At 62.6% G+C, this 113,036-nt stretch carries 106 protein-coding genes, 1 pseudogene and 1 riboswitch (1 of these 108 running past the window's edge); of the genes and pseudogenes, 36 read left to right on the plus strand and 71 right to left on the minus strand.

Going from position 1 to position 113,036, the window contains the following annotated elements; all coding sequences use genetic code 11:
- The first annotated feature begins 81 nt into the window (after positions 1-81).
- The 6 genes from QLG02_RS05640 to QLG02_RS05665 all read left to right on the plus strand — a co-directional run bounded on the left by QLG02_RS05640 (position 82) and on the right by QLG02_RS05665 (position 6,426).
- Positions 82-993, plus strand: coding sequence for an ABC transporter substrate binding protein (locus tag QLG02_RS05640; RefSeq protein ID WP_282464737.1), 912 nt, complete (start codon positions 82-84; stop codon positions 991-993).
- Positions 994-1,221: 228 nt separating this feature from the next.
- On the plus strand, positions 1,222-3,264 hold the full coding sequence (locus tag QLG02_RS05645) for a TonB-dependent siderophore receptor (RefSeq protein WP_282464738.1): 2,043 nt from the start codon (positions 1,222-1,224) through the stop codon (positions 3,262-3,264).
- A 65-nt stretch (positions 3,265-3,329) separates the two neighbouring features.
- Entirely contained in the window at positions 3,330-3,950 is a 621-nt protein-coding gene (locus QLG02_RS05650) for a PepSY-associated TM helix domain-containing protein (protein ID WP_242796522.1), read from the plus strand.
- 176 nt (positions 3,951-4,126) lie between these two features.
- On the plus strand, positions 4,127-5,164 hold the full coding sequence (locus QLG02_RS05655; protein WP_242796524.1) for an acyltransferase family protein: 1,038 nt from the start codon (positions 4,127-4,129) through the stop codon (positions 5,162-5,164).
- Between the two features lie 129 nt (positions 5,165-5,293).
- A complete protein-coding gene (locus QLG02_RS05660) occupies positions 5,294-5,866 on the plus strand; it encodes a hypothetical protein (protein WP_045790791.1) in 573 nt (190 codons plus the stop codon).
- A gap of 125 nt (positions 5,867-5,991) precedes the next feature.
- Positions 5,992-6,426, plus strand: a complete 435-nt coding sequence (locus QLG02_RS05665) for an N-acetyltransferase (protein WP_282464739.1) — start codon at positions 5,992-5,994, stop codon at positions 6,424-6,426.
- On the opposite strand, the gene QLG02_RS05670 is transcribed toward QLG02_RS05665, so the two are convergent.
- On the minus strand, positions 6,423-6,788 hold the full coding sequence (locus QLG02_RS05670) for a helix-turn-helix domain-containing protein (protein WP_282464740.1): 366 nt from the start codon (positions 6,786-6,788) through the stop codon (positions 6,423-6,425). The two genes, QLG02_RS05665 and QLG02_RS05670, sit on opposite strands and share 4 nt — an antisense overlap.
- Before the next feature lie 121 nt (positions 6,789-6,909).
- Between QLG02_RS05670 and QLG02_RS05675 the strand changes: the two genes are divergently transcribed.
- Positions 6,910-7,215, plus strand: coding sequence for a monooxygenase (locus QLG02_RS05675; RefSeq protein ID WP_195877875.1), 306 nt, complete (start codon positions 6,910-6,912; stop codon positions 7,213-7,215).
- Here QLG02_RS05675 and QLG02_RS05680 read toward each other — a convergent pair.
- Positions 7,196-7,738: a GNAT family N-acetyltransferase gene (locus tag QLG02_RS05680; protein ID WP_282464785.1), complete on the minus strand. Its 543-nt coding sequence runs from the start codon at positions 7,736-7,738 to the stop codon at positions 7,196-7,198. The two genes, QLG02_RS05675 and QLG02_RS05680, sit on opposite strands and share 20 nt — an antisense overlap.
- Positions 7,739-7,743: 5 nt before the next feature.
- Positions 7,744-8,364, minus strand: coding sequence for an outer membrane beta-barrel protein (locus QLG02_RS05685; protein ID WP_039212918.1), 621 nt, complete (start codon positions 8,362-8,364; stop codon positions 7,744-7,746).
- Between the two features lie 251 nt (positions 8,365-8,615).
- On the opposite strand from QLG02_RS05685, the gene QLG02_RS05690 reads away from it, so the two are divergent.
- Entirely contained in the window at positions 8,616-9,254 is a 639-nt protein-coding gene (locus QLG02_RS05690) for an exopolysaccharide biosynthesis protein (RefSeq protein WP_016349228.1), read from the plus strand.
- A gap of 63 nt (positions 9,255-9,317) precedes the next feature.
- On the opposite strand, the gene QLG02_RS05695 is transcribed toward QLG02_RS05690, so the two are convergent.
- Complete coding sequence (locus tag QLG02_RS05695) at positions 9,318-10,592, minus strand: serine/threonine protein kinase (protein ID WP_024945675.1); 1,275 nt, start codon at positions 10,590-10,592, stop codon at positions 9,318-9,320.
- A 458-nt stretch (positions 10,593-11,050) separates the two neighbouring features.
- Positions 11,051-11,956, minus strand: coding sequence for a sensor domain-containing diguanylate cyclase (locus tag QLG02_RS05700; RefSeq protein WP_282464741.1), 906 nt, complete (start codon positions 11,954-11,956; stop codon positions 11,051-11,053).
- Positions 11,957-12,286: 330 nt separating this feature from the next.
- On the opposite strand from QLG02_RS05700, the gene QLG02_RS05705 reads away from it, so the two are divergent.
- The 3 genes from QLG02_RS05705 (at position 12,287) to QLG02_RS05715 (ending at position 13,636) form a co-directional block, all read left to right on the plus strand.
- Positions 12,287-12,604 (plus strand): hypothetical protein, encoded by a 318-nt coding sequence (locus QLG02_RS05705; RefSeq protein ID WP_282464742.1) that lies wholly within the window; start codon positions 12,287-12,289, stop codon positions 12,602-12,604.
- Positions 12,605-12,716: 112 nt separating this feature from the next.
- On the plus strand, positions 12,717-13,130 hold the full coding sequence (locus QLG02_RS05710) for a GNAT family N-acetyltransferase (RefSeq protein ID WP_101150857.1): 414 nt from the start codon (positions 12,717-12,719) through the stop codon (positions 13,128-13,130).
- The gene (locus tag QLG02_RS05715; protein ID WP_168756166.1) at positions 13,127-13,636 is read left to right on the plus strand and encodes a hypothetical protein; all 510 of its coding nucleotides are present in this window, start codon (positions 13,127-13,129) and stop codon (positions 13,634-13,636) included. The genes QLG02_RS05710 and QLG02_RS05715 overlap by 4 nt, the downstream gene beginning before the upstream one ends.
- A 33-nt stretch (positions 13,637-13,669) precedes the next feature.
- Here QLG02_RS05715 and QLG02_RS05720 read toward each other — a convergent pair whose 3' ends face one another.
- Complete coding sequence (locus QLG02_RS05720; RefSeq protein ID WP_010635332.1) at positions 13,670-14,251, minus strand: hypothetical protein; 582 nt, start codon at positions 14,249-14,251, stop codon at positions 13,670-13,672.
- Between the two features lie 277 nt (positions 14,252-14,528).
- On the opposite strand from QLG02_RS05720, the pseudogene QLG02_RS05725 reads away from it, so the two are divergent.
- Positions 14,529-14,936 (plus strand): annotated as a pseudogene (locus QLG02_RS05725) (GNAT family N-acetyltransferase); the annotation flags it as partial.
- A gap of 228 nt (positions 14,937-15,164) precedes the next feature.
- Here QLG02_RS05725 and QLG02_RS05730 read toward each other — a convergent pair.
- The 11 genes from QLG02_RS05730 to QLG02_RS05780 form a co-directional block, all read right to left on the minus strand.
- Positions 15,165-16,607 carry an AAA family ATPase gene (locus QLG02_RS05730; protein ID WP_282464743.1) on the minus strand — a complete coding sequence of 481 codons (1,443 nt, stop codon included), beginning with the start codon at positions 16,605-16,607 and terminating at the stop codon, positions 15,165-15,167.
- Positions 16,600-17,757, minus strand: a complete 1,158-nt coding sequence (locus QLG02_RS05735; RefSeq protein ID WP_282464744.1) for a DUF262 domain-containing protein — start codon at positions 17,755-17,757, stop codon at positions 16,600-16,602. Before QLG02_RS05735 ends, QLG02_RS05730 begins: the two co-directional genes overlap by 8 nt.
- Before the next feature lie 426 nt (positions 17,758-18,183).
- The gene (gene thiH, locus QLG02_RS05740) at positions 18,184-19,320 is read right to left on the minus strand and encodes a 2-iminoacetate synthase ThiH (protein ID WP_282464745.1); all 1,137 of its coding nucleotides are present in this window, start codon (positions 19,318-19,320) and stop codon (positions 18,184-18,186) included.
- 116 nt (positions 19,321-19,436) lie between these two features.
- On the minus strand, positions 19,437-20,204 hold the full coding sequence (locus tag QLG02_RS05745) for a thiazole synthase (RefSeq protein ID WP_282464746.1): 768 nt from the start codon (positions 20,202-20,204) through the stop codon (positions 19,437-19,439).
- Positions 20,205-20,289: 85 nt separating this feature from the next.
- Entirely contained in the window at positions 20,290-20,496 is a 207-nt protein-coding gene (gene thiS / locus QLG02_RS05750) for a sulfur carrier protein ThiS (RefSeq protein WP_282464747.1), read from the minus strand.
- A complete protein-coding gene (locus tag QLG02_RS05755; protein WP_282464748.1) occupies positions 20,493-21,251 on the minus strand; it encodes a HesA/MoeB/ThiF family protein in 759 nt (252 codons plus the stop codon). The genes thiS and QLG02_RS05755 overlap by 4 nt, the downstream gene beginning before the upstream one ends.
- On the minus strand, positions 21,241-22,857 hold the full coding sequence (thiE, locus tag QLG02_RS05760; protein ID WP_282464749.1) for a thiamine phosphate synthase: 1,617 nt from the start codon (positions 22,855-22,857) through the stop codon (positions 21,241-21,243). Before thiE ends, QLG02_RS05755 begins: the two co-directional genes overlap by 11 nt.
- Positions 22,854-24,845, minus strand: a complete 1,992-nt coding sequence (thiC, locus tag QLG02_RS05765) for a phosphomethylpyrimidine synthase ThiC (RefSeq protein ID WP_282464750.1) — start codon at positions 24,843-24,845, stop codon at positions 22,854-22,856. Before thiC ends, thiE begins: the two co-directional genes overlap by 4 nt.
- Positions 24,846-25,122: 277 nt before the next feature.
- A riboswitch (TPP riboswitch) is annotated at positions 25,123-25,236 on the minus strand.
- Between the two features lie 105 nt (positions 25,237-25,341).
- On the minus strand, positions 25,342-26,823 hold the full coding sequence (gene aerA, locus QLG02_RS05770; protein ID WP_282464751.1) for a beta-barrel pore-forming toxin aerolysin: 1,482 nt from the start codon (positions 26,821-26,823) through the stop codon (positions 25,342-25,344).
- Positions 26,824-27,117: 294 nt separating this feature from the next.
- Complete coding sequence (locus tag QLG02_RS05775) at positions 27,118-27,597, minus strand: hypothetical protein (RefSeq protein WP_016349216.1); 480 nt, start codon at positions 27,595-27,597, stop codon at positions 27,118-27,120.
- Positions 27,598-27,682: 85 nt separating this feature from the next.
- Positions 27,683-28,099, minus strand: coding sequence for a hypothetical protein (locus QLG02_RS05780; RefSeq protein WP_282464752.1), 417 nt, complete (start codon positions 28,097-28,099; stop codon positions 27,683-27,685).
- Between the two features lie 90 nt (positions 28,100-28,189).
- Here QLG02_RS05780 and QLG02_RS05785 point away from each other — a divergent pair, with 90 nt between their 5' ends.
- Complete coding sequence (locus tag QLG02_RS05785; RefSeq protein WP_010635346.1) at positions 28,190-28,858, plus strand: response regulator transcription factor; 669 nt, start codon at positions 28,190-28,192, stop codon at positions 28,856-28,858.
- 43 nt (positions 28,859-28,901) lie between these two features.
- Entirely contained in the window at positions 28,902-30,113 is a 1,212-nt protein-coding gene (locus tag QLG02_RS05790) for a HAMP domain-containing sensor histidine kinase (RefSeq protein ID WP_024945661.1), read from the plus strand.
- 74 nt (positions 30,114-30,187) lie between these two features.
- On the opposite strand, the gene brnQ is transcribed toward QLG02_RS05790, so the two are convergent.
- From brnQ to metH, 4 genes are all read right to left on the minus strand, one after another.
- The gene (brnQ, locus tag QLG02_RS05795) at positions 30,188-31,522 is read right to left on the minus strand and encodes a branched-chain amino acid transport system II carrier protein (RefSeq protein WP_011704408.1); all 1,335 of its coding nucleotides are present in this window, start codon (positions 31,520-31,522) and stop codon (positions 30,188-30,190) included.
- Between the two features lie 362 nt (positions 31,523-31,884).
- Entirely contained in the window at positions 31,885-32,781 is an 897-nt protein-coding gene (gene rimK, locus QLG02_RS05800) for a 30S ribosomal protein S6--L-glutamate ligase (protein ID WP_016349212.1), read from the minus strand.
- A 188-nt stretch (positions 32,782-32,969) separates the two neighbouring features.
- Entirely contained in the window at positions 32,970-33,386 is a 417-nt protein-coding gene (locus QLG02_RS05805; protein WP_257689679.1) for a hypothetical protein, read from the minus strand.
- Between the two features lie 123 nt (positions 33,387-33,509).
- Positions 33,510-37,193 (minus strand): methionine synthase, encoded by a 3,684-nt coding sequence (gene metH / locus QLG02_RS05810; RefSeq protein ID WP_282464753.1) that lies wholly within the window; start codon positions 37,191-37,193, stop codon positions 33,510-33,512.
- A gap of 203 nt (positions 37,194-37,396) precedes the next feature.
- On the opposite strand from metH, the gene QLG02_RS05815 reads away from it, so the two are divergent.
- Positions 37,397-38,674, plus strand: coding sequence for a sodium:proton antiporter (locus QLG02_RS05815; RefSeq protein WP_282464754.1), 1,278 nt, complete (start codon positions 37,397-37,399; stop codon positions 38,672-38,674).
- Positions 38,675-39,146: 472 nt separating this feature from the next.
- On the plus strand, positions 39,147-39,323 hold the full coding sequence (locus tag QLG02_RS05820) for a hypothetical protein (protein ID WP_017408838.1): 177 nt from the start codon (positions 39,147-39,149) through the stop codon (positions 39,321-39,323).
- A gap of 133 nt (positions 39,324-39,456) precedes the next feature.
- Here QLG02_RS05820 and QLG02_RS05825 read toward each other — a convergent pair whose 3' ends face one another.
- Both QLG02_RS05825 and QLG02_RS05830 read right to left on the minus strand, forming a co-directional pair.
- Positions 39,457-39,978 carry a GNAT family N-acetyltransferase gene (locus QLG02_RS05825; protein ID WP_016349191.1) on the minus strand — a complete coding sequence of 174 codons (522 nt, stop codon included), beginning with the start codon at positions 39,976-39,978 and terminating at the stop codon, positions 39,457-39,459.
- A gap of 117 nt (positions 39,979-40,095) precedes the next feature.
- Entirely contained in the window at positions 40,096-40,917 is an 822-nt protein-coding gene (locus QLG02_RS05830) for an HDOD domain-containing protein (RefSeq protein WP_016349190.1), read from the minus strand.
- 173 nt (positions 40,918-41,090) lie between these two features.
- On the opposite strand from QLG02_RS05830, the gene QLG02_RS05835 reads away from it, so the two are divergent.
- Both QLG02_RS05835 and QLG02_RS05840 read left to right on the plus strand, forming a co-directional pair.
- Positions 41,091-41,354 carry a hypothetical protein gene (locus QLG02_RS05835; RefSeq protein WP_005308154.1) on the plus strand — a complete coding sequence of 88 codons (264 nt, stop codon included), beginning with the start codon at positions 41,091-41,093 and terminating at the stop codon, positions 41,352-41,354.
- A 107-nt stretch (positions 41,355-41,461) separates the two neighbouring features.
- On the plus strand, positions 41,462-42,307 hold the full coding sequence (locus QLG02_RS05840; RefSeq protein ID WP_029301797.1) for a neutral zinc metallopeptidase: 846 nt from the start codon (positions 41,462-41,464) through the stop codon (positions 42,305-42,307).
- A 60-nt stretch (positions 42,308-42,367) separates the two neighbouring features.
- Here the strand turns inward: QLG02_RS05840 and aphA are convergent, their stop codons facing one another.
- Positions 42,368-43,078 carry an acid phosphatase AphA gene (gene aphA, locus QLG02_RS05845; protein ID WP_282464755.1) on the minus strand — a complete coding sequence of 237 codons (711 nt, stop codon included), beginning with the start codon at positions 43,076-43,078 and terminating at the stop codon, positions 42,368-42,370.
- A gap of 215 nt (positions 43,079-43,293) precedes the next feature.
- On the opposite strand from aphA, the gene QLG02_RS05850 reads away from it, so the two are divergent.
- The gene (locus QLG02_RS05850) at positions 43,294-43,713 is read left to right on the plus strand and encodes a nuclear transport factor 2 family protein (protein ID WP_282464756.1); all 420 of its coding nucleotides are present in this window, start codon (positions 43,294-43,296) and stop codon (positions 43,711-43,713) included.
- On the opposite strand, the gene QLG02_RS05855 is transcribed toward QLG02_RS05850, so the two are convergent.
- Positions 43,679-44,371 carry an AraC family transcriptional regulator gene (locus QLG02_RS05855; RefSeq protein ID WP_282464757.1) on the minus strand — a complete coding sequence of 231 codons (693 nt, stop codon included), beginning with the start codon at positions 44,369-44,371 and terminating at the stop codon, positions 43,679-43,681. The genes QLG02_RS05850 and QLG02_RS05855 overlap by 35 nt on opposite strands.
- Before the next feature lie 141 nt (positions 44,372-44,512).
- Here QLG02_RS05855 and QLG02_RS05860 point away from each other — a divergent pair, with 141 nt between their 5' ends.
- From QLG02_RS05860 to QLG02_RS05880, 5 genes are read left to right on the plus strand one after another with little or no spacing between them, the layout of a single operon-like run.
- Positions 44,513-45,733 (plus strand): PAS domain-containing protein, encoded by a 1,221-nt coding sequence (locus QLG02_RS05860; RefSeq protein WP_167825312.1) that lies wholly within the window; start codon positions 44,513-44,515, stop codon positions 45,731-45,733.
- A gap of 9 nt (positions 45,734-45,742) precedes the next feature.
- Positions 45,743-46,117, plus strand: coding sequence for an anti-anti-sigma factor (locus tag QLG02_RS05865; protein ID WP_282464758.1), 375 nt, complete (start codon positions 45,743-45,745; stop codon positions 46,115-46,117).
- Positions 46,118-46,123: 6 nt separating this feature from the next.
- On the plus strand, positions 46,124-47,194 hold the full coding sequence (locus tag QLG02_RS05870; RefSeq protein WP_282464759.1) for an ATP-binding SpoIIE family protein phosphatase: 1,071 nt from the start codon (positions 46,124-46,126) through the stop codon (positions 47,192-47,194).
- Entirely contained in the window at positions 47,195-49,861 is a 2,667-nt protein-coding gene (locus tag QLG02_RS05875; protein WP_282464760.1) for a response regulator, read from the plus strand.
- A gap of 10 nt (positions 49,862-49,871) precedes the next feature.
- Positions 49,872-51,002, plus strand: coding sequence for a two-component system response regulator (locus tag QLG02_RS05880; protein ID WP_016349182.1), 1,131 nt, complete (start codon positions 49,872-49,874; stop codon positions 51,000-51,002).
- Here QLG02_RS05880 and QLG02_RS05885 read toward each other — a convergent pair.
- A complete protein-coding gene (locus tag QLG02_RS05885) occupies positions 50,999-51,670 on the minus strand; it encodes an adenine nucleotide alpha hydrolase (protein ID WP_282464761.1) in 672 nt (223 codons plus the stop codon). The genes QLG02_RS05880 and QLG02_RS05885 overlap by 4 nt on opposite strands.
- 248 nt (positions 51,671-51,918) lie before the next feature.
- On the opposite strand from QLG02_RS05885, the gene QLG02_RS05890 reads away from it, so the two are divergent.
- The 3 genes from QLG02_RS05890 (at position 51,919) to QLG02_RS05900 (ending at position 54,451) form a co-directional block, all read left to right on the plus strand.
- The gene (locus QLG02_RS05890) at positions 51,919-53,235 is read left to right on the plus strand and encodes an MFS transporter (protein WP_282464762.1); all 1,317 of its coding nucleotides are present in this window, start codon (positions 51,919-51,921) and stop codon (positions 53,233-53,235) included.
- A 135-nt stretch (positions 53,236-53,370) separates the two neighbouring features.
- Positions 53,371-54,087, plus strand: a complete 717-nt coding sequence (locus QLG02_RS05895) for a MarC family NAAT transporter (RefSeq protein WP_016349179.1) — start codon at positions 53,371-53,373, stop codon at positions 54,085-54,087.
- A 160-nt stretch (positions 54,088-54,247) separates the two neighbouring features.
- Complete coding sequence (locus QLG02_RS05900) at positions 54,248-54,451, plus strand: hypothetical protein (protein WP_005308127.1); 204 nt, start codon at positions 54,248-54,250, stop codon at positions 54,449-54,451.
- A 120-nt stretch (positions 54,452-54,571) separates the two neighbouring features.
- On the opposite strand, the gene tldD is transcribed toward QLG02_RS05900, so the two are convergent.
- The 26 genes from tldD to mshI form a co-directional block, all read right to left on the minus strand.
- On the minus strand, positions 54,572-56,020 hold the full coding sequence (tldD, locus tag QLG02_RS05905) for a metalloprotease TldD (protein WP_201904648.1): 1,449 nt from the start codon (positions 56,018-56,020) through the stop codon (positions 54,572-54,574).
- Positions 56,021-56,170: 150 nt separating this feature from the next.
- A complete protein-coding gene (locus QLG02_RS05910; RefSeq protein WP_282464763.1) occupies positions 56,171-56,992 on the minus strand; it encodes a carbon-nitrogen hydrolase family protein in 822 nt (273 codons plus the stop codon).
- 28 nt (positions 56,993-57,020) lie between these two features.
- Positions 57,021-57,341 carry a Dabb family protein gene (locus QLG02_RS05915; protein WP_019839987.1) on the minus strand — a complete coding sequence of 107 codons (321 nt, stop codon included), beginning with the start codon at positions 57,339-57,341 and terminating at the stop codon, positions 57,021-57,023.
- Positions 57,342-57,375: 34 nt separating this feature from the next.
- Entirely contained in the window at positions 57,376-61,275 is a 3,900-nt protein-coding gene (locus tag QLG02_RS05920; protein ID WP_282464764.1) for a YhdP family protein, read from the minus strand.
- Complete coding sequence (rng, locus tag QLG02_RS05925) at positions 61,276-62,745, minus strand: ribonuclease G (RefSeq protein WP_011704378.1); 1,470 nt, start codon at positions 62,743-62,745, stop codon at positions 61,276-61,278.
- Positions 62,746-62,931: 186 nt separating this feature from the next.
- A complete protein-coding gene (locus QLG02_RS05930; protein ID WP_011704377.1) occupies positions 62,932-63,519 on the minus strand; it encodes a nucleoside triphosphate pyrophosphatase in 588 nt (195 codons plus the stop codon).
- 51 nt (positions 63,520-63,570) lie between these two features.
- A complete protein-coding gene (gene mreD, locus QLG02_RS05935; RefSeq protein ID WP_005308115.1) occupies positions 63,571-64,056 on the minus strand; it encodes a rod shape-determining protein MreD in 486 nt (161 codons plus the stop codon).
- Positions 64,056-64,961, minus strand: coding sequence for a rod shape-determining protein MreC (gene mreC, locus QLG02_RS05940; protein ID WP_011704376.1), 906 nt, complete (start codon positions 64,959-64,961; stop codon positions 64,056-64,058). The genes mreD and mreC overlap by 1 nt, the downstream gene beginning before the upstream one ends.
- Before the next feature lie 42 nt (positions 64,962-65,003).
- Complete coding sequence (locus QLG02_RS05945; RefSeq protein WP_005308111.1) at positions 65,004-66,044, minus strand: rod shape-determining protein; 1,041 nt, start codon at positions 66,042-66,044, stop codon at positions 65,004-65,006.
- A gap of 204 nt (positions 66,045-66,248) precedes the next feature.
- Positions 66,249-69,923 (minus strand): DUF6701 domain-containing protein, encoded by a 3,675-nt coding sequence (locus tag QLG02_RS05950; RefSeq protein WP_282464765.1) that lies wholly within the window; start codon positions 69,921-69,923, stop codon positions 66,249-66,251.
- 2 nt (positions 69,924-69,925) lie between these two features.
- Entirely contained in the window at positions 69,926-70,396 is a 471-nt protein-coding gene (locus QLG02_RS05955) for a hypothetical protein (protein WP_039212870.1), read from the minus strand.
- Positions 70,386-71,207 carry an MSHA fimbrial biogenesis protein MshO gene (mshO, locus tag QLG02_RS05960; RefSeq protein WP_282464766.1) on the minus strand — a complete coding sequence of 274 codons (822 nt, stop codon included), beginning with the start codon at positions 71,205-71,207 and terminating at the stop codon, positions 70,386-70,388. Before mshO ends, QLG02_RS05955 begins: the two co-directional genes overlap by 11 nt.
- Positions 71,207-71,767: an MSHA fimbrial minor subunit MshD gene (gene mshD, locus QLG02_RS05965; RefSeq protein ID WP_282464767.1), complete on the minus strand. Its 561-nt coding sequence runs from the start codon at positions 71,765-71,767 to the stop codon at positions 71,207-71,209. The genes mshO and mshD overlap by 1 nt, the downstream gene beginning before the upstream one ends.
- Entirely contained in the window at positions 71,754-72,248 is a 495-nt protein-coding gene (gene mshC / locus QLG02_RS05970) for an MSHA fimbrial minor subunit MshC (protein WP_282464768.1), read from the minus strand. Before mshC ends, mshD begins: the two co-directional genes overlap by 14 nt.
- Positions 72,249-72,324: 76 nt before the next feature.
- On the minus strand, positions 72,325-72,792 hold the full coding sequence (locus QLG02_RS05975) for a prepilin-type N-terminal cleavage/methylation domain-containing protein (protein ID WP_043125770.1): 468 nt from the start codon (positions 72,790-72,792) through the stop codon (positions 72,325-72,327).
- A 14-nt stretch (positions 72,793-72,806) separates the two neighbouring features.
- The gene (gene mshB, locus QLG02_RS05980) at positions 72,807-73,478 is read right to left on the minus strand and encodes an MSHA fimbrial major subunit MshB (RefSeq protein WP_282464769.1); all 672 of its coding nucleotides are present in this window, start codon (positions 73,476-73,478) and stop codon (positions 72,807-72,809) included.
- Positions 73,479-73,555: 77 nt separating this feature from the next.
- The gene (locus tag QLG02_RS05985; protein ID WP_282464770.1) at positions 73,556-74,017 is read right to left on the minus strand and encodes a hypothetical protein; all 462 of its coding nucleotides are present in this window, start codon (positions 74,015-74,017) and stop codon (positions 73,556-73,558) included.
- A 237-nt stretch (positions 74,018-74,254) separates the two neighbouring features.
- Positions 74,255-75,475, minus strand: a complete 1,221-nt coding sequence (mshG, locus tag QLG02_RS05990) for an MSHA fimbrial biogenesis protein MshG (RefSeq protein ID WP_039212863.1) — start codon at positions 75,473-75,475, stop codon at positions 74,255-74,257.
- A 53-nt stretch (positions 75,476-75,528) separates the two neighbouring features.
- Positions 75,529-77,238 (minus strand): MSHA fimbrial ATPase MshE, encoded by a 1,710-nt coding sequence (gene mshE / locus QLG02_RS05995; RefSeq protein WP_011704368.1) that lies wholly within the window; start codon positions 77,236-77,238, stop codon positions 75,529-75,531.
- Between the two features lie 32 nt (positions 77,239-77,270).
- On the minus strand, positions 77,271-78,362 hold the full coding sequence (mshN, locus tag QLG02_RS06000) for an MSHA fimbrial biogenesis protein MshN (protein WP_282464771.1): 1,092 nt from the start codon (positions 78,360-78,362) through the stop codon (positions 77,271-77,273).
- Complete coding sequence (mshM, locus tag QLG02_RS06005) at positions 78,359-79,249, minus strand: MSHA fimbrial biogenesis protein MshM (RefSeq protein ID WP_041216125.1); 891 nt, start codon at positions 79,247-79,249, stop codon at positions 78,359-78,361. The genes mshN and mshM overlap by 4 nt, the downstream gene beginning before the upstream one ends.
- 77 nt (positions 79,250-79,326) lie before the next feature.
- Positions 79,327-81,000, minus strand: coding sequence for a pilus (MSHA type) biogenesis protein MshL (gene mshL / locus QLG02_RS06010; protein WP_282464772.1), 1,674 nt, complete (start codon positions 80,998-81,000; stop codon positions 79,327-79,329).
- A gap of 70 nt (positions 81,001-81,070) precedes the next feature.
- Complete coding sequence (gene mshK, locus QLG02_RS06015; protein WP_016349155.1) at positions 81,071-81,397, minus strand: MSHA fimbrial biogenesis protein MshK; 327 nt, start codon at positions 81,395-81,397, stop codon at positions 81,071-81,073.
- A complete protein-coding gene (gene mshJ, locus QLG02_RS06020; protein ID WP_011704364.1) occupies positions 81,390-82,037 on the minus strand; it encodes an MSHA fimbrial biogenesis protein MshJ in 648 nt (215 codons plus the stop codon). The genes mshK and mshJ overlap by 8 nt, the downstream gene beginning before the upstream one ends.
- Entirely contained in the window at positions 82,037-82,630 is a 594-nt protein-coding gene (gene mshI1 / locus QLG02_RS06025; RefSeq protein WP_282464773.1) for an MSHA fimbrial biogenesis protein MshI1, read from the minus strand. Before mshI1 ends, mshJ begins: the two co-directional genes overlap by 1 nt.
- Positions 82,630-83,493, minus strand: a complete 864-nt coding sequence (gene mshI / locus QLG02_RS06030) for an MSHA fimbrial biogenesis protein MshI (protein ID WP_039212858.1) — start codon at positions 83,491-83,493, stop codon at positions 82,630-82,632. Before mshI ends, mshI1 begins: the two co-directional genes overlap by 1 nt.
- Positions 83,494-83,562: 69 nt before the next feature.
- Here mshI and QLG02_RS06035 point away from each other — a divergent pair, with 69 nt between their 5' ends.
- The gene (locus QLG02_RS06035) at positions 83,563-84,510 is read left to right on the plus strand and encodes a pyridoxal-phosphate dependent enzyme (protein ID WP_282464774.1); all 948 of its coding nucleotides are present in this window, start codon (positions 83,563-83,565) and stop codon (positions 84,508-84,510) included.
- Between the two features lie 74 nt (positions 84,511-84,584).
- On the opposite strand, the gene QLG02_RS06040 is transcribed toward QLG02_RS06035, so the two are convergent.
- On the minus strand, positions 84,585-86,513 hold the full coding sequence (locus QLG02_RS06040; protein ID WP_039212856.1) for an RNase E specificity factor CsrD: 1,929 nt from the start codon (positions 86,511-86,513) through the stop codon (positions 84,585-84,587).
- A gap of 544 nt (positions 86,514-87,057) precedes the next feature.
- Between QLG02_RS06040 and QLG02_RS06045 the strand changes: the two genes are divergently transcribed.
- Both QLG02_RS06045 and QLG02_RS06050 read left to right on the plus strand, forming a co-directional pair.
- Positions 87,058-88,587 (plus strand): EAL domain-containing protein, encoded by a 1,530-nt coding sequence (locus QLG02_RS06045; RefSeq protein ID WP_282464775.1) that lies wholly within the window; start codon positions 87,058-87,060, stop codon positions 88,585-88,587.
- A 173-nt stretch (positions 88,588-88,760) separates the two neighbouring features.
- The gene (locus tag QLG02_RS06050) at positions 88,761-89,858 is read left to right on the plus strand and encodes a calcium:proton antiporter (RefSeq protein WP_017408799.1); all 1,098 of its coding nucleotides are present in this window, start codon (positions 88,761-88,763) and stop codon (positions 89,856-89,858) included.
- 145 nt (positions 89,859-90,003) lie between these two features.
- Here the strand turns inward: QLG02_RS06050 and hutH are convergent, their stop codons facing one another.
- The 10 genes from hutH to ftsY form a co-directional block, all read right to left on the minus strand.
- Entirely contained in the window at positions 90,004-91,536 is a 1,533-nt protein-coding gene (gene hutH, locus QLG02_RS06055) for a histidine ammonia-lyase (protein WP_011704356.1), read from the minus strand.
- A gap of 4 nt (positions 91,537-91,540) precedes the next feature.
- The gene (gene hutU / locus QLG02_RS06060; RefSeq protein WP_029304405.1) at positions 91,541-93,250 is read right to left on the minus strand and encodes a urocanate hydratase; all 1,710 of its coding nucleotides are present in this window, start codon (positions 93,248-93,250) and stop codon (positions 91,541-91,543) included.
- Between the two features lie 54 nt (positions 93,251-93,304).
- The gene (hutG, locus tag QLG02_RS06065) at positions 93,305-94,261 is read right to left on the minus strand and encodes a formimidoylglutamase (RefSeq protein WP_282464776.1); all 957 of its coding nucleotides are present in this window, start codon (positions 94,259-94,261) and stop codon (positions 93,305-93,307) included.
- On the minus strand, positions 94,254-95,489 hold the full coding sequence (hutI, locus tag QLG02_RS06070) for an imidazolonepropionase (protein WP_282464777.1): 1,236 nt from the start codon (positions 95,487-95,489) through the stop codon (positions 94,254-94,256). Before hutI ends, hutG begins: the two co-directional genes overlap by 8 nt.
- A gap of 155 nt (positions 95,490-95,644) precedes the next feature.
- The gene (hutC, locus tag QLG02_RS06075; RefSeq protein WP_017408794.1) at positions 95,645-96,349 is read right to left on the minus strand and encodes a histidine utilization repressor; all 705 of its coding nucleotides are present in this window, start codon (positions 96,347-96,349) and stop codon (positions 95,645-95,647) included.
- Positions 96,350-96,360: 11 nt separating this feature from the next.
- Positions 96,361-97,020 carry a carbonate dehydratase gene (gene can, locus QLG02_RS06080; RefSeq protein WP_005308055.1) on the minus strand — a complete coding sequence of 220 codons (660 nt, stop codon included), beginning with the start codon at positions 97,018-97,020 and terminating at the stop codon, positions 96,361-96,363.
- A gap of 200 nt (positions 97,021-97,220) precedes the next feature.
- Positions 97,221-98,075 carry an RNA polymerase sigma factor RpoH gene (rpoH, locus tag QLG02_RS06085; RefSeq protein WP_016349143.1) on the minus strand — a complete coding sequence of 285 codons (855 nt, stop codon included), beginning with the start codon at positions 98,073-98,075 and terminating at the stop codon, positions 97,221-97,223.
- A 452-nt stretch (positions 98,076-98,527) separates the two neighbouring features.
- Complete coding sequence (gene ftsX, locus QLG02_RS06090) at positions 98,528-99,481, minus strand: permease-like cell division protein FtsX (RefSeq protein WP_226032758.1); 954 nt, start codon at positions 99,479-99,481, stop codon at positions 98,528-98,530.
- A complete protein-coding gene (gene ftsE, locus QLG02_RS06095; RefSeq protein ID WP_011704349.1) occupies positions 99,481-100,149 on the minus strand; it encodes a cell division ATP-binding protein FtsE in 669 nt (222 codons plus the stop codon). Before ftsE ends, ftsX begins: the two co-directional genes overlap by 1 nt.
- Before the next feature lie 90 nt (positions 100,150-100,239).
- Positions 100,240-102,105: a signal recognition particle-docking protein FtsY gene (gene ftsY, locus QLG02_RS06100; protein WP_282464778.1), complete on the minus strand. Its 1,866-nt coding sequence runs from the start codon at positions 102,103-102,105 to the stop codon at positions 100,240-100,242.
- Between the two features lie 110 nt (positions 102,106-102,215).
- Between ftsY and rsmD the strand changes: the two genes are divergently transcribed.
- Positions 102,216-102,845: a 16S rRNA (guanine(966)-N(2))-methyltransferase RsmD gene (gene rsmD, locus QLG02_RS06105; RefSeq protein ID WP_011704347.1), complete on the plus strand. Its 630-nt coding sequence runs from the start codon at positions 102,216-102,218 to the stop codon at positions 102,843-102,845.
- A gap of 111 nt (positions 102,846-102,956) precedes the next feature.
- Complete coding sequence (locus tag QLG02_RS06110; protein ID WP_016349137.1) at positions 102,957-103,268, plus strand: DUF1145 domain-containing protein; 312 nt, start codon at positions 102,957-102,959, stop codon at positions 103,266-103,268.
- 38 nt (positions 103,269-103,306) lie between these two features.
- Here the strand turns inward: QLG02_RS06110 and QLG02_RS06115 are convergent, their stop codons facing one another.
- Together QLG02_RS06115 and fabR are read right to left on the minus strand one after the other, a co-directional pair.
- Positions 103,307-103,672 carry a YijD family membrane protein gene (locus tag QLG02_RS06115; protein ID WP_118882083.1) on the minus strand — a complete coding sequence of 122 codons (366 nt, stop codon included), beginning with the start codon at positions 103,670-103,672 and terminating at the stop codon, positions 103,307-103,309.
- A gap of 20 nt (positions 103,673-103,692) precedes the next feature.
- Positions 103,693-104,313 (minus strand): HTH-type transcriptional repressor FabR, encoded by a 621-nt coding sequence (gene fabR, locus QLG02_RS06120; protein ID WP_005308043.1) that lies wholly within the window; start codon positions 104,311-104,313, stop codon positions 103,693-103,695.
- 149 nt (positions 104,314-104,462) lie between these two features.
- On the opposite strand from fabR, the gene QLG02_RS06125 reads away from it, so the two are divergent.
- Entirely contained in the window at positions 104,463-105,581 is a 1,119-nt protein-coding gene (locus tag QLG02_RS06125) for a fatty acid desaturase (RefSeq protein ID WP_016349135.1), read from the plus strand.
- 479 nt (positions 105,582-106,060) lie between these two features.
- Here the strand turns inward: QLG02_RS06125 and QLG02_RS06130 are convergent, their stop codons facing one another.
- Positions 106,061-107,314: a phospholipase D family protein gene (locus tag QLG02_RS06130; RefSeq protein ID WP_282464779.1), complete on the minus strand. Its 1,254-nt coding sequence runs from the start codon at positions 107,312-107,314 to the stop codon at positions 106,061-106,063.
- 77 nt (positions 107,315-107,391) lie between these two features.
- Here QLG02_RS06130 and QLG02_RS06135 point away from each other — a divergent pair, with 77 nt between their 5' ends.
- Positions 107,392-107,538 (plus strand): hypothetical protein, encoded by a 147-nt coding sequence (locus QLG02_RS06135; RefSeq protein ID WP_162847499.1) that lies wholly within the window; start codon positions 107,392-107,394, stop codon positions 107,536-107,538.
- 7 nt (positions 107,539-107,545) lie between these two features.
- Here QLG02_RS06135 and QLG02_RS06140 read toward each other — a convergent pair whose 3' ends face one another.
- The 3 genes from QLG02_RS06140 to tatA form a co-directional block, all read right to left on the minus strand.
- Positions 107,546-108,970 carry a lytic transglycosylase F gene (locus QLG02_RS06140; RefSeq protein WP_282464780.1) on the minus strand — a complete coding sequence of 475 codons (1,425 nt, stop codon included), beginning with the start codon at positions 108,968-108,970 and terminating at the stop codon, positions 107,546-107,548.
- 225 nt (positions 108,971-109,195) lie between these two features.
- Positions 109,196-109,498 carry a YfcZ/YiiS family protein gene (locus tag QLG02_RS06145; protein ID WP_011704341.1) on the minus strand — a complete coding sequence of 101 codons (303 nt, stop codon included), beginning with the start codon at positions 109,496-109,498 and terminating at the stop codon, positions 109,196-109,198.
- A 14-nt stretch (positions 109,499-109,512) separates the two neighbouring features.
- Entirely contained in the window at positions 109,513-109,674 is a 162-nt protein-coding gene (gene tatA, locus QLG02_RS06150; protein WP_041217014.1) for a twin-arginine translocase TatA/TatE family subunit, read from the minus strand.
- 274 nt (positions 109,675-109,948) lie between these two features.
- On the opposite strand from tatA, the gene QLG02_RS06155 reads away from it, so the two are divergent.
- Positions 109,949-110,917: a LysR substrate-binding domain-containing protein gene (locus QLG02_RS06155; protein WP_017408788.1), complete on the plus strand. Its 969-nt coding sequence runs from the start codon at positions 109,949-109,951 to the stop codon at positions 110,915-110,917.
- Positions 110,918-111,022: 105 nt separating this feature from the next.
- On the opposite strand, the gene QLG02_RS06160 is transcribed toward QLG02_RS06155, so the two are convergent.
- The gene (locus QLG02_RS06160) at positions 111,023-111,622 is read right to left on the minus strand and encodes a YhgN family NAAT transporter (RefSeq protein WP_010635400.1); all 600 of its coding nucleotides are present in this window, start codon (positions 111,620-111,622) and stop codon (positions 111,023-111,025) included.
- Between the two features lie 103 nt (positions 111,623-111,725).
- Positions 111,726-111,971 carry a YecH family metal-binding protein gene (locus tag QLG02_RS06165; protein ID WP_016349130.1) on the minus strand — a complete coding sequence of 82 codons (246 nt, stop codon included), beginning with the start codon at positions 111,969-111,971 and terminating at the stop codon, positions 111,726-111,728.
- Between the two features lie 208 nt (positions 111,972-112,179).
- On the opposite strand from QLG02_RS06165, the gene QLG02_RS06170 reads away from it, so the two are divergent.
- Positions 112,180-113,036, plus strand: the 5' portion of a protein-coding gene (locus tag QLG02_RS06170; protein WP_026080178.1) for a dicarboxylate/amino acid:cation symporter. Its footprint extends 427 nt past the window's final position; only the first 857 of its 1,284 coding nucleotides appear in the window; its start codon is at positions 112,180-112,182; its stop codon lies off the right edge, out of view.

The following is a 113,036-nucleotide window of genomic DNA, read 5'->3' on the forward strand; positions in this document are numbered from 1 at the left end:
CCCCCCCCTCTTTTGCATCCGCACCGGCGTGCCCTGCTCCCCATGATCTAGGCTCAACAGAACCACGACGAGGAGATCATCATGCCGTTACGCCTGCTCATCTGCTGCTGTCTGCTCTGCGCCCTGCCCGTCCAGGCGCTGACCATCGCCATGGTGCTGTGGCGCGGCGAGACCGATGCCGAGCGCGGCTTTCGCGACGAGCTGAACCGGCTCGGTCATCACCCCACCTTCGTCACCTTCAACGCCAATCAGGACAGAACCGTGCTGGCTACCCTGCTACGCCAGCAACTGCTGCCCTCCCTCGCCGACTACGACTATATCTACTGCTTCGGCACCACCGCCACGGCCATGGTCAAGAGCCTGGTGGGCAACCGCAAGCCGTTGATTTTCAGCATAGTGTCCGACCCCGTCGGGGCCGGATTCCTGTCCGACGACAAGACGGAGAACCAGATGGTGGCCGGCACCAGCAACATGGTGCCGATGGCGCTGCAGCTCGCCAACGCCCGTCGCTATCTGCCCGCTGGCAAGGGGTTGCTGCTGCCGTTCAACCCGCGCGAACAGAACACCCTGCTGACCGGCGAGCTGCTGCTGCGCGAAGCCCATCGCTACCAGTGGGATCTCACCACCTGGCGCATCGCGCCGGACAAGCGGCGGCTGGCCAGCGAACTCAAGCGGCTGCAGCACGACGCCAAAGAGAGCATCGTGTTTCTCGCCGCCGACAGCTATCTGCTCTCCATCGCCCCCGAACTGCTGGCCGCCCTCAACGAGGCAGGCATCCCCACCATCTGCAGCGCCGAGCTCTATGTCGAGCACGGCTGCACCGTCGGCACCATCAGCAGCTATCGGGCCCTCGGCCAGATGGCGGCCAACATCATCCACCGCAACCTGCAGGGCACCCCGCTGCAGGATATCCCGCTGCAGACCGACCCGGCGCCGCGGCTGGTACTGGGCAAGCAGCTGGCCGAGATCACCCCCTCTTCCACCGACCACTGAGCCCCTCATCCCCCTTCTTCCCTCCTCCCGTCACCTTGCCGGCAGGGCGCCCTGTCGGCGGTGGCGAGCCATCCGATACCCAGCCCCATCGTCAAAACATGTTTCTATTGCACAGCTAATGAAAATCAATATCATTAGCATCCTCCCAAATGGGAGAAAACAAAATAATTACAAATAAATCAACAAGTTCAGACCATCAGGTCGCTTCTTCAAGAGTCAACACGCAACATGCACACACCTCACCACCCGCGCACTCTGCTGAGTGTCGCCCTGCTGGCCCTGAGCGCCGGCGCACACGCCGAAGACGAGACCATGACAGTGGTCGGCAAACGCAGCCAACATGAAGAGGTCGCCACCGCGACCCGCACCAACACCCCGGCCAAGCTGGTGCCGCAGGCCATCGACAGCGTCAAGGCCAGCGAGCTGACCGCCTTCGGCCAGCCCACCCTGAGCGAGGCGCTGACCGGCATCCCCGGCGTCAACGCCAGCGGTGACACCCGTTTCGACGGGGTCAACATCCGCGGCTTCAGCGCCAGCAACGACTTCTATCTGGACGGCTTTCGCGACGACATGCAGTACACCCGCGACCTTGGCAACACCGAGCGGGTCGAAGTGCTCAAGGGGCCGGCGGCGGTGCTCTATGGCCGTGGCAGCACCGGCGGCATCGTCAACCGGGTCAGCAAGAAGCCGCAGAAGGGGCTGGAATCCAGCGTCAGCGCCCAGGTCGGCAGCTTCGACAGCCGCCGGCTGGCCGCCGACCTGAACGGCGAAGCGGGTGAGCAGGTGCAGGTGCGCCTCAACCTGGCTCAGGAAGACAAGGACAGCTTTCGCAACGGCGTGACCAGCAAACGCACCCTGCTGGCCCCCTCCGTCAACTGGGAGATCAGCGACAAGCTGAACTGGCTCGTGCAGTACGAGCGCAACGAGCACGACCGCACCCCGGATCGCGGCATCCCCGGCGTCAACGGCCGGCCGGCCGACGTGCCGAAGGAGTATGTCTACAGCGATACCCGCCGCGACTTCATCGACGACGTGGCCCAGTCAACCCGCTCACGCTTTACCTGGGACATCAACGATCAGTGGCAACTGCGCCAGCAGCTGGGCTACACCAGCCTCGACAGCCAGTTCGACAACACCTATGTCACCAGCGTGAAGGGGGATCAGGTGACCCGCTCCCGCTGGCAGCAGGATCTCAAGGCCAACAGCCTGATCAGCAACACCGAGGCCGAAGGCCAGCTGCAGACCGGCCCCGTCGAGCACCGTCTGCTGGTGGGCTTCGAGCAGAACTGGCAGGAGCGCACCCCCAAGCTCTACCAGAACGCCACCGCGATCCCGGCCGGCAACCTCTATGATCCGGGCTCCCTGCCCACCTACGACGGCGCCATGAAGCTCTCCAGCGACGCCAACCACAAGGTGCGTGGCTACGGCCTCTATCTGCAGGATCAGCTCAGCCTGGGTGACTGGCACCTGCTGGCGGGTCTGCGCCGCGACGACTTCACCGTCACCAGCCGCCGCAACGACCTCAACAAGGAGGAGACCGTCTCGGTCACCAGCCTGAGCCCGCGTCTGGGTCTGGTGTGGAACCCGATCGAGGAGCACGCCTTCTACGCCTCCTACAGCAAGACCTTCACCCCGGTGGGCGGCGAGCTGATCGGCATCACCCCGGGCGACAAGAACAACAACCTGGATCCCCAGCACACCCGGCTGTACGAGGGCGGCGTGAAGAGCGACTGGCTGGATGGCCGCCTGGCGACCACCCTCTCCCTCTACCGGCTGGAGATGTACAACAAACGCAGCAAGGATCCGCTGGATCCCACCAAGGTGATCCTCACCGGTCTGCAGCGCACCGAGGGGATCGAGCTGAGCGCCCGCGCCCAGCTGACCGACGAGCTCTACCTGCGCGGCGGCATCGCCATCCAGGATGCCGAGCAGGTCAAGGCGGACGCCGATCTGCAAGGCAAGCGGCCGATGAACGTCTCTCGCCAGAATGGCGAGCTGTTCGCCGGCTATCAGAGCGGCAAGCAGGGCTGGTTCGGCGAGACCGGGGTGACCGCGGTGGGCAATCGCTTCGCCGACAACGCCAACACCACCACCCTGCCCGGTTACGCCCGCTTCGACGCCCGTGCCGGCTACCGCTGGCAGCAGTGGGAAGCCCAGCTGAGCGTGGAGAACCTGACCGATCACGACTACTTCGTCAGCGCCACCAGCGCCTCCCAGATCATGCCGGGCACACCCCGTCAGCTGCATCTGAGCGCCGCCTACCGCTTCTGATCCCTCCCTTTTCCCGATCCCTCTGGCCAGCTTCCGCTGGCCATATTTTTATGAAGCACCGAGCAATGAGACGCAGAAAACTCCCCCTGCACAACAACAAGTGGGTGCGCCGCATCCACGCCTGGGCCGGCTTTGCCACCCTCACCCTGATGCTGCTCTACGGCCTCACCGGCCTCTGGCTGCAACACAGGGCCGTACTGCCGCTGCCCGGCCCCCACACCGAGAAATCCAGCGAAGAGATAGTGCTGAGCGCACCGCTGACCAGCCCGGATGAGCTGAAAAGCCTGCTGCAGCAACGCTATCCAGCAGGGTTCGAGGAGGGGCGCGTCCAGCTCACCCCGCCCCAGACCCTGCCCACCCCCGACGGCCCGCTCACCCTGCCGGCCCGCTGGGAGATGCGCGGCGTCACCCTCAGCCAGAGCGTGGCCGCCAGCTATGTGGCGGGCACATTGCTGGTGCGCACCGAACTGCAGCAGGCCAACTTTGCCGCCAGCCTCAACCGGCTACACCGCGGCATGGGCACCGGCCTCTCCTGGCAGCTGGTGGGGGATCTGGCGGCGCTGGCCATGCTGCTGCTGGCCCTCACCAGCCTGCTGATGTGGAACAAGCTGCACGGCCCGGCCGCCCGCGGCATCGCCCTGCTGCTGCTGGGCGCCCTGGTCACCGTGCTGGTGGCCCTGCTCTAGCGCGTTTACCGACGGCAAAACGGGATCTGTCTCTCGGCGGCGGTAACCTTGCCCGCACCTCGGGTAACAAAGGGTAACCGGCCACCGATGGGGGTCACAGTTGCCGGCCTGGCGGCTGGATGAGGATCGCCTGCGGCTGCTAGGGTGCGCCCTCAACCCAAGCGGCAAGAGGCAGCATGCGCATCTCCAGCATCGAATGCGGACGGGTGGTGGCCATCATGGCGGTGATGGCCATCCACCTCTCCCCCTTCAGCAATCCCTTCGATCCCACCCTGTGGGATGGCACCCTCTACTTCTGGCTCGGGGGCGTCATCAACCAGCTCTGCCGCTTCGCGGTGCCGCTGTTCTTCCTCTGCGCCGGCTACTTTCTGCAACCCGCCCTCGCTGCAGGCCACCCCCTGACGGTAGCGCTGCGCTACTGCCGCCCGCTGCTGGGGCTCTGGCTGGCGTGGAGCCTGCTCTACGTGCTGATCCCCTTCAACCCGTTCGCGGCGGTGAGCGAGGGCTACCTGCCGGCCATGGCGAACCAGTGGCAGATGCAGCTGGGGGATCCGCTCAACGCCTGGTGGGTGGGCGGCATGATCCACCTCTGGTTCCTGCCCGCCCTGATGCTGGCGGTGCTGATCCTGGCGCTCTGCCAGCAGGCCTGCCTGCCCCGGCTGGCCCTGCTGCTGGGCGTCCTGCTCTACGGGCTGGCCCTGCTCGGCGGCTCCTATGGCCCACCGCTGCTGGGGGGCGAGTGGGCTCTGCTGACCCGCAACGGCCCCTTCTTCTCGCTGCTGTTCGTGGCCCTCGGCGCCGAGCTGCGCCTGCGTGCCTGGCAGCCGGATGCCAGGCGCTGCGCCCTGCTGATGGCGGCGGGGATGGGGCTCTACGCCCTGGAGGCCGCAGGGCTGCTGCACTTTGCCGCCGTGCCCCTCAACCGCCACGACTTCCTGCTGGGTTCGCTCCCCTGGGCGTTGGGGCTGTTCGGCCTGCTACTGGCCAATCCGGGCTGGGGCCGGGGCAGCTGGCTCGAACGCCAGGCCCCCAAGGTGCTGGGCCTCTACTGCCTGCACATGATGCTGGTGGTGTGGCTGATGATCTTCGGCCCGCAGGGCAAGCAGGTGTGGTGGGAGCTGCTGAAGGTGCCGGCGCTGCTGGCGCTCTCCCTGCTCGGCTACCGGTTGCTGGCGCTGGGGGCGGCCAGTCGCTGGCTGCTGCGGGCCCGCTGAGGGGAACAGGAGATGGGAGGGAAGCCGATCCCTCCCCACTCAAGGCTGAATGGAGGGTTCAATTTTTATTCATCGCGGATAGATAAACTCCGGGACTCCTTAAACGCGACACCCAGGAGTCACGACCGTATGAAGTTGCTCACCAAGATGCTGTTCACCAAGCAATCCGGCCTTGTCCTCGTTCTGCTCGCCGCCAGCGGCTCCCTCAGCGCCGCCCAGATCGCCAACAACAACATCACCGAAGCCGAGATCAAGGCCGCGCAGGATGCCTGGGGCAAGGCCCTGATCCAGATCAGCGATGACTACCGCAGCGGCGGCATCGACAAGGCCAGAGCCACCGCCACCGCCGTGCTCGACGGCGCCTACGGCTACCACCATGGCCCCGTGCTGTTCAAGCCGACCCTGGCCGGCGGCGAACAGACCTTCCGCATCAATCAGGAAGGGGCGCTGGCCTACTTCGTCGGCAACAATAAGGCCTATCCCGCCGACACCGGCTTCGCCCTCAAGAACTGGCAGAGTTACAACTACGACAACGCCGCCGTCTACATCAACGGCGACATGGCCCTCACCATGGGCAAGGTGCACCTGACCGACCGAGACAACAAGCAGACCACGGTCGACAAGACCTGGGGCTTCAAGAAGGGGGACGACGGCAAGGTGCGCATCGTGCTGCACCACTCCTCCCTCCCCTACGCCGGCTAACGGCAACAGGCGACCTGCGGGTCGCCTGTTTTGTTATGGGGGTAGCAGTTTGGCCACCCGCCGGGTGACGACGAGGCCTGTGCTGCTACCATGCCCCTCTTGTGATGATTCCAGACGAGACACCCATGCAGATCCGCCCCTTCACCCCGGCCGACACCGAGGCCGTCCTCGCCATCTGGCTGGAGGCCTCCCTGCAGGCCCACCACTTCATCGAGCCCGCCTACTGGCACGCCAACCTGGCGCCGATGCGGGAGATCTATCTGCCCGCTGCCGACAGCCAGCTGCTCTGCCTGGGTGAGCAGGTGCTTGGCTTCTACTCCCTGCATGAGGGCACCCTGGCCGCCCTCTTCGTGGCCCCCGCGCGGCAGGGGAAAGGGCTGGGCAAGGCCCTGCTCGAGCACGCCAAACAGCAGTTGCCGACCCTGCGGCTGCAGGTCTATCAGCAGAACCGGACCGCGTGCGACTTCTATCGCGCGCAAGGATTTCAGGTGGCAGCAGAGGGAGTGGATCCTCACACCGGCTGCGCCGAGTGGCTGATGGTCTGGCCGGCGCAGGATTAACCGGGTTCGCCGAGATGGGGCTCGTCGCGGGCCACCCCCGCTTCACTCCGGGCCAGCAGATCGCCGTGGCTCAGCGCGAAGTCGTGCATCTGCTGAAGCAGGGGAAGCAGGGCGATGCCGAGCGGGCTCAGGCTGTACTCCACCCGGGGCGGCACGTCGGGGTAGAGAGTGCGGATGACGACGCCATCGCTCTCCAGCTCCTTGAGCTGGGCGGTGAGCACCTTCTGGCTCACCTCGGGCAGGCTGCGGCGCAGGTCGCCAAAGCGCAGGATCTGCGCGCGCAGATGAAACAGGATGGCCGGTTTCCATTTGCCGGCCAGCAGGCGCAGCACCCGGTAGGCGGGACAGGGCAGTGAGGACAAGGGATGGCTCGCAAGTGGTTACTTTGCGGTAACTATGCCACGAAAATGTGCCTTCTTGCAGTCAAGATGCCGGCTTCCTATGATGCGGGCTTAGTCATTCAACGCCCACGAGAGGTTCACCATGCCCAGCCTGCTGCAGATCCATTTCAACTTCCCCGCCGAGCTGATGGGGCCGGCCCTCACCGCCGCGGCCATGCCGCTGGCCGAGTCCATCACCAAGGAGCCGGGCTTCATCTCCAAGATCTGGACCGAAAACCCGCGCACCGGCGAGGCGGGCGGCATCTATCTGTTCGAGGATGAGGCGAGCGCCCTCGCCTACGCCACCATGCACGAGCAGCGGGTGCTCGCCATGGGCGCCAGCGCGGTGCAGTTCAAGCTGTTCGACGTCAACGAGCCGCTCAGCCGACTCACCCGCGGTCTGCTGTGATCCCCTCAAGCGACAAGCGGTAGCAGGTAGCCTGCTGCCAGACAAAGCCCAGCCGCCGAAACAGCCGCTGGCTGGGCAGATTGTCCGGCTCGATATCCGCCACTAGGGTGGCGATGCCGAGCTGGCGGGCATAGGCGATCAGCGCCGTCAGCGCCTCTGCCATCCATCCCTCTCCCCAGTGGCTGCGAGCCAGCATGCAGCCCACCTCTGCCTGACGCAGACCGGCCTCCCCCGCAAAGCTGTGCAGGCCGCAGGTGCCGATCAGGCGGCTGCTGTCGCGCGCCACCAGCCCCCACTCCAGCGACTCGCCGGCAGCCAGCAACCGCGCGACGCTCGCCAGCATCTGCGCCACGGTGGCGAGGGAGGGAAACGGCGGCTCGCCGACGAAACGCATGACTAGGGGATCCCCGTAGATGGCGAACAGATCGGCACTGTCTTCAGCATCAAACGCCCGCAGCAGCAGCCGCGGGGTCGACAGCGAGGGCAGTGCATGAGGCAGGGGTGGCAAGGCGCTGCGGTGCACCAGGCTCAAAAGCGCAGGGTCAGACCGATATTGGCCTGCCACTGGGTCACCAGCTCGCCGCGCACCTTGAACACGCACTGGTCCGGGTTGCAGAGAAACTGGCTGTTGTCGTTGACCAGCGAGCCATAGCCGCGCACCTCGGCCCGCAGCGCCAGATGCTCGGTCAGGCGCGGCTGCACCCCGAGCGCCAGCGACATGGAGGGGGCGACGTCGCTGTCGTAGGCGGCAAACCGGGTCGCCCCGATCCCGGCGCCGATGTAGGGGGCCATCAGGTTGTCCGACAGGGTGAGCGCCCCGGCAAAGTGGAGGGTATCCACCGTCAACCGATCCGGCTGATCGGGGGAGAGGCGGGTGGACTGGTGGCTGTAGAGCAGCTCTATCATGCCGGGGTCATCCACCTCCTTGCTGATGAACAGGCCCCAGCTGCCGGAGCGCTCCCCCTGCAAGGACTCCAGCCGGGTGGCGACGGGCGTCGGTTTGGGGTCGTCATTGGCCTCGAAGTCGATGGCCGAGCTGTAGCCGAAGAACGGCGTCACCTGCCAGCCGAGGGCGGCCTCCCCCTCGGCGCTCCAGGCCTGCCCCAGCGGCAACAACAGCCCCATCATCATGATCCCTGCTCGTTTCATCACGGCTCCTCCGTGCGCTGCATCAGTGCCCGTCAAGCATATCAGAGCCCACTGGCCCCCATCCTAAACCCGACCTGTATCAAGCGATTTTCAGCGGGGCGATCACACTCTGTCGCCACCACCGGCAGCCTGCCGGTCAGACGGCACATCCGCGCCTGCGGTTATTCATCCCGGATTAACCTGTGCCACGTATGCTGGCGCGCAATCGGCTCATGGTGAGCCGGTTCCACTCACCAGAAGGACATCAGGGAATGGTTGCCGCGCAACTCAACGACCCCCAGAACAAGCTCTCCGATACCCTGCGGGCCACCGCCCACGCCATCGAGGAGAGCCATATCAGCCTGCGCCAGATGCTGGCCCTGGTCGGCGAACAGGGCATGCTGCTGTTTTGCGTGCTGCTCACCGTGCCCTTCCTGCTGCCGGTCTCCATCCCCGGCGTCAGCACCCCGTTTGGCCTGCTGATCCTGTTCATCGGCATCGGCATCACCCTCAACCGGGTGCCCTGGCTGCCCGCCATCCTGATGGAGCGCCGCTTCGCCGCCGAGCAGCTCAAACCGACCCTGCACAAGGGGGCGGATCTGCTGGCCCGCATCGATCGCTTCATCCGCCCGCGCCTGCTGCTGTTGACCGGCAGCAGTACCATCAACCGCTGCAACGGCCTGCTGATCATGCTGGCGGCCCTGCTGCTGATGCTGCCGCTCGGGGCCATCCCCTTCACCAACGCCATGCCGGCCTGGGCCATCCTGCTGCTGGCCATCGGCATGCTGCAGCGCGACGGCCTGTTCGTCGCCAGCGGCTACCTGCTGGTGAGCGCCACCCTGGTCTGGTTCAGCGCCCTGGCCATCGGCCTGCTGATGGCCGGCCAGAGCGTCTCCACCCTGCTCGGCTGACGGCAACACCAAGAAAAAGGGCGACCCATGGGTCGCCCTTTTTGACTTGTGCGGGATCCGCCGTCACAGCAGATCGTAGATAAGGGCCGAGATGGCCAGCAGCCCGATCACCAGCACGAAGAGGGTACTCGCCCCGCGATAACGCTTGAGGGCAGGCAGACGATAGATGGAGCAGGCCGGCAGCAGGAACAGGATCACCGCGATGAGCGGCCCGCTCACCTTCTCGATGATCTCCAGCACGTTCGGGTTCAAGTAGGTAATCACCCCGGTCACCACGAACAGGATGACCGACGAGACCCGCGCTATGGTCGCTTCACGCAGCGACAGCCCCAGCCCCTGACAGGCACCGTTCACCATGCTCACCGTCCCCTCGCTCACCCCCATGGAAGTGCCGAGGAAGGACTTGGACATGGCCAGAATGGCGATGAGCGGCCCCACGTAGGCGATCAGCGGATTGGAGAACTTGTTCGCCAGCGCCGACAGCACCGAAATATTGTCGATGCGGGCCTGCGCCATCTCGGCCTGACTCAGGCTCATCACGCAGCTCACCACGAAGAACAGCACGCTGCCGCAAATCAGCAGGCTGCTGCACTTGATGATCCGCTTGGCGCGCTGGTCGGCGCTCGCCTGACAGCGCTTCTTCTGCGCCGCACTGAAGGAGGAGATGATGGGCGCATGGCTGAAGGAGAACACCATCACCGGCACGATCAGCCAGAGGGATTTCCAGAACGCCGGGTCACGCCAGTCCACCCCCTGACTCTCGCTGAAATAGGAGAGGCTCCACTGGGGCAGCAGATAGATGGAGAGACCGATGAGGAAGGCAACCATGGGCAGGGCCAGCACGCTGATGGCTGACACCACGATCTGCTTGCCCGCCAGCAGCACCAGGTGCAGACCCAGCATCACCCCCAGCACCAGCAGGCCGCGCGGGATCTCGGCATTGCCCAGCTGATGTACCACAAAGCTCTGGATCGCGTTGGTGATGGAGATGCTGTAGACCAGAATGATGGGGTAGAAGGCCATCAGGTAGACCAGCATCAGCAGCTTGCCCGCCCGCGCACCGAAGTGCTCCTCCACCACGTGGGTAATATCCCCTTCCCGATGGGAGCTGGATAATACAAAACGACTCAATGCCCGATGGGAATAATAAGAAAGCGGAAATGCCATCAATAATATAAATAGCAAAATAACCGGCGAATTACTGCCAACGGTAATTGGGAGAAACAGTGTCCCGGCACCGACCGCAGTGGCATATAAGCCCATGGTCCATACTGAATCACTTTTCTCCCATTTCAACTTTGATGCGGGATTACTCTTTTCAGCAATAGCAACACTCATTGCGATATACACCTTATTAATCTGTCATCTTTTATTTTATTGGCCCGTGTAATTAGGCTGGTGATATGCAGCGGCACATCGACCGGATCGTAGAAAAAACAAGCCCGCCTGCGATCAACATGATCACCAAGAGGAAACGGGGATGCCACGCTACCATCGTTGAAATCGCCATAAAGGTCAAGGTTAATAATTCATGACTGTTTGAATCGGATTGTTTCAAAAGGAAATAAGATGTGTCATTTCGGCCTCAAGATAATCAATTCAGCTCCGTCTGATAACATAACGACAAAACCTCGATGAGTTGCTCAACAACTTGAATAAGGCCAGAGAGTGGCCCGTTAATATTAACAGCATCAGCCTATAAATATCAGTTAATTATGCAGCGAACCGTGCCCGCAGCGCCTGATATATCAATGCCGGGCTGGCCGCCATATATAAGAGGGTTGCCGGCCCCGGTTTCACCCCTGATCGTCGGCGGCCACCGGGCAGTGAGCGACCCGGTTGCGCCCCGCCCGCTTGGCCCGATAGAGCCACTCGTCGGCGCGGGCCAGCGCCTGATTGATCTCCTCCCCCGGCCGCACCAGGGTGGTGCCCAGGCTGACGGTAAAGGCCGCCGGATCTGCCGGCAGCGCCGCCACGGCCGCCCGGATCCGTTCCGCCAGCGCCAGCAGATCCGGCTCGCTCAGGCCGGGCAGCAGGATCAGAAACTCCTCACCGCCGCTGCGCACGAACAGATCGTCCGCCCGCAGCTGGGCGGCCACGCAAGCGCAGAAGCGCTGCAACGCCCGGTCGCCCTGCTGATGACCGAAACGATCGTTGATCTGCTTGAAGTGATCGATGTCCAGCATCACCAGCGCGCAGGGAGCCTCCCCCGCCCGCCGCTGCCGGCAGTGCTCGAAGAAATAGCGGCGGTTGTAGAGGCCGGTCAGCTGGTCGGTTTCGCTCTGCAGCTTGAGCCGCTGCTGCAGCTCGTACTGGCGGGTGATGTTGCGGGTCACCCAGGCCACCGCCCGCTTGCCGTCGTAGCGGGAGGGCAGCGGCGCAATCTTGCCCTCGAAGTGCTGCATCCCCTGCGGCCCGACCGAGGCGTCGATCCCCTCCACTTCCACCGCCGCCAGTTCATACTCCACCACCTGTACCTGGCCCGAATCCAGCGCTAGGGTCACCTGCTCCATCACCCAGCGGGTCATGGCGGCGGGCAGCACATCGGCCAGCCGCTTGCCCGCCAGCGGGTTGCCATCCTGGTAGGACTGCTGCTCCACCCCGCCGATGTATTCGATGTAGTAGCCATCCTCGCTCAGGATGAAGACGGGGTCGGGCAGCTGGGCCATCACTTCATATAGTTGCTTGACCGAAAGAGCCATGCGGTTTCCTTGGATCCGGGGGACGAGAGGCGCGCACCGGGCTGGCGCCTGCCCCAATTATCGTGCCGGGAATGGCGCCGAGCCAGCGAGGGATCCCGCCATTCATGGATGCGCATCAAGCAATGCGGGAAAATAGCGCTTGCCCCGCCCCTCTTCGCTCAAAAGAGCAGCGGCGCTCGGATATTCACCCTGCCTCACAGACCGCCGCTGCGCCCGTTGTCTGCGACGCCCGCATCCATTAGGCTGACCTTCCTGAGTCTGCCACTGACGGCCGACTCACCGACCATCAGCCGCCGGCCAGGCGCCGGCCCCCGGAAAAGGATCGTCCAGATGAAGAGAGCCATAGTGAAAGCCCGCTTCGATGCCATCAGCATCGAGGGAGAACAGCTGACCGTGAAGATTGCCATCCGTGCTCCCGAGCCGGGCCCCAAGTCCGCCGGCGGTGACTGGCGCTGCAAGGTGAAGCTGGACGGCCTTGGCAACAAGACCTTCATCTATGGCGTTGATGCCCTGCAGGCCCTCAGCCTCGCCCTCAAGTTCGTGGAGAGCGAGCTGCGCGCCTTCACCGATGCGGGCTGGCACTTCTACCTGCCCGGCTGCCCCGATCACCCGGTCGACATGGCCGCCTGCTACTTCCCGCAGCTGTGACGCCAGGTTGTCCGCCCAGCAGGCTGATAGCCATTGAGGTCGGGCAATTACTTGACCACATTGAGTCTGAACGGTTATGGATAGAGGCCCTTTACCCGGCTCTGGAGAGACCATGCACCTGACCCCACCTCAACCGCCTGCCGAGCAGGATGTCGACGCGCTGCGCATCGGCCTGTCTGGCTACAACATCGGCCAGGCCGGCACCCACCTGCGCGAGCACATCGCCAGTTTTATCAAGGATGAAGCGGGCAAGGTGCACGGCGGCATCACCGCCGACCTCAAGTGGGGTTGGCTGCACGTGGACTGGCTCTGGATTGACGAGCGCATCCGCCAGGATGGCTGGGGCGGCCGCCTGCTCGCCACCATGGAGCAGTACGCCCGCAGCAAGGGCATCAGCAACTTTCATCTGGAAACTACCAGCTTCCAGGCGCTGCCCTTCTACCAGAAGCAGGGTTATCAGGTCTTTGGCGAGCTGCCGGACATGCCGCCCGGGCATACCACCTATTTTCTGAAAAAGCAGGTATGAGGCCGCCGTCGCCACTCACCACCGAGGGCAAGGCCAAACCCAAGCTCCTCAGCCCGGCCTTGGGTGCACTGTGTCTGTTGCTGACCACAAGCCAGAGCACCATGGCTCTGTCGTTGCACGATCTGGATCCGGCGTTTGCGCGTTGCGAGGCAAGCAAGGCCCGCCACAAACCCGCATTGCCTCCCAAAGAGGATCGCTTCTGGTTGCTGGAAAGAGAGCAGCAGGTGACGGTGCTTGTCTACCTGCATGAGAAGAGCATGGAACGCTGCACCGCCGCAGAGGTAGATGCGCTGGCGATCAAGGCGTTTCATCAGGCAGTCGCCGGAGACCGCGCCTTGCTCGATGCCCTGATCAAGGCAAGATCCACGACGCTCACGCCGGCTCAGCAGGCACAGTTACAGCAAGTTGGGCAGACAGAGCTGGACAGGCTGGCCAAGCTGACAGGCTTTGCACACCCTTTCTCGCTGCTCGATTACCTCAACCTGCTGGCCCCGCCCAAAGCGTGAAGGGCTGACAAACCTGTCAGCCCTTCGGCATCCTCAGTGGCTGGCGGAACGACTGCCGCTCCAGAGCAGCTCGCCGCTGCGCAGCTCCATCAGGGTCATCGACAGCCGATAGCGGCTGCCCTCGGCCACCAGATCCCCGTAGAGCATGTAGCCGGCGCCGGTCTGGCGGCCGAGCCGCACCAGGGAGGCCGGGTTCATCCTGCCCTGCTGATACTCCAGCTGGCCGGTGATGGCCGCCACCTGACCCGGGTCGACAAAGCGAAAACCGCTCTTGCTCTGGATCCGCTTGCTCATGGCCGCCGCCATGGCGCGGGTGTCCACCGGCTCGCCGGTGCCGTTCTGGGGCGGAGTGAGCAGCAGCACTGGCTGGCCGGTTTGCGCCAGCTCGCGCACCTCGGGGGCCTGCACAAACGCATCAGCCATGGCCAGCGCCAGCCCGGTCGGTGCCACCGGTTTGGGCAGCGGCGCCCCGGCATCCGGCTTGGTTACCGGCTTGTCCGGCTGGCTTACTGGCTGGTCCGGTTCACTGACAGGAGCCTGAGTGCCACCGTAGGGATTGACCGCACAACCGCCCAGCAGCAGGGCACCCACCATCAACAAGGAACGCAGCTTCATCTTTTCTCTCCGCCAGAAGTCCGTAAACGGGCATCAACCACCACCCGCATGGCGGAGCCCCTGCCCCGCATCCTCCTTATGCTAGAGACAAACCCCGGCGGGGTCGATGCGCCCACCACCACAGGGCGACAGAGACTGGCGAAGCGGAGGGCACAAAAGGGTGGCAAGGCTCCACCCGATTCCGTTAGGGTTGTACCGGTAAAGCATCAACAGTAACGCAGCCGAAAGACCGACTGCGCAATCCGACGGACATCATCCCCCTAATGCAGGAAGCACTATGCAACTCACCCCACCCCAACCGCCTCAGGACGATGAGATCGAAGCGCTGCGCATTGGTCTCTCGGGCTTCAACAAGGATCACGCCGGCACCCATCTGCGCGAGCGGATCGCCAGCTTTATCAAGGATAAAGAGGGCAAGGTACACGGCGGCATCATCGCCGACATCAAGTGGGGCTGGCTGCACGTCGACTGGCTCTGGATCGATGAAAGCATCCGCCGCGATGGCTGGGGTGGCCGCCTGCTCGGCGCCATGGAGCAGTACGCACAAAGCAAAGGCATCAGCAACTACCATCTGGAAACCACCAGTTTTCAGGCCCTCCCCTTCTACCAGAAGCAGGGTTACGAAGTCTTTGGCCAGCTGCCCGATATGCCGCCAGGGCATATCAGTTACTTTCTGAAGAAGCAGGACTTATGCAGAAGAGAGTCTTTTCCTATTAACAAGGAAATTGCTTGCAGTTATCTCCCATCCTCTCACGAATAAATTTTTATTAGCCAATAAAAACTAGATGATAGCGATGGCAATAGCTTTCGGCATGACAAAATGCACTTAACAGTAATCAGGGAGAGTAAAAAGCACGCTCCCAGACTTAATAATATTGATAGATAAAATCTCTTTATTACTGCGAGCGATTAATCAAACTGCATTTGTACAATACTTATTCTCTAAATCTTGGCAAAACTCTTCTGATTGAGCTCTATTTTCATCTACTGAAAGCCAATATTCTAACAACAACTCAAAAATTTTCACTTCATTTTCATTAATACGTCTTGCAAGTTCGACGAAAAAATCATGATGATTTATAGCCAAACTCTCGTTTACCGCTTGAAACATGTCAGCACGATTATATTCTTGCGAAAGTGTGTTTACAAAACCAAAACCACCATCCACTCTAATTGCAGCAATAATGTCCTCTTCTGGATTTCTTAATCCAGGCAGAGTTATAGATATCCCCCTGTTCTTCACATTAATTTGCTCAACTGCATCTGCGTCATATGCCAGTATGACAACGAACTCATTAAAATCAATTAATGTAGAAGGAAAGTTTGTTAAAACACTATGCCCATCTGATGATGCAAAGTATATTTTAACAAGATTCTTCAATCGTTCATCACCACATTTATCGATAATCATCCTTAAAAATAGCCTAGCTTTAGCATCCTCAACAAACATTATTAATGGTTTTGTAGCACGCAAGCCCATATCCAACATTTTATCTCTATGATTTTGACTATCCGCGGTCATGAAAAAATAGTTTTCGCCATCACGCTTATACATATTGATTATGTTGGAAGACTTACCTTGCTCAATGATATGTTTGGAATGTGTTGCCAATATTGACTGTCTTGGCCTTACATGCCCCTCACAAGAAATACATGTCAAAACATCTATAAACCTATTTTGAGCAACAGGATATAAATATGTTTCAGGCTCATCTATCAACAATATTCCGAGAGGATATTTAACTGTAAACATCCATATGAAATGGATGCAGTATATCTCTCCATGTGATAGCCCAGTCATTTTCCTAACGTTGCCTGACTCATTAACCATGAAATATGGCACTATATCATCATTGTCGTCTTCCGCTGCATCTCTTAATTCTGCATCAATTGTAGTGGCAGCACTAATTTCATATACTTGTATGCTATCAAAATTACTTGACAGTACATAATTGACAAAACCTAACTGCGTTCTGTCAAAATTATATGGAGCTTCTTCATTCAAGATATCATTGAGTGAAGCTTCATCATACTTACCAATGCTGCTTTCGATTTTTGATATGACGTTAACAACAACATCCGAGGGACTATAATATGCTACATCAACACCATCTTCTATTGACACAACGGTATTGTGGAAAGTCACTCTATTTTCAGTTTTATTCCCTATGGCATTTAAAAAACGTGTTTTGCCTGCACCATTTGGACCGAAAATTACAATCGGAGAATTAATATCTATAACGATATTATCACCAACACCGAAAGGGTTACTAAATTCTATTCGATTAACACCAATTGTATTTCTAGCTCTTGTGATTCTACGATGAAAATCATCTATTTTAGCTCTCCTATGCATTTAGACAACCCCATCCATTATTCATGAGTATATCTTGAACACCGATAACATTATCATTTTTAAGTAACACATCCTCAAATGAGGAAAGTGTATCAATGACCTTTTCACGGGAGTTAATATTTAAGGACGATATACCTGCTTCGTTCGCAATCCAATTAAAAAAGAAATGTCTGAAAAGTACTGACCTAGCATCATTGACCCCGGTACTAACGCGTAATGAGAACTCATTCAAAATTAATTTTTCAATATTGGTATTGCTGAACCTGAAAAAACTTTTCTGTTGTGAAACATTGTTAAAGAGTGATAATACTGCAGATAAATCCCCCCCATTCAAATCTGTCAAATCACTACAGCAAAACAATAAATATGAGTAAAGAGTAGGTTTATTGAATTTAACTTTACCTATCAAACCTATAGTACTCATTGTTACATTAAGCACATTAACTAATTTATCTATATGTACCTTATCAAAATCCTTTTCATTTCTATATCGCTCGGTTATTTCACTATCATTTATTTTTTTATCTATTGCTCCCTTCTCAAGAGATAACAACACCCTTGCAATTACATCATTGTACCCCAAACGAGTATTGTTAAACCCTATAGTATCGGCACTACAACCAAGGGAGATCATGTTTTCAACAATTATCTTAGTTGTATTTCTTGCTACTCCAAACAAAGTGTTCCTTCGCTCTGCCGAGGTAAGCTGCATATTTTGATTAAGTCTGTAAAAAAGTTCGAATGGCTCACTTTCAGCATAATCACTAATTAAAAACGTTCTTAACGGGAAGGTTCTAAATCGTTTTTTCATTGGCTCGGGAAAATCTTTATATTTCAAGCCATCGAGTTGTTTCAGATCAGCATCATGGGGATGAAATCCCCCATTAAATTTAAAATCACCTAAAAAAAATGACTCTATAGCTCTCAGTCGCTGATGACCATCAAGAACTTCCTTTATATCTCTATCTTCATTCTTAATGAAAAATATGGGAGGAATCTCCCACCCTCGCATTATAGTATCAATTAGCAATTGTTGTTTTTGCGTGTTCCAGACATCGCCCCTCTGGAATTCAGGGTCAAGGTCAATCTCTTTTTCATCTAATTGAAACAATATTGAACGAATATCTGGATTAATAGATTCCAAAATCATTTTCAAATCCTCACAGGATAACAAGGATGAATCTACTTTTTATCTTGGAAAAAGTAAACAAATACACATCATGCTGATGTGTAAAATTCACTACACATTACCTCACTCAACAAAAGAGCTTTCCTGCAAATTTGTCACTTAACTAGCCAAACAGTTCTCATCACTATCTGTGTAGTGCGCGGCATAACATTTATTGTGAGCGAAGGAAGCTCCATCCCCAAATCGGCCATTGCTAATGGTCGCAATGACCCACTCGATAAGCTGACCAGCAGCCACGACTTTTACACTGGCGAAACGATATCAAGATCAATCATTACACCAGAGAAACAATTCTGTTGGAGCAAACAAAGCGAAGCGGCAAGCAGTGGCGGGGATCTTCCCCTCCGATCTGCTTGCCGCAATCAGTTACCGCAGGTGTAAACGTCGTTAACGACCTAAAAACGGCTCCCAATCTTTAAACACCGGCTGCAAACCCGCCTGCCGCACGGCGGCGGCCACTTCCCCTACCGGGCGGTCGTCATGGATGGCGAACTGCTCCAGCTCCTCCGCATCCCCCTCGGCATAGCCCCCCGGCTGGGTACGCGACTCAGCCGACATCTGGGTGATGCCAAGGCGCACCGCGCCGTTGCGAAAGGTGGCGGACTCGCGGGTCGAGAGGGACAAGTCCAGCGTGGGCGAGAAGAGGCGCCAGGCGCAGATAAGCTGGGCCAGCTGGCGATCCGACATGATCACCTCCGGTTCCAGCCCGCCGGTGCAGGGGCGCAGGCGCGGAAAGGAGAGCGAATAGCGGCTCTGCCAGTGGTGGCGCTCAAGCCAGCTCAGATGCTCGGCGACAAAGTAGCTGTCGGCGCGCCAGTCCGAGGAGAGGCCGATCAGCGCCCCCAACCCGATTTTGTCGATGCCGGCGCGGCCGAGCCGATCCGGCGTGGCGAGGCGCCACGCGATATCCCGCTTGTTGCCGCGCAGGTGGTGGCGGGCGTAGGTGGGGGCGTGGTAGGTCTCCTGATAGACCATGACGGCATCGAGGCCGAGGCTTTTCAGCTCGGCGTATTCATCCTGCGAGAGGGGCTGCACCTCCATCCCCACCGTGCTGAAATGGCGGCGGATGATGGGCATCATCTCGCGAAAATAGGCGAGCCCCACCTTGTGCTCGTGCTCGCCGGTCACCAGCAACACGCTGTCGAAACCGCGCGCCTTGATGGCCAGACACTCGCGCTCAATCTCCTCGCTATTCAAGGTCTTGCGCTTGAGGCGGTTGCTCATGGAGAAGCCGCAGTAGGTGCAGTCGTTGGCGCAGAGGTTCGACAGATAGAGCGGCACATAGAAGCCGATGGTGTTGCCAAAACGCTGGCGGGTCAGCCGCTCGGCCTCGGCCGCCATCTGCGGCAGATAGGCCTCGGCAGCCGGCGAGATCAGCGCCATAAAATCGGCCAAAGTGCGGCGGGAGGTAGTCAGCGCCCGTTCTACATCGGCCGCCGTTTTGGCGCGGATCTGCATACCGATATCGTCCCACTCCAGCTTCTGCCAACGGTCGAGAAAGGAGGGGGCAATTTCTGATTCCATTGCCCCCGGAGCCCTCACCCCCAGCCCCTCTCCCAAAGGGAGAGGGGGGCGAACAGCTAACTGATCTTGTGGTAGCGAGCCCATAGCCGAGGCATCCATCCCCTCTAAACCCTGATTCATAACGCCCCCAGAAAATCGGTGAGCGGGCTGGAGGCCTGCGCCTGCAGGGCGCGGGCGCCGAGACCGGCTTCATAGGCACTGCGACCGGCGCTGCAGGCCAGCGCAAAGGCGCGGCCCATGGCGGCCGGGTCACCGCTGACGGCAATGGCGGTGTTGACCAGCACGGCGTCGGCGCCCAGCTCAAAGGCAGCGGCGGCATGGCTCGGCGCACCGATCCCCGCATCCACCACGACCGGCACATTGGCCTGCTCGATGATGATGGAGAGAAACTCCCGGGTCACCAGCCCCTGATTCGAACCGATGGGCGCGCCCAGCGGCATCACGGCGGCGCAGCCCACCTCTTCCAGCCGCTTGCAGAGCACGGGGTCGGCGCCGCAGTAAGGCAGCACCACAAAGCCCTCTTTCACCAACTGCTCGGCGGCTTTCAGTGTCTCGATGGGATCGGGCAGCAGATAGCGCGGGTCGGGGTGGATCTCCAGCTTCAGCCAGTTTGTCCCCAGCGCCTCGCGGGCCAGATGGGCGGCAAACACCGCCTCGGCGGCGGTCTTGGCGCCGGAGGTGTTGGGCAGCAACTTGACCCCGAGTTGCAGCAAGGGGCTCAGGATATCGTCGTGGGCCTTGCCCGGTTCGAGCCGCTTGATGGCCATGGTAACCAGCTGGGAGCCGCTCGCCAGGGTGGCGGCGGCCATCAGATCCGGGCGGGCAAACTTGCCGGTGCCGGTAAAGAGGCGCGAAGAGAAGGTGTGATCGGCAATCTTGAGCATGTCAGCCTCCGGCCACTGCGATAAGAAGAGATGAGGCCCCGCCGCAAGGCAGAGCGCTCAAAGATGGGACTGCGAGCATCATGGGTCAGCCTCCGGCAATGGCGGTAAAGAGGTGAAGTTCGTCCCCGTCATTGAGACGGGTCTCGGCCCAGCAGCCACGGGGCAGCACGGCGCCGTTAAGGGCCACCGCAACCCCCTGTGGATTAACGTCTTGCGCCGCCAGCAGGTCGGCCACGCTCTGCCCTGCCGTCAGCGGCTGGGCTTTATCGTTGAGTCGAATGGTCAAGGTCATGGAGTGATCTCCTTGCGCTGCCCGCAAACCGGGCAATCAGGGTCGGGAGCCAGAGTGAGGGTCTGCCACTGATGGGTCAAAGCATCGAAGCGGCGCAATGTGCCGGCGACCGGGCTCGGCATCCCGAGCAGCAGTTTCAATGCCTCCAGCGCCTGCAAAGAGCCCATCACCCCGACCAGTGGGCCGGTGACGCCACTGGTCTCGCAGCTCTGGCTCACCTTGATATCCAGCGGATAGAGGCAGGCGTAACAGGCGTGATCCGTACCTGTGCGCGCCATCAGCTGCCCCTGCCAGCCCACCGCAGCGGCGGAGATCCAGGGCTTGCCCTGAGCCACGCAGGCGGCGTTGATGGCCTGGCGGGTGACGAGGTTGTCGCAGCAGTCGATCACCAGATCTACCTCGGCCACAAACTCCGGCAGGCTGGCAGCATCGAGCCGCAGATTGATGGCAATCAGCTCCACCAGCGGGTTGTGGGCGGCCAACCGCTCGCGGGCCAGCTCCGCCTTGGAGTGGTTGACCGCCTCGCTATCAAACAGGATCTGGCGCGGCAGATTGCTGGAATCCACCGTGTCGCTATCGGCCAGCCACAAGGTGCCCACCCCGGCCCCGGCCAGATAGAGGGCAAGCGGCGAGCCAAGCCCGCCGAGACCGACGATCAGCACAGACTTATCTTTCAGCCGTGCTTGCCCTTCTTCGCCCACTTCCGCCAGCATCAGCTGGCGGCCGTATCGCAAATACTCAGCATCAGAGAGCATGGACAGCCTCCTGCATGTCGGTCATAAGCTGCGCCGAGTGCGGCTCATCCCCCGCCCCCACGGCGGCGAGCAGCCGCTCGGTCGCCCCCTGCCAGTCGTCGCTGGCAGTAATGGCCGAGACCAGCGCGATACTGCCGACCCCGCTTGCCTTGACCGCCGCTACCCGCTCCTCGCTGATGCCGCCGATGGCCACCGTCGGCCACTCCGCCATCAGGGCGCGGTAGCGGTGCAGCCGCACCAGCCCCTGCGGGCGCGAAGGCATCGCCTTGGTGTTGGTCGGGAAGATATGCCCGAGCGCGATATAGGAGGGGGCCAGCTCGCGTGCCCGCATCAGCTCGAAGTAGCCGTGGGTTGAGATGCCAAGGCGCAGCCCGGCCGCCTGAATGGCGGCGAGATCGGCGGTCTCCATATCCTCCTGCCCCAGATGCACGCCCCAGGCGCCCGCCTCGATGGACTGCTGCCAGTAGTCGTTGATAAAGAGCCGCGCCCCATGGCGGCGACCGAGCTCTACCGCATCACGAATGGCCGGTGCCACCTGAGCGGCGGGCAGATCCTTGATCCGCAGCTGGATGGTCTTGACCCCCTGCCCCAGCAGGCGGCGCAGCCACTTGACCGAATCCACCACCGGATAGAGGCCGAGGTTGTGCTCGGTGGCGGCAAAGGGGCCATCCGGCAGGCGGGCGCTGCTCGCTTCATAAAGCCCGAAGCGGCGATCGAGCGTTGAACCCGCCAGCACGGCACGGGGGAAGTGGGCAAGCTCGCTCGGCCAGCCAAGATGGGCGATGGGGCCGGGGCCTGCCCCCACCCCCTGCGCCGCCGCCAGCCCCTGTTGCAGGTAGGCACGAGCGAGGGTGATGACGTCCTCCACCGGATAATCCTGCGCCACTACGGCGGCGATGGCGCTGGCGTAGCAGCAACCGGTGCCGTGGCCATGGCGAGTATCGAGGCGCGGCGCGGCGAGCCAGAATTCGCGGGTCTCATCCTGGTAGTAGTCCAGACACAGCTCCCCGCTCCACTCAAGATGGCCGCCCTTGACCAGCACGGCGCGGGCGCCGAGTTCACGCAGCCGCCGGGCGGCGAGGCGCACCAGCTCGGGGCTGCTGACCGGCAGTCCGGTCAGGGCCTCCAGCTCGGGGCCATTGGGGGTAATAAGCGAGAGGCGCGGCAACAGCTGTTCGCGCACCGCCGCCAGCATATTGGGCTCCGCCATCGGGGTGCCGCTGCTGGCGATGGCCACCGGATCGTAGACCACGAAGGGGGCCTCGATGGCAGCCAGTCGGCGGGCCAGCACCTCCACATGGAGCCGGGTCGGCAGCAGGCCAATCTTGATGGCGGCAGGCGGCAGATCGACGCTAAGGGCGTCGATCTGGGCGGTGAAGGTCTGCATCAGCACGGGGTCGACCATCTTCACCGCCACCGAGTTCTGGGCGGTGATGGCGGAGATGACCGAGCAGCCGTGCACGCCGAGGTCGTGCAAGGTGTGCAAATCGGCCTGAATGCCGGCGCCACCGCCGGAGTCGGAACCGGCGATGGTCCAGACCACAGGCAGCGAGTCCGTCACAGGCAGCAGATCGGCGGGGCTGACAGCCCCGCTTGCGCTGCTCACGCCTCCTCCCCTGCGGCCTGTTTCAGCGCCGCCGCCTGATGGTAGATCTCGCCGCCGGTCTCCTTGAAGGTCTCCGCCATGCGAGCCATGCCGCTCTCCACCTGAGCCACCACTTGCTCCTGCCGGCCATCCATACCGACCAGCTTGATCTCTACCGCCTCAAGCTTTGCCGCGTAATCGCGCACGTCCTGAGTGATCTTCATGGAGCAGAACTTGGGCCCGCACATGGAGCAGAAGTGGGCCACCTTGCCGGACTCCTGCGGCAGTGTCTCGTCGTGGTAGGCACGGGCGGTGTCGGGATCCAGCGCCAGATTGAACTGATCCTCCCAGCGGAATTCGAAGCGCGCCTTGGACATGGCGTTGTCGCGGATCTGGGCGCCCGGGTGCCCCTTGGCCAGATCGGCGGCGTGAGCGGCGATCTTGTAGGTAATGAGCCCCTGCTTCACATCCTCCTTGTTGGGCAGGCCCAGATGCTCCTTGGGGGTCACGTAGCAGAGCATGGCGCAGCCGTACCAGCCGATCATGGCGGCGCCGATGCCGGAGGTGAAGTGATCGTAACCCGGCGCGATATCGGTGGTGAGCGGGCCCAGCGTATAGAACGGCGCCTCGTGGCAGTGCTCCAGCTGCTCGGTCATGTTGCGCTCGATCATGTGCATCGGCACGTGACCCGGCCCCTCGATCATCACCTGCACGTCGTACTCCCAGGCGATCTTGGTCAGCTCGCCCAGGGTGCGCAGCTCGGCAAACTGGGCCTCGTCGTTGGCGTCATAGACGGAGCCGGGGCGCAGACCATCGCCCAGCGACAGGGCCACGTCATAGGCGGCGCAGATCTCGCAGATTTCGCGGAAGTGCTGGTAGAGGAAGTTCTCCTTGTGGTGGGAGAGGCACCACTTGGCCATGATGCTGCCGCCGCGCGACACGATGCCAGTGAGGCGCTTGGCGGTCATCGGCACGAAGCGCAGCAAGACACCGGCGTGGATGGTGAAGTAGTCCACCCCCTGCTCGGCCTGCTCCAGCAGGGTATCGCGGAACAGCTCCCAGGTGAGGTCTTCGGCGATGCCGTTGGTCTTCTCCAGCGCCTGATAGATGGGCACGGTACCGATGGGCACCGGGCTGTTGCGCAGGATCCATTCGCGGGTCTCGTGGATGTAGCGGCCGGTGGAGAGATCCATCACTGTGTCGGCACCCCAGCGGGTGGACCAGACCAGCTTCTCCACCTCCTCTTCGATGCTGGAGGTGACCGCCGAGTTGCCGATGTTGGCGTTGATCTTCACCAGGAAGTTGCGGCCGATGATCATCGGCTCCGCTTCTGGATGGTTGATGTTGCTGGGGATGATGGCGCGACCGGCGGCCACCTCATCGCGCACAAATTCGGGGGTGATGTTCTCGGGCAGGCGAGCACCGAAATCGCGACCCGGATGCTGGGTGCGCAGGAGCTCGGAGCGCACCCGCTCGCGCCCCATGTTCTCGCGGATGGCGATAAATTCCATCTCGGGAGTGACGATGCCGGCGCGGGCGTAGTGGAGCTGGGTGACCCGGCGGCCCGGCTTGGCGCGGCGCGGTTTCGGCAGATGCTCGAAGCGCAGGTGATCCAGCCCCTCATCGGCCAGCCGCTCCTGAGTGAAGGTGGAGCTGAGCCCCGGCAGGGCGTCGGTGTCATCGCGCTCCAGCACCCAGTTCTCCCGCAGGCGCGGCAGGCCACGGCGCACGTCGATGGCGACCCCCTCTTCCCCGTAACGGCCCGAGGTGTCGTAGACCGGCACCGGCTCGTTGGGCTCGAACTGGGGAGCCTCTTTGGTGCCGCCGACGAAGGTGTCGGCCAGCTGGATCTCCCGCAGCGGAACACGGATATCGGCGCGAGAACCTTCGATAAAGATGCGGCGGGAGTTAGGGTGAGCCATCCCTTTGAGGTTGTCGATAAAGGTCTGGGCGCTGGAGCGCTGCTCGCGGCGGCTGGATTTGGCGGTATCAGAAACATTGGTAGACATAGCAAAACTCACATTAACTGGTTGAAGTTATGGGTATTTGCTTGTCTGGAGTTCGAGGAGAAGATGAACTTGCGGCGGGGTGTGCTCGGGGGAGTGAGTCGGGTATGGATCTTCCCTGCTCTGCCATCCCGGTGTTTCCCTAGTCTGGAAACCCGGCGCCCTATGGACAACCGGACGGGACAGCCTCCCCCTCTGTGCGCCTGAACCATCGCGGGCGGAACCCTTGATGGCTGGGGCTCTGCTCCTGCTGAGCGAGGGTTTGCCCCGGCGCGGTAACCCGCAAGTTACCCTTGTTTCCCTTCGCAGGTCTTAACCTGATCAGGTTCCACGGATCCCGAATTAACGGTCTCAGCTTAGCGTCGTTCGACGGTCAGCACTCCGACAAGATGGCGCCAGTATAAGTGGGGAAATGGAAAGCACAAGCCTTTAACAAGCCCGACCAGTGCAAACAAAAACCGGGCCAGAGGCCCGGTTCCATCACTACAACGCACTGCCGTTATTGATTGGCAACTGGCGTCACGCTCAGGCTGACGTTGCTGAAGCCAAGCCCGGAGAGCTCTTGTGCATCGAGCGGGATTTCCAGCCGCAGGCCCTGACCAGCGCCGTCCACGCTGCGGGTACGACGCACCTTGCTGTCTGCCGCGAGCGGCACCGGAGCACCGATCTCGATGTTGCCGGCAAACTGGCTCTCGGCACTGAAATCGCCGGTGATCCCCGCCCGCACCGGGCGCAGCACTCTGGCCAGGTTGTTCTGCATGGTAGACAGGCCGTTCTGCTGGATGGTCCAGTTCCAGTCCCACCACTTCACTTCACCCGGGATGTAACGCTTGTCCCACTGGTAGCGAATGCTGCTCGCCTTGTCCTTGTACGGCCCGATGACAAAGGTGTGATTCCAGTTCGGGCGGTTGTCCGGATGGGTATACCAGGCATTACCGCCCCAGCGCAGGAAACCGCTCAGGGTCAGGTCATAGCTGACATCAGCTTTGAATTCATAGGGATAGGAGATGTCAGCCTTGTAGAGCTCGATCTTCACCGGGATCTTGGAACGGGCCGGCACCGTCGGCCGCACGGATTGCGACAGGGAGGTGGTGGTAGAGCCCCCGTTCTGGGATGCCCAGGACTGGTTGGCCGCAATCTCGATGGAGAGTTCGGTTTCCCCTACCAGTGGCCACTTGAACTTGTTCTTGGTGGTCACCTTCTCGCTCAGGCCATAGGTATTGGTCTTGGACCAGTTGGTGGCGGTATCGTAACGCAGGGTGACATCATAACCGGATTGCGGGGTGTCGCTGTCGTTGATCGCCCAGCCCACCACCGTCTTGACCAGCTGGCGATCAGACTGAGTTACATCACCATGTTTGAAGCTGTCAGGGTCCAGGTTGTACGCAAAGTTGCTGACCTTGATGGCCGTCTTCTCGCCACAACGATACCCCTCGCAACCGCCGTCATTGTTGCCACGGATCACCCAGCCATCGCCATCACGAGTCACGTCCATGTCTTCACCGACATATTGGCTGTGATTGCCGCCCACCCAGGCATAACCGAGATAATGCGCCAGATAGCTGGTTGGCTTGATGAAATTCGCACTGTCGTGTACCAGTCGCCACTGCACGTCCACCTCGTCACCGTCTGGAATATCCAGGGCAGACAAGGTTGGTATTTCTCCGGTGACAGGATTGACCGGGTAACACCAGGTATTGGACGCCGAGCCCGGTTTTATTTCACCATTATAACCCGGACCCATTATTACCCAGCCGTTGGCCAGACCGCTTATTTGCCACTGCCCCATCATATGGACAATATTACTTTTAACGCTCTGGGCTTCTTCTCGAGTAATAGGGCGATACTTGTCGCCACAGACCTCCTGGCCCAGTGAGAAAAGGCGTAGCTGGTCTGGATAGACGGGTTCTGCCGCATGAGCCTGTGCCATCAGCAGGCCGGATATGATCAATGACAAGCCAGTTATTTTTAGTTTTTGCATAGCAACCCCAATATATTGAACATTGACATACATTCACCAGTGCTTATATATCAGCAGGTGACATGTGAGTACGACAATATCAGTCACATTGGCTTCAATATGCGATCCAGACCACATTTCAATGCATGTATAATATTAATAAAACAATAAGTTGAGGACTTCCAATATTAACAGAAATAATATCAGAGCATTCACTTTATTATTTCATTCATCACTTAATCATTTTTTGGATATAGATAAAAAGATATTTCTAATTTAGCGAAATATATATTAAGTCATGGGATGACACGGTTCTTATTCTGGTTCATCTTCCGGATTGGCGATCAGGATCTCGGTCAGGCGGCCCTGCTCATTACGACTGAGCACCAGCTTGCGACCCGGTTGCAGGTCGGCCGGGCTGCCGTTCAACCAGCGGGTGTCGTCATCGAAGGCAAGCACGCCGAGCCCCTGCAGCCGCAGGGCGCGGCCCGTAACCGCCAGCAGGGAGGCTTCGGCCCGGCGCCACTGGCTGGTCGGCAAGAATCCGGCGATGGCGTCGGCCATGCCGATCCGCTCGGCGACTCCGTCACGGCTGAGGATGGCCAGACGCATGCCGGGTCTGAGCTCATCGTTGCCTGCCACCCCGCTCAGCGCGGCGTTGCCGAGTTCGAGTTCGGCGCCCTGAAACTGCAGGCGCAGGCCATCGTTGTGTTCCAGCTCCACCAGCCAGAGCTCGCCATCGGCGGCCAGGGCGCAGAGCGGCAGTGTCAGCAGCAAGAGGGAAGTACGTGTCATAACAAAGGGCCCATGGTCAAACCGTGCGAGGTTTAACTATGGACCCAGCTGTACCATTTTTCCGCCAGCACCACGCCGGCCTGGCTCAGTCATCCTCGCGGCAGCGGCTCAGACGCATGCCGTCAAACTTGCACTCCAGCTCCAGCCAGCGTCCTTCGAACAGGGCCAGGCTGTCGTCCGAGGTGACATAACCCCAGATCCGCCCCTGCTCCACCATCCCTTCCAGATCCATTTCGTCATCCTCCTCCAGCTTCTCGACCTCCCGAATAAGTCGCAGCTCACCCTCGACCACCCCTTCCAGGTCGACCCAGGTACCGCCGAGATCGTCCTCTCTCAGCCCGTCCTTGAAGCGGGTCTGCTCGTCGAGCACAAAGGGAATGCCGTTGACCATCAGCTGGCCCAGCTGCCAGGTGGTGCGGCCGGTCAATTTGAACTCCGCCGACTGCGCAGCGCCGAGTGGCAACAAGATCAGCAGCAGGAGAGTGCAGAGAGACTTCTTCATCGGGGATCCTCGGGGTTACACTGCCACACAGGATGCCTCATCCGGTGTGAGATGACCGTGAAATACCGGTCAAGACCAGGAGATCAAAGCATGAAAATACTGGTGGTGGAAGACAATCCCCAGGTCGCGGAAACCATCATGGATTATCTGGAGCTGGCGGGCCACCGGCTGGACTGCGCCTACCACGGCCAGGCCGCCCTGCAGTTGCTGGCCGAGCAGCGCTTCGACGTCATCATCATGGACGTCATGATGCCGCGCCTCGATGGCCTCAGCACGGTGGCCCGCCTGCGGGAGCAGGGGATCCCGACCCCCGTGCTGTTTCTCACCGCCCGCGACAGCCTGGACGACAAGCTGGCAGGCTTCAAGGCCGGCGGCGATGACTATCTGGTCAAGCCGTTCGCCATGGAGGAGCTGGAAGTGCGGCTGCAGGCGCTGGCCCTGCGCGGCCCGCGCAGCGACATGGGGGCGCTGTGCGTGGGCGAGCTGACCCTGGATCCCGCCAGCGGCCGCGCCACCCGGGCCGGGGTCGAGCTCAAACTCGGCAAGATCCCGTTCCAGATCCTCACCCTGCTGGCCCGCCGGGCCCCTGCCCTTGTTACTCGCCAGGAGGTACTCGACACCGTCTGGGGCGACGAGGAGCCGGACTCCGACGCCCTGCGCAGCCACATCTATGCCCTGCGCAACGCCCTCGACAAGCCCTTCCCCGCCCCCATGCTGGAAACCCTGCACGGCCAGGGCTATCGGCTGGTGACCCCATGATGAGCCGCCAGCGCTGCCTGACTCAGCCCGCAGGGAGGCCATCATGAGCCTGCCCAGCCTGCGCCGTCGCCTGATCCTCACCCTGAGCGGCGCCGGCCTGCTGCTGCTGGTCATCATCAGCCTGCTGATGGTGGTGGCCGAGGACAAGATGGAGGAGCTCAGCCTGCGCCACTGGCTGGAGGCCGAGGTGACCCGCTATAGCGACGACTGGCTGCGGCTCGGCATGGCAGCCCCCGCCCCCAGCCCGCGCCAGTTTTCCAGCTACTGGACCGAGGCCGGCCGCCTGCCGGTCTGGCTCAAGCCCTACCAGAGTCCGGGCTTCTACGAACACGTGCTGGGGGACGAGGACAAGCACTTCCTGGTGCGGCCCCATCCGTCCGGTGAGGGGCTGCTCTACCTGGTGTTCAACGACGACGCCGACGACTACCTGGATCCTTACGAGGATCAGCTGCACCTGGCGACCCGGCTGATCGGGCTGGCCCTGCTGCTCGGTTGCATCGGCTTCGGCATCTGGCTGGTGCGCCACATCACCCGGCCGCTGCAGCGACTGCAGCAGCGGGTCGCCCACCTCACCCCGGATCAGGCCGACTTCGTGCCCGACGCCCCCTGGCAGGAGCTCAGAGACATCGAGCTGGCGCTGCTGGCCGGCAAGCAGGAGGTGGCCGCCGTGTTTGCCCGTGAGCAGGAGTTCAGCCGCTTCGCCAGCCACGAGCTGCGCACCCCCAACATGGTGATCCAGGGCTCGGCCGCCCTGCTCGGCAAGGTGAGCGATCTGCCCGCGCCCGCCGCTCGCGCCACCACCCGCATTCGCGCCGCCGCCGACGAGATGGCGCTGCTCACCGAGACCTTTCTGCTGCTGGGCCGCAAGGAGCCGGTGGAGCGCCCGCCCCAGCAGGTGGCGCCGCTCATTCGCCAGGAGCTGGCACGTCTCGCCCCGCTGCTGCAGCGGGAGGAGCTGGATATCCGGTTGCAGCTGGACGATGAGAGCGAGGCGCTGGCCCCCCTCTCCCTGCTCGCCATTGCGCTCGGCAACCTGCTGAAGAATGCCCTCAGCTACGCCGAGGGACACATCGACATCGAGCTGGCCGGCCCCGTGCTCACCATCAGCAACCCCACCGCGGCCGCGCCGGATCAGATCCTCGGTTACGGCTGCGGCCTCACCATCATCCAGCGCATCTGCGAGAAGCTGGGCTGGCAGATAGAGACCCGGCTGGAGGGCGGCATCTTCAGTGCCAGACTGGCGATGCGGGAGTAAAAACGACAAGGCGCCCGAGGGCGCCTTGTTCATTGTTTCCGCCACCAAAACCGGCCAGGAGGCCGGTTTTGCATTCAGGCCGCGCTCTTGCTGACAGACGCCACCTGTGGACGACCCTGCAGGCGATCCCAGAGGGCCGCCAGCAGCAGGGCACACAGCGAGGGCGGCAGCCAGGCCAGCCCCTGCTCGTTCAGGGGCAGGGCGAGGCTCCAGGCCGGCAGCAGGCCGGCCAGGGCCGAGGCCTTGAGCCCGTCGATCAGGCCGAACAGCAGGCTGATGAGCATGACAGGCCCCACCACGCGGGTGCCGTTGCCCCACCAGCGCAGGGTGAAGCTCAGCACCACCAGCACGATGCAGGGGGGATAGATGGCGGTCAGCACCGGCACCGAAAGCTGGATCAGGTGGCTCAGCCCCAGGTTCGAGACCAGCATGGAGAAGCCGCCCAGCAGCAACACCAGGGTGCGATAGGAGAGCGGCAAATACTGGGCGAAGAACTCGGCGCAGGCGCAGGTCAGGCCGACGGCCGTCACCAGACAAGCGATGAAGATGAGCAGTGCCAGGAAGCCGCTGCCCATGTTGCCAAAGGTGTGCTGGACGTAGGCGTGCAGGATCTCGGCGCCATTCTGGGCGTGGGGCACCAGTTCACCGCTCACCGAGCCCAAGCGGAACAGGCTGAGGTAGACCAGCGTCAAGCCCATCCCGGCGATAAGGCCGGCCAGTACGGTATAACGGGTCAGCAACTTGGCACTGCTCACCCCGCGCGAGCGGGCCGCATTGACGATGACGATGCCAAACACCATGGCACCCAGCGTGTCCATGGTGAGGTAGCCATTGACGAAACCGTTGGAGAAAGGCTGATGCTGGTAGCTTTCGACGGCAGGGATGGCCGAACCGGCGGGCCACAGCAGAACGGCGAGACCCAGCGCCGCCAGCGCCAGGATCTTGATCGGCGCCAGCACGTGGCCCACGGTGTCGAGCAGCCGGCCCGGATAGAGGGAGATGCCGATCACCAGGCTGAAGTAGACCAGGCTGTAGATCAGCAGGGCCGAGCCATCGTCACCAAACAGCGGCGCCAGCCCCACCTCGTAGGAGACGGTCGCCGTGCGCGGGGTGGCAAACAGTGGCCCTACGGCCAGATAGCAGACGGTGGCGAGCAGCAGCCCGGCCTTGCGGCCGATGGGCGCACTCAGGGCATCCACACCGCCCCCGACCTTGGCCAGCGCCACCACGGTGAGCACCGGCAGGCCAACTGCCGTCAGCAGGAAGCCGGCGGCGGCGCCCCACACCTGTTCACCGGCCTGCAACCCCACCATGGGCGGGAAGATGATGTTGCCGGCACCGACGAAGAGCGCGAAGGTCATAAAGCCCAACGCGACTATGTCTCTGGATGTTAATTTTTGGTTATTCATGCTGCGTAATCTGCCTATGACAATGTCAAATCATGACGGAAGTCGGCACGAATGGTTTATTCGTGCAAAAAATCCGCAGATAGTTTTATTAAATTTTTATGTTTCGCGACCTGCGAAGGGCGACAAGTAGAGCGTTTGTGCCAACTGGAGGCAAGTGCGGCACGGCAATCCAGTCACTTCATCCAGAAAATAATTAAGCAATGGTGTTTGATATTGGTGTGGTGCAATTTTGCAACAGATGATAACGCTAAAACCGGCGTCATTTGCTACCTTCCTTGCCACCCGCTCACCCGAACACGAGTCCAAAAACAACAGGGCGCCCGAAGGCGCCCTGTTGTTTTGGAGTGGCGGCAAGCCCGGCATCACTCCGCCGGCTTGTGCTTGCGACTCGCCTTGAGCTCGAGAAACTCGATGATCTTGCCGGCCACGTCCTTGCCGGAGGCCGCTTCCACCCCTTGCAGGCCGGGGGAGGAGTTCACCTCCAGCACCAGCGGGCCGCGGGCACTGCGCAGGATATCCACCCCGGCCACGTCCAGCCCCATGATCTTGGCGGCCTGCACCGCGGTGGCCCGCTCTTCCGGGCTTATCTTGATCGCCTCGGCGGTGCCACCCCGATGCAGGTTGGAGCGAAACTCCCCCGGCTGGGCCTGGCGGCGCATGGCGGCCACCACCTTGCCGTTGACCACCAGACAGCGGATGTCGGCGCCGTTGGCCTCGCGGATGTACTCCTGCACCAGGATGTTGTTGTTGGTCTGGATGAAGGCCTCGATCACGCTCTCGGCGGCCTTCTGGGTCTCGCACAGCACCACACCGATCCCCTGAGTTCCCTCCAGCAGCTTCACCACCAGCGGCGCACCGCCCACCATGGTGATGAGGTCGGGCACGTCGTGGGTGCTGTGGGCATAGCCGGTCACCGGCAGGCCGATGCCGTGGCGGGAGAGCAGCTGCATGGCCCGCAGCTTGTCGCGGGAGCGGGAGATGGCCACCGAGCTGTTGAGCGCCATGGTGTTCATCATCTCGAACTGGCGCAGCACGGCGGTGCCGTAGAAGGTGATGCTGGCCCCGATGCGCGGGATCACCGCATCATAGCTCTCCAGTTCCCGTCCTTCGTAGTGGATGGAGGGGTTGTGGGAGGCGATGTTCATGTAACAGCGCAGGGTGTCGAGCACCTCGACCTGATGACCGCGCGCCTGCGCCACCTCGACCAGACGGCGGGTGGAGTAGTTGTTGGGCTCACGGGATAAAATGGCGATCTTCATGACAATTCCGCTAGAAGGCAGTGCCTGGGCAGGATGGGGCGGGAGAGTATAAGGTGCCACAGCGGCAAGACAACGCCAATTGTTTCTCCTGACAACAAGACAAACCACACAGAAACCTGCGCTGCCATTCCCTCACCAGCAGATGGCCAAACAGCAGATCCATGGCTTAAGTCAGTAACAGCAGTGACTCAATGAAGATGGGTTATGCCAAGCTGCTCGAGCCGCCAGCGCAGCACAGCGCGATCAAATGCCTCTCTCGTCTGTGTAATGTGTTGCTTCGATCGCAGTAAAAAGCGCGCCAAATCATCCTGATGGATCTGCGCCCTTTTAACCACAAATCTGGCTGGCTCGTGGGAGGTGCCATCCCGCCGCTTGCGTTCACGCCACTCCACCCTGTGGTTCAACCCGTCACGCAGGGCCACCATTTCCGGTGAGTCATAGAAACGATCGCGCTCATGAAAGAAACCGGCCAGCGCAGAGGCCGAGACGTCCAGTGCCCGGCAGAAGACCTTGAAGTCGATAAAACCCTCTGCATCCGCTTCTGCCAGATAGCGCGCAAGCAGCTCATCGCCCGGCCACTCCTGATGGTCACTTCTCTTGTCCATTTACACCCCTTGCTGGTTAGATGCCAACAGTCGCTCTGCTTATGTGACGCTCATACCTTTTCGCTGAACATCCCCTTGAACCAAGTCGAATGGAGCATCTGTGCCGTGATCCACCATGCCTGATCAGTGCAAGTTCGGCCCCAGCCAGCGCTCGGCTTCTGCCAGCGTCATCCCCTTGCGCTGGGCATAATCTTCCACCTGATCCTGCTGGATCTGCGCCACCGCGAAGTACTTGCTGTCGGGGTGGGAGAAATACCAGCCCGACACCGCCGCCCCCGGCCACATGGCGTAGGATTCGGTGAGCTTCATGCCGATGGCCTGCTCCACCCCCAGCAGCTCCCAGATGCTGCCCTTCTCGGTGTGCTCCGGGCAGGCCGGGTAACCCGGCGCCGGGCGGATGCCGCGATAGTTCTCGCGGATCAGCTCCTCGTTGCTGAGCGCTTCGTTGGGGGCATAGCCCCAGTGCACTTTGCGCACCTGCTCGTGCAGGTACTCGGCGAAGGCCTCGGCCAGGCGATCGCACACCGCCTGAATGAGGATGGCGTTGTAGTCGTCGTGCTCCGCCTTGTAGGCCTTGGCGATGGCCTCCTCGCCGATGCCGCCGGTCACCGCGAAGGCGCCGATCCAGTCGGGCTTGCCGCTCTCTTTCGGGGCCACATAGTCTGCCAGACAGTAGTTGGGGAAGCCCTGCTTCTCGCTCTGCTGGCGCAGGTGGTGCAATACCTTGCGTACCTCGCTGCGCGACTCGTCGGTGTAGACCTCGATGCTGTCGCCCACGGCGTTGGCGGGGAACAGGCCTATGATGCCGGCGCAGCGCACGCTCCGCTCTTGCTCCAGCTGATCCAGCATGGCGTTGGCGTCGGCGTAGAGGCGCGTGGCCTCCTCCCCCACCACCTCATCTTCCAGGATGCGGGGGAACTTGCCCGCCAGCTCCCAGCTCAGGAAAAACGGCGTCCAGTCGATGTAGGGGCGCAGCACCGAGACCGGCACATCCTCGAAGGTCTGCACACCAGGCTCCCGGGGCTTGGGTGGCTGATAGCCGACCCAGTCCAGCTGATGGCGGTTGGCACGGGCGTGGGCCAGACTGACCGGCTTGGAACGCGGCTGCTTGCGGGCGTGCTGCTCGCGGGCAATCTCGTACTCCTTGTCGATGCGGGCCACGAAGGCGGGCTTGAGCTCAGGGCTCAGCAGGCTCTGGGCCACCCCCACCGCGCGCGACGCGTTGGAGACATAGACCACAGGCTCGGAGTAGTTCTGCTCTATCTTCACCGCAGTGTGGGCCTTGGAAGTGGTGGCACCGCCGATGAGCAGCGGCAACTTGAAGCCCTGGCGCTCCATCTCTTTGGCTACGTGCACCATCTCGTCCAGCGACGGGGTGATCAGGCCCGACAACCCGATGATGTCGGCATTGACCTCCCGCGCCGTCTTGAGGATCGTCTCGCAAGAGACCATCACCCCGAGATCGACGATCTCGTAGTTGTTGCACTGCAGCACCACCCCGACGATGTTCTTGCCGATGTCGTGCACGTCCCCTTTCACGGTGGCCATCACGATTTTGCCGTTGCTGGAACCGCCGGACTTCTCCGCCTCTATGTAGGGCTGCAGGTAGGCAACCGCCCGCTTCATCACCCGCGCCGACTTCACCACCTGGGGCAGGAACATCTTGCCGGCGCCGAACAGATCGCCCACCACGTTCATGCCGTCCATCAGCGGCCCCTCGATCACGTGCAGCGGCTTCTCGGCCTGGCTGCGTGCCTCCTCGGTATCCTCCTCGATGAAATCGGTGATCCCCTTTACCAGCGCGTGCTCCAGCCGCTTGCCCACCGGCCAGCTGCGCCACGCCTGATCCCGCGGATCCTCGGCCTGGGCACCGCCACCGCGATAGCGCTCGGCGATGGCCAGCAGCGCCTCGGTAGCGTCCGGATTCTGGTTCAGCACCACCGCCTCGACCTTCTCTTTCAGATCGCTCGGGATGTCTTCGTAGATGGCCAGCTGGCCGGCGTTGACGATCCCCATGTCCATGCCGTTCTGGATGGCGTGATAGAGGAACACCGCGTGGATCGCCTCACGCACCGGCTCGTTGCCACGAAACGAAAACGAGACGTTGGAGACGCCCCCGGAGATCATGGCGTGGGGCAGGTTCTGCTTGATGTCCTTCACCGCGTCGATGAAGTCCACCGCGTAGTTGTTGTGCTCGTCGATGCCGGTCGCCACCGCGAAGATGTTGGGGTCGAAGATGATGTCTTCCGGCGGGAAGCCCACCCGATCCACCAGAATGCGGTAGGCGCGCTGGCAGATCTCGAACTTGCGGGCACGGGTATCGGCCTGGCCCACCTCATCGAACGCCATCACGATGACCGCGGCGCCGTAGCGGCGCAGCAATCTGGCCTGCTGGATGAATTTCTCCTCCCCCTCCTTCATGGAGATGGAGTTGACCACCGGCTTGCCCTGCACGCACTTGAGGCCGGCTTCCAGCACCTCCCACTTGGAGGAGTCGATCATCACAGGCACCCGGGCGATGTCCGGTTCGCCGGCAATCAGGTTCAAGAAGCGCACCATGGCCGCCTCGGCGTCCAGCATCCCCTCGTCCATGTTGATGTCGATGATCTGGGCGCCGCTCTCCACCTGCTGCTTGGCGACGTCGAGGGCCTCGTCGTAGAGCCCCTCCTTGATCAGCCGCTTGAACTTGGCCGAGCCGGTGACATTGGTGCGCTCCCCCACGTTCACGAACATGGATTCGGGGGTGATGATGAGGGGCTCCAGGCCCGACAGGCGGCAGGCTACCGGCAGCTCGGGCAGGGCGCGCGGCTTGATGCCCGCCACGGCGTCCGCCATGGCGCGAATATGGGTCGGGGTGGTGCCGCAGCAGCCGCCCACCAGGTTGAGAAAGCCGCTCGCAGCCCACTCGCGGATATGCTCGGCCATCTCGACGGCATCGAGGTCGTACTCACCGAACGCATTGGGCAACCCGGCGTTGGGGTGGGCGCTGACATGGGTCTCGCTGATGCGCGACAGCTCCTCCACGTACTGGCGCAGCTCATCCGGCCCGAGCGCGCAGTTGAGACCGAACGAGACCGGTTTGACGTGGCGCAGCGAGTGGTAGAAGGCCTCGGTGGTCTGGCCGGAGAGGGTACGGCCGGAGGCATCCGTGATGGTGCCGGAGATCATCACCGGCAGGCTGTAGCCCAGCGCCTCGAACACCCCTTCCACCGCGAAGGCGGCGGCCTTGGCGTTGAGGGTATCGAAGATGGTCTCGATCAGAATGATGTCGGCGCCGCCCTCGATCAGGGCGTGGGTCGATTCGGTGTAGGCGGCCACCAGCTGGTCATAGGTGACGTTGCGCTTGCCGGGATCGTTCACGTCCGGCGAGATGGAGGCGGTGCGGTTGGTGGGACCCAGGACCCCTGCCACGAAGCGCGGCTTGTGGGGCTCTTTCGCCGTCCACTCCTCTGCCACCGCGCGTGCCAGCCGGGCAGCCTCGCGGTTGATCTCGGCCGAGAACTCTTCCATCTCGTAGTCGGCCATGGCGATGCGGGTGGCGTTGAAGGTGTTGGTCTCGAGGATGTCGGCGCCGGCGGCGCAGTACTGCTCGTGGATCTCGCGAATCACGGCGGGACGGGTCAGCACCAGCAGGTCATTGTTGCCCTTGATGTCGGTGTGCCAGTCGGCGAAGCGCGCGCCGCGATAATCGGCCTCACCGAGCTTGTAGCCCTGGATCATGGTGCCCATGGCGCCATCGATGATCAGGATCCGCTCCTTGAGACAGGCTTCCAGTTTGTTTGTCACATCCGACTTTTTGTTCGACACCGCTCGTTCCTCTTACATCCATGCAACTGCGTAAACAGCATCCTAACAGCAAACAAATCAAATGGAAATCTAGCCGTCTATCTGTCTATATCAGCGACCTATATACTCATAAATAGGTAATGAGTAACATGTGACCCAAGAGTACCCTATGCCCGTCCTCAATCCGGACACGTGCTTGCTGTTTACTAAAGAGAAAAATAACTATGAGCGTCTACTACACACTCTGCTTCCTGGCAGCGTTGGCGATCTTTATCGCCTTTGCCAATCAGTATGTTGTGAAGATCCAGACCACCATCGCCATCACCGCGGGCTCCATGCTGATCTCCGCGCTGCTGGTGCTGTTCGGTAAGCTGGGCTGGTTCAATCTGGAACCCCTGGCCGTCAAGACCATGGAGAGCATCGACTTCCAGAATTTCCTGCTGAAGGGGATCCTGGGCTTCCTGCTGTTCGCCGGCGGTCTCGGGATCAATCTGAAAGCCCTGCGCAGCCAGAAGTGGGAGATCACCATTCTCTCCATCGTGGCGACCCTGCTCTCCACCTTCATGGTTGGCTACGGCTTCTGGTTCATCGCCAAGCTGCTGGGCTGGGAGCTGCCGCTGGTCTATTGCATGCTGTTCGGTGCCCTGATCTCTCCCACCGACCCCATCGCCGTACTGGCCATCGTCAAGAAGATGAAGGCGCCGCCCCAGATCGCCATCCAGATCGAAGGGGAATCGCTGTTCAACGACGGTGTTGGCCTGGTGATCTTCGCCACCGTGTTCGCCGTGGCGTTCGGCGGCGTCGAGCCCACCTTCGGCAGCGTGGCCGGCCTGTTCCTGCATGAGGCCCTCGGCGGCATCCTGTTCGGCGCCGTGCTGGGCCTCATTGCCCACGTGATGATCAGCGCCACCGACGACGGTTCGCTGGAGCTGCTGCTGACCCTCTGCATCCCGACCGCCGGCTTCGCCTTCGCCAACATGATCGGCGTCTCCGGCGCCCTGGCCATGGTGGTGACCGGCATCATGATCGGCAACTGGACCCGTCATTCCGGCTTCTCCGAGCAGAGCAGCCATCACCTGGATCACTTCTGGGAGTTGATGGACCAGTTCCTCAACGCCCTGCTGTTCCTGCTGATCGGTCTGGCGCTGGTGCTGCTGGATCTGGCCTGGCGTGACTGGATCCTGCTGGTCATCGCTGTGCCGCTCTGCCTCGCCGCCCGCTTCATCAGCGTGTCGCTGCCCTACATGGCCTTCCGCCGCTATCGCAGCTACAACAAGTTCTCGGTGCGGATCCTCACCTGGGGCGGTCTACGCGGCGGTCTGGCCATGGCCATGGCGCTGGCGCTGCCCTCCGGCGTCATGATGCTGCCGGAGTACGGCGTCGACCTGCGGGAAGTGATCCTGGTGATGACCTACTCGGTGGTGATGTTCTCCATCGTGATACAGGGCATGACCATCACCCCGATGATCACCGCCGCCAAGAAGGCCAGCGGCCACTACTGAGTCACCGGCTGACGTCACCTGGTGATGAAAAAAGGGCTCCCTCGGGAGCCCTTTTTGTGGCCGACAGACGACCCTCAAGGAAAAACTGCAAATAATTGTTTGCTTTTTACTCATGTCGAGGAGAGAATGCGCGCCGGCTAGTTAATCAGCCCTGATTATGTTTACCCTGAAATGCTTCACCTCACGATGAATCCTGCCAGTACCCGCATAACCTTCTTCTGATTTACTCGCCTTGAGAACCGTTCAGGCTGTCTGCCTGCGTTGCCCGGCTCTCACGGTGCAGACCCGATCTGCCCACTCCCAAGTAGCATCATGCATCCGCGTGGTCCTTGGCGCATTCCTTGAAAGTGCAGACGCCCCTGAACCGGGCTGGGTATTCCTGCGCGCTCGTCCGCAATCGTGCTGACTGCGCCCATTGACCTGACATTTGCCAATACAAGGAGCAAACACCTAATTGATATAGAGAAATACCATGATGAAAGCAGTACAAACACACAAACCCCTGCGTCGCAGCAAACCCATCAACCTGCCCGTGCAAGAGCACGATGACGACGGGTTCCTGATCCAGTTCAGCACCCGCTTCAGCGGCGGTTTTGCCATCTCCTGTGACGGCATCGCTGGCGAGTTTTCCATCGAAGACCTCAACTGATCCTGCCTGCCCAACGGCAGCGCCCGATGCAGACAGGCCGCAACTCACGGCGGCCTCTTTGTCTCACTCCCGCAAATTTTCCCTGCATCGCCTAGCCAACACCCGCACTCTTGGCCGGCAAGCACCCATATTCTCAGACCCGGCAGGCCTGCGCTCCTTCCGCCTCCAGCAGCAGACACTCATCCGCATCCTCGGCCAGCTTGACCAGCCTGCTCTGCACCAGCCCCAGCTTGGCCAGCAGCGCCACCGAGCGCTCATTGCCCGGGGTGACGATGGCGACCACCCGCTCGATGCCGAGCCGCTCCCGACCATCCTGCAGCGCCGCCTGCGCCGCTTCGATGCCATAACCCTGACCGCGATAGGCGGGCAGGAAGGCGTAGCCGATGTCTTCACAAGGCAGGGTATCGCGCTTGATCAAGCCACAGATGCCGAGCTTGGCGCCGTCGCTGCGCCGGGCCACCAGATAGAGGCCGTGACCGTGGCGGGCATAGCTGACCGCCGGCCCCTGCTGGATGTAGTTTTCGGCATCCTGCAGAGTGCGGATACCCCGATCGCCGATGTAGCGGTGAAAGTCGGGGTCGTTGAGCAGTTCCACAATGAAGGGGGCATCGGCAACGGTCAGTTCGCGCAGTTCCAGGCGCTCGGAGAGGATCATGACAAGGGCTCGCATAGAAGAATCAGGCCCCAAGACTGCCCCCGCCACCGGCTATTGGCAAGGCTGTCACCATGAAAAAGGGCCGCAGTGCGGCCCTGGTCAATGAAATCAGCCGCGTCAGGCCGCCAACAGCCCGGCGTAGCCATTGCCCTGCTCGCGCAGCGCCACGAAAACCGCCGCGCAGTCGGACCAGGAGAGACCGAGCCGCTCGGCCACCTGGGCGGGCCACTCGGGCGGTGCCTCATCCCCCACGTCAGACTGCGCCGCCAGGGCGATGGCCAGATGGATGAGGGCGGCCTCGGCAGAGAACTCCTTGGCCAGCAAGGGGTTGTAGTGATACTCCACCGCATGGCAGATGCTCAGGGGGAATTGCCAGCGCCTGGCCATCTCGGCCCCGGTCTGGGCATAGTTGAAGCCGACCACCAGCTCCTCGGCCTTGGCGCGCCCCTTGCTGGGCTCCAGATCCTTGATGTGGTTCACCATGTTCTCCGGCAGCCCCACGTGCATGATGAGCCGCCCCATGTCGTAGAGCAGGGCGCAGGTGAATACCTCCTCCCCCTTCATGCCCTTGAGCTTGGCCAGCCGTCTGGCCAGTTCGGCCACGTCGAATACCTTGCCCCAGAAATGTTTGAGATCGATGCCGGGCACCGCATTGATGGAGCCGGTCAGGCCGCAGGCGAGCACCATGTTGCGCACCACGTCGACCCCGAGCCGCACCACGGCCTCGTTGACGGTGGCGACCTGGCGACTGCCGCCAAACTTGGCGGAGTTGGCCAGCCGCAGCAGCTTGGCGGAGATCACCGGATCCTTGTTGATCTTCTTGGCAATCAGCAGGATATCCGGCTCTTTCTCGTTGAAGGTCTGCACCAGTTCGCGCATGACTTCCGGCACGTTGGGCAGGTTCTGGGGCTTGGATAACAGCGAGTCTATGGTGGGCATATTGATATCCGTCCATGCGATTTTATGATGGTTGTCGTTTGCCGACAGCAAACCCACATTAATTATGGGTAACAAAAACCGCCCCTACCGAAATGTTTTTATCGAAATATTTCAATGCGTTAATAGCTATCTCGCTATACTGGCATCCTTTATGACATGACGAGGCACAGCACATGAGCGAACCCACCGAGTTCTTCGACGAACAAACCCTGCTGGAGATGGTCGACAACCAGCTGAGCGACGGCCACCCGCTGCAGGTCAAGGCGACCCTGATGCGGCTGGTGATGAAGGGCACCCCCCGTGAAGAGGCGCTGCAATATATCGCCTGTGCCCTGGGGGCCGAGCTGATGGCGATGGAAGCGGATCAGGGCCCCTTCAACCTCGAGCGCTACGGCCAGTTTCTGGACTCCCTGCCCGAGATGCCCTGGGCCGAATAAACGCCCACTCCCGCCGCCGGCGACCCGGTCGCCGGCCTGCCCCCGTTAGGCAAGCCACCCCGCCAGCCATTATCATTACTGCCACCGGACAGCAGGGGAGCAAGCATATGCGCTGGCAAGATCGCCGTGAGAGCAACAATGTGGAAGACAGGCGCCAGCAGGGCGGCGGGGGCGGCATCCCCATCGGCGGCAAGGGGCGCCTGATCCTGCTGGTGGTGGTCATGGTGGCCGGCTACTACGGGGTGGACCTCTCCCCCCTGCTCAGCGAACCGACCACCCAGAGCCAGCCCCAGCGTCAGGAGATGTCTCAGCCGGCCAAGGATCCCCTCGCCAGGTTTACCTCGGTGATGCTCGCCTCCACCGAAGATGCCTGGGGCGAAATCTTCCAGCAGAGCGGCAGCCGCTATCAGGCACCCAAACTGGTGCTCTATCGCGGCGCAACCCGTACCGGCTGCGGCCAGGGCCAGTCGGTGATGGGCCCCTTCTACTGCCCGGCGGATCGCACCGTCTACATCGATCTCTCCTTCTATCAGGAGATGCGCGACAAGCTGGGGGCCGACGGCGACTTCGCCCAGGGCTACGTGGTGGCACACGAGGTGGGCCACCACGTGCAGAACCTGCTCGGCATCGAGCGCAAGATGCGTGAACAGCAGCAGGGATTGAGCCGGGCCGAGCAGAACAAGCTGTCGGTCAAACTCGAGTTGCAGGCTGACTGCTTTGCCGGCGTCTGGGGCCACTACATGCAGCGGGAGCAGGTGCTGGAGCATGGCGATCTGGAAGAGGCGCTCAACGCCGCCCAGGCCATTGGCGACGACCGTCTGCAGCAGCAGAGCCAGGGCCGGGTGATCCCGGACAGCTTCACCCACGGCAGCTCGGCCCAGCGCTACGCCTGGTTCAAGCGCGGCTTCGACAGCGGCAAGCCCGCCAGCTGCAATACCTTCGCCGCCCGCTAGACGCCAAAAAGAAGGGCCGGATCCTGACAGGATCCGGCCCTTTTTCCATTCATGGGGACGTCAGTACTGGGAGTTGACGATCACCTCCTCCCCCAATGCGCCAGCCAGCGGCAACGGCCGGTAGGTGGAGTTGGCCGAGCGCAGCAGCCGGATGCCGCGAATGCCGAGCTCCTGCGCCGCCTTGATGTCGCCATCGGCATCGCCGTAGAAGATCTTCATCTGCTTCTCCTTGAGCCACTGCACCTTGGTGTTCTGGCCCGGCTGATCGCCGGCGAAGATCACCGGGTTGAGCTGGTCGGCCGGAATATTCATGGTCTGCTGCAGGGTCTTGCTCACGGTCTCGGTCCTGGTCGCCGAGCGACCCGTGACGAAATAGATGTGATCGCCGCGCTGGAGGTGCATGGCGATGAGCGCCTTGCCCACCTCCTTCGGCACGCTGAACGCGTCCCAACCGTTGTTCATCTTCTCCCAGAAGGCCGGGTTCTTCAGGTAGCTCTCGTCATTGGGCGAGAACTCCTGCTTGCCGCGATAGAACCCCGGGCTGGAAAAGAGCAGGGTGTCATCGATGTCGAAACCTACCGCCATCGGCGGCAGCCCATCCAGGCTCCTGGCAATCTGCGTCACCGACACCCAGTGAATGGGGGCCTGCTGGGCCAGGGTCACCGCAGTGACACCGGCGGGGCTGGCCGGAGCTTCGACCGCCACGGCGGGCAGGGTCAGGCTGGCGGCGACCAGGGAGGCAAGCAGGGCAAAACGGGGGGATAAGGACATGATACGGCTCGTGACATGAAGGAAACAGGGGGCCGATCCTGCCCCATGCCGGCACCGGAAACCGTGAAACCCGCCACAAAACAGGGCCAAGTGACACGCATCGCCACGGCAAGCCCCCATCTTGGCGCAATCGCCAAACAGGATGGCGTGGGCACCCAGGCCGGAGCCGACGCTGCGCCCCATACTGGCCACTCCCATCCACTCAGGAGCCCATCATGGATTACAAGCAACGGCTGCAAGCCTGCCTCAACCGGGTCATCTGTGACCCCGATTTCACCCCGGCCGAACTCGATCACTGGTTCTGCCCGGACTATGTCCAGCTGGTGGATGACCAGCGGCTGGATCGCGCCGCCTTCGAGCAACACCTGCTGGCCCTGCGCCAGAGCCTGGCCCGCTGCGAGATCCATTTTGTCTCGCTGCTGGCCGAGGGAAACCGGGTGCACTCCCTGCATCGGGTGCGGGCCTGGCGTTACGACGGCGCCCATATCGAGTGCAAGGTAAGCGCCCTGTTCACCTTTCAGGGCGAACGCCTGAGTCACACCGATGAGCTGACCTGCCTGCTGGCGGGGAAGCCAACCGACCGGGATCTCGGCTCCCGCCTCACGGCTCCGCCGGCTCCCGCAAGAAGCGATTGAAGGCGTAAGAAAAGGCGCTGAAATCCCCGTAACCCAGTTCGAGGGCTATCCGCGACAGCGGCTGGCCCTGTTGCTGCAACTGGCGGGCCCGTCCCATCACCACCTGTTGTCGCCATTGCCGAAAGCTGCAGCCCAGCTGCTGGCTGAACAGCCGGTTGAGGGTGCGCACCGAGGCACCTGAATCGGCAGCCAGCTCCGCCAATCCGTATTCGATGGAAGGGTGCCGGCAGACCCGTTCCAGCACCCGCAGCAGCCGCACGTCCAGCGCTGCGCTCAGCATGAATCCAGCCGCCACCGGTGCCTGTCGCAGCTCGGCCGCCAATACCGTCAGATAGGCATCCCTGAGCCCCGGCCCCGCCATGTCCGCCAGCCGCTCGAACAGGCCAGCCAGCAGCGGGCTCACCTGATGGGTCGTCAGTTCGCGCCCCCCATCCAGGTCATCCAGATAGATCAGAGTGAGCCGGGAGTGACGCAGCACCCTGAACTCATGGGCAAGCCCGGCCGGGATCAGGCAGAGCTGGCCCGTCACCAGCAGCACGCCTGCCGCCTCACTGCTGATCACGCCACCACCCCGATGCAGATAGCAAAACTGTGAGCCGCCGTGACAATGGAGGGCGGTGAGCGCGCCTTGCGGGTAGTCGCGATATAAGAGATTCATGACGAACTCCCCAGGCCCAAGGCCCATCCACCAGCAGGCTCTTTCGGCACTTCTTGCCCCCCGCTCTCGCCCCGGTGGGCTATAACTGCTGTACGCCTTCTAATGACATTCAAATCAATTGCACCATTTATTGGAGATGCCATGGACGTGCACACCGCAGCTGCCCATTCGAACACAGTCACTCCCGCTTCACCCCAGGCCAGACTGGAGGCCGTCGACCAGCTGATGGCACGACTCGAGCTCGCGCCAGACGGATTGATCCTGGATGCCAACCCCCGTTTTCTCGCCATCATGGGATATCAGCTGGCCGAGCTCAAGGGTCAGCACTACGGCATGCTGCTCCCCGCTGAGGCGGAAGAATCCGCCGACGAGGCCGCCCGTTGGCAGGCGCTGCGAACGGGGCAGGCACAGGAGGGTGAGTTTCACCGGCTGGATCGGCAGGGACGGGACATATGGCTGCGAGGCAGTTGCAGCCCGCAGCTGGATGAACAGGGCGCGCTGGTCCAGGTCATCGAATACGCCATGGATCTGACCGAGCAGAAGCAGCTGAACGCCAACTTCGAGGGGCAGCTCAACGCCCTCAGCCGGGTCATGGGCAAGGTGGAGTTTTCACTGGATGGCATCATCCTCGATGCCAATGCCCGCTTCCTGGAGACGGTGGGCTATCAGCTGGAGGAGCTGAAGGGTCAGCACCACCGGCTGCTGGTCGATCCTGACTACGCCCAGTCGGCCGACTATCGCAGCTTCTGGGAAACCCTGCGCCGCGGTGAATTCCTGGCAGGAGAGTTCTGCCGACTCGGCAAACAGGGGGAAGAGATCTGGATCCAAGGCTCCTACAACCCGGTGCTGGATCTCACCGGCAAGCCCAGCAAGATCGTCAAGTTTGCCACCGACATCACGGCCCAGGTGGCGCAGCATCGCCAGCTCAAGCGCGCCATGGAGGAGGCCGAAGAGGCCGCCAGAGTGCGCGAGGAGCTGCACAAGTCGCTGCAGGAAATGTCGACCCCGGTCACCCCCATCTGGGACGGGATCCTGCTGCTGCCACTGGTGGGGATCATCGATTCCATGCGCACCGCCGACGTGATGAACAAGTCGCTCACCAAGATTGCCGAGACCCGGGCCCGGGTCTTCGTGCTGGACATCGCCGGGGTCGCCACCGTGGATACCGGCGTCGCCAACCAGCTGATCAAGATCACCAAGGCGACCCAGTTCATGGGGTGCGAGGCCATCATCTCCGGCGTCTCGCCGGCCATCGCCCGCACCATGGTGGAGCTGGGGGTCTCTGTCGGCGACATCCGTACCACGGCGACCCTGCGGGATGCCTTCGAGATCGCCCTCAAGCGGGTCGGATCCACCCTCTAGGAGAGATGCATGCTGCTCAACAATGATCTGGGCATCGCCGACGTGGCCGACTGCATCGTGGTCAGCATGCGCCCCGACCTCGGTGACGAGGGCATGCAGCAACTGATGCAGGCCCTCTCCCAGCGGCTGATGCTGGGCCGCCAGCACGCGGTACTGCTCGACTTCTCCGGGGTCATGCTGCTCGATCACCACGAATTCAGGCAGGTACGCAAACTGGCCGAGGTGTGCCGCCTGCTCGGTGCCGTCAGCCTGCTGGTGGGGCTCAATGCGGGGATCGCCGCCTTCTTGGCGCTGGCCGATGCCGAGCCCGGACCGCTGCGCTGCTTTCTCGACATGGACGATGCCTTCGCCCATGTTCGCACGACGCTCAAGGATGAGGAGTAGCGCAGCATGCAGCTGGAACAGAGCGTGCAAGAGGCCAGCTACCCGCTGCGCCACGATATCGACCTGCACCTGACGGTGATGGCGGTGCGCCGCCTCCCCTTCATCGCCAACCTGTCCGAGGTGGACCGTGCCATGCTCTCCACCGTGGTCTCCGAGCTGGGCAGCAACATCCTGAAATACGCCGAGCGGGGGGAGATCACCCTCACCCTCCACCATCCCAGAGGGCGCCCCTGCATCGACATCGTCGCCCGCGATCAGGGCCCCGGCATTGGGGACGTGCATCAGGCCATGCAGGATCACTACAGCACCTCGGGCACCCTGGGCCTGGGCCTGCCCGGCGTGCGCCGCATGATGTCGGAACTCACCATCAGCACCCCGCCGGAAGGGGGAACTCTGGTGCAGGCCCGCAAGTGGCTGGGCGCGGCGCCTCTGGTATCCAGACCAATCGCCCCCCTCGCCTGTGCCGGCCAGTTGTACGCCGGCCTGCAGCTGACATGGGCCAGCGAGAACCGCCCCTGCTATCCGGAACGGGTCTCCGGCGATCTGGCCTTAATCCGGCCAGGGCCGGAGGGGGTGTCGCTGATCCTGATCGACGTAAGCGGCCACGGCGCCTCGGCCAACAAGCTGGTACAGGTGCTGGAGGCGGCGCTGCAGCAAACCCGCGAGCAGGAGCCTTCCCGCCTGTTGCAACTGCTGCACCAGCACTGCATCGGCACCCGGGGCGCCGCCGCCGGCGTGGCCCTGGTCAACGGCGAACGGGGTGAGCTGAGCTATGCCGGCATCGGCAATACCCGCATCTGCCTGCGCGGCCGCGAGCCCTGGCGCGGCATCTCCCGCGATGGGGTGCTGGGAGAGCGCTTTCCCACCCCCTTGCTGCAGCACCAGCCACTCGTCGCGGGGGACGTGGTGATGCTCTATTCGGACGGTATCAGCGAATCCCTCAACCTGCGCGACGGTGCGCTGGATCTGACCGCCGAACCCGCCCAGCTGGCACGCCAGGTGATCGCCCACAGTGGCCGCAGCACCGACGATGCCAGCTGCATCGTGCTGCGGGTGCTGGCAGGGGAGGAGGACTAGATGCGGCAACTGATCGGTGAAACCCTGCTGTCAGGCCCGGCGGCGGCACTCACCGCCCGGCGCAAGGTGATCCAGGTACTCACCTGCCTCGACAGAAGTCCCACCTTCGTGGCACCGCTGGCAGGTGCTACCTCCGAGCTGGTACGCCAGCTGGCGGCGAACGCTGAGCCGCTGCAACTGCAGGTGTGGCTGGAGCCGCACGCGCAGGAGTTGTGGCTCTCGCTCTTGGCTGATGCCCCCATCTCCCCCGAGCCGGACGGCCGCCATTCACGTGGCATCCGGCTGGTAGCACACGCGGACAACGCCATCGCCCTGGTCTACCGCCTGCCCCGCTGGCCCGATGAACCGCTGCTGCAACAGATGCAGCAGCAGTTCGCCGAACCGACCCGGGACGAGCTGTTTGCGGTGATGCAGGCCAAGAACCAGGAGCTGGAAGTGGCCTATGAGCTGGCGGAGGGCGCGACCCGGGCCAAGAGCGATTTTCTCGCCAACATGAGCCACGAGATCCGCACCCCCATGAACGCCATCCTCGGCATGTCCCATCTCGCCCTGCAGACCCGGCTAGATCCGCAGCAGTTCGACTACGTCAGCAAGATCCAGCGTTCGGCCCAGCATCTGCTCGGCATCATCAACGACATCCTCGACTTCTCCAAGATCGAGGCCGGCAAACTGGATCTGGAGCGGATCGAGTTCGATCTCGACCATGTGCTGGAGAATCTGGCCACCCTGGTGGGTGAAAAGGCGGAAGCCAAAGGCATAGAGCTATTGTTCGAGGTCGATCACCAGCTCGACACCCTGCTCTATGGCGATCCCCTTCGCCTCGGCCAGATCCTGATCAACTACGCCAACAACGCGGTCAAGTTCACCGAGCAGGGGGAGATCCTGGTCAAGGTCAGCTGCCTGGAGAAACAACCCCAGGAGGTGTTGTTGCACTGCTCGGTACAGGACACCGGGATCGGCATGAGCCAGGAGCAGCAGCAGCGGCTGTTCCAGTCATTCCAGCAGGCGGACAGCTCCACCACCCGCAAGTACGGCGGCACCGGCCTCGGCCTCGCCATCTCCCGCAAACTGGCGGAGCTGATGGGCGGCGAGGTGGGGGTACAGAGCGAACCGGGCCAGGGCAGCACCTTCTGGTTTACCGCCCGACTCGGCCGGGGCAGGCGCAGATCCCGCTATCTGCCGAGCCTGGATCTGCGCGGGCGCCGCATGCTGGTGGCCGACGACAGTGCCAGCGCCCGCACCATCATGGCAGCCCTGCTGCGCAGCATGAGCTTTGTGGTGGACACCGCCGAATCGGGCCAGCAGGCACTGCAGATGATCGCCGGCGCCGAGCAGGAAGGGCAGCCCTACGAAGTGGTATTGCTGGACTGGCACATGCCGGGGCTGGATGGCATCGAGACCGGCCGCCGCCTCATCGCCCGCGGCATGGGTCAGCGTCCCTACCGGGTCATGGTGACCGGCTACGGGCGGGAGGAGGTCTTTCGCCAGGCTGACACCGCCGGCTTTGATCGGGTGCTGGTCAAGCCGGTATGCGCCTCCGTGCTGTTCGATACCGTCATCGGCCTGTTTGGCCAGCAGGCAAGTCCCCTCACCTTCAAGCCACCCCAGGCAACCCATCACTACCGCTTCGACGGGCTCAGGATCCTGCTGGCGGAAGACAACGAGCTCAATCAGCAGGTGGCGCTGGAGCTGCTGCGGGCGGTCGGTGCCGATGTCAGCATCGCCGGCAATGGCGCCATCGCGCTGGAGATGGTGGCCCAGACCCACTACGACCTGATCCTGATGGACATGCAGATGCCGGTGATGGATGGCCTGGCTGCCACCCGGCTGTTGCGCGAGCGGGAAGACGTCGGACAACACACCCCGATCCTGGCGATGACGGCCAACGTCATGGCCGGTGATCGCGAACGCTGCCTCGCGGCCGGGATGGACGATCACATCGCCAAGCCCATCGACCCCGACAGGCTGTATGCGGCCCTGCAGCGCTGGGCAACCTCCTTCAGCCGCGAGGTCAGCAGCAGACTCACTGCCTCGCGCGCATCCCCCGCCACCGCCTTGCTGCCACAGCTGCGGGCGCTCGGCCTCAACGCCGAAACCGCCCTGCAACGCTTGATGCACAACTGGGAGTGGTATCGGGATCTGCTGCAACGTTTCGCCCGCCAGGGGAGTCAGCCAATGGAAACCCTGCTGGCCGCCTTGCAGGCGAATGACCGGGAAGAAGCGCATCGACAGGCCCATACCCTCAAGGGCATAGCCGCAACCCTGGGGGCCGGGTCGCTGCAGGAGGTCTCGGCCCGGCTGGAGAGCGCCCTCGCCCGGGGAGACGACGCCGCCAGCCTGCTGCCGCTGGCCGAACTGGGGCTGCAACAGCAGCAGCAACTGGCCGCCGGCCTGCTGACGCTGCTGCCGGCCCCTGCCGCCCCCGGCTTGCCGGAGGCAACCCCCGCCGAGCTGGCTCCCCTGCTGCACCAGCTGACCGGGCTGCTGCTGGAAGACGATGCGGAAGCCTTCATCCTGTTCCAGCGCAATCAGGCCAGGCTCGCCCCCCTGCTGGGCGAGGCGGCACCGGCCATGCACGATGCCATGACCCGTTTTCGCTTCGCCGACGCCCTGGCACATCTGCAACAAGTCCGGGCCCTCAGACCCGATCTGTTCAACCAAGAGTGAGGCCACCATCATGCTCAACTTGCTGGATCCCGATACCAAACCCACCCTGCTGGTGGTCGATGACACACCGGAGAACCTCTCCCTGCTCAGCGCCCTGCTCAGCCCCCACTACCGGGTCAAGGTCGCCATCAGCGGCCAGCGGGCGCTGGAGATCCTCTCGGCCGGCACCCGGGTGGACCTGATCCTGCTCGACGTGGTGATGCCCCAGATGGATGGCTATCAGGTGATGCAGGCACTGCAGGAGATGCCGCAGGCGCGGGAAATCCCGGTGATCTTCCTGACCGCCAAGGTGGAGGAGAGTGCGGAGGCGCACGGCTTGGCGCTGGGGGCCGTCGACTACATCCACAAACCGATCACCCCCGCCATCGTGCTGGCCCGGGTCAGAAACCACCTGGAGCTGAAAGCCGCGCGGGATCTGCTGCACGACCAGAACGCCTTTCTGGAGCAGGAGGTGGAGCGGCGCACCCGGGAGAACGAACTGATCCAGAACATCACCATCCACTCCCTCGCCTCGCTTGCCGAAACCCGCGACAACGAGACCGGCAACCATATTCTGCGTACCCAGCACTATGTGCGGCTGCTGGCGGAGACTCTCTGCGAGCATCCCCGCTTTCGTGCCGAGCTGACCCCCAAGACCATCGATCTGCTGTTCAAATCAGCCCCGCTGCACGACATCGGCAAGGTTGGCGTGCCGGACCGGATCCTGCTCAAACCCGGCAAGCTGGATGCGGACGAGTTTGCCCAGATGAAGCACCACTCCATTCTCGGCAAGGAGGCCATCGTCCATGCCGAGGAGGCGCTGGGGGTCGAGGTGGAGTTTCTGCGGCTGGCCAAGGAGATCGCCTGCTACCACCACGAGAAGTGGGACGGCACCGGCTACCCCTATGGCCTGATCGGTGACGAGATCCCCCTCTCGGCCCGCTTGATGGCGCTGGCCGACGTGTACGACGCCCTCATCAGCAAGCGCTGCTACAAGGCCGCCATGTCCCATCAGGAGGTGGTGCCCATCATACTGGCAGGGCGAGGCAATCACTTCGACCCCGACATCACCGACGCCTTTGCCCGCATCCACCAGCAGTTCCACGAGATAGCCCTGCGTTACAACGACGACAAGGGCGAACGGGAGTCCAACCGCGACTAGGCGGTGGCGGGCAGCAGGTCGGTGAAGACGAAGCCGTCCCGCTCCACCGTCTCCCCCACCCGGATGGCCAGCGGCCGCTGGAACATGGGGCCGTCCCAGGCCAGGGTATGAAACTCGCCGTTCTCGCCGCAGGGGTCCACTCCGGCGGGCAGGGCCGCCAGCAAGGCCCCATCAAACTCATGTCCGCCGAGGGTGGCAGGCAGCTTGCGCGGATCCAGGGTGCTGATCCTGGCCCTGAGCCCTGCTGCCATCATCTCGCCTGCCAGCTCGTCGGTCTTGCTGCCCCACAGCGGAAACAGCGGCGTGATCCCCGTCCCCGCCAGCTGCCGCTCCCGATAGGCGCGCACATCCTCGAGGAAGAGATCGCCAAACGCCATGTGGCGGATCCCCTGCGCCACCACGTCCGCAATGAAGTCGGTCATGATGCGGGCGTAATCTTCATTGCTGCAGGGCCAGGGCAGGTCGATGGTGGTCAGCGGCAAGCCCACGCACTCGGCCTGTGCCAGCAGCAACTGCTTGCGCACCCCGTGCATGGCCACCCGTTCGAACGCCTGGTTGAGGGTGGTGAACAGCCCCACCACCTCGATGGCCGGATCCTGCCGCAGTGCGTGCAGCGCCCAGGCGCTGTCCTTGCCGCTGCTCCAGGAGAGCAGCACCTTGGTCTTCATATGATTTCTCCAGCTATCTTGAGGTCGGAGCCGGCAAGGCGCCGGCCATCGTCCCGATTATTCGCCCCGAGAGATGAGCCCGGCGCTTGAGCGTGTCGCTCCGTCTCACTGCACCAAAAAGCTGCAAGACAGTGTTGCGAATTGTGCGATTTACATCACGGGATGCAAAAGCATAACCTCGGTAATGAGCGTGTCCCCTGCAAGGATGGGGGAACAATAACTAAAAAAACGATGGGAAACATAAGGATATGACGACAGTCACACCAGCTTACGACCACAGCCGCCCCCTCAACCGACAGGATTACAAGACCCTGAGCCTGGCCGCCCTCGGCGGCGCCCTCGAGTTTTACGACTTTATCATCTTCGTCTTCTTCGCCGTGGTGATCGGCGAGCTGTTCTTCCCGGCCGACATTCCCGAGTGGCTGCGCCAGTTCCAGACCTTCGGCATCTTCGCCGCCGGCTATCTGGCCCGCCCGCTGGGCGGCATCATCATGGCCCACTTCGGCGATCTCATCGGCCGCAAACGGATGTTCACCCTCAGCATATTGCTGATGGCACTGCCGACCCTACTGATCGGTCTGTTGCCCACCTACGCCACCCTCGGCATCGCCGCGCCCCTGCTGTTGCTGCTGTTGCGGATCCTGCAGGGAGCCGCCATCGGCGGTGAAGTGCCCGGTGCCTGGGTGTTCGTGGCAGAGCACGTGCCGGCCCGCCGGGTCGGTGTCGCCTGCGGCACCCTCACCGCCGGGTTGACGGCCGGCATCCTGCTCGGCTCCCTGGTGGCCACCGCCATCAACCGCGGCATGAGCCCGAGCGAGGTGAGCGACTGGGGCTGGCGGCTGGCCTTCGTGCTCGGTGGGGCGTTCGGCATCGTCGCCATGTACCTGCGCCGCTGGCTGCACGAGACCCCGGTCTTTGCCGAGATGCAGGCCAACAAGGCGCTGGCGGAAGAGCTGCCGCTCAAGACGGTGCTGCGCAGCCACAAGGGCAGCGTCGTGGTCTCCATGCTGCTCACCTGGCTGCTCTCCGCCGGCATAGTGGTGGTGATCCTGATGACCCCCACCTACCTGCAGAAGGTGCACGGCATCAGCCCGGCCGATGCGCTGACCGCCAACTCGCTGGCCATTCTGGCGCTCACCTTCGGCTGCATCGCCTATGGCCGGCTGATCGACGCCCTCGGCAGCGGCCCCACCCTCATGCTGGGCTCATTGCTGCTGGCCGGCGCCAGCTACGCCTTCTATCACGGGCTGGCGACCGACACCAGCCAGCTGGTGCCGCTCTATGCGCTGGCCGGTTTCTCGGTGGGAATCGTCGGTGCCGTGCCCTACGTCATGGTCAACGCCTTCCCGGCGGTGGTGCGCTTCTCCGGGCTGTCGTTCTCCTACAACGTGGCCTACGCCATCTTCGGCGGCCTGACGCCCATGCTGGTCACGCTCTGGATGAAGGAGGACGTGCTGGCCCCCTCCCATTACGTGGTCAGCCTGGCTGCGCTCGGCTTCGTGCTCGGCCTGCTGCTCTGGCTGCAGCAGCGCAGCCAGCGCCAGAGCGCGCCGCAGGCCGCCTGAACCATTCCGAGCCCCGCCCAGTGCGGGGCTTTTTTCATATGGCTGGTGTTCAGCCAGGCCGACATAAGATAGCCTCCCTCTCGGGCCCCTCGACGGCCCGGGACACTCCTCCACCCTAGTCATCCGAGGTTCATGATGTTCTTTCAGGTCGTATTTCTCGCCTTGCTGGCGCTGCTACCCATGGTCAACCCGCCCACCACGGCCACCCTGTTGCTGGGGCTGAGCAAGGGCATGTCGCGCGAGCACGTGCGACGCCAGATCAACCTGGCCGCCATCTATCTGTTCTGCACCCTCTGCGTCAGCTTCTTCATCGGCTCCTCCATCCTGGATCTGTTCGGGATCTCCATTCCCGGCCTGCGCCTGGCCGGCGGCCTCATCATCGCCTTCATCGGCTTTCGCATGCTGTTCCCGGCTCCGAGCCAGGCGGCCGGGGTCGACATCAACCAAAGCATCGCCTTCGTGCCGCTCACCATGCCCAGCATGTGCGGGCCGGGCACCATGGCGCTGGTGATCAGCGGCGCCGCCCAGATCGCCGAGCTGCCGGACGAATACAACCGCTTCACCATCTATGCCGCCATGGTCACCGCCTTCGCCCTGATGAGCCTGCTCAGCTGGGGGGTACTCAAGCTGGCGGATCCGGTCTGCAAGATCCTCGGCGCCACCGGCATCGACGCCATGACCCGGATCATGGGCTTCTTGCTGGTCTGCATGGGTATGCAGTTCTGCATCAACGGCATCAAGGAAGTGGCGCAGGATCCGGTGTTCCACGGTGCGCCGGCGGCACAAACGGCACCCGCGTTGCCACACGTATCCGGCGCCCTTGATCAATTGCCGGACCCGCGCCAGCCCTGACTGAAAACGGTGTCATAAAAGCACAGGAATCGTCGCTGATCTTGCGCCTGATCATGTTGTTGACACATAAATGAGTTAGTGTGTTTTTCATACAGATTCGATTCAGAGAGTGCTTGGTAGGTTTATGGATGGACACCCACTCACTTCAGGAGATGTGCAAATGGAAAAGATGCTGACCGAGATTGGAAGCTACAGCCTGTTTCATGAATATCTGAACGTGGTCGGTGCCGCCAGCCCCGCTCTGACCCGGATCAAGAGCCGGTGGGAGTACAAACAGAGCGATCGTCTGGTTGCCCAGATCAGGGTCGATCAACAAGGCAACGCGCGCTTCTTCATCGATGCCCGCGCCATTTCGGTCAACTGATCGAGCCCCGTATCTGCAGCCCCGGCCCTTGCCGGGGCTTTTTGTTTCCCATGACCCCGGATAGCAAAACCCCGGCACTTAGCCGGGGTTTGGCGATCACGGGAGTATCGCTAGCTTCCCTTACTGGGTGCCGCCCACGGTGAGCTGATCCAGCTTGAGGGTGGGCTGACCGACACCGACCGGCACACTCTGCCCCTCCTTGCCACAGACTCCGACCCCGCGATCCAGCGCGAGATCCTTGCCCACCATGGAAACCTGGCTCATCGCCTCGGGGCCGTTGCCGATCAGGGTCGCCCCCTTGATGGGCGCGGTGATCTTGCCATCCTCGATGAGGTAGGCCTCGGAGGCGGAGAAGACGAACTTGCCGGAGGTGATGTCCACCTGCCCGCCGCCGAAGTTGGGGGCATAGATCCCCTTCTTCACCGAGGCGATGATCTCGGCCGGATCATACTGACCCGCCAGCATGTAGGTGTTGGTCATGCGCGGCATCGGCATGGCGGCGTAGGATTCGCGGCGGCCGTTGCCGGTGAGCGGCACGCCCATCAGGCGGGCGTTCTGCTTGTCCTGCAGGTAACCCTTGAGGATGCCGTTCTCGATCAGCACGTTGTAACCGCCCGGCGTCCCCTCGTCGTCGATGGAGACGGAGCCGCGCCGACCCGGCAGGGTGCCGTCATCGACGATGGTGCAGTGCTTGGAGGCCACCTGCTCGCCGATGCGGCCGGCAAAGGCAGAGGAGCCCTTGCGGTTGAAATCCCCCTCCAGACCGTGGCCCACCGCCTCGTGCAGCAGCACACCGGGCCAGCCGGCACCGAGCACCACCGGCATGGTGCCGGCCGGGGCATCGATGGCGTCGAGGTTGACCAGTGCCTGGCGCACCGCCTCGCGCACATAGCCAAACGCCCGGCTCTCCAGCCCGTCCAGCTCGAGGAAATAGTCGTAGCCGAAGCGGCCACCGCCACCGGCGCTGCCGCGCTCGCGACGCTCGCCCTTCTCGGCGATGACGGTCACCGAGAGACGCACCAGCGGACGCACGTCGGCGGCCAGGGTGCCGTCGGTGGCGGCTACCAGCACCTCTTCATAGACGCCGCTGATGGAGGCCATCACCTGATTGATGGCGGGATCCAGACTTCTGGCGAACTTGTCCATCTGCTCCAGCAGGGCGATCTTCTGCTGCTTGTCGAGGGTCTGCAGCGGATCCAGCGCCGGGTAGAGCAGGTTTGCTTCGGTGCGAGCCCACGCTTTCACCTTGCCCTGCGCACCGGCGGCCGCGATACCGCGGGCGGCGGTCACCGACTGTTGCAGTGCCAGCAGGCTCAGCTCGTCAGAGTAAGCGAAACCGGTCTTCTCGCCGCTGACGGCACGCACCCCGACCCCCTGATCGATGTTGTAGCTGCCATCCTTGACGATGCCGTCCTCCAGCATCCAGGACTCGTGCCAGCTGCGCTGGAAATAGAGGTCGCCGAACTCCACCTGATGGCTCATCAGGCTGCCGAGCAGCTGCTGCAGCCGCCCTTCGTCGAGGTCGTGGGGGGCCAACAGGGAGGCACTAACCTGGCTCAATAGACTCAATCTTTCTCTCCACTCTCGATGCGAGATGTCGTAACGGTTAAATCCCAGACCGTGGGTTCGCTTGGCGAAACGTCAGCGGATGTCCAACCCACCATCGGGTTTGCAAGCGTCCGACTTCCCCGCCACAGGGCGAGTCGAACCTGCACATGTTCATAGCAGACGGGCATGGCCCAGCACCGGCATGGTGCGTTGCAGTTCGTCGACAAGGCCGGGGGCCAGCGGCGCCAGCACGGTGCCGCGCCCGCTGTCCAGGCTGGCCAGCACCCGACCCCAGGGGTCGATCACCATGCTGTGTCCCCAGGTCTGGCGCCCCGTCTCGTGGGTGCCGCCCTGGTTGGCGGCCACCAGGTAACACTGGTTCTCGATGGCGCGGGCCCGCAGCAGCGGCTCCCAGTGCGCCTCGCCGGTCACGGCGGTGAAGGCGGCAGGCACCAGCAGCACGCGGGCGCCGGCGCGGGCCAGCCGGCGGTATAGCTCGGGAAAGCGCAGATCATAACAGATCGAGAGGCCGAGGGGACCAAACGGGGAGTCCACCAGCACAGGCTCCTCGCCGGGGCTGAAGGTTTCCGATTCCCGGTAGCGGCCGTGATTGTCCGCCACGTCCACATCGAACAGATGGATCTTGTGGTAGTGGCCCTTGCGCTCGCCGCTGGGGTCGAACACCAGGGTACTGGTGTGAATATGGTCGGAACCGGCGATGGTGGTCGGCATGGCCCCCGCCACCAGCCAGATGCCGTAATCACGGGCCCATTCGGCCAGCTGCTGCTGGATCGGCGCTGCTCCGCTCAGATCGGGACCTATGGTCTCGGCCCCGTCCAGATACCCCTGCCGCTCGCCAAACAGGGCGAAATTCTCCGGCAGCAGCACCAGCAGTGGCCGCTCACTCGGCAGCAGGGCCAGCTCGGCGGCGATCTGCTCCCGGTTATCCTGCCAGTTGCGGCCCGATACCAGCTGTATTGCGGCTAACCACATGAGACGCTCCTTGTCGTTGTTGCCACCGTCAGATGCTGACCGCATCGCCGGCCTGCAGGGTGTAATCCAGCACTATGATACGTTCCAGCACCGGGCGGAAGATGGCCTTGAGGGCATCGTGATCCGGGTGGGGTAGATAGCGCTGGCGGGCCGCCTCGTCGGCAAAGGTCATCAACACGCTGTGGGTGAAGCCCTCGGCCCGTCCCTCCGGGCTGTCATCCCGCCCCCACTCCACCGCCAGCACGCCGCTGACCTGATGGGGGATGGCGAGAAAGGCTGCACGCACCGCGTCTATCTGTTCGGGCTGGGTGCCCGGCTTGAAGGCGATCAGCAGGATATGTCGGATCATGGCTCACTCCTTGTGATGGTGCCGGGCCGCTCGTTCAGCGCTGGGCGGGCCCCGCGTGTTTGGGGGTCAGCAGGAAGGGGGTCACCTCCTGCGTCGGCAGGTTGGGGGCCACCGCATCGACCGCCTCCTTCTGCTGCTGATTCAGCTTGATGCGGGCCCGATCCCGTCCCGCCTCGATCAGCTTGGGATCGTCGAGCGGGCCGGAAACCCGGAAATCGATGCGGGTGACCACGTCCACCACCGGCTCCAGCAGTTTGGAGAGCGCCAGCACGTAGAGCCCGGTGATCGGGGTCAGCGAGAAGGCGGCCACCACCGGCAGGGTGCCGCCCAGGTTGGGGGAGAAGCTCAGCTCGTAGTCGAGCCGCCAGCGCACCAGATCGGCGATGCCCTCGCCGCGCAGGTTGCCGGCCGCCCCCTTCATGTAGAAGTCGCGGTTGTCCACCACCCCCTGCTTGATCTTGGCGGAGGCCGACATGGACTCGAAATAGAAGCCCTTGTCGAACACATCGCGAAAATCGAGCCGCAGCTTGCGCAGCAATGAATCCAGGCTGAGCAGGGAGAGCAGTCGCGCCCCCTTGTCGTTGACCTCGCGCAGGGTGCCACCTTCCAGCTGGTAGTCGGCGGTGCCGCTCAGGGTCGGCACGTTGGGCCGGTAGGGCACGTCGCGCCAGCTCAGATCCAGCGCCATCTTGCCGGGCGCATCGCCGATGGGCGAGGTGTAGCCGAGCCGCTTGAGCAGCAGCTCGCTGTTGTTGCTGCTGATGTGGGCGCGGGCGCGGGTCTGCATGCCGTCCGCTCCGGCCAGCCACTCGGCGCTGCCGTTCAGCTGGCTGCCAGCCAGCCGCATCTCCAGCCCCTTGAGTCTCAGCTTGTCGGCCCCCGGGATCAGCTCCCCCTTCACCTCGCCCAGCGGCAACTCGCCGAAGCGGCAGTCCACGCAGCTGAAGGTGAGCCAGGGAATGGCATCCATGATGGCTCTGTCCTGTCTGGCATCGGGATCCGGGCTCAGATCCGAACTCTTGCCGGACCAGTGGATACGGGCAAATTTGGCGTCGATGGGCTGACGCTCGGACACCGGCAGGCGCACCACCCCCATCACGTCCGGGCTGTCGATCATCACCTCGGTGGCCTGATTGACCGGCCCCACGGTGAAGTGCACCGCCTTGAGGTTGGCGCTGCCGATGTCGGCGCGGGCCAGACGGCCGTCCACCCACCACTCCTGCGGCAAGAAGGAGGGACCCACCACCGCATTGCCACTCGGCGCCGTGCTGGCCGGCAGCCACTGCTTGAGACGGGCCAGCCAGCCAGCCACGTCGGCCTGCTGCTGGTTGATGGCGAGCAGCATGGGCCGGTCGCGCAGCACCCGGGCGCCGGGCTGCCCCACGTCCACCCGCAACCGGCTGAGGTAGGGCACGCCGTCGCCGTACACCAGCCGGCTCTGCATATCCACGTCGGCCCCCAGCACGGCGCGGATGTCGGCACTGCCGTCGCGGCCACGGGCGGTCACCTTGAGCGGCAGCCGGCTGCCGGCCGCCTTGGCGAGCGGCGCGGGCAGATCCAGCCCCATGCCCTGCAGGTTGGAGTCGAGCGCCAGCTGGAAGCTGAACGGCTGATCGCTTGGCAGGGTCAGCCCCAGGCTGCCGGCCCAGTTGCCGCGCCCCTTGAGGATGTCCAGCGCCGGGATGTCCTGACGCTGGCGGCGGCTGTCCCACTGCCCCTTGAACTTGAGATCGACCTGATAGCGATTGGGCTGCTGGCGACCCTGATAGTCGAGGGTGAGCGGCTGGTTCCACAGGCTCGCCTTGAGGTTGCTGAAGCGGGTCTGCTCGTTGTCATACTCGAGCCGCCCCTGCACCTGCTCCAGCGGCAGATCCAGGCTGGTGACCCGCACCTTGTTGTTGCTGAACAGGGCGTCGCCGCTGGCCTTGACCTCGCTCTCGCCATCCAGCGGGATATCCAGCTTCACCGAGCCCTTCATGGGGCCGCGGATCTCCACCTCCCGCAGAGCCTGACCGACCGAGCCGCCGAGCGGCGAGTCCTGCAGGTAGTCGCTGATGGCCTTGCCCTCGCCCTCAACCTTGGCATCCACGTAGAGGTGGGCCCCCGGATAGAGGTCCGGGATCCAGGCGTGCACCGAGTCGGAGCTGGCCTTGCCGAGCTGGGTGGCGCGGCTGTTCATGTCGAGGCTGGCGTTCTGGAACAACAGATCGATCTGCAGGTCGGTAAGCGGTTGCCAACCGGGGAAGAATTCGTAGGAGGCCTGCTGCAGCGGCACCGCCACCTGGAAGATGCCCTCGCCCTTGCGGTAGGGGAAGTCGCGGAACTCGCCGTACCAGAGCAGGTCAGCGCCCTTGGCCCTGCCCCCCTTGATGGCCCCGCTCAGGTAATCCACCAGGCTCTTGTCCATCACCTGCAGCGGATAGTAACGATCGGCGTTGGCCGCATTCTTGACGTCGATGCGACCGGTCAGGGCGAGGAAGGGGTGCTCGAACAGATCGAGCCGAAAGCGGCTGGCGAGGCTCAAGTCCGGGTTGTCCAGCACCAGATCCTGGCCATAGAGCACCCAGCCCTGCGGGGCCTGCCACCAGTCGAGCCGCGCCGAGAAGCTGTCGATGGGGATCGGCTCCTTGAAGTGGCGGGCCGGGTCTATGGCATCGTTTGCCAGTTGCAGCCGGGCGCTGCCGCCGGTCGGGGTGAGCCAGAACTCACCGTTGAGGTCACGCACGCCGGGCACGTCGTGCCAGGCGTTGACCCGGATGTGGGAGAGCTGGCCGCTGACGGAGAGCCCCTGCCAGCCGGCATCCGCCTGCAGGATCAGATCCTGGATCTTGCCGGTCGGGCGGGTGCGCTTGAGGGTCTCGGTCAGTTCGGGATAGATCCCCGACACCAGCTGGCTCAGGTTGGCGATCTGGTCCAGATCGATGGCCGGTACATAACCCTGGATACGATCGCCGACCCGCTCGAGCTGCAACCGGCTGTGCAGCCAGGGCTTGCCGTCGAGCTTGAAGGTGACGTCGTGGCTGGCAAACTGCCACTCCTTGCCGTCCCGGCGCAGCTGGATCTTGCCCCCCTGCAGCCCGAGCCGGTGCAGGTCACCCTGTTTTTCATCCTGCCAGATCAGGTAGTTGTCGCCAAACGCCAGCAGCGAATCCCCCAGCTGACCGGCCTTGAACTCGCTCCAGAGCTGAAAGTCGAGCTGGCCACTCACCTTGGGCTCCCCTGAGTGGGTACGGGCCAGCATGGGGCTGATGTCGAGCTGGCGGGCCCCCAGATAGAGCTGGCCCTTGAGCCGATCGAGCCGCACCTGGGGGGCATCCACATCGACGATGAGATCGAGGGTACTCTCGCCCACCCCGTTGATGAGATAGGCCTTGCCGACCCCCTGATGGCGCTTGCCGCGGTTCTGCCAGCGCAGCTGGGCGATGTCGAGGGCGCGCACCTCCCCCAGCGCCGTGGTGAGGCTGAGGCGGGTGTCGTGAATATCGAAGGTGGAGAGCTGGGTCAGCAGAAAGCGCAGCAGGGCCTGCTGCTGGTCGCTGCCGTTGCCGGTTTCCGGCTCCGCAGGCTGGCCCAGATCCAGCGCTATGTCGCCATCGCTCAGGATCAGCTGGCCAAATACCGGCTTGAGTTCGTTGAGGGAGCGCCAGAAGTCGAGGTGGGCCCACACCTTGCCAAGACGCAGGGCGAAGCGACCCGAATTCGGCGCGATCACCAGTTGCTGCAGTTCGAGGGCCGGGCCACGCTGGGTCCAGTCCAGCCCGATGCGATCGACGCTGGCCTCCAGCTTGCTGTCGGCCAGCAGGGTATTGAGCAGCGCCTGCCGGTGCTGATTGAGCAAGGGGCCGCCAAAGCGCACCAGGCTGACCAGGATGGCCAGCAGCACGAAGAAGACCCCGAGGGCCAACCAGCCCCGACTCAGCCAGCGATAGACCAATTACATCATCACCACGTCGAACTGCTCCTGCCCGCAGAGCGGCTCGCTCACCACCCTGACCTGCTTGCCGATGAACACTTCCAGTTCGGCCAGACTGTGAGACTCCTCGCCCCGCAGGTAGTCGGCCACCGCCGGGGCGGCGTAGACGGTGAACTGATCCGCGTCGTAAGCCCGGTTGACCCGGATGATCTCCCGCAGGATCTCGAAGCAGACCGACTCCACCGTCTTGACCCGACCGCGCCCCTTGCACTCGGGGCACTCGGAGCAGAGCACGTGCTCCAGGCTCTCGCGAGTGCGCTTGCGGGTCATCTCCACCAGGCCGAGCTGGGAGAAGCCGTTGACGTTGGTCTTGGCGCGGTCCTTCGACAGCGCCTGCTCCAGGCTGTGCAGCACCCGCCGGCGGTGATCCTCGGACTGCATGTCGATGAAGTCGATGATGATGATGCCGCCGAGGTTGCGCAGGCGCAGGTGGCGGGCGATGGCCGCCGTCGCCTCGACGTTGGTATTGAAGATGGTCTCTTCCAGGTTGCGATGGCCGACGAAGGCCCCGGTGTTGATGTCCACCGTGGTCATGGCTTCGGTCTGGTCGATGATGAGGTAGCCGCCGGATTTCAGCTCCACCTTGCGCTCCAGCGCGCGCTGGATCTCGTTCTCCACGTCGTAGAGATCGAAGATCGGCGACTCGCCGGAGTAGTACTCCAGCTTGTTGGCAAGCTCAGGTACGTACTCCTCGGTGAAGCGCTTGAGCTGATCGAAGCTCTGGCGCGAGTCGACCCGGATCTTGTCGAGCTCGGCCCCGACGAAGTCGCGCACCACCCGAAAGGCCAGGCTGGGATCCTCGTAGAGGATCTTGCAGGGCGGGTACTTCTGCTTGCGCTCCAGGATCTTGCGCCACAGGCGCTTGAGGAAGGCAGCATCCTGCTCCAGCTCCTGCTCACCCACCCCCTCGGCGGCGGTGCGGATGATGTAGCCACCCAGCTCGTCCACATAGCCGGCCACGGTGCGCTTGAGGCGCTCGCGCTCCGCCTCGGATTCGATGCGCTGGGAGACGCCGACGTGGGCGCTGCCCGGCATGAACACCAGATAGCGGGACGGCAGGGTGATGTCGGTGGTGAGGCGGGCGCCCTTGGTGCCCAGCGGGTCTTTCACCACCTGCACCATGATGTCCTGCCCCTGGCGCACCAGCTCGGCGATGTTGCCGGCCTGGAACTGCTCTTTCTCCTTCACCGCCACACACTCGGTGTGCGGCACTATGTCGGAGGCGTGCAGGAAGGCCGCCTTGTCCATGCCGATATCGACGAAAGCCGCCTGCATGCCGGGCAGCACCCGGCTGATCTTGCCTTTGTAGATGTTGCCCACGATGCCGCGCTTGGCCTGACGCTCCACGTGCACTTCCTGCAGCAGACCGTTTTCGACCAGGGCAACCCGGGTTTCGGAGGGGGTGACGTTTACCAGCAGTTCTACCGACATAAGTTACCTTGCCTTTCTAGTTTTAAATTCTGGCAGCCAAACCGGCACGTGCCCGGTGAGTAACGCAGTAAGAAACAGCCGGTGCATGTCACCGACCTATGCCTTGCCTGTGATGGCTTCAAATTCTGATCGCCTTGCTGCGAGCGGTTCGCGGAACCGGCCCTGCGCAACAAGGCAGCGGTTGGATTACCGGGACTGTTCCAGATGATGCTTGATCAGCAGGTCTGTTTCCAGCAGGGGCAAGCCGACCACGGCGCTGTAGCTCCCCTCAATGCGGCTGACGAACTTGCCGGCGATCCCTTGAATCGCATAGGCACCGGCCTTGTCACAGGGTTCACCGGTACGCCAGTAAGCCTCGATTTCGGCCTCATCCAGCTTGCGAAACGCCACGTTGGTAGTGACCAGTCGCACGTCGCAGCGCTCCGGGGTGGCCAGCGCCACCGCCGTCATCACCTGATGCACCTTGCCGGAGAGCGCCTCCAGCATGTCCTTGGCGTCGAGCAGATCGGACGGCTTCTCCAGCACCCGGTCACCCAGCACCACTATGGTGTCGGCGCCCAGCACTGGCAGCGCCGTGGGCGCGGCGGCCACGCCGGCCGTTGCCTTGTCGCGGGCCAGCCGGCAAACATAGTCCTGGGGCTTCTCGCCCTCTTCCCGCTGTTCCGGCACATCCAGCTTGAGTACCTCGAAGCGGTAACCCAGCTGGGTCAGCAGTTCGTGACGGCGGGGCGAGCCCGAGGCGAGATAGAGTTGCAGTTCGTTGTGCTTGTTCATAATCACTTCGCGAGCCAGGGTACGGTTACAATGAGTTGTTTTTACTCATATTCACTTGATATTGAAGCGCCGACGCACCTTGCGCAAGACCAGGAAAACCCAGGGCCATATTAGCATCGTGCTCAGGGTCGACCAAAAGTAGGCGAAATTGAGGCTGGCGCGGCTGAACAGGTGCTCGGCCCAGAAGATGGTCACCTTGCCCACCAGCGAGAGGCAGCCGATGATCAGCGCCTGTTGCCAGAGGGAGAAATTGCGGATCTTCTGGAACTGGAACGCCGCCAGATAGGTGGTGATGGCCATCGCCATGGCCCGCACGCCGAGGGTGCTGCCGAGCAGCACGTCCAGCAGCAGGCCCGCCACCCAGGCGGTACCGACGTTGGTCCGGTGCGGCAGCGCCAGCGCCCAGTAGATGAGCACCATGGCGAGCCAGTCCGGCCGGAAGGGTTCGAGTTGGAAAGGAAGCGGCAGGATCGACAGACTAAGGGCCAGCAGGATCGAGATCCAGATCCAGATCCTGCCGCTGGCGGGTTGCAACATCAGCGCGTCGCTCCCGCAGCCGAAGGCGCCGCAGCCGGGGCTGCCGCAGGGGTCGGCGCCTCTTCATCGTCATGCACTTCCGGTTTCTTGTCGGTCCACAGCAGCAGCAGATAGCGCAAGCGATCCAGCGCCACCAGCGGCTTGGCCTCGACCTGGGCGAAGGGCTTGCCCTCCACGTAGTCGGAGCGGGTCACGGTCGCCACCGGATACCCTTCCGGGAAGCGGCCGCCAAGGCCCGAGGTGACCAGCAGATCGCCGACCTGGACGTCGGTGTTGCGCGGCAGGTTGCGCAGCTCCAGCTTGTCGAGCTCGCCGCTGCCGGAGGCAATGGCGCGCAAGTCGTTGCGCAGCACCCGCACCGGGATGCCGTGGCTGGAGTCGGTGATCAGCAGGACGCGGCTGGTGGTGGAACCCACGTGCAGCACCTGACCTATCACCCCCTGATCGTTGATCACCGGCTGGCCGTTGTAGACACCGTCCAGTGCCCCCTTGTTGATCAGCACCTGATGGCTGAAGGGGTCGGAATCCACCGACAGCAGCTCGGCCACCATCTTGCGGGACTCCTTGTGCACCGGCGAACCCAGCAGCTCGCGCAGGCGCTGGTTCTCGTGCTCCAGATGATCCATCTTGAGCAGGCGCGAGCGCAGGGTGAACAGCTGTTGTTCCTGCTGCTTGGTCTGCTCGATGAGGCCGGCCCGGGTCTGCACCTGGGTCGACATGGTATCTAGCATGATACCCGGCGCATTGGCCATGTATTGCAGCGGGCTGACGAGCGAACTGAGGTAGACGCGGACGTGGCTGAACACACCGAAGCGGGAGTCCGCTACGATGGCAGCAATGGAGATGATGACGGCGAGAAACAACCGTAACTGAAGCGAAGGGCCTCTACCAAAAATGGGTTTCATGGGTCGTCAAAAAAGAGCCGGCACGCTGGCCGGCTTTGGGTCTTATTCGTAGTGGAACAGATCGCCACCGTGCATATCGATCAGCTCCAGTGCCTTGCCGCCACCACGGGCCACGCAAGTCAGCGGATCTTCGGCAACCACCACCGGGATGCCGGTCTCTTCCATCAGCAGACGGTCGATATCTTTCAGCAGGGCACCACCACCGGTCAGCACCATGCCGCGCTCGGAGATGTCGGAGGCCAGCTCGGGCGGAGACTGCTCCAGCGCCACCATCACGGCGGAGACGATGCCGGACAGCGGCTCTTGCAGCGCTTCCAGGATCTCGTTGGAGTTGAGGGTGAAGCTGCGCGGCACACCTTCGGCCAGGTTGCGACCACGCACTTCGATCTCGCGCACCTCTTCGCCCGGATAGGCGGAGCCGATCTCGTGCTTGATGCGCTCGGCGGTGGCTTCCCCGATCAGGCTGCCGTAGTTGCGGCGCACGTAGCTGATGATGGCTTCGTCGAACTTGTCGCCGCCGATACGGACGGACTGGGAGTAAACCACACCGTTCAGGGAGATGATGGCCACTTCGGTAGTACCACCACCGATATCGACCACCATGGAACCGGTCGCTTCGGAGACCGGCAGGCCGGCACCGATGGCGGCAGCCATGGGTTCATCGATCAGGTAGACCTCGCGGGCACCGGCGCCCAGTGCGGATTCCTTGATGGCACGACGTTCCACCTGGGTGGAGCCGCACGGCACGCACACCAGCACGCGCGGGCTGGGGCGGAAATAGTTGTTGTCGTGAACCTGCTTGATGAAGTGCTGCAGCATCTTCTCGGTCACGTAGAAATCGGCGATCACGCCGTCTTTCATCGGGCGAATGGCGGAGATGTTACCAGGGGTACGACCCAGCATCTGCTTGGCGGCATGACCGACGGCAGCGACCGATTTGGCGTTCCCGCGCTCTTGGCGAATGGCGACAACTGAGGGTTCGTTAAGGACGATCCCTTGATCTTTTACATAGATCAGGGTGTTGGCAGTTCCCAAGTCGATCGACAGATCGTTGGAAAAGACGCCTCTGAGCTTTTTGAACATGGCTACGGGAAATCCTAAGAATTTGGAGGTGCAGAAAACCGGCTAACTTTACCAATGCCCACCCCAATCGGCAAGCGCTCAAACTGTCGCCAACCCATCAGGCGCGACAAAAATGCGAGTCATCACTCACCCGCACAAGCCGACAAACGCTAATAAACAAGGGGATAAGGGGGCGAAGTTGACAGATCCGCCCCAACTCCCCGCTCAGTGCATCACTTCGCGCCGATAAATAATTCTGTCATTACCCCGGCTGGAGTCGAAGATGGCCTCACCTTGCAGGGTGGCCGGATCAGACAACCAGAGCGGTTGTGACGGCTGTTTGCTCAAATCAACCCTGTAGGGAATGCGCACCGAGATATCCGGCCTGGCGAACTGGAACAGAATCTCACCATCGGTTGCCTGTGCAGAAGCCCCGCCCGGTGCCGAACTCCCCAACCCCAGCCGGATCTTGCGATTGTTCCCCAGACTCAGGTCGCGGCTGGTCGCATCAAAGACATGGCTCGGATTGAGGAAAGTGAAGCCCTGATTGGCCAGAGAGAACTGGGTGCACTGGTCCAGCTTGTTCAACTGCCAGTTGCCCGCCTCGTAATACTGCAGCTGGAGAGGCACGGCCAGCGGCGCAGAGGCAAGCCCCGCGCCCGTCCCCGCCAGCAGGCGACCGAAATAGACCTGCATCGGCACGCTGTCGATCAGCCGGGCATTACAACTGCCGCCGCTACAATTGCCGGCCACCGCATCGTTGAAATCGGGGCTGGCAATCAAGGTTCTGTCGCCATCGTTGTCCCGCATATAGAGGCCAAACAGCAGCGACTTGTAGGGGCCATCCGGCTGGGTATCGGAGAGGCGAACAAATTCACTGCTGCCGGCCGCCAACGCCGCCCGGCCATTGAGCCATGGCAGCGACGGCAGGCTGCGCAACCGGTTAGCGAGTGACTTGCCATCCTTGTTGTTGGCAACCGAGAGATAGGCACTGCCCTTGGCAAACGAACCCGTATAGTTCCGGGTCTGGCCACCCGACACGTTGCGGGCCAGCACATCCAGCGCAACCCCGAAGGGCTGGCCCATATAGGAGAAGACATTGCAGGCCGGCACTATGTCCCCGCTGGCCAGATTGAAGTCAGCGGGAATAAAACGGCCCACCGGCTGGCTCTGGGCGGGCGGGATGGTGTAGCCGAAATAACCCGTAGATACAGTGCTTCCCTCTGGCTGCATTGCCACCGGTGGCGTCGCCGTCATCCGAAATACCCCCACCTCGCTCACCGTCTGGGTGACGCTGTTGAGGCTGCTGGCGGCGGCACTGTGGTTATAGCTGGTGGTGCCAAGCACAGCATTGGTGCCCGGGCTGGGAGCCATCAGGGTGCTGCCCAGAGCTATATTGGGCAGGACAAAGTTGGGCGTGGTCTGGTTCCCGGCACAAATATCCCCATCGTTGGCCGATTCCCAGGCCATGGCCTTGATGTCTATCTGGAAGGTATCTCCCGCCTTCTTGAACACCGGACAACTGCTGTCTCCTGCCGTGCAGACGCCTTGCGGGGGCGTAATGCACAAGCCGACAGGACGCGCCACAAACTGGTCGGCACCGGTCATCACCAGCCCCGCTTCATTGCCCGTGCCGTCGTAGCGGGCATCCAGCTGAACCTTGCCGGCATCTGGATACTTGACCGTAATGGTCGACTGCCCCTGAGCATCGAAGTTGAGGGAAAACGCGGTGGCATTAGCCTGACTGGAGCCGATCAGGTTGTTGTTAACGCTCATTCCGCTGTTGAAGTTATTGCTGGCCGGCGAAACATAGCTGCTCCAGAACTTGACGCTCTTGCTCTGATTGGCAAAACCCGGTACGCACTGCTTGGTCACGTCGCTCTTCTTGACCGCCTTGATGGCCACCGTCTGAGGCTGATTCGAGTAGGTATCCGGCACATCGAAGAAGAAGCCGCTATCGGCAAAATTCAGGGTACAGGCCGCCGCACTGGGTGTCCCGGCGCCAGCCTTGCACAAGGTGGTGCTGAACGGCTTGGTAGTCGGGACCGAACCGGATACCCCTATGGTGACCGCAGTGGCGGTGTTGTTGCGCAGTTGAACGGTCGTGGAACCGCCACTGAAGGTCACCGTATTGCCGCCAATCCAACCATTGCTGACAGAAGTAGGGGTAAGACTCAGGGTCGCGGTCACCGGATCTTGGATAAGTGTGCTACAAGCCGCATCGGCACAGGCCTTGACTGTCACCGTCTCTGGATTGCAGGTCAGCGCCTGACCCGAGTGATCGAGCTGGAAGTGGTCGATCTGTACCCCCACCGGATTGGAGCGCAGGGCACAGATCCGCACGTTGTCGATCTCGTGGAAGTTGGTCACCGAGCCGGTGGAGCCGGTCAGGGAGAGCAGGAAATTGGCAGGCACCGCCGCCTGACCGCTCTGGCTCGCCATGTTGATGGGGCCGACCAGGGTGCTGTAACCCGAGCCGGTATCCCGCTCGACTTTGGTCAGCGAGCTGCCCGCGATACGGGAGTCGACCGTGATGCGGTAACGGTGAGGGCGGTTGCCGTTGATACCGCTGTCGACGGGCGGGTTCAGGTTGCTGGCGGTACCGGCGAGATAGTTGTAGCCGGAGGTGCCAGACCCCGAGCCACGGATGGAAACCGCCTGCGGCCGCGACCCCAGGTTGTAAGTGCCTCCCTCGTTGGCATAGTTGCCGTACTCGTCAAGCCCCACCCCGAGCCAGCCGCCGGCAAAGCCGCTGATCCCGGTCTTGTAGCCATAGCCCAGCGGGCCGCCAAAGGCCCCCGGTTGCGGCGTCAGGGTGGCATCCGAGAGCACCACCGCCATGCCGTCCGCCCCGCTCGTGCCGGAAGTCTTGTAAGCGTATTGATCGAATTCGACCGTCACCAGGTTGCCGGCCCCCGGGAAGAGGCGCTGGAAGGTGGCCGAAGTCGCCTGATCGGTCACGTTCTGGGTGAGGCGCAGTCGGCCGTTCTGCACCGATGGCAGGGTGCTGTTGTTGCGCTGGGCCACCACCCAGCTGTCCGGGTTGATCTGGGCGCTGTCAAAACCATCGTCAAAGCAGGTCAGCGGGGGAGGCACGGCATAGTCGTTGATGCTGGATTGGGCATCCATGCTCAGGTAACCGGCCGTCACCTTGCCATAGACGGTGGCATTGTTGTTCATGGTCAAGCGTCCGTCGGTATAGAGATAGCCATAAAATGTGGTGGCGTTATCGAGCACCATGTTGCCGTAATTAACCCAGATAAGGCTCCCTTGACCATTGCTGTTAACGCTGACCGTATTGAACAGAGTGACATCCTGATTAACAAAGATCCGGGTTGTGCCGCTACCAGAGAGGCGAATTGTCACGTTGTCGATATTCAGCTTGTCGATAAAATAGTCACCGTCCCCCAGTATCAGAGTCGCCTTGTTAAGTAGAGTCAGAGTCTTGAGCTGATACACGCTGCGACTGGGGAAGGTCATGGTGCAGCTGTCCACTGTCATGGTGCGATAGGCAGCGTTGGCGGCAGTTTGAGAGCCTGACGAGCAAGTCAGGTCATTGCTTGCTGCGATAGTCGGGAACTTGTTGTTGCCTGTCAGCGCAAGGCCGCGGATATCGCTGCCGGTGATGGCACAGACCTTGTAGCCGCCAACGCCGTTATCGCAACGGGGAGTGTTGTTCTGATCAGGCCGGATGGAGCAGAAGTTGAGCGCCAGCCCGCCGGTACCATTGATCTTGGGATTGTTGAGCTGGCTCAGCTGATAACCGCTGATCTGGTGGCAGGTATCATTGTTGTCACCATGGTGACCCTGCGCCACGGCCGGAAAGATGGTGCTGGTATCGATGGGATCGAACGCCCAAACCTGGCTAGTGAAGAGGGCCAGCGCCCACAACCATTTCATCTTCAGCCTCCGTCATACGCTTCGACCATCAGGGTGCGGCTCACCCTGAAGTCTGGACTGGCACTGGTCAGGTCATTGCGCAAACCGCAGGTACCGACACTCTGGAGGCGATAACCGGTGCTGACCACGCCGTTGTAGGTCGCCGAGACACTGCGGCACTGCACCACCGCCTGACAGTCGACCAGCCCCGGATTGCCGGTGAAGCTGATCGTTCTGCTCGACTCACACACCGCAGGTGGCTGAGGTTGGGCCGCCGTCCGGTTGGGGAACAGCCGATAGAGCGCCACTTCCAACCCGCTCTGGGCCGCCAGCAAGGCACGCACGCTGCGCACCTCCACCGTATTCTTCTCGCTGCTGTCGAGCAAAAAACGCCCCATGGCCGCCGCCAGCATGGCCATCACCACGATCACGAACAGGGCTATCATCAGGGCACTGCCCCCCATCTTCTTGCTCTGGCGCCGCTCAGGGAACATTGAATACCCCCAGCTTGTGGTTGAAGGTGACAGCTTCCCCCTGGTGCTCGAACACCAGCCGCAGACCAAATTCCCCTTCGGCGTTGAAGGCCGAGACCTCCCGATAGAAGTTGCCGGCACGGAGCGACTCGGCCATCAGCACACCCGCTGCAACAGGGGCACCTATCGCGGCGCTGGATCGCGTCATCGTGCTTCCTTCCACGCAGTAGCGTACCTGCTGATTGGCAAAATAGACCCGGCTGCCGGGCGAGATCCCGGCCAGGGTTTCGCCACTGGTATAGCGAACGGTCTGGGCCCCCGATACCGGCGCCAGCACCTCGGTGACCCTGGCGACACAGCGGCCATATTCACAGCCATTGACCAGTGAGCCGGCCGCTGACGTCGGCATCGGGAAGACCACCATCAGATCCCCGACCTTGACCGCATTGGCATCCTGGTTGAGTGGATTGGCCGCAGAGGCAGGGGTCGCCATCACCAGCTCCAGGGTAGATGTGCTGCCGGACTGGGCCCGGTTGAGGGCAAGATAGCGACTGGAGGTGCTGATGGGCCAGAAACGCAGGCAGGGACCGCTGTCGTCCCAGCTGCCATCCAGGGTTTCAATCCGCTCGGAGCCCGGCAGCGCATCGCGCACCTCGCGGTTGAGCCGCTCCATGGCGAAGCGGGCATTGCTCATCAGCTGTTCACGGCTGCTGGCATCGCCGTAGATCTGGCTGCCGATGCCGATGAACTGGCTGGCGAAGGTGGCCATGATCCCCAGCAGCAGGATCACCATCACCAGTTCGATCAGGGTAAAACCACCTGCCGGCCGCATCAGTAGTTGCCCCGATAGAAGGAGAAGTCGAGCACGCTCTCGTCAGGCAGGCGCACCTGCAGATCGATGCGCTTGCCCACCGAGCAGGGCGACGCACAGCTCTTGAAGGTGCCATCGCTGAAATCGACCGGGCTCACCGCAATCCGGACTTGATAATTGCGATACTCGTCGCTGGCGATGATGCCGCCGCTCTGGGTGTAGAAGCTGGCATCTTTCCAGCTGCCAGCAGTATCGAAATCGTCCACATCGTTGAACATGTAGGGGGTGGCTTCACCGTCCGGGCCATAGTGGGTCGAGCAGGCGGGGATGGTGACGCCGGCCACCACCTCACCGCAACGATAGCGGCCACCGTTGTGATCCGACTGTTCATCGAACGATGTTTGCTGGATCTCGCCAGCCAGGCGCTGGGCCAGCTGGGCGGCCCGCACCTGCTGCACCGGGTCCACCGCTTGGGGAGCCTGATTGATCAACAGGCCGAGGATGCCGGTCAGTGCCACCGCCAGCAGCACTATGCCGACGATCAGCTCGATCAGGGTAAAGCCGCGCTCAGGGGATCTCATGGATATAGCCCTCGGACTCTATCTTGAGGCGGCCTGTTTCGCGGCCATCGCTCACCAGCAGGGTACAACCCGTGGCACAGCTGCCGAGCGGTCTGCCCATCTGATCAAAACGGATCACGAAGCTGCTGGCGTTATTGAGGGAGACCGCCATACCGGCGGAAGGGGTCACAAGGCGGCCACGGGTGCGCTGATTGTCGCTCCAGCCGGTCATGGAGCCGGGAGCCGGGCATGCCGCACCGGCAACCGCCAGCGTGATATGGGCAAAACGGGAAGCCTCCACCACCAGCTGGGTACAGCGGTCGGCAGGTTCATGCATGTTGATGGTCTGCACCAGCCGCAGCCTGGTCAGCAGCTCATCGCGAAGGGTTTGGGTTTCAAAGCCGCCTTTGCCCAGCAATTTTGGCACGGCAAAGGCGGCCAGAATCCCCAGCAACAGGATCACGATAACCAGTTCAATCAGGGTAAAGCCAAGTCTGCTCATGGAGGTCGTTCGCATACCATTTTTACCCATCAAAAATGAGCAGAGAGAAACTCTCTCTGCTCACCCGAGCATTGTATTAATTGCAGTCAGTGGTCACCGCTGTCGGTACTGAAGTCGACGTTGCCTCGGTGTAAGTCACGAAGCAAGTGGTCGAAGTGGTAGATACTCCATTCGGGAAAATCTTGATGGCGGCAGGATTAGAACCAGTAGGAGCAGCAAACGCCCATTCAGCACCATTCAACTCAACAACAGTTGACAGCGCAGCAGAGGTCGCGACCGGGTAACCAAACAGTGTAGAAACTGTTTTGCCATTGCCCAGATCCAGATCGTAAGCAGTGCTCTCTTTGTCTTTCCCTTTGAGAACGGACTTGCTGTAAACCATGGCACCGGCCGAGTTCAAGGAACCGGCAACGCCTTTCAAGGTGGACGTTCTGGCATCATCCTGCAGATTCAGGAACTTGGGAGCCGCGGTCACTGCCAGGATACCCAGAATGATGATCACGATGACCAGTTCGATCAGGGTAAAACCCGCCTGTTTTTTCATATTACTTTCCTCTGTCAATTGATATTGGTGGTCACCTGACCGGAAGCCGGACGGTAACTGAAACTCATGAATGCATCAGTACTGCCTTGCGGATCCTGATACTTGCCATCACTACCCTTACTCAAACTATTGACCAGATAGTAGCGGCAGACCGAGTCCAGGCCGTTATTGGTCACACTGACATAGTATTTCAGGTCATTGCCGCTACCACGCACCTCGCTGAAGCTGGCGGTAGCCTTGGGCGGATTCTGCAGCAGACCCTCCCAAATCTTGAGACAGCGCGGGGCCGTCAGGTTGGCCGGATCCACGTCGATGCCGCCACCGGTCGAGGTATCCATGGGGTAACCGGGCGACAGCTCGCCGTTGCTGACCTGGGTGTCGGTCGGCGTGGTCAGATAAAAGCGTGAACCGTCATAGAGCACGGTGTTGAGGCTGTCCTGCTTGGCGCGCCCTTCGGCCTCCCATTGAGCCCGCACCAGCGACACGCCGGTGGCAAACCCGCCGGAGACCCCCTCCACGCTGGCTTTCTTGGCTTCGTCCGTGACATCGAGAAAACGGGGCAAGGCGGTGACCGCCAGGATCCCCAGGATGACGATGACGATCACCAGCTCGATCAACGAGAAACCCGCCGCCCGATGGGGACTCGCCACACCGGAATATCTTGGTACCAGTCGCGTTGTTGTCATGGACCCTCCGTAATAACCCGCATTATTTCATGCAGATATAAAAAAATCATTTAGCTGAATCGCAAAAAAAGCCTCATTCAGGGCTTTTGACGCACTCTGCCGTCAGAAAATTGATAAATCAGCCAATTATTCTCCCAGCCGAACTCGCACCCTTCGCCATCCAGGCTCGCCAAGGCCTGCACCGGCGGCTGGGTCGACGCTGCTTTACCGATGAGTTGCTCCCACAGCCAGCGGCAGTTTTCCGACGGCGTCATCACTGTACCGGCACCCAGTGGCCAGCCACGCTCATCAAACTGCCAGGCCATCCCATCGACATGCAGCACGGCGGGACGCCGCTGATCGAGCCAGAGCCCATGCAACCTTTGTGCGCGCTCGGCAAATTGCTCCCCCAGCAGGGTCAGGCTGACGGCCAGCGCCTCCTCCCGGTGGACAAGATAGCTCCGGGCCAGGGTCGCCACCATGATCAGCAACAGGATCCCCACGGCCAGCCGCCGATAGCTCCCCAGCCAGTGATCATCCTGTTGTGACTGTCGACTCACCCATCTCGCTCCACACTCTGCCGCTTACCTACACCGCCCGCCTCAGTGATGGTAAAGATACCGGCTTACTTGCCACGCACGGCCCCCGTCATGTCCCGCCTCAGTGACGGTAAAGATACCGGCTTACTTGCCGCGCACGGCCCACATCATGCCCCGCCTCAGCGACGGTAAAGATACCGGTTACTTGCCGCGCACGGCCCACATCATGCCCCGCCTCAGTGACGGTAAAGATACCGGTTACTTGCCGCGTACGGCCCGCATCATGTCCCACATCGGCGTAAAGATACCCAGCGCCAGGATCAATACCATGACCGCCACAATCCCGATCAGGATCGGCTCGATCCGGGCGGTGAGGCTCTTGAGGTCATAGTCCACCTCCCGCTCGTAATACTCGGCCGCCTCGTGCAGCAGATCATCGACCTGGCCGGTCTCTTCCCCCACCGCGATCATCTGCATCACCAGCGGGGTGAACAGGCCGCTGCTGCCGGCGGTGCGCAGCAGACTCTCGCCCCGCTCGATGCCGGCCCGCATGTCGCGGATCCGGCCCGCCATCCAGGCGTTGTCCACCGCATCGGCCACCAGGCTCAGCGCCGTGTTGAGCGGCACCCCGGCCTTGAGCATCATGGAGAAGCTGCGGGCGAAGCGGGCCAACAGGGAGCGCTCTATGATGGTGCCGACGATCGGCAACTTGAGCTGCCATCTGTGCCAGGTCAGCTTGCCCTTGACCGTGCTCACCCAGCGCCGCCAGCCAAACACCATGGCCAGCAACACGCCGAGCATCACCCACCAGTAGTGCACGAAGAAGTGGGAGGTGGCGAGCAGGATCCGGGTCGCCAGCGGCAGCTCGACGCCAAATTTGGCGAACATGCCGGCAAAGACCGGGATCACCATGATGTTGAGGATCACCATGGCGATGCCGATGGCAATCAGCACGAAGCTGGGGTAGCGCATGGCGGTCTTGATCCGCTTGCGGGTTTCCAGCTCCAGCTCGAAATAGTTGGCAAGCTGCAAGAACGCCTCTTCCAGCTGACCCGTGTTCTCCCCCACGTGGATGATGGCCACGAACAGGCTGCTGAACACCCTGGGGTGGGCCTGCATCGAGCTCGACAGCGGCCGGCCGTTGCCCAGATCTTCTCCCAGCGCGTGCAGCGCCCGCTTGAGCGGCTTGCTGTGGGCGCTCTCCTCCAGCCCGGCGATGGCGCGCAGGATGGGGATGCCGGCCCGGGTCAGGGCATACATCTGGCGGCTGAACACCACCAGCTCGTCCAGCCGCACGCCCCGCTCCAGCAAGAGAGACCAGTCGAGGGCGGCCGCCTTCGCCTTGCCGGGCTTCAACTCGGTCGGCATCACACCGCGGCGCATCAGCTGCTCGGCCGCAGCCATCTCGGTGGCCGCTTCTACCACGCCGCTGACGGCATTGCCCTGGCTGTCGCGCCCCTTGTAGGCGAAGCTGCTCATGGGGCGCCTCGCGCCAGCCGGCCGCGTTCATTGCCGATGAAGTTGGTCATCACTTACCCCAGGTCCTCCGCCAGCCGCAGCACTTCGTCCACCGAGGTGATCCCCTGGCGGGCGTAATCGAGCGCGGTCAGCGCCAGCGGCCGGTAGTGCGGGTGCTGGCGGGCCGCCTTGGCAAACCCTTCGGCGTCGTTGCGGCGCAGGGAGTCCATCATGGGCTGATCCAGCTCCAGCAGCTCGTACACCCCGATCCGGCCGGCATAGCCGGTGAAGTTGCAGCTCTGGCAGCCGCGCCCCTTGTGATAGACGTGCTGGCCCGGCGCCTCGCCGGAGAGTACGGTCAGCCAGGTGGCCTGACCTTCATCCGGCGCCTTCTCCTCAACGCAGTGCTCGCACACCCGCCGCACCAACCGCTGGGCCACCACCGCCCGCAGCGCGCTCGCCACCAGATAGCCTGGGGCCCCCATGTCGATGAGGCGCAGGGCGCTGGTCACCGCATCGTTGGTGTGCAGCGTAGTCAGCACCAGGTGACCTGTGATGGCGCCGCGCAGGCCGATCTCCACCGTTTCGTTGTCCCGCATCTCGCCCACCAGCAGGATGTCCGGATCCTGACGCAGGGTGGAGCGCAGCACGTGGGAGAAGGTGAGCCCGATCTTGGGATTGACCTGTACCTGATTGACCCTGGGCAGCCGATATTCCACCGGATCTTCCACCGTGATGATCTTCTGGCTGGCCTGGTTGAGCTCGGAGAGGGCGCCGTAGAGGGTGGTGGTTTTGCCGCTGCCGGTCGGCCCCGTCACCAGGATCATGCCGTGGGGTCGCTTGAGCTGGCGCCGGAAGCGGGTCAGGATCTCCGGCGGCATGCCGGTCTCGGTCAGCGACAGGATGCCGGAGGATTGATCCAGCAGCCGCATCACCACGGATTCGCCGTACTGCACCGGCATGGTCGACATCCGCACATCCACGTCGCGGCCGCGCACCTTCATGTTGAAGCGGCCATCCTGCGGCAGCCGCTTCTCGGAGATATCGAGGCCGGCCACCAGCTTGAGGCGCAGTACCAGCGCCTGGGCGATACGCACCTCGCTCAGGATGTTCTCGTGCAGGATGCCGTCGATGCGCTGGCGAATGCGCAGCACCTTCTCGTCCGGCTCGATGTGAATATCGGAGGCCCCCACCTGCACCGCATCCTCGAACAGGGAGCGCAGCAGCTTGGCCACCGTCGCCTCCCCCTCGTCACCGGCCCCCAGATTGCTGGAGCCCAGCTCGAAGCCGGCGTCCTGATACTCCTCGTGCAGCTGTTCGGCGAAGCTCTCGATCTCACGGGTACGGCGATAGAGGCGGTCGAAATACTCCAGCAGCTGGCCTTCCCGCGCCACCGCCAGCCCCATCTCCCGCGGACGCAGCAGCGCCGCGATGGCGTCGAGGGCGCTCAAATCGGCCGGATCCGACATAGCCACCGTCACCTTGTTGTCGGTGAGGTTGACCGCCAGCGCGCGATAGCGGCGCGCCTGCACTTCCGGCAGCAGCGGCACCGCCGACGCATCTATGGTGAGGTTGTTGAGATCGAAGAAGGGCACGTCCAGCTGGCGGGCGAGGAACTGCAGCAGTTGCACCTCGCTGATGAAGCCGAGATCGATCAGGGTGGTGCCCAGCTTGCGGCCGGTCTGACGCTGCTGCTGCAGGGCGAGCTGCAGCTGATCATCCGAGATGATCTGCTCTTGTACCAGCAGGTCGCCGAGGCGCATTTTCAGTCTGGGTTGTGCCATGCAAACTCCAAAAAAGTGATCCCGGCCGCCCGTCAGGGGGCGAGCTGGGCAATCCGCTGTTCGAGCCAGCTGGTCGAAGCCTCGCCCAGGTTGCCGTGCAACTGGGCATTACGATAGGCATCCAGCGCCCGCTGGCTATGGCCCTGGCCATCTTCGGCCACGCCGAGCCCGAGCCACCAGCGGCCCTGATCCGGCTGCTGGCGCAACAATTCCACGTAAAGATCCGCCGCCTCGGCATGCTGACCCAGCTCCTGGCTGAGCCCGGCCCAGGTGGCGTAATAATCCAGATTGCTGGCCAGATCCGGTCGATGGCCGGTCAGCCAGCCGAGCGCCTTGAGCTGATCGCCACCGCTGATGGCGAGCCGCGCCAGCAGCAGCCGGAAATCGGCCTGTTCGGGATCGAATCTGAGCCCCTCCTCCAGCAACTGGCTCGCCTCGCTCAGCCGCCCCTCGCCGTAGAGCAGGCCCGCCAGCTGCTCGCGCGCCCCCTGATTGCGCGGATCATGGGCCAGCACCTGATAGTAGTTGTCCTGGGCATCGCGCAGCTGCCCCTTGGCCATGGCGGTGGTGGCCTTGCGCTCGGCCAGGGTGGCCAGTTCGGCCTCGGAGAGGTTGACCGTCTCTATCTTGAGCACGCCGGGCTTGCGCGGCGCGGCCGCGGGGGCTTCCTGCTCCGCCGCGAGTTCGGCATAGAGGTCAGGTTGCAGCTCCTCGTCGCTCGGCCCCTCCTCATCGGTGGCAGCCACGTCGGCGTCATCGGCTTCCTGCATCTGCTGCGGCTCGGCGGTTGGCGGGGCGGCAAGGTGGCGCGGAGTCGGCAGCGTCACTACCTGATCCACCGGCTCTTGTTCTGCACTGGCCGGCACAGCTGCGGGAACCGCACGGGCGATGGCGTCCGGTGTGGGCTCGCTGGCCGCCTGCAGCTGGCGGGCCTCGACGACTCGCTGGCTCTGCTGCCAGTAAATCCAGGTACGCCAACCCAGAATGCCGAGCGCCAGCCCGCAGATCAGGGTCAGCAGCAGCATCCACCAGCCCTGCTGGCGCACGGGTGGCACATAGACGGCCCCCTCGCCCCCCTGCTGGCGCTGCTCCAGATCCTTGAGCATCTGATTGATCACGCTCATTGCCAGACTCCATAGGCGAGGGCACAGCCCAGCAGCAGCACGAGAGGCCACCAGCGGCGCGGCACGAAGCGGCGGGCATCATCGGTGTCGCGCACGGCCAGCCGCACCAGCCGGCTGTCGATCTGGCGCGCCCCCTGGCCATAGGCCAGCATCAGGCACTTCTGCGCCAGTATGTTGATGAGTCGCGGAATGCCGCGTGAGGCGCGCCACAGCTGCCGCAACGCCCGGCCGCCAAACAGCGGGGCCCCGCGATAACCGGAAATCTGCAATCTGTGCTCCAGATAGGCCCGGGTTTCATCGAAACGCAGCGGCCGCAGGCAGTAGGAGAAGCCGATCCGCTGGCGCAGCTGGCGCAGATGAGGCTTGGCCAGCCTGGCGTCCAGCTCGGGCTGGCCGAACAGCACGATCTGCAGCAACTTGCTCGATTCGGTCTCCAGGTTGCCAAACAGCCGGATTGCCTCCAGCGTCTCGTCCGGCAGCGCCTGCGCCTCGTCGATCAGCACCACCACCCGACTCCCCTGCTGATGCAAGGCGATCAGGTGGCGATGGATGCGATCGGTCAGATCCAGCTCGCTCTGATCCCGCACCGCCAGTCCCAGCTCCAGCGCCAGGGCGATGCGCAGCTCGGCCGGGTTGAGATGGGGATTGGGCAGCCAGGCCAGACGCACTGGCCGCTCCTCGGAGCCCAGTTCGCTCAGCAGCTTGCGGCAGAGCAGGGTCTTGCCGGTGCCGACCTCGCCGGTCACCTTGATGAAGCCCTCCCCCTGCGCCAGCGCCCAGTTGAGCACCTGCAGCGCCTCCTCGTGCGGGGGCAGCCCGTAATAGAAACCGGTGTTGGGGGTGAGGCCGAAGGGAGCCTCCTGCAAACCGAAGTGGTTCAGGTACATGGGCAATCCCCTGCCCTCTCTGCCCGGGAGCCCGTGATGGCCCCCGGCACGTGATCAAACCGGTCTAGGATCATGACTCAGCCCTTGGGCGGATACCATTTGTCGAGCAGCTCGGAGGAGCGCTGCAGTTCGTTCTGCCAGGTGTCCTTCTCCACCACGGTCGGCTTGAGCAGGATCACCAGCTCCACCTTCTTGGTGCTTTCACGGCGGTTGGTGAAGGCCTCGCCGACCCAGGGAATGTCCCCCAGCAGCGGCACCTTGCTGACGATCTCCTGCTTGTCGGTCTTCATCAGGCCGCCGATGACGATGATGTCGCCATTGTTGGCCTGCACCACGGTATCGGACTCGCGGATCGAGCTCTTGGCCAGCGGCAGGATCAAGGGGTCCGCCGTGCCGACATCGATAGTTTTCTTCTGCTCTTCGGTGTCGATGACGGAGGGGTGGATATGCAGCAGCACCTTGCCCTCTTCGTCGATCTGCGGCGTCACGTCCAGCGCGATGCCGGAGAAAAAGGGAGTCAGCTCTACATTGGGCGTGACTATCGGTGCCGATGTGCCTGAGGTTGTGGTCGTGGTGGAGGCATTGGTGACGAAATACTCGTCGGTCCCCACCTTGATCACCGCCTTCTGGTTGTTGGTCGCCGTCACCCGCGGGCTGGAGAGGGTATTCACGTCCCCCTGGGTCTTGAGCAGGTTGACCGCCACGTTGAAGTTGCCGTCGGAAATCTTGAAGCCGGCACCGCCACCCAGGGCGCTGAAGATCTGGTTCGGGGTGTTGGCAATCGTGCTCGGTGTCAGCGAACCACCGCCGGTGATGCCCTTGTTGCCATCCCAGCTGGCGGAGAGACCACTCCAGTCCACCCCCTGCTCGTAACCCTCGTTGAGGGACACTTCCAGGATCCGCGCCTCCAGCACCACCTGACGCTTCAAGTGGCTCTCTGACTGATTGAGGAACTCGCGCACCGCCTTGAGCTCCTTCGGATAGGCCCGGATAGTCACCAGGCCCGCCTGCGGGCTGGTGATGACGGCGCGGCCATCACCGCTGCCGATCAGGGTCTGCAGGGTGTCGCGCAGATCGGTCCAGTAGTCGCTGTTGGTGTCGGTCTCGATGCGGGTGCCGTTGCTGTCGCTGTTCGAGCTGCCGTTGGAGGAGCGGTTGCTGGTGCTGTTGTTATTGGTGCTGTTGTTGGCATTGTCGAAGCTGTTGCTGTTGCCATTGTTGTCGTTGGCCGTCACCCCGCCGGTACTGACCGAGGTGCGGGAGAGACCGCGCCGGGACATCATCAGGTAGTTGACCGGAATGGTCTCGGTACGCAGCCCGGCCGGGTAGACGTGGAACACGTTGCCCTTGCGCTGCACGTCGAAGCCATACATGTCGCCCACCACCGCCAGCACTTCGGTCAGGGTCACGTCCTTGAGCTCGACCGAGACCTGGCCGGCCACCCCGGGGTGCACCGCCACGCTGTAGCGGGAGCCCTTGAACAGGGAGCCGAAAAACTCCACCGCATCCACGTCGTGGGCGGCAATGCGTAGCCGCGGTTCCGGCATGCTGATGGCCTGGGGCGGACGATTGAGCTGCAGCAGTTCGCTCTGTACAGACTTGGGTACGCTGGTCAGCGCCCCGCCCTTGTTCTGCTCGGTCATGGCATGCCTGAGTGCGTCCTTGGCCTGCACGGGTTCGGGGTGCCGGTAGCTGGTACAGCCTGCCGTCAACACGGCGGCGGAGATCAGGCAGAGATGATGTTTTTTCATGTAATAAGTGCACCCTGACTTGCAATTAAACTCGACAAACCTGGCTCCGCCCATCTCGGGTGGAGCGCGTTCAGATCCGGACCTTGCTGGCAAACAGGGTCAGCGACTGGCGCTTGCCCCCCTTCTCCAGCACCACGGCATCTGCACCTATGGCCACCACGCGATAACCGTCGACCTGCTGGCCGACCCGATAACTGCTGCCGTTGAGCACCGCCAGTGCCGGGCCATTGCCCAGCATGATGCTCTGCAGCCTGGGCAGACCGGCCTCGCGCTGGCCGGTTGCACTGGCGCCGCTGGTCGCGCCGCTCAAAGGCGCGGTGGGGTCCTGCAACAGCTCGGGCTGCGCCTGGGCCAGCAGACTGAACAGACACGCCCACAGGGGGAACCATCTAGCCACGAATAAACTCCTTGCTGGTGCTGAGGGTGTAGATCTCCATCTCCACCACCGCCTTGGGATACTCCTGCACCTGGTAGTCAAACTGCTTCCAGTAGAAGTGGCGCGGCAGCCCCTCCAGCGCCTTGAGATACTGATACACATCGAAATAGCCGCCTTCCAGCTTGAGCCGGATGCCGTGCTTGAACAGGTTGATGCGCTGCTCGCCCGCCATCAGCGGCTCCGGCGTCAGCGAAGTGAGTGCCACCATGTGCAGATTGGCGGAGCGCGACAACAGGGCCTCCAGCACGGCCGGCATCTCGTGGGCCTGGATCAGATCCACCGTCTGGGCCTTGAGTTCGGCGTCCAGCTTGCCCAGCTCGCCATCCAGCTGTGCCAGCTGGGTACGCACGTGCAGATCAGGATCCCGCGCCAGTTTGGCCTGCTTGCCCTGGTTCTCGAGATCCATGATCTCCAGATCCCGCTGGGCAGTGCTCAGCGCCAGCCGCTCCTGCTCCAGCCGCACCGCGGCCCCATCCAGCCAGCCATAGATGGCAACGGCGCCGACTACTACCACCCCGGTCAGCAGGATCAGGACCCGCTCGCGCTGGCTGAGGGCGGCGATCTTGTCGGCCCAGGCCTGCCACTGTTCTTTCAGGCTCATCAGGGCTTCTCCCGCTCGATGCCGCTGAGCTGGAAGGCCAGCCGGCCCTCCTTGTCACGGCTTAACGTCAGCTCACCAAACTGCTTGCCCGCCAGCGACGGGGTCTGCTTGAAACGGTTGACCCAGGCCGGCACATCCTGGCTGCGCCCGGCGAAGCCGGACAGGTTGACGTAGCCGTCGGCGATCTCGATCCGCTGCAAGGAGAGCTGCGGATCGCGGATCCGGGACAGATCGGCCATCAGCCCGGCATAGCCCTGGGATTTTTGCAGCGCCAGGCTGCCCAGCTGCCGCATCAAGCCCTGCTTGGCGGTCAGCTCCTCCTGCTTGGTGGCAAGCTGCTGTTGCAGCAGGCCATCGGCCTGATGGCGGGCCAGTTCGGCATCCAGCCGCTGCGCCTCGCCACGCTTGATCTCCAGCGCAGTTCGCACCTGCACCAGCTCGCGCTCGACAGCGTGCTGCTGCCAGGCGATGACGCCGGCGGCGCACAGCAGCAGCAGCACGCTGCCGCCCCATACCAGCGCCATCTGATTGAGGCTGGCCCACTGCCGTCTGGGCCGAAACTCGGCGCCGTAGAGGTTGATCTGGCGTTTCATCAGGCATCCTCCCCCAGAGCAGCAGCATAGGCCGAGAGATATTCCACGCCGGAAAGGATCGCCTTGTTGGCCATGGCGGAGACGGCAAAGCCGAAGGTCTGCTCCATATGGCGCACCAGGGTACCGATGAAGGGCGAGGCGATGGCGAGCTGCATCTGGCCGAGTTCCGGCAGCTTGAGCTGGCCCACCAGATAGTCGAGGGAGCGCTGGATCTCCAGCGCCAGCGAATCGAGCAGCATGGCGTCAGGCTCGTGCTCGCCGGTGAGGGCACCAAAACCGCGCAACTGGCGGGAAAAGCAGAGCCCCCCCTGATGGAACACCAGCAGTTGCAAATCCTGCCCCTTCGGCTGCCACAGCAGCATGCGCACCGTCTGATCCGGCTCGTAGAGCGCGGTCATTGCCAGCTCGTCGCTGACGATGGCGTCCAGGCTGGCGATGCCGTTGACCGCATCCGCCAGCTGCTGCACCCGCGCCTTGGGCACGCAGATCACGTTGATGCGCGGCCGGCCCGCCGGCGGGGTGGGCAGATCCACATAATCCATGGCGAGCTGCAGCACGGATTCACTGACGTAATCCTTGATCGCCCAGGGCAGGGCTCCGGCCATTTCGGCATCGGGGACGGCGGGCTTGTCGATCTGGACCTGTTGATAAAGGCTGGCCGCGAGGGCGACTCGCACCTTAGACTTGGCGAGGCCGTGGCGGCTGAACAGCTCGGCCATGGCCTGGGGCCACTCTTGCGGGCCATTGATGGCGCGGGTGGCGAAGATGGGCGGGTTGCCGAGCGAAGCCAGCATGATCCGATCGCTGGCCAGCAGGAGTCCTACCTGACGGCTGGGGGTCGAACGTCTGAAAAGTTGTTTCATTGAAACCCGCACCTGGCTGCCCAAAACGGATTAAACCTTAGCATAAACAGAGCATTAGCCTCCAGATAAATGACCGATTACTCATTGTCACCCCAATCGCCCCCGATGGTACTGCCGCCCCTGCAGCCCGCCCTGTTGCCCTCGCCGCTGCAAGCTGTCTCGCACCCGCTGTTGAGCGCCTATGGAGTCCAGCTCTGGTGCAAACGGGACGATCTGATCCACCCCGCCATCTCGGGCAACAAGTGGCGCAAGCTCAAGTACCACCTGTTGCATGCCAGGGAGCAGGGCAAACGCCATCTGCTCTCGTTTGGCGGCGCCTACTCCAATCACATCCATGCCCTGGCGGCGGCGGGGTGCCAATCTGGCCTGCGCACTACCGGCATCATACGCGGGGAGCCGGAAGCCGTCAGCAACTGCACTCTGAGCGCTGCAAAAGGCTGGGGCATGGATCTCGTTTTTGTCGACCGTCAAAGCTACCGGCGGCGGCAGGATCCCGCCTGGCTGGCCCAATTCGAGGATGAAGAGACCCTGATAGTGCCGGAAGGGGGCAGCAGCCCGCTGGCCATTCCCGGGGTGGCCGAGCTGGTCGATGAAGTGCCCTTCTCGCCGGATCTCTGGGTGCTGCCCTGTGCCAGCGGCGGCACCCTGGCCGGACTCATCGCCGGCAAGCGACCACCACAGCAGATCCTCGCCATCGCGGTGCTCAAGGGGGGGAACTTCATCGCCGACGAGGTGCGCCGACTCCATCCCGCCGCCGCCGACACGCCCGGCTGGCGGATCGCGCTGGATCACCACGACGGTGGCTATGCCAAATTCAGTCCGGCGCTCTGGCAGTGGGTGCAGGCCTTCAGCGCCGAGACGGGCCTGCCGCTGGAACCAATCTACAGCGGCAAGGCGATGTGGGGGCTGTTTCGAGAGCTGGCGGCAGGCCGCATTCCGCGCGGCAGCAAGATCGTCTTCATCCACACCGGTGGCATGCAGGGGCTGGCGGGGCTGAGAGAGCAGGGGCGCCTGTGACGGCGTGTCGGGCGCAATACCGCTGCTGAACCACAAAAAGAGAGGGTCGCCCAGGCGACCCTCTCTTGCATTCATCAGGCGCCGGCCGGTTCCAGCACCAGCCGCTCCGGCTCGGCGAACCAGGGGCCCTGCCCGGCGTGCACCCCGAGGTGGCGCAGCATCTTCCACTCGTCGCCGCTCTCCACCCCCACGGCGATGACCCGGGTGCGGGTGTTGGCACAGCCCCCCACCAGACTGCGCACCGCCATCTGGTTCACCTGGCGGGTATGGATCTCGCGCACCAGGCTGGGGTGCAGCTTGAGGAAGTTGATCTCGAACTCCTTGATGTACTGGGTGCTCACCACATCCTGGCCGGCATGATCGATGGCCAGCTGGCAGCCCAGCATGCGCAGCGCCCGCAGCGGCCGCTTGAGCGCCTCGTAGTGGCGGGTGACCTGAGCCTCGGAGAGTTGCAGGATCAAGCGCTCGTTGGTGCTGCGCGGCAGCTGGAACAGATCGAAGAACAGCCAGCGCTGAAACTCCCGGTGCAGCAGGCTCTGGGCGCAGAGGGTCAGGCTGATGGGGCAGCTCTGTTCGGAGCGCTGGCGCAGCAGGCCGAGGGTCTGCTCCGCCACCAACCGATCCAGCGGCAGCAACAGCCCCGCCTTCTCCGCCATCGGCATGAAGACGCCGGCCTGCAGCTCCCGCCCCTGCTCATCGTGGATCCGGATCAGCAGATCCTGCTGCAATACCACCTGATCCCGCTCCTGCTGCACCGGCTGCACATAAAAATCGATGCCATGCTCTTCGATGCGCCGGCCGATCAGGGTGCGCCAGCGCACCGTGCCCTTGCTGCTCTGCTCCTCGTCCAGCTGTTTCTCGTAGAGGAACCAGCCGGTGTGGCCCTGCAGCCGTGCGCTCTTGAGCGCCAGCTCCGCCTCCTCCTGCACCTTGAGCAGGGAATCCTCGGCCTGATAGCAGACCGCACCGAGATAGACGGCGGTGTCTGGATTGACCGCCTCGGGCCAGTGCAGCCGCTGCAGGCTCTTGTGCAGCTGGCCGGCGCCATCCACCATCTCGCTTTCCGACATGTTGGGCAGCAGCACGGCAAACACCTGGCCGGCATAGCGGGCCTGCAGGGCGCCGTTGTGCTTGCGCACGAAGGCGGCGATGGAGGCACTCGCCTCCATCAGCAGATCCTGGCTCTGGCGGCCGTTCAGCTCGGGATCCAGCTCCTCCAGGCCGGCCAGCTCGATCAGCAGCACGCCGCCGCTCATCACGCTCGCCTCCATGATGGCGCTCTCCAGCCGGTTGTCGAAGAACAGCCGGTTGCCGATGCCGGTCATCTTGTCGACGAAGGCGTTGCTGCGGATGAAGTTGTCGAAGCGGCTGCGCTCCTTGCGGGCATCCGCCAGCTCGGCCAGCAGATAGTCGAGGGCCTGGCTGGCCGGCTGCGGCCACTCGTCGGCCGGATCATGGGCCAGCTTGGTGAGTTTGTTGTCGAGGATCAGCTGGGCGCGCTCGGCCAGCAGCTCGGCTCCCCGCAACTGCAGCCGCAGCCAGCGAATGGAGTACCAGAGGCCGAACACCACGATGAAGACGCCGAGGGAGATGCCGGACATCGCCTTGATGGAGTACTCGAACTCCTTGAACGGCCGCTCCAGCTTGAAGTCGGCCTGCATGCCCGGCTGATGGGGCATGGGCTGGTGATAGGGGATCAGCAGGCTCTCGTCGGTCGGCTGCTGTACGTCGCGAAACCAGTAGATCCGCTGTTTGTCCTGGCGGATCTCCAGCTCCACCACGTGGGCCGAGCGCAGCAGGGTCGGCAGCCAGCGGGTGAGATCCTGATGATCGTCGGCCACCTCCAGCTGCTTGTCGATGATCTCGACCAGCGAGTTGACCTTCTTCTGTTGCATCTCCATGCCCAGCTCACGAAAGCTGAACACCCCGCCAAGCAGCACCATGGCCATGGCCGCAATGACACACAGGGTAATAAACGAGACAAGCTGAGTGGTCAGTTTCATGTGCCTTTCCGTATGCCCGACAACATCCATGTGGCTTCATCGTATCAGCCAACCTCGAAGCGCGCCTATGGACGAAGATCCCGCTTCTGGAATTAAGCGGGCGAGCATACCCAAACCGGTACGAGAACACCAAGCCCAGGGCGGGGTGACGGCCAAAAAATGACGGATGACGGGAAAACGGGAGGTAACTCAGCACTCTGGCTGAATAGCGGGCAGAAAAATGGTCCCACAAAGGGGACCAAAAGAAACACTCATATCAAAACTAACACTCTGTGCTACTGACAAAAAAACAGATACAGGAGTATTGAACACACGGTGAGTCAAACCGCACGGCTACTCTAGCCACTTCAGATAAGCTGGACAATTGTCATTTATGACAGGTCAGCGATTGAATCTTCAGCAACTCATTTTATAAAACCATTATTTATCAGCAGATTACAAATTCACGCCACAAGTGTGATCGGTTCCGCTCAAATCGATTCAGCTAATGCACTATGATGATGCCACCCATATGCATCCCATCCGCACATCAGGCAGGTGCACCTTGCGACCCATCTCCCCCCTCTGGCTCAGCCTGCTGCTGTTCTGCCTGCCCCTGCTGGCCAGCCTGCCTATCAGCCAGCTGCTCGGCGGCCCGCTGGCCCATCAGTTGCTGCAAGACAAGAAGATGGAGGTCGAGACCGCGCTGGCGGAACGCCACCGTCTGCTGGACAACAACATCCGCCATCAGCTGACCCGCTTCCAGTTTGATTGCGGACGTCAGGACATGACCCTGCTGCGGGATCCCCGTTACTACAACAGCCACATCCGCATCCAGGGGATCCTGCTCGCCAGCGGTGGTGGCTGTTCCAGTCTGGGACTGGATCTGCCCTTCACCCCGGCCGAACTGCCGCCCTACGCCAATCAGGAGCAGTTCGGGATCGCCGCCACCCAGGCCCGCTTCCACACCGAGCAGGAGCTGGTCGCCTACTACCGCACCGGCGGCAACATCGTCTACTGGGTGCTGAACAACAGCTGGAGCCATGCCCTGTTGCAGACCCCTTGCTCCAACTGCTTCTATCTGGAGTTCGGCCAGCAACAGCCAGGGGCATCAAGCCCGATCTTTCCCCGCGGTGACAGCGCCATCAAGCAGGAGGAGGGCAGCCAGAGCCTGAGCTTTTTCGACCCCAATCAGGAGATCAGGCAGACCCTGTGGGCGGGCGAGGCGCTCGAACACTACGCCCGCCAGCGTGCCCGCCACGACGGGCTCTGGCTCGGCGCCGCCGTCGGCACCCTGCTGGTCGCCGCCTACTGGGGGCTGCGCAACTACCGGCGCTCGCTCAAGGGATTGCTGCAGGCCGGGCTGGCACGGCGCGAGTTCGTGCCCTTCTATCAACCCGTGGTCGACAGTCGCAGCCAGCAGGTGGTGGGATTCGAGGCGCTGCTGCGCTGGCAGCGGGGCGGCGAGCTGATCCCGCCCGGTGCCTTTATCGACTATGCAGAGGAGCAGCAGCTGATCCTGCCGATGACCAGCCAGCTGCTGGAAAAGGTGATCGCGGATCTGCCCAGGCTCGCCCCCGGCCAGTGGGTCAGCGTCAACATAGTGGCCGCCCACCTCGAGCACCCGCATTTGCGCAACCTGCTGTTGCAGCACGGCTGGCCCTCTCCCACCCAGCTCACCTTCGAGCTGACCGAGCGCAAGCCCATCACCGACATCAAGACGGCCGTCATCGAGATCACCGCATTGCAGCAGCAGGGCTACCACTTCAAGCTGGATGATTTCGGCACCGGTTACGGCGGCTTCGCCTACCTGCAGCGGCTCGGCATCCGCCAGATCAAGATCGACAAGATGTTCGTCGACACCATAGGTACCGACGACCTCAAGCGCAGCGTGCTGGATGCCACCATCGCCTTCGGCCGCGAATCGGGCATGGAGATGATCGCTGAAGGGGTCGAGCGCCAGGAGCAGGTCGACTATCTGCAGCAGCACGGTGTGCACCTGATCCAGGGCTATGTCTATGCCCCGCCGATGGCGCTGACCAAGCTGAAGATCTGGCTGCTGGCCTGGTATCAGAACCACACGGGCGAGCGGTGATCCACACAGCCGAGACCGACCGCTCATATTTCGCAACAAAATGAACAACAAAATGATTTTCCCTTGAGCGGACAACTCCCCTTATCATGAACAGGCGCGCCACCCCCTGTGGCGCCGCCACCCTGTTCCTTACCCGTCGGCTCACGCCGCCCTGATGATGAGAACCATTGCCTATGAAGTCATTTATCCGGCAAGAGATTGCCCTGCCCGTTGGCCTGCTCACCCTGCTCTTTTTCAAGACGCTCGGCAGCGACCTGCTGACAGAGGCCACTCCGCTCGGGATTTATCTTCCTGTCTCGGCGGTGCTGCTTGCCATCGTCACCTGGGCCATCTTCTCGGTGGTGCGCCACTCGGATGCCCTTGCCATCAAGCTTGGCGAGCCTTTTGGCACCCTGATCCTCACCCTGTCGGTCATCTCGCTGGAAGTGGTGATGATCTCCTCGGTCATGCTGACCGGCGAACCCAATCCGGTGATGGCCCGCGACACCATGTTTGCCGTGGTGATGCTGGTGACCAACGGCCTGGTGGGCTTCACCCTGCTGTTCGGCGGCTGGCGCTACCACACCCAGAGCTTCAATCTGGACGGGGTCAAATCCTATCTGGTGGCCATCATACCGCTGGCGCTGCTCTGCCTGGTGCTGCCCAACTTCACCGAAGGGGGCAACATCGGCAGCATGTCGAGCGCCATGTCCTGGATGCTGATCATCATCTCGGTGCTGCTCTACGGCGTCTTCCTGCTGATCCAGACCCGCAGCCACAGCCACTTCTTCATCGACAGCGATCACGAGGATTACGAAGAGCACCACGGCCCGCTGCAGAGCAACGTCTACCACACCCTGTTGCTGCTCGCCTATCTGGTGGTGGTGATCCTGCTGGCCAAGACCCTCGCCATTCCCATCAACCACGGGGTCAAGGTGCTGGCGGCGCCGCCGGCGCTGGGCGGCTTCATCGTCGCCTGTATCGTGCTGGCCCCCGAAGCGGTCGGCGCCATCAAGGCGGCCTTCAACAATCAGCTGCAGCGGGCCATGAACCTCTACTTCGGCTCTGTGCTGGCCACCATCGCCCTCACCGTGCCTGCGGTGCTGTTCATCGGCGCCATGCTGGGACAGGAAGTGCGCCTGGGCCTCTCCGCCGCCGACATGGTGCTGCTGTTCACCACCCTCATGGTGTGCAAGGTGACCTTCAGCAGCGGCCGTACCAATGTGCTGCACGGGGCCACTCACCTGGTGCTGTTCGTGGTGTACCTGTTCCTGATGTTCGAACACGAATAACCGCGTTCAACCAACGTCAGAAACGCAAAGACCGCCCGATTGGGCGGTCTTTTGTTATCTGCTCCGTGATCTCACGGACGCCAAAAAAGCGGCTTCCCCCTCATCCCCTACCCTTCTCCCGCCAGGGGAGAAGGAGGAGCAAGGCTTACAGGCTCGGCAACACGCCGGCCGGGAGCAGGTCGTTGTAGCTGGCGCGGCCCAGCAGGGCGGCGGCCGCCTCGATATCCGGCGCGAAGTACCTGTCCTTGTCGTAGAAGCTGACCTCTTCCCGCAGCCGGCCCTTGGCCAGCTCGATGAGCTCGGTGCTGCGCAGGGGAGCACGAAAATCCAGCCCTTGCGCTGCCGCCAGCAGTTCCACCGCCAGAATGCCGCGGGTGTTCTCGGCCATGTCCGCCAGTCGACGGCCGGCGAAGGTGGCCATGGAGACATGATCCTCCTGGTTGGCAGACGTCGGCAGGCTGTCCACCGAGGCCGGATGGGCCAGCGTCTTGTTCTCGGAGGCGAGCGCCGCCGAGGTGACCTGGGCGATCATGAAACCGGAGTTGACGCCGCCGTTGTTGACCAGGAAGGCCGGCAGACCGGACATCCGCGAGTCGATCAGCAGCGCCATGCGCCGCTCGGACAGCGACCCGATCTCGGCGATGGCCAGCGCTAGGTTGTCAGCGGCGAAGGCCACGGGTTCTGCGTGGAAATTGCCGCCGGAGAGGATGTCTTCATCCTCGGCAAACACCAGCGGGTTGTCGGAGACCGCGTTGGCCTCGCACACCAGCACCTCGGCCGCCTGGCGGATCTGGGTCAGGCAGGCGCCCATCACCTGCGGCTGGCAGCGCAGGGAGTAGGGATCCTGCACCTTCTCGCAGTTGTGATGGGACATGCCGATTTCACTGCCATCCACCAGCAGGTGGCGATAGCAGGCGGCCGCGTCGATCTGGCCACGCTGACCGCGCACCGCATGGATGCGGGCATCGAACGGGCGGCGGCTGCCAAGGGCGGCCTCCACGCTCATGGCACCGATGGTGATGGCGCCGGCGTAGAGATCCTCGGCGTGGAACAAGCCTTCCAGCGCGAAGGCGGTGCTCGCCTGGGTGCCGTTGAGCAGGGCCAGCCCCTCTTTCGGTGCCAGCGCGATGGGCTCGAGCCCGGCAATCTTCAGGGCCGTGGCGGCATCGATCAGCTCGCCAGCGTGGCGGGCCTTGCCCTCCCCGATCAGCAGACAGCTCATGTGGGCCAGCGGCGCCAGATCGCCGGAGGCACCGACGGAGCCCTTCTTCGGCACCACAGGGTAGACTTCGGCATTGATCAGCCGCATAAGGGCCTCCAGCACCACCAGCCTGATGCCGGAGAAGCCGCGCGCCAGCGAGTTGAGCTTGAGTACCATCATCAGCCGTACGGTGGCGTCATCCATGTACTCGCCAATCCCTGCTGCGTGGGACAGCACGATGGAGCGCTGCAACTCGTCCAGCTGCTCTACCGGAATGCGGGTGTTGGCCAGCAAGCCAAAGCCGGTGTTGATGCCGTACACCACCCGGTTTTGCTCGATCACCTTGGTGACTACGGCGGCGGAGGCGTGGATCCCCGCCAGGGCGGCGGGATCCAGTGAAACGTGTACCGGCTCGCGGCTGACGCGGCGCAGGGTGGCAAGATCCAGCTCGCCTGGGGTAATAGTCAATTCAAACATGGTGTTACACCTTTCCTTTGACACCGTTGGCGCCGTCAATCATCGGCAGATCCAGTTTCGCCTCGTGGGCGCAGTTGATGGCAATCTCGTAGCCGGCGTCGGCGTGACGCATCACCCCGGTGGCCGGGTCGTTGCGCAGCACCCGACCGACCCGCTTGGCGGCGTCATCGGAGCCATCACAGACGATCACCACGCCGGAGTGCTGGGAGAAGCCCATGCCGACCCCGCCGCCGTGGTGCAGGGAGACCCAGGTAGCGCCACCGGCCGTGTTGAGCAGGGCGTTGAGCAGCGGCCAGTCGGAGACGGCATCGGAGCCATCCATCATCGACTCGGTCTCGCGGTTCGGGCTCGCCACCGAGCCGGAATCCAGGTGATCGCGACCGATGACGATGGGGGCTTTCAGCTCGCCATTCTTGACCATCTCGTTGAAGGCCAGGCCGAGGCGTACCCGATCCTTGACCCCGACCCAGCAGATCCGCGCCGGCAGGCCCTGGAAGGCGATGCGCTCGCGAGCCATGTCGAGCCAGTTGTGCAGGTGAGGATCATCGGGGATCAGCTCCTTCACCTTCTGGTCGGTCTTGTAGATATCTTCCGGATCGCCGGAGAGCGCCACCCAGCGGAACGGGCCAATGCCCTCGCAGAACAGCGGGCGAATGTAGGCCGGGACGAAGCCGGGGAAGTCGAAGGCGTTTTTCACCCCCTCCTCCAGCGCCATCTGGCGGATGTTGTTGCCGTAATCCAGGGTCGCGGCACCGCGGCTTTGCAGGGTCAGCATGGCTTCCACCTGACGAGCCATGGAGTGGCGGGCGGCGACGTTCACCTCCTGGGGGGCGGATTTTTGCAGCGCGCGCCACTGGGCCACGCTCCAGCCCTGCGGCAGGTAGCCGTGCACCGGGTCGTGGGCCGAGGTCTGATCGGTCACCACGTCCGGGGTGATGCCACGGGCCACCAGCTCGGCGAACACGTCGGCGGCGTTGCCGAGCAGGCCGACGGAGACGGCGCTGCCGCTCTGCTTGGCCTCTTCGATCATGGCCAGCGCCTCATCCAGGCTGTGGGCCTTCTTGTCGACGTAGCGAGTACGCAGACGAAAATCGATGCGGGTCTCGTCGCACTCCACCGCGATCATCGAGAAGCCGGCCATGGTGGCGGCCAGCGGCTGGGCGCCCCCCATGCCGCCGAGCCCGCCGGTCAGGATCCAGCGCCCCTTGGGCTCGCCATTGAAGTGCTGGTTGGCCACCGCGAAGAAGGTTTCGTAGGTGCCCTGCACGATCCCCTGGGTACCTATGTAGATCCAGGAGCCGGCAGTCATCTGGCCGTACATCATCAGGCCCTTCTTATCGAGCTCGTTGAAGTGCTCCCAGTTGGCCCAGTGCGGCACCAGGTTGGAGTTGGCGATCAACACTCGGGGCGCGTCCTTGTGGGTCTGGAACACCCCGACCGGCTTGCCGGATTGCACCAGCAGAGTCTGATCCTCCTCGAGCCGGGTCAGCACCTCGACGATCTTGTCGAAGCAGGCCCAGTTGCGGGCGGCACGGCCTATACCGCCATACACCACCAGCGACTGGGGATGCTCGGCCACCTCGGGATCCAGGTTGTTCATCAACATCCGCAGCGGCGCTTCGGTGAGCCAGCTCTTGGCGGTCAGCGTGGTGCCGCGCGGGGCGCGGATCACGCGATTGGGATCATGACGGGGATCCTGGTGTTGCTGGGACATATACACTCCTTGTTTATCGATGCAGCAGGGTGGCGGCCGGCCGGTGGCAGGCCGCTACTTGGTTAACTGATGGACCAGCCGGGCGGCCACGCGGGCACTGCGGTTGTCCTGATCCAGACTCGGGTTGTACTCGGCCAGATCGGCGAGCCTGAGCTTGCCGCTGGCCCGGATATGGGCGATCAGGGGTTCGATGACTGCCAGCTCCACGCCGCGGGCCGCGGGGGCACTCACTCCCGGCATCACGGCCGCCGGCAGCACGTCGAGATCGATGGTCAGATAGAGATGATCGCAGCGGGCGATAAAGGCATCCAGCCCGCTGAGCAAGACCGGCAGCTCGGCCGGCGTCATCGCCTCGTCCAGTACGTGCCACACCCCCAGCGCCTCGGCGCGGGCGAACAGCGCCCGGGTATTGGCGGTCTCGGCCACCCCGAGGCAGGCGTAGGTAAAGGGCGAGCCCTGGACGGCGCACTGCTCGGCAATCTGGAAGAAGGGGGTGCCGGAACTCGCCTGCTCCAGCTTCATGCGCAGGTCGAAGTGGGCGTCGAAGTTGATGATGCCGACCCGGCCACGGCCAGCGTTCTGTTGCAGAAGGTGACGGTTGAGGCCGCTCCAGCTGCCGAAGGCCACCTCGTGACCGCCCCCCAGCACCAGCGGGAAGTGCCCCTCATCCAGCAGGCTAGCCACCCGTTCGGCCAGGCGGCCGTGGGCAGCATCGAGATCGCCATCCTCGCAGTGCACGTCACCGCAGTCATAGACGGGCTGGCCCAGATGCCAGGCAGTGTTGGCGAGCAGCTTGCGCACCGCCAGCGGCGCACCGGCGGCCCCTACCCGCCCCTTGTTGCGGCGCACCCCCTCGTCACAGGCAAAGCCCACCAGGGCAACGCCCGGGGCGGCGCTGCCTGCTTGTGGCCAGGGTTGTACCTTGTCGTGCCAGCGCAGGGCCAGCTCGCCATCTTCCGGATCCTGGCGCCCCTGCCAGACCGACATGTCGACCGGGTTGAACTTATCCATGGAGCGTCTCCTCGCCGTTGACTACCCGGCTCACCAGCTGATCGACGCCGATGAGGTAGCTGAGCTCGGCCGGATGGCCGCAGTTCCAGACCAGAAAGTCCGCCAGCATGCCGACCCTGAGCTGCCCCAGCTGCTCCTGCTCGCCAAGCGCGCGGGCGGCGTGGCGGGTCACCCCGGCCATGGCCTCTACCGGGGTCAGGCCGAACAGGGTGCAAGCCATGTTCATGGCCATCCGCAACGAGACGATGGGGGCCGTGCCGGGGTTGATGTCGGAGGAGACCGCCATCGGCACCCCCGCCTTGCGCAGCGCGGCGACCGGCGGCAGCTTGGTCTCCTTGAGGAAGTAGAAGGCGGTGGGCAGCAGGGTAGCGGCCACGCCGCGATGGGCCAGCGCCTGGATCCCCTCCGGATCCAGGTACTCCAGGTGATCCACCGAGAGGGCGCCGAAGTTGGCAGCCAGCGTGCTGCCGCCCAGGTTGGAGAGCTGATCCATGTGCCCTTTCACCGCCAGACCGTATTGATCCGCCGCCAGATAGACCTGCTCGGTCTGAGCGAGCGAGAAGCCGATGTGTTCACAGAAGACGTCCACCGCATCGGCCAGGCCCGCCTCGGCGGCGGCCGGGATGATCTCCTGGCAGATGGTCTCGACCCAGGAGTCGGGATCGTCGCGATACTCCGGCGGCACCGCATGGGCCGCCAGCAGGGTGGTCTTGACCCGGATCGGCAGCGCCTCCCCCAGTCGGCGGGCGACCCGCAGCATCTTGAGTTCGTCTTCCAGAGTGAGGCCGTAGCCGGACTTGATCTCCACCGTGGTGACCCCTTCCCGGATCAGAGATTTCACCCTCGGCAGCGCCAGCTCAAACAGCTGATCCTCACTGGCGGCGCGGGTGGCGCGCACCGTGCTGATGATGCCGCCGCCCTTGCGGGCGATCTCCGCATAGGGCACCCCCTTCTGGCGCAGTTCGAACTCTTCGGCGCGGCTGCCGGCGAAGATGAGGTGGGTGTGGCAATCGATGAGGCCGGGGGTGACCAGCTTGCCCTTCATGTCCTGCCAATGGGCGGGATAGGGGCCCTTGAGATCCTGCATCGGCACCAGGGCGTGGATCCGCCCCTCGTGAACGCCGAGGGCATGGGGCTCCAGCAGACCGTAGTCGGCCAGATCGGAGCGCAGGGTGGCGGGTGTCACGTTGAGCCAGACCCGCTCGCAGTTCAACAGTTCCTTGTTCATACCGACCTCTAAATGTATATACATTAACTTATATCCGATCTCTGACGGGAAAGAAAGGATCAAGTTCACATCTTGATAACAGCGTGTTCATTAGAGCTTAAACACAAAAAAGCCCGCCAGAGGCGGGCTTTGTCAAAAATAATATGTATATACAATCAACTGAGGCTGGTCTTGGAGCTCAACTTGTAGCGGGAGCCAGGCGAGAGCAAACGGGCATAGGAGACCAGATAACCATCGGACCAGGTACGCCGATGCAGCAGCAGGCAGGGGGTGTCGACCCGCACCTGTAACAAGCCGGCCTCGCCGGCACTTGGCAGCACCGCCTCCACCACGTGCTCCATCTCGGAGAGGGGGCAGACCTCCATCAGATAACGGTTGGGGGTCTGGCTGGCAAAATCCTGCTCGCCATACGCCGGCAGCCGCTCGGCATCGACAAAGCGCTCTTCCAGTTGCAGCGGCTCACCATCGGCCTGATGGACGATGAGACTGTGGAAGATGGGGGCGCCGACCCGCAGGCCCAGCTGCACCGCCACCTTCTCGTCGGCGGCCTGACGCTGCAGCCGGATCACCCGGCCGCTGTACTCGCTGCCCCGCTCGGCGATCTCGTCGGCGATATTGCGAATGGCCAGCAGCGGCGATTCGGTGCGCCTGTCCGCCACGAAGCTGCCGGAGCCGGCGGTGCGCACCAGCCAGCCCTCGGCCACCAGCTCGCGCAGCGCCTTGTTGACCGTCATCCGGCTCACGGCGAACTGCTCGCACAGGGCTGCCTCGGTCGGGATCCGGTCGCCCGCCTGATAGTGGCGTTCACGGATCCCGTCCAAGATGTGCTGCTTGATCTGCAGATAGAGGGCCGGTGCCAACGGGATGCTCCTCAGCGACGGCGGTGGGGCGGACGCATGTCCGGCCAGGCGCGATAGACGTCCGGGATCTGCTCGGGCCCGCTGATGCAGAGATCGAGATCGTGCAGCAGACCGTCCTTGATGCCGTAGATCCAGCCGTGTACCGCCAGCTCCTGCCCCTTGCGCCAGGCGTTCTGGATGATGGTGGTGTGACAGACGTTGGCCACCTGCTCGGCCACGTTCAGCTCGCACAGGTAGTCGAAGCGCTCGTGCTCATCCTCGATGGCATCCAGCTGCTCGCGATACTTGAAGTAGACATCCTTGATGTTGCGCAGCCAGTTGTCGATGAGCCCCAGCTCCTGGTTCTGCATCGCCGCCTTGACGCCGCCGCAGCCATAGTGGCCGCAGACGATGATGTGCTTCACCTTGAGCACCTCGACCGCGTATTGCAGCACCGAGAGGCAGTTGAAGTCGGTGTGTACCACCAGGTTGGCGACGTTGCGGTGGACGAACACGTCCCCCGGCAGCAGCCCCATCAGCTGGTTGGCGGGTACCCGGCTGTCGGAGCAGCCGATCCAGAGGTATTCGGGGGCCTGCTGGGCGGAGAGGGTAGCAAAGAATTCGGGATCCTCGGCCTTGATCCGTTCCGCCCACTCGCGGTTGTTGGTAAACAAGTCGTTCAAGAGTTTCACTATCTGCTCTCCCTACTGTGGCAGTGGCGGCAACATACCATACACAAGGGTAACCAAGGCAAGGCCGACCAGATCCCCGCCAAACAAAAACAGGGCCATCAGGCCCTGTTTTTATGGGAGGAAGCATCAGGCTTCCATGGCATCCTTCAGCTTCTTGAGTGCGTTCTTCTTGAGTTGACGAACCCGCTCGGCGCACAGGCTTATGCTTCCATCGCATCCTTCAGCTTCTTGAGGGCGTTTTTCTCAAGTTGACGAACTCGCTCGGCGGAGACGCCGTAGGTATCGGCCAGCTCCTGCAGGGTAGTCTTGCTGTCATCGTCAAGCCAGCGGGCACGGATGATGTGCTGGCTGCGCTCGTCCAGGGTAGCCAGGGCCGAGCTCAGGCGACGGGTCGCGTGATCATCCCAGTTGTCGTTCTCGATGGTGGCGGCCAGATCGGAGGATTTGTCCTCCAGATAGTGGACCGGCGCGAAACCACCCTCTTCTTCGTCATCACCGACCAGATCGAACGCCTGATCGTAGTTGCTCATGCGCGCTTCCATCTCGGTGACGTCGGCGGCGGAGACGCCGAGGTCGGCAGCCACGGCCTGCACCTCTTCGTGGTTCAGCCAGCCCAGACGTTTCTTGGATTTACGCAGATTGAAGAACAGCTTGCGCTGGGCCTTGGTGGTCGCCACCTTGACCATGCGCCAGTTGCGCAGAACGTATTCGTGAATTTCAGCCTTGATCCAGTGCACGGCAAAGGAGACCAGGCGCACGCCGACACTCGGGTCGAAGCGCTTGACCGCCTTCATCAGGCCGATGTTGCCTTCCTGCACCAGGTCGGCCTGGGGCAGACCGTAGCCGGCATAACTCTTGGCGACATGAACGACAAAGCGCAGGTGCGACATAACGAGCTGACGGGCAGCCTCGAGATCGCCACCCTGCTGCAAACGCTCAGCCAGTTCACGCTCTTCCTCTGCGCTCAGCACCGGAATCGAGTTTACTGCCTGGATATAGCCTTCCAGACTACCTTGCGGAATCAGAGCCATAGTGCGCTGCAATGAAGTTCCCATGTTCTACCTCTTACTTTTCAATCGAATCAGTCTAACACCCTGAGAGGGCCTGTCTACTGACCGGACGCCATTCTGCGGCCTGCATCAAACATGCTGAACATGTTTGAACCGGGGTTATCTTAGGCCGGCAGGATGAATCATGAATGAACAGTCAAAAAAAGGGGGTCACAATAAAGGACCCCCGAAAAGTAGCATGCTAAGTCCATTGTTGCGGAGCTCGCAACCTTCACATGCTTGCCAAGTCAGACGAGCAAGGCATAGGGGCCACACCCGTATAAATTCTTCAGCATTTGTAGACTGCTTATAAATCAGAAGGTTCACAGGATCCAGAGAAGATCCCGAAGATCGGCAATGTCCAGATTACTCCCAGAACGGCGGCCGTGCCAGAAACGGCCACTCTTTTACTTGATCCATGTCGCAAAATCCAGCGCTTTAAAACGCTGATAAATTAATCAGGACGGCTCGATGTCGCGAATGTGACGATGGACCGAAAACCAGGAGGCGATCAGCCCCAGCAAGGCGCCCAGCAGGATCAGGTTGATCCCGTCCACCGCCCCCATCCCCACCAGCCGGAAGTTGCTGTTGTAGAGGCCGGCCAGCTCCTTCACCACCCCCTCGCTCCAGATCACCATAACCTCGGTCAACCACCAGGCCAGCATGCCGCCGATGACCCCGAACCAGATACCGGTATAAAGGAAGGGCCGATGGATGAAGGCATCGGTCGCCCCCACCAGCTTGAGCACCTCGATCTCGGAGCGCTGGTTGAGAATATTCAGCCTGAGCGTGTTGCCGACGATCAGCAGCACGGCGGAGAGCAGCAGCACCGCGATGCCGGTGATGGTGTGACGCAGCAGGTTCATGATCCCCTGCAGCCGGGTCAGCCACTGCAGATCCAGCTTGCCCTGTTCCACCCCGTCTTCGTTGTTGAGCTTGTTGAGCAGCTCGGCCGCCCCTTCCGGATTCTGCCAGCGTGGATCCGGGATCACGCTCAGCACCGGCGGCAGCGGGTTGCTGTCGAGGTAGTCGAGCGCATCGCCAAACCCGGAGATCTCGCGAAACTCCTTGAGCGCCTCATCCCGGCTCATGTAGGTGACCGACTCCACCTCCGGGTAGAGCAGGATCCGCTGCTTCATGGCGAGGATGTTCTGCTCGGGCAGATCCTTGCGCAGATAGAGGGAGATCTGGGAGCTAGTCTGCCAGCTGCCCTCCACCACCTCGGCGTTTTTCAGCAGTACGTGGAAACAGGAGGGCAACGCCAAGCTGACCCCCAGCACCGCCAGCGTCATCAGCGAGGCGAGCGGGTTGCGCCACAGCTCCCCCAGGCTGGAAAAAGCCTGCCGGGCGTGGTCGACCCAGTACATCATGAAGCGCCGTAGCGGTGGCTGTTTATGACGAACGATAGCCATCAGAGCTCCTCCCCTGCCGAATACATGCGACCCGCCTTGAGGGTCAGGGTGCGATAACGCATGCGGGCGATCAGCCCCAGATCGTGGGTGGCAATCAGCACGGAGACGCCGAAGCGGTTGAACTCCTCGAACAGTCGCATGATGTCCATGGAGAGCTGGGGATCCAGGTTGCCGGTCGGCTCATCCGCCAGCAGCAGCGGCGGCTTATTGACGATGGCGCGGGCGATGCCGACCCGCTGCTGTTCACCGCCGGAGAGCATGCGCGGCTGGTAGCGTTCCTTGCCGAGCAGCCCGACCTTGTCGAGCGCCGCCGCCACCCGTTTGTTGATGTCTGCATGGCTGTAACCGTCGATCACCAGCGGCAACGCCACATTGTCGAACACGGTGCGGTCCATCAGCAGCCGGTGATCCTGGAAGATCATGCCGATCTGGCGGCGCACGTAGGGGATCTCCCCCCGCTTGATATGGCTGACGTCGTCGCCATGAAAGAAAACGCGACCATCGGTCGGTCGCTCCATCACGCTGATCAGTTTGAGGAGGGTACTCTTGCCCGCCCCCGAGTGTCCGGTCAGGAAGGCCATCTCCCCCTTGCGCAGGTGAAAGCTGACCTTCTGCAGAGCCTGATGGCCACCGCTGTATACCTTGCTGACCTTGTCAAAACGAATCATAACGGTTCCCTGACAGTGACCAACCCCGACCAGGGTCGGGGCTGGGGGCGCACGACTCGCGGCGCCCGAGCTTGCTCATCGCGAAGGAGATCACTCCTCGCGACTGAAAAGCGCCTCGATGAAGTCGTTGGCGACGAACGGACGCAGATCGTCGATCCCCTCGCCCACCCCGATATAGCGGATCGGGATCTGGAACTTGTCGGCTACCGCGAAGATGACGCCGCCCTTGGCAGTACCATCCAGCTTGGTGAGGGTGATACCGGTCAGGCCCACCGCCTCGCTGAACAGCTTGGCCTGACTCAGGGCGTTCTGGCCGGTACCGGCATCCAGAGTCAGCATGATCTCGTGGGGCGCCGCATCGTCCAGCTTCTTCATCACCCGCACCACCTTCTTGAGCTCTTCCATCAGGTTGCTCTTGTTCTGCAGGCGACCGGCGGTGTCGGCGATCAATACGTCAGCGCCGCGGGAGCGGGCAGCCTCGATGGCGTCATAGATGACGGAGGCAGAATCCGCCCCGGTATGCTGGGCAATCACCGGAATGTTGTTGCGCTGGCCCCACACCTGCAGCTGCTCGACGGCGGCAGCACGGAAGGTATCGCCGGCGGCCAGCATCACGCTCTTGCCTTCGGCCTGGAACTGCTTGGCCAGCTTGCCGATGGTGGTGGTCTTGCCGACGCCGTTCACGCCCACCATCAGGATCACGTAGGGCTTCTTGCTGGTGTCGATCACCAGTGGCTGCTCTACCTTGGCCAGCATCTCGCCCATGTCCTGCTTGAGCAGGCCGTAGAGCGCCTCGGCATCCTTGAGCTGCTTGCGATCCGCGTGCTGCACCAGCCCTTCGATGATGCGGCTGGTGGTATCGACACCGAGATCGGCGGTCAACAGCTGGGTCTCCAGCTCCTCGAACAGCTCGTCATCGATCTTCTTGCCACGGAACAGGCCGAAGAAACCGGAGCCGATATTCTCCCGGGTGCGCACCAGACTGCGCTTGAGGCGGGCGAAGAAGCCCTCCCGTTGCGGCTTCTCCTGGGTGTCGTCGTCCACCTTGGCGGCCAGCGGCAGGGCGGCCAGGGCAGCGGCCTCAGCCTCCATCTCGGCGACCAGGCGCAGATCTTCCGCTCGCTGGGCCTCTTTGGCGAGACGGGCTTCCTCGGCAGCCTGCGCTTCGGCAGCAATACGGGCCTCTTCTACGGCACGAACTTCGGCAGCAATACGGGCCTCTTCTGCGGCACGGGCTTCGGCGGCAATACGCGCCTCTTCTGCGGCGCGGACTTCGGCAGCAATACGGGCCTCCTCTGCAGCCTGATCTTCAGCAGCAATACGAGCTTCTTCTGCGGCACGGGCCTCGGCAGCAATACGGGCCTCCTCTGCAGCCTGAGCTTCGGCAGCAATGCGGGCCTCTTCTGCAGCGCGGGCCTCGGCAGCAATACGGGCCTCTTCTGCGACACGGGCTTCGGCGGCAATGCGAGCTTCTTCCACAGCGCGGGCTTCGGCAGCAATGCGGGCCTCTTCTGCAGCGCGGGCTTCGGCGGCAATACGAGCCTCTTCTGCGGCACGGGCCTCAGCAGCAAGACGAGCTTCTTCGGCTGCCTTGAGCTCGGCAGCAACACGGGCAGCCTCTTGAGCCTGCGCTTCGGCAGCGGCACGCTCCTCTTCGGCCAGCAGGGCTTCATTGACGATCACCGGCTCCAGATCGGAGGCACACTCCTCCACCACCAGCGGACCATGGTCGTCCAGCTCGGCAGGTGGGCAGCAATCATCGTGCAAAACGGAATTCTGTGCGCTGGCGGGCACTTCAGCCGCCACGGCTGGCGTAGGATCGGAAACGGGAGCGGGGGCAGCAGCGACCTCGGGCTCAGCGGTAATCGGGGTGGCTTGCGGTGTCTGTGGTTGGACAGCCTCAGCCTCTTCTTTCTTGCGGCCGAAACCCAGCCAGGAAAACAAACCTTTTGCCATCTAAAAATACTCACATCAAAGGCTGACTGCTAAGATAGCCGTCCCTCGGCGGGTCGGCATAAAAATGAACCGCCTTATACTACCACTTTATTTTCTGACGACGAAACGCGATGCCCAGAGTGAAATCCAGCCGTAACGGCCCGAGCAAGAGCCCAGCCCCGCAGGGGAAATCGGGCTTTGTAAGAATCATCAGCGGTCAGTGGCGAGGCCGCAAACTGCCGGTCAGGGATGTGGAAGGACTCAGACCCACCACGGATCGCGTCAAGGAGACCATCTTCAACTGGCTGGCTCCGCATGTCCGTGGCACCCGCTGTCTGGATCTGTTTGCCGGCAGCGGCGGCCTGGGGCTGGAGGCGCTGTCGCGCTATGCCGAGCAGGTCACCCTGATCGAGATGGACAAGGGGGCCGCCGACCAGATCAAGAAGAACCTGACCACCCTCGGCAGCAGCCAGGGTCAGGTGATCCAGTCCGATGCCGTCAGCTGGCTGCAGGGGCCGGCCACGCCGTTCGATCTGGTGTTTCTGGATCCCCCCTTTCGCCGCGAACTGCTGCCGCAGGTCTGCGAGCTGCTGGAGCAACGCGGCTGGCTGGCCCCAGATGCCCTCATCTATCTGGAGCGGGAGAAGGAGATGGCCGATCTGCCGCTGCCGGCCAGCTGGCAACTACTCAAGGACAAACAGGCAGGCCAGGTCTGCTATCAGCTCTATCTGCGAGACACCAAGCATGACGCTGCAGTTTAAAGGGGGGAGATGGGCGCGGTGCCCCTCCCCGTCAATTTGGACAACGGCTCAAGGACAAGCAGGCCGATCAAATCCAAGTCTGCTATCAACTCTATCTGCGGGAGGTAAACGATGAAGCGGGTGTTTAATCTGTTGGCGATGGGCCTCATCCTGTTCTTCTGGTTCGGCGTGCTGGTCAGCCTGATCGCCCCGCTGCCGGGCAAGCTCAACGGCTTTCTGCCGGTGTGCGGCGTGATCGTGGCCCTGATGCACTGGGTGCAGGCCAGCATGGTCAAGGCGGCCTGCAAACCCTACTTCGCGGTGAGCCGGCTCGAGTTCACCCAGGTGCTGGTGTTCGGGGTGTTCGGCATGGTGGAGATCCGCGCCAGGCTGCAGGCCATCGTCGATGCCAAACAGCGCGGCACAGACAACAAAGCCGGGTGATCCCGGCTCTGTCATGGTGGTTCTGGAAGGAGTGCTGGTCACTCCTTCTCTTTTTTCCCCACGCTGATGCCGAGCTTGATGGAGAGCACGGCCAGCAGCAGCAACATCATGATCAGCGAGAAGAAGTTGCTGCCAAGCTCGGGGTACTGCACCTTGACCAGCGCCGAGTGGCCGAACACACCGATGAAGAAGCAGAGCAGCATGCAAACGGGTGTGTTGCCCTCCAGCGAGACATGACGATAGTGCTGGTAGAGCTGATAGGCAGCCAGCACCAGGGCGATCATCGGGAAGAAGGAGAAGGGCACGGCCGACTCCGACAAGACCGTCAGAGAGGCATCACCACAGATGCCGATGAGCAGGGCCAGCAGCAGGGGTTTCTTCGGGATCGGGTTCTGATCATGCATGGAGCTGTCCATCCTTTGACTTAAGAGAGAGGTTCACGGCGCTTCTGGTTCTGGACCTCGGCACCCATGGCGATCATGCGCAGCTGGCGGATGGTGCGATCGGACAAGGCCCGGCACTCCTCGCTGGTCATGTCGAGGGCATCGGCACCGGCGCTGAAGACGATGGTCACCATGGCTTCGGCCTGGATGTAGGCCTCTTCCCGCGGCGCCCCCGTGGTGGCCTCGAGGTAATCGGTCAGCTCGGCGATGAAGTGCTGGATCTCCCGCGCCACCGCCTGCCGAAATGCCGCCGAGGTGCCGGAGCGCTCGCGCAGCAGCAGCCGGAAGATGTTCGGGTTGTTCTCGACGAACTCCATGAAGGTCTGCACCGAGGTGCTGATGACGCTGCCGCCCCCGGCGATGCGCTGGCGCGCCTGGCGCATCAGCTGGCGCAGGGTCAGGCCGCCTTCATCCACCAGGGTTAATCCCAGCTCCTCCATGTCGCGAAAGTGACGATAGAAGGAGGTGGGCGCGATGCCGGCCTCCCGCGCCACTTCCCGCAGGCTGAGGTTGGAAAAACTGCGGTTGGCGCACAGTTGGCTGAACGCCGCCTCGATCAGAGTACGCCGGGTTTTTTCTTTTTGTTGCGCGCGAATACCCACGAAAACAGTCACCTTCAGGTTATCGAGGCCAAATGATAACCCGAAGGCTGCGCCAGGATCAGGTTTGTCTCCTACTTTTTTACCATTGACCCGAATTCTGGCTGCATGGAGAATGGCGCACAGCTGTTCGCTGAAAGGAACCGAGTGAGATGGAACGCCCCCCGATCATCATGACCAACACCCTGCTGTTTGCCCTCTCCGGGCTGACTGCACTGATCGCCGTGCCCTGGTACGGCATGACCCATGGCTATGACCTCTGGCAGTGGGGCAGCTTCCTGCTGCTGTTCTGCTATTGCGGCATCTCCATCACCGCCGGCTACCACCGGCTCTGGTCCCACAAGGCCTACAAGGCACACCCGATCCTGCAGTGGATCTTCGCCATCGGCGGCGCCCTCGCCCTGCAAAACTCGGCCCTGCACTGGTCTTCCGACCATCGCCGCCACCATCGCCACGTGGATGACAATCAGCAGGATCCCTACAGTGCGGGACGCGGTTTCTGGTACTCCCACATCGGCTGGATGCTGCGCGAATATCAGGGTGACACCTATCACGACTACAGCAATGTGCGGGATCTGCAGAACAACCCCATCGTCGTTTTTCAGCACAAGCACTATCTGGCGCTGACCCTGGCCACCAACATCGGCATCCCGCTGCTGCTGGGGCTCGTCCACGGCGATCTGCTCGGCATGTTGCTGCTGGCCGGGGTGCTGCGCATGGTGATGACTCATCACACCACCTTCTTCATCAACTCGCTGGCCCACATCTGGGGCAGCCAGCCCTTCACCGACCGCAACAGCGCACGGGACAACGGCATCCTGGCCTTCTTCACCTTCGGCGAGGGTTACCACAACTTCCACCACCTGTTCGAGAACGATTATCGCAACGGCATCCACTGGTGGCAGTTCGATCCCACCAAGTGGCTGATCCGCAGCGCCTCCTGGTGCGGGCTGACCCGGGATCTGCGCGCCTGTCCGGAAGAGCGGATCGAACAGGCCAGGCTGGAGATGCAGCTGAAACGGGCCCAGGCCAAGTTGCGCAAGCAGGATGACAGGGAACTGTGGCAGGCCCTGCTGCAGGAGGAGTACGACAAGCTGAACCAGCAGTTGCAGCACTACTACGCCAGCCGCAAACGCCTGCTGGAGCAGCGCAAGCGCAAGGCGCTGGCCCGCTACGACCAACTGAAGCTGCAGCTGGAGTATCGCAACCTGCACGATGCCTTCATCGCCGCCAAACGCAACTGGAGCCGACTGCTGGCAGGCATCGCCTGACCCTGGAACGTCGGGCTGAACAAAGAAAAAGACCGCCAATCGGCGGTCTATTTATGGGCACGACTCAACCAGCGAGCCATAAAAAATGGGGTGACACTCGCATGTCACCCCCTCGCAAATAGCATGTTCCATATTGGAATCCGGTCCCGTCGGGTTCTGCTGCTGCTTCCTGAGTTTCCGCTACCCATCTGAAGCAGGTGCCTGCTGGAGCAATCCAGTCGGCCAGTTCCCTTCACGACCCTCTTCCGCACGGCGGCAAGCCACCGTGTTGTCCTTGCAGTTGAAATATTACGCAGATAAATAAAATAAAAAACCGTTTTATACGCCCATGTATGCAAGCCGCAACCCTTCATGGAACTTCAGTCAGAAAACAATCCGATTAAAAACAATACGATAAACCAGTTCATCGCCATAGGATGGCAAACGTTATCCTCGAAGGCGCACAAGGCTTTGCGAGATCTCGCACACGCTCGGCCCGCTCACAACCAGCGCTGCAGCGGCAACCAGTCACTGACCCTGGCCAGCAGGCGGCGCAGGGTGGAGGGCGGGGCCGCCACCGAGTGGGAAGAGCGTTGCTGCCAGGTCGCCAGCCACTGCTGCAACTCGGCGCACAACACGGGGCAGGCCAGATGCAGCACCAGCTCGGTGTTGAGCAGCAGGGAGCGCGGATCCAGATTGAAGCTGCCGAGCAGCGCCTCCTCCTCCCCCACCAGGATCAGCTTGGCGTGCAGACTGAGCGACTCCCCCTCCAGTTCCGACAGCGCGATACCCTGCCGTATCAGCCAGGGGCGGTGACGGCGATAGGCGCCGTACACCAGCGGCACATCCGTGCTGGCCAGGGAGTTGGTCAGGATATCAATGTTCACCCCCGCCTGCCGCTGCTGTCTGAGCCGACGGCGCAGCCCCCGGGTCAGGATGAGATAAGGGGTGACCAGACTCAGCTTGCCTTGGTTGTCGGCCAGCTTGCGCCAGAGCAGGCGTGCGGTGGTGGGTCGAGACACCAGCCCCTTGCCGGGTCGATCAAACCACACTTCTGCCTCTCCGGCATGCCAGCGCAGGGGGACGGGTTCTGGATCGAACAGGCTGGCAGGCAGGTCGTAGACAGCCGCCACCTGCGGCTCGTTCATCGTCAGCAGAAAGTCGTTCACCACCTGCACCTCGGCCCGCTGCAGCGGGCGTCGCAGCAGACGGCGGATCGGGTGGCTCCAGCGGCTGCGCCAGAATTGATCGAACCCCTGCTCGGCCTGCTGGCAGAGTGGGCCCCGGCAGGCGAGATCCAGATCGACGAACTGGGGCGCCCCACCGAGCCCGAAGTAACGGTCCCCGATGTTGCGACCGCCGATCACCGCCTGACTGCCGTCCACCAGCAGTAGCTTGTTGTGCATGCGGTGATTGATGCGGCGAAAGCTGAGCAGCCCTTCCAGCAGCAGGGTCAGTGGCCGCCAGCCGCGCAACCAGAAGGGATTGAACAGGCGCACCTCGATACCCGGCTGATGGGCCACCATCTCCAGGAAACGGTTGTCGCCGGCATAGAGGTCATCAATGAGCAGCTGCACCCGTACTCCCCGCCGGGCGGCATGCAGCAACTCCGCCAGCAACAACTTGCCGCTGCTGTCCTCCTCCCAGCTGTAGTACTGGGCCTGGATCCGACTTCTGGCACCGCGGATCAGCTGACAGCGCAGCTTGAGTGCCAGCTCGGGCTGGTCTATCAGGGCGAATTCAGCGGGGATCATGGCGTCATCCGCCTGTCATGAGGAAATGGCATAACGCTGGCTAAGGGCCTCGTAGCAACAGGATGAAGGAATTTACCATGGAACTCACGGATCGCCCCGCCATCAGTCACAGACCGCAGGCCAGTGAGCCGGATCCCTCGCCAAGCGGCCAGCTGGCCCCCTGGTATCTGCAGCATCGGGATCAGGCCTGGCAGCCCTTCGCCCCGCCCGCCCAACCGCACTAGCAGGACGTCAGGGCTGGGCTACCGCCTCGATGGCGGCCGCCTTGCCTTCCAGCTGGGGCAGGCTGAAGCGGTAGGCCACATAGTACTTGTAGATGGTGCTGACATAGTTGATGGGCCCCTGGCCCACCTCATTGGCCACCAGCTGCTCCACGTTGCCGAACCAGACATTGGGATCCAGCCCGGCGGCCTCGGCCTTGGCCCTGAGCGCCTGCACCCGGTTCGGACCGGCATTGTAGGCCGCCAGCGCAAACAGGTGGCGGTTGAGCACATCCAGCTTGGGATCATTGAAATAGGTGTCGAGGATCAGCCGCATATAGCGGCAAGCCGCCTCCACATTGCCCTCCAGACTGGCAAGCCGGGCACCGCGAATGCCCACCTCACCGCCGGTGCTCGGCAACAGCTGCATGATCCCCACCGCCCCCCGTTCGGAACGGATGTCGGCATTGAGGCCAGACTCCTTGTAAGCCAGCGCCGCCAGCATCAGCCAGTCCAGCCGGTACTTGTCGGCCTGCTGCTCCAGCACCTTGCGGATGGTCGACAGCCTGCCCAGCGGATCCGGCGCCAGTATGTTGCTCATCTGGTCGTTGCGCGCCAGCAGACGGCGCAAAGCCATGTCGCTGTAAAGGGTGCGCTTGCCGGCATCGGCCAGATAGTCATTGACCGCCTTGAGCAGTTCCGGACTGTTGTTGCGCAGGGCCCAGGCGCTGCGGCCGTTGTCTCGCAGCGGGATCAGCTTGTGGGCCCGCAGCCCGCTGATCATGCCGAGCCAGATCCGCCCCTTGAAGCTGTCGGTCACGGTGAGCGGTATGATGCCGGCCGCCACCATCTCCAGCAGATCCCCGTCCTGCAGATATTCAGGCACCGTCTCGATATAGATGGGCGGCAGCCCCAACTCGCGAAACAACCAGTTGAGCTGGCGCAGGCTCTCGTAATAGCTGGAGCTGGCCCGCACCCAGACCCGCCGGCCGGAGAGCTGGGTGATGCGGTTGAAGGTCGGCAGGCTGTGCTGGCTCACCACCCACTCTTCGATGGGGGCGATCACCGGGTTGGAGAAGGTCACCTGTTCGCGCCGGGTCGGCGTCACCGTCATGTTGGCGGCCACCAGATCCCCCCGCCCCTCGGTGAGGTAGTCCAGCAGCTTGTCCTGGCGCACCGGGATGTAGATGATCTTGAGTTTGATCTTCTCCTTGGCCAGGTAGGTCTGATTCAGCCAGCGCTCGAACCCCTGCAGCTGGTTGACCAGGATACCGTGCTGGGCCCCCTTGTCGAAAAAGAAGAAGCCCCGCTCATAGACCACCAGGGCCCTGAGCTCTTTCTTTTGCAATATGCTGGCGAGATCCCCGGGCTGGGGCAGCCGTTGCGGCTTGAGATCCGCCGCCAGCAGCGGCAGCGCACACAGAGCGAGCAGACCCCAGCACCAGCGCAGCCTCATGATGCAAGCGCCTGCGGTTGCTTCGCTGCGAGCGGGAGCCCGTCAAACGGGTGGCGAACAAGGGTGGGGAAAATGGCGAAGAGCCAGCGCTGAACCATGATGAGATCGCCTTCTGTTGGCCGACTCGCGTCGGGCAAAACCGTCTGTGGGATAACTAACTATAGAACGCGGACCCACAGCAGAAGGGTCAACACGGCAGGCAAGCCTGCCGTGTCATCAGCAGGCTCAGATAGAGCGGGCACGCATCTCGAAAATGAGTTTTTCGGCGGTACAGGTGAATTGCAGGCGGGCTTTCAGGATCACGCCGTTGGCCCCCTGACTGAGTTCGCTGCTGCTTGTGGCTTCCGCAGTGACCTGCTTGGCCAGCGCCTCGTAGGCGGCCAGCTTGGCGCGAGCGTCAGCTTCTGCAGCGGCCTCGATCACCAGCTCCATCACATCGTCACCCTCGCCGATGATGGTACCAATTTCGGCGAAGCAGCCGCAGCTGTCACAGGTCTCGTTCAATTCCACTTTCTCTTCTACGGACATCATTCAACTCCCACTTATTTCGGCTGTGATTCATCGTCACGCAAGGCTTTACGAAAATCCTTGATGGCGGTGCCCAGATCCTCTCCGGCACTCGCCAGGCGTTTGCTGCCAAACACCACGACGACCACCACGAGCAGGATCAACAAATGCCAGATATGAATTCCACCGAGTCCCATAGGGATACTCCTGACTGATAGATACCGATTGTTTGTATCAAAAGAAGGCGCAAAGATTGTTGGGCAAAATCAAGACAGGCGCAAGTTTGCAAATAAATCACTCAAAAAAATACGGCGACCCAGGGTCGCCGTATTGCTTGATGCTACTTGTCCCCTCAACCACTACATCCTGTACCAGCCGCCATCGAAGGCGAGAGACGTTTCGAGCATAAATTCGCCTAGATATGAAAACAAATGGTATAAATTCATCTAAGAATTGAAGAGGATTCATATCATGTTGCTGGAACAGTTGGGGCGCATCGACCTCAATCTATTGATTATCCTGCAAGTATTGCTGGAAGAGCGGAACGGCAGCCGGGCGGCCCGTCGGCTGCACCTGAGCCAGTCTGCCGTCAGCAAGGCGCTAGGCCGGCTGCGGGAAACCTTCGACGACCCCCTGTTCGTGCGCTCGGCCTATGGGCTGGAACCCACCGCCCGTGCCCTCAGCCTGCAGCAGCAACTGCAGCCCATCCTGCTGTCGCTCGACAACCTGATCCAGCCGCCGGATTTTGACCCGACCACCACCGAGCGGGAGTTCGTCATCGCCAGCATGGACAGCGCCTTTACTCTGTTCGCCCCGCTCTACCTGAGCGAGCTGAAACGACAGGCCCCCGGCATCCGGCTGCGCTACGAGGAGTGGACCGAGAACAGCCTGACCGAGATGAGTCAGGGCCAGGTGGACATCGCCTTCACGGTGCGGGAGAACTGCATCAACTCGGACTTTCGGCTCGACACCCTGCCCAACGCTATCTGCCAGCGGCTGCTCGCCATCGACGATCTGACCTGCCTGGTGCAGCACGACCACCCCGCCCTGCACGAACCCGAGTGGGATCTCACCCGCTACCTGGCCTATCCCCACGTGCAGACCTATTGCGAGGGGCGCGACCGCTGGATGCTGGATCACAAACTGGCGGAGCAGGATCTCTATCGCCGCATCGAGGCGACCGTACCCTCCTTCGAGGCGGCGCTGCGGATGGGTATGCACTCGGACATGATAGTGACCCTCTCCCGGCTCTACGCCCGCCACGCCACCCAGGTCTATCCGCTGGTGCCGCTGCCGCTGCCCATCGCCCTCGACAGCATCTCCCACCTGCTGATCTGGCATCAGCGCCACGAGGAGGATCCGGGCCACCGCTGGCTGCGAGAAACCCTGCTGACCCTCATCATGGGCAAGCTGGAGCCCACTGCTGCCGAACCGGCCTGATTGCCGGCACAGGGCCGCAAGACCCTGACGGTCACCACGCCGGATCACAGGTAAAAAAACGGGGCTCGTCGAGCCCCATGTCTTTTCTGTTGGCATGCCAGCCGATCAGTTCTGACCGGTCACCGCCAGGTAGTGGTGCACCCCGTCGAGCAGCATCTGCACCGAGATCATCACCAGCAGCATGCCCATCAGACGCTCCACCGCGGTGAGTCCTCGCTCACCCAGCAGCTTGTTGAATACCTCGTAGAACATCAGGATCACCGCGCTGGCGCCCCAGGCCATCAACAGCGCCAGCGACCAGTCCGCCATCCGGGTCGGCTCCTGGTTGGCCAGCAGCAGCAAGGACGCCAGGATCGAGGGACCGGCAATCATGGGGATGGCCATGGGCACCAGGAAGGGCTCCTCACCCGCGGCCAGCCCGGTCACTCCGCCTTCACTCGGGAAGATCATCTTGATGGCGATAAGGAACAGGATGATGCCGCCGGCGATGCTGACCGCCTCCTGCCGCAGGTTGAGGAAATTGAGGATCTGCTGGCCGACGAACAGGAAGGCCATCATGATCACCAGTGAAAACAGCAGCTCCCGCATCATCACCTTGCGGCGTCGCTTGGGATCGATATGACGCAGGATCGACAGGAAGACCGGCAGGTTGCCCAGCGGATCCATGATCAGAAACAACATGACGGCAGCGGAGAAAGTGTCCATACAACGCCCAGGCTAAGCCTTCAACAAAAGCAGGGGGAAAGAGGGCGAAATATAACAAAGGCGGCGGGATTCGGCGAGCGCGGCGGGCGCTCGCCGGCGGGGATCAACCGTGGTTGCAGATCTTGTCGGCGTGAGTCTGGAAACCCTGCTCCGATTCGATGAACTTGCCGCGCTTGGCCAGGAAGTCGATCAGCGCCTCGGCATCCATCTCGCTGGCGCTGCAGGTATGAAAACGGGCCTCGGCGCCGAAGCGCTCGTCGATGGCCTGCTTGAGGCTGGCCCGGGTAAACTGACCGCCTTGCGCCAGCATCATCTCCATCACTTCGTGACCGTGTACCGATTGAGTCATTGCAAACCTCTTGAATAGACATATTTGATGCCTATTAAATCCTGCCCCACTGCCGACGACCTTGATATAGGCCAACAAATTGCCGATTTCCCTGCGTCCGTACTGGTGATGGCCGCGGCTTTGTCGATAATGTGGCAACCTGAGCAGGGGATGGCTACACTAACGCCCCTTTTTGCCACCGCAGACCGAATATAAGGACATTGGCGTCATGCTGTTCCATGGACTGGCTTTCAAGCCCTGGCGGATCTGGACCCGCCGCCCGCTCTGGTTGAAGACCCTGCTCGGCATGCTGACAGGGATCGGTCTCGGCGCCGGTTTCAGCGAGCAGGCGTTGCTGCTCAAGCCCATTGGCGTGCTGTTCGTCAACACCATCCAGATGCTGATGGTGCCCCTCATCTTCTGTTCGGTCATCGCCGGCCTCACCTCGCTGCTCAAGGGCAAGACCCTCGATCGGATCGCCGGCAAGGCCATCGGCCTCTACCTCTGTTCCACCGCGGTCGCCATCTGTATCGGCCTGATGATGGGCTGGCTGCTGGAGCCCGGCATGGGCGCCAACATGGGGCCCTATGAGCGGGTCGGCATGGCGGAATCCCCCACCCTGGCCAGCGTGCTGAGCCACCTGGTGCCGCGCAACCCGGTGCAGGCCATGGTGGACGGCAAGATCCTGCAGGTGATCGTGTTCGCGGTGGCCCTCGCCCTCGCCCTCAACGCCACCGGTCGGCGCGGCCGCCCCGCCATCCTGTTCTTCACCTCGCTGGCGGAGGGGATGTTCAAGCTGACCCAGATGGTGATGGCGCTGGCCCCATACGGCGTCTGCGCCCTGATGGCCTGGATGACCGGCAAGTACGGCATGAGCCTGCTGCTGCCGCTGCTCAAGGTGATCGGCGCCGTCTACCTCGGCTGCCTGCTGCACGTACTCGGCGTCTACAGCAGCCTGCTGATCCTGCTGGCCCGCCTCAATCCGCTGCACTACTTCAAAAGCATCGTCGATGCCCAGGCGGTGGCCTTCACCAGCAGCTCCAGCAACAGTACCCTGCCCATCAGCCTGGCCTGCGCCGAGCGCCG

Source organism: Aeromonas sp. V90_14, assembly GCF_029967615.1.
In the GTDB taxonomy this organism is placed as follows: domain Bacteria; phylum Pseudomonadota; class Gammaproteobacteria; order Enterobacterales; family Aeromonadaceae; genus Aeromonas; species Aeromonas hydrophila.

What these genes read in the sequence shown, in the direction of transcription:
- QLG02_RS05640 (WP_282464737.1), top strand. Translation starts at nt 82, where the DNA reads ATGCCGTTACGCCTGCTCATCTGCTGCTGTCTGCTCTGCGCCCTGCCC.
- QLG02_RS05645 (WP_282464738.1), top strand. Translation starts at nt 1,222, where the DNA reads ATGCACACACCTCACCACCCGCGCACTCTGCTGAGTGTCGCCCTGCTG.
- QLG02_RS05650 (WP_242796522.1), top strand. Translation starts at nt 3,330, where the DNA reads ATGAGACGCAGAAAACTCCCCCTGCACAACAACAAGTGGGTGCGCCGC.
- QLG02_RS05655 (WP_242796524.1), top strand. Translation starts at nt 4,127, where the DNA reads ATGCGCATCTCCAGCATCGAATGCGGACGGGTGGTGGCCATCATGGCG.
- QLG02_RS05660 (WP_045790791.1), top strand. Translation starts at nt 5,294, where the DNA reads ATGAAGTTGCTCACCAAGATGCTGTTCACCAAGCAATCCGGCCTTGTC.
- QLG02_RS05665 (WP_282464739.1), top strand. Translation starts at nt 5,992, where the DNA reads ATGCAGATCCGCCCCTTCACCCCGGCCGACACCGAGGCCGTCCTCGCC.
- QLG02_RS05675 (WP_195877875.1), top strand. Translation starts at nt 6,910, where the DNA reads ATGCCCAGCCTGCTGCAGATCCATTTCAACTTCCCCGCCGAGCTGATG.
- QLG02_RS05685 (WP_039212918.1), bottom strand. Translation starts at nt 8,364, where the DNA reads ATGAAACGAGCAGGGATCATGATGATGGGGCTGTTGTTGCCGCTGGGG.
- QLG02_RS05690 (WP_016349228.1), top strand. Translation starts at nt 8,616, where the DNA reads ATGGTTGCCGCGCAACTCAACGACCCCCAGAACAAGCTCTCCGATACC.
- QLG02_RS05695 (WP_024945675.1), bottom strand. Translation starts at nt 10,592, where the DNA reads ATGAGTGTTGCTATTGCTGAAAAGAGTAATCCCGCATCAAAGTTGAAA.
- QLG02_RS05700 (WP_282464741.1), bottom strand. Translation starts at nt 11,956, where the DNA reads ATGGCTCTTTCGGTCAAGCAACTATATGAAGTGATGGCCCAGCTGCCC.
- QLG02_RS05705 (WP_282464742.1), top strand. Translation starts at nt 12,287, where the DNA reads ATGAAGAGAGCCATAGTGAAAGCCCGCTTCGATGCCATCAGCATCGAG.
- QLG02_RS05710 (WP_101150857.1), top strand. Translation starts at nt 12,717, where the DNA reads ATGCACCTGACCCCACCTCAACCGCCTGCCGAGCAGGATGTCGACGCG.
- QLG02_RS05715 (WP_168756166.1), top strand. Translation starts at nt 13,127, where the DNA reads ATGAGGCCGCCGTCGCCACTCACCACCGAGGGCAAGGCCAAACCCAAG.
- QLG02_RS05720 (WP_010635332.1), bottom strand. Translation starts at nt 14,251, where the DNA reads ATGAAGCTGCGTTCCTTGTTGATGGTGGGTGCCCTGCTGCTGGGCGGT.
- QLG02_RS05730 (WP_282464743.1), bottom strand. Translation starts at nt 16,607, where the DNA reads ATGCATAGGAGAGCTAAAATAGATGATTTTCATCGTAGAATCACAAGA.
- QLG02_RS05735 (WP_282464744.1), bottom strand. Translation starts at nt 17,757, where the DNA reads ATGATTTTGGAATCTATTAATCCAGATATTCGTTCAATATTGTTTCAA.
- thiH (WP_282464745.1), bottom strand. Translation starts at nt 19,320, where the DNA reads ATGGAATCAGAAATTGCCCCCTCCTTTCTCGACCGTTGGCAGAAGCTG.
- QLG02_RS05745 (WP_282464746.1), bottom strand. Translation starts at nt 20,204, where the DNA reads ATGCTCAAGATTGCCGATCACACCTTCTCTTCGCGCCTCTTTACCGGC.
- thiS (WP_282464747.1), bottom strand. Translation starts at nt 20,496, where the DNA reads ATGACCTTGACCATTCGACTCAACGATAAAGCCCAGCCGCTGACGGCA.
- QLG02_RS05755 (WP_282464748.1), bottom strand. Translation starts at nt 21,251, where the DNA reads ATGCTCTCTGATGCTGAGTATTTGCGATACGGCCGCCAGCTGATGCTG.
- thiC (WP_282464750.1), bottom strand. Translation starts at nt 24,845, where the DNA reads ATGTCTACCAATGTTTCTGATACCGCCAAATCCAGCCGCCGCGAGCAG.
- aerA (WP_282464751.1), bottom strand. Translation starts at nt 26,823, where the DNA reads ATGCAAAAACTAAAAATAACTGGCTTGTCATTGATCATATCCGGCCTG.
- QLG02_RS05775 (WP_016349216.1), bottom strand. Translation starts at nt 27,597, where the DNA reads ATGACACGTACTTCCCTCTTGCTGCTGACACTGCCGCTCTGCGCCCTG.
- QLG02_RS05780 (WP_282464752.1), bottom strand. Translation starts at nt 28,099, where the DNA reads ATGAAGAAGTCTCTCTGCACTCTCCTGCTGCTGATCTTGTTGCCACTC.
- QLG02_RS05785 (WP_010635346.1), top strand. Translation starts at nt 28,190, where the DNA reads ATGAAAATACTGGTGGTGGAAGACAATCCCCAGGTCGCGGAAACCATC.
- QLG02_RS05790 (WP_024945661.1), top strand. Translation starts at nt 28,902, where the DNA reads ATGAGCCTGCCCAGCCTGCGCCGTCGCCTGATCCTCACCCTGAGCGGC.
- brnQ (WP_011704408.1), bottom strand. Translation starts at nt 31,522, where the DNA reads ATGAATAACCAAAAATTAACATCCAGAGACATAGTCGCGTTGGGCTTT.
- rimK (WP_016349212.1), bottom strand. Translation starts at nt 32,781, where the DNA reads ATGAAGATCGCCATTTTATCCCGTGAGCCCAACAACTACTCCACCCGC.
- QLG02_RS05805 (WP_257689679.1), bottom strand. Translation starts at nt 33,386, where the DNA reads ATGGACAAGAGAAGTGACCATCAGGAGTGGCCGGGCGATGAGCTGCTT.
- QLG02_RS05815 (WP_282464754.1), top strand. Translation starts at nt 37,397, where the DNA reads ATGAGCGTCTACTACACACTCTGCTTCCTGGCAGCGTTGGCGATCTTT.
- QLG02_RS05820 (WP_017408838.1), top strand. Translation starts at nt 39,147, where the DNA reads ATGATGAAAGCAGTACAAACACACAAACCCCTGCGTCGCAGCAAACCC.
- QLG02_RS05825 (WP_016349191.1), bottom strand. Translation starts at nt 39,978, where the DNA reads ATGATCCTCTCCGAGCGCCTGGAACTGCGCGAACTGACCGTTGCCGAT.
- QLG02_RS05830 (WP_016349190.1), bottom strand. Translation starts at nt 40,917, where the DNA reads ATGCCCACCATAGACTCGCTGTTATCCAAGCCCCAGAACCTGCCCAAC.
- QLG02_RS05835 (WP_005308154.1), top strand. Translation starts at nt 41,091, where the DNA reads ATGAGCGAACCCACCGAGTTCTTCGACGAACAAACCCTGCTGGAGATG.
- QLG02_RS05840 (WP_029301797.1), top strand. Translation starts at nt 41,462, where the DNA reads ATGCGCTGGCAAGATCGCCGTGAGAGCAACAATGTGGAAGACAGGCGC.
- aphA (WP_282464755.1), bottom strand. Translation starts at nt 43,078, where the DNA reads ATGTCCTTATCCCCCCGTTTTGCCCTGCTTGCCTCCCTGGTCGCCGCC.
- QLG02_RS05850 (WP_282464756.1), top strand. Translation starts at nt 43,294, where the DNA reads ATGGATTACAAGCAACGGCTGCAAGCCTGCCTCAACCGGGTCATCTGT.
- QLG02_RS05855 (WP_282464757.1), bottom strand. Translation starts at nt 44,371, where the DNA reads ATGAATCTCTTATATCGCGACTACCCGCAAGGCGCGCTCACCGCCCTC.
- QLG02_RS05860 (WP_167825312.1), top strand. Translation starts at nt 44,513, where the DNA reads ATGGACGTGCACACCGCAGCTGCCCATTCGAACACAGTCACTCCCGCT.
- QLG02_RS05865 (WP_282464758.1), top strand. Translation starts at nt 45,743, where the DNA reads ATGCTGCTCAACAATGATCTGGGCATCGCCGACGTGGCCGACTGCATC.
- QLG02_RS05870 (WP_282464759.1), top strand. Translation starts at nt 46,124, where the DNA reads ATGCAGCTGGAACAGAGCGTGCAAGAGGCCAGCTACCCGCTGCGCCAC.
- QLG02_RS05875 (WP_282464760.1), top strand. Translation starts at nt 47,195, where the DNA reads ATGCGGCAACTGATCGGTGAAACCCTGCTGTCAGGCCCGGCGGCGGCA.
- QLG02_RS05880 (WP_016349182.1), top strand. Translation starts at nt 49,872, where the DNA reads ATGCTCAACTTGCTGGATCCCGATACCAAACCCACCCTGCTGGTGGTC.
- QLG02_RS05885 (WP_282464761.1), bottom strand. Translation starts at nt 51,670, where the DNA reads ATGAAGACCAAGGTGCTGCTCTCCTGGAGCAGCGGCAAGGACAGCGCC.
- QLG02_RS05890 (WP_282464762.1), top strand. Translation starts at nt 51,919, where the DNA reads ATGACGACAGTCACACCAGCTTACGACCACAGCCGCCCCCTCAACCGA.
- QLG02_RS05895 (WP_016349179.1), top strand. Translation starts at nt 53,371, where the DNA reads ATGTTCTTTCAGGTCGTATTTCTCGCCTTGCTGGCGCTGCTACCCATG.
- QLG02_RS05900 (WP_005308127.1), top strand. Translation starts at nt 54,248, where the DNA reads ATGGAAAAGATGCTGACCGAGATTGGAAGCTACAGCCTGTTTCATGAA.
- QLG02_RS05910 (WP_282464763.1), bottom strand. Translation starts at nt 56,992, where the DNA reads ATGTGGTTAGCCGCAATACAGCTGGTATCGGGCCGCAACTGGCAGGAT.
- QLG02_RS05915 (WP_019839987.1), bottom strand. Translation starts at nt 57,341, where the DNA reads ATGATCCGACATATCCTGCTGATCGCCTTCAAGCCGGGCACCCAGCCC.
- rng (WP_011704378.1), bottom strand. Translation starts at nt 62,745, where the DNA reads ATGTCGGTAGAACTGCTGGTAAACGTCACCCCCTCCGAAACCCGGGTT.
- QLG02_RS05930 (WP_011704377.1), bottom strand. Translation starts at nt 63,519, where the DNA reads ATGAACAAGCACAACGAACTGCAACTCTATCTCGCCTCGGGCTCGCCC.
- mreD (WP_005308115.1), bottom strand. Translation starts at nt 64,056, where the DNA reads ATGTTGCAACCCGCCAGCGGCAGGATCTGGATCTGGATCTCGATCCTG.
- mreC (WP_011704376.1), bottom strand. Translation starts at nt 64,961, where the DNA reads ATGAAACCCATTTTTGGTAGAGGCCCTTCGCTTCAGTTACGGTTGTTT.
- QLG02_RS05945 (WP_005308111.1), bottom strand. Translation starts at nt 66,044, where the DNA reads ATGTTCAAAAAGCTCAGAGGCGTCTTTTCCAACGATCTGTCGATCGAC.
- QLG02_RS05950 (WP_282464765.1), bottom strand. Translation starts at nt 69,923, where the DNA reads ATGAAATGGTTGTGGGCGCTGGCCCTCTTCACTAGCCAGGTTTGGGCG.
- QLG02_RS05955 (WP_039212870.1), bottom strand. Translation starts at nt 70,396, where the DNA reads ATGTTCCCTGAGCGGCGCCAGAGCAAGAAGATGGGGGGCAGTGCCCTG.
- mshO (WP_282464766.1), bottom strand. Translation starts at nt 71,207, where the DNA reads ATGCGGCCGGCAGGTGGTTTTACCCTGATCGAACTGGTGATGGTGATC.
- mshD (WP_282464767.1), bottom strand. Translation starts at nt 71,767, where the DNA reads ATGAGATCCCCTGAGCGCGGCTTTACCCTGATCGAGCTGATCGTCGGC.
- mshC (WP_282464768.1), bottom strand. Translation starts at nt 72,248, where the DNA reads ATGAGCAGACTTGGCTTTACCCTGATTGAACTGGTTATCGTGATCCTG.
- QLG02_RS05975 (WP_043125770.1), bottom strand. Translation starts at nt 72,792, where the DNA reads ATGAAAAAACAGGCGGGTTTTACCCTGATCGAACTGGTCATCGTGATC.
- mshB (WP_282464769.1), bottom strand. Translation starts at nt 73,478, where the DNA reads ATGACAACAACGCGACTGGTACCAAGATATTCCGGTGTGGCGAGTCCC.
- mshG (WP_039212863.1), bottom strand. Translation starts at nt 75,475, where the DNA reads ATGAGCAGCTTCGCCTACAAGGGGCGCGACAGCCAGGGCAATGCCGTC.
- mshE (WP_011704368.1), bottom strand. Translation starts at nt 77,238, where the DNA reads ATGGCACAACCCAGACTGAAAATGCGCCTCGGCGACCTGCTGGTACAA.
- mshN (WP_282464771.1), bottom strand. Translation starts at nt 78,362, where the DNA reads ATGAGCGTGATCAATCAGATGCTCAAGGATCTGGAGCAGCGCCAGCAG.
- mshM (WP_041216125.1), bottom strand. Translation starts at nt 79,249, where the DNA reads ATGTACCTGAACCACTTCGGTTTGCAGGAGGCTCCCTTCGGCCTCACC.
- mshL (WP_282464772.1), bottom strand. Translation starts at nt 81,000, where the DNA reads ATGAAAAAACATCATCTCTGCCTGATCTCCGCCGCCGTGTTGACGGCA.
- mshJ (WP_011704364.1), bottom strand. Translation starts at nt 82,037, where the DNA reads ATGAGCCTGAAAGAACAGTGGCAGGCCTGGGCCGACAAGATCGCCGCC.
- mshI1 (WP_282464773.1), bottom strand. Translation starts at nt 82,630, where the DNA reads ATGAAACGCCAGATCAACCTCTACGGCGCCGAGTTTCGGCCCAGACGG.
- mshI (WP_039212858.1), bottom strand. Translation starts at nt 83,493, where the DNA reads ATGAAACAACTTTTCAGACGTTCGACCCCCAGCCGTCAGGTAGGACTC.
- QLG02_RS06035 (WP_282464774.1), top strand. Translation starts at nt 83,563, where the DNA reads ATGACCGATTACTCATTGTCACCCCAATCGCCCCCGATGGTACTGCCG.
- QLG02_RS06040 (WP_039212856.1), bottom strand. Translation starts at nt 86,513, where the DNA reads ATGAAACTGACCACTCAGCTTGTCTCGTTTATTACCCTGTGTGTCATT.
- QLG02_RS06050 (WP_017408799.1), top strand. Translation starts at nt 88,761, where the DNA reads ATGAAGTCATTTATCCGGCAAGAGATTGCCCTGCCCGTTGGCCTGCTC.
- hutH (WP_011704356.1), bottom strand. Translation starts at nt 91,536, where the DNA reads ATGTTTGAATTGACTATTACCCCAGGCGAGCTGGATCTTGCCACCCTG.
- hutU (WP_029304405.1), bottom strand. Translation starts at nt 93,250, where the DNA reads ATGTCCCAGCAACACCAGGATCCCCGTCATGATCCCAATCGCGTGATC.
- hutG (WP_282464776.1), bottom strand. Translation starts at nt 94,261, where the DNA reads ATGGATAAGTTCAACCCGGTCGACATGTCGGTCTGGCAGGGGCGCCAG.
- hutI (WP_282464777.1), bottom strand. Translation starts at nt 95,489, where the DNA reads ATGAACAAGGAACTGTTGAACTGCGAGCGGGTCTGGCTCAACGTGACA.
- rpoH (WP_016349143.1), bottom strand. Translation starts at nt 98,075, where the DNA reads ATGGGAACTTCATTGCAGCGCACTATGGCTCTGATTCCGCAAGGTAGT.
- ftsX (WP_226032758.1), bottom strand. Translation starts at nt 99,481, where the DNA reads ATGGCTATCGTTCGTCATAAACAGCCACCGCTACGGCGCTTCATGATG.
- ftsE (WP_011704349.1), bottom strand. Translation starts at nt 100,149, where the DNA reads ATGATTCGTTTTGACAAGGTCAGCAAGGTATACAGCGGTGGCCATCAG.
- ftsY (WP_282464778.1), bottom strand. Translation starts at nt 102,105, where the DNA reads ATGGCAAAAGGTTTGTTTTCCTGGCTGGGTTTCGGCCGCAAGAAAGAA.
- rsmD (WP_011704347.1), top strand. Translation starts at nt 102,216, where the DNA reads ATGCCCAGAGTGAAATCCAGCCGTAACGGCCCGAGCAAGAGCCCAGCC.
- QLG02_RS06110 (WP_016349137.1), top strand. Translation starts at nt 102,957, where the DNA reads ATGAAGCGGGTGTTTAATCTGTTGGCGATGGGCCTCATCCTGTTCTTC.
- QLG02_RS06115 (WP_118882083.1), bottom strand. Translation starts at nt 103,672, where the DNA reads ATGCATGATCAGAACCCGATCCCGAAGAAACCCCTGCTGCTGGCCCTG.
- QLG02_RS06125 (WP_016349135.1), top strand. Translation starts at nt 104,463, where the DNA reads ATGGAACGCCCCCCGATCATCATGACCAACACCCTGCTGTTTGCCCTC.
- QLG02_RS06130 (WP_282464779.1), bottom strand. Translation starts at nt 107,314, where the DNA reads ATGATCCCCGCTGAATTCGCCCTGATAGACCAGCCCGAGCTGGCACTC.
- QLG02_RS06135 (WP_162847499.1), top strand. Translation starts at nt 107,392, where the DNA reads ATGGAACTCACGGATCGCCCCGCCATCAGTCACAGACCGCAGGCCAGT.
- QLG02_RS06140 (WP_282464780.1), bottom strand. Translation starts at nt 108,970, where the DNA reads ATGAGGCTGCGCTGGTGCTGGGGTCTGCTCGCTCTGTGTGCGCTGCCG.
- QLG02_RS06145 (WP_011704341.1), bottom strand. Translation starts at nt 109,498, where the DNA reads ATGTCCGTAGAAGAGAAAGTGGAATTGAACGAGACCTGTGACAGCTGC.
- tatA (WP_041217014.1), bottom strand. Translation starts at nt 109,674, where the DNA reads ATGGGACTCGGTGGAATTCATATCTGGCATTTGTTGATCCTGCTCGTG.
- QLG02_RS06155 (WP_017408788.1), top strand. Translation starts at nt 109,949, where the DNA reads ATGTTGCTGGAACAGTTGGGGCGCATCGACCTCAATCTATTGATTATC.
- QLG02_RS06160 (WP_010635400.1), bottom strand. Translation starts at nt 111,622, where the DNA reads ATGGACACTTTCTCCGCTGCCGTCATGTTGTTTCTGATCATGGATCCG.
- QLG02_RS06165 (WP_016349130.1), bottom strand. Translation starts at nt 111,971, where the DNA reads ATGACTCAATCGGTACACGGTCACGAAGTGATGGAGATGATGCTGGCG.